The organism is Phenylobacterium sp., from assembly GCF_019636135.1.
Classification (GTDB): Bacteria; Pseudomonadota; Alphaproteobacteria; order Caulobacterales; family Caulobacteraceae; genus Phenylobacterium.
The window spans coordinates 1-91657 of sequence record NZ_JAHBYD010000021.1 but is presented as its reverse complement, the minus strand read 5'-3'; the positions used below and the strand labels follow the sequence as shown (position 1 = coordinate 91657).

73 protein-coding genes and 3 pseudogenes are annotated in these 91657 nt (G+C 71.4%); 38 read left to right on the top strand and 38 right to left on the bottom strand.

The features are described 5' to 3' along the window. Nucleotides 1–54: 54 nt before the first annotated feature. From KF737_RS15435 to KF737_RS15420, 4 genes are all read right to left on the bottom strand, one after another. Complete coding sequence (locus KF737_RS15435) at nt 55–753, bottom strand: IS6 family transposase (protein WP_296456607.1); 699 nt, start codon at nt 751–753, stop codon at nt 55–57. A 372-nt stretch (nt 754–1125) separates the two neighbouring features. Then, entirely contained in the window at nt 1126–2424 is a 1299-nt protein-coding gene (locus tag KF737_RS15430; protein WP_296456605.1) for a hypothetical protein, read from the bottom strand. 36 nt (nt 2425–2460) lie between these two features. Beyond that, a complete protein-coding gene (locus KF737_RS15425; protein WP_296456603.1) occupies nt 2461–3957 on the bottom strand; it encodes a hypothetical protein in 1497 nt (498 codons plus the stop codon). A gap of 130 nt (nt 3958–4087) precedes the next feature. Beyond that, nucleotides 4088–6427, bottom strand: a complete 2340-nt coding sequence (locus KF737_RS15420) for a TonB-dependent receptor (RefSeq protein WP_296456600.1) — start codon at nt 6425–6427, stop codon at nt 4088–4090. A gap of 289 nt (nt 6428–6716) precedes the next feature. Here KF737_RS15420 and KF737_RS15415 point away from each other — a divergent pair, with 289 nt between their 5' ends. Then, complete coding sequence (locus tag KF737_RS15415) at nt 6717–7448, top strand: TetR/AcrR family transcriptional regulator (protein ID WP_296456598.1); 732 nt, start codon at nt 6717–6719, stop codon at nt 7446–7448. 46 nt (nt 7449–7494) lie between these two features. Here the strand turns inward: KF737_RS15415 and KF737_RS15410 are convergent. Next, nucleotides 7495–8001 (bottom strand): annotated as a pseudogene (locus tag KF737_RS15410) (IS6 family transposase); the annotation flags it as partial. A 194-nt stretch (nt 8002–8195) separates the two neighbouring features. On the opposite strand from KF737_RS15410, the gene KF737_RS15405 reads away from it, so the two are divergent. Genes KF737_RS15405 through KF737_RS15375 form a run of 7 tightly spaced genes read left to right on the top strand, consistent with a single transcriptional unit; the run spans nt 8196 to nt 14682 of the window. Then, the gene (locus KF737_RS15405) at nt 8196–8783 is read left to right on the top strand and encodes a hypothetical protein (protein ID WP_296456596.1); all 588 of its coding nucleotides are present in this window, start codon (nt 8196–8198) and stop codon (nt 8781–8783) included. A gap of 4 nt (nt 8784–8787) precedes the next feature. Next, entirely contained in the window at nt 8788–9591 is an 804-nt protein-coding gene (locus KF737_RS15400; protein ID WP_296456593.1) for a hypothetical protein, read from the top strand. Continuing rightward, nucleotides 9588–10280, top strand: a complete 693-nt coding sequence (locus tag KF737_RS15395; RefSeq protein ID WP_296456590.1) for a hypothetical protein — start codon at nt 9588–9590, stop codon at nt 10278–10280. The genes KF737_RS15400 and KF737_RS15395 overlap by 4 nt, the downstream gene beginning before the upstream one ends. Continuing rightward, nucleotides 10268–10900 carry a hypothetical protein gene (locus tag KF737_RS15390; protein ID WP_296456587.1) on the top strand — a complete coding sequence of 211 codons (633 nt, stop codon included), beginning with the start codon at nt 10268–10270 and terminating at the stop codon, nt 10898–10900. Before KF737_RS15395 ends, KF737_RS15390 begins: the two co-directional genes overlap by 13 nt. Nucleotides 10901–10914: 14 nt before the next feature. Then, entirely contained in the window at nt 10915–13032 is a 2118-nt protein-coding gene (locus KF737_RS15385; protein WP_296456584.1) for a DUF362 domain-containing protein, read from the top strand. A 13-nt stretch (nt 13033–13045) separates the two neighbouring features. After that, a complete protein-coding gene (locus KF737_RS15380) occupies nt 13046–14131 on the top strand; it encodes an NAD-dependent epimerase/dehydratase family protein (RefSeq protein ID WP_296456580.1) in 1086 nt (361 codons plus the stop codon). Continuing rightward, nucleotides 14128–14682: a hypothetical protein gene (locus KF737_RS15375; RefSeq protein ID WP_296456578.1), complete on the top strand. Its 555-nt coding sequence runs from the start codon at nt 14128–14130 to the stop codon at nt 14680–14682. Before KF737_RS15380 ends, KF737_RS15375 begins: the two co-directional genes overlap by 4 nt. Here the strand turns inward: KF737_RS15375 and KF737_RS15370 are convergent. Together KF737_RS15370 and KF737_RS15365 are read right to left on the bottom strand one after the other, a co-directional pair. After that, complete coding sequence (locus KF737_RS15370; RefSeq protein ID WP_296456575.1) at nt 14661–15881, bottom strand: hypothetical protein; 1221 nt, start codon at nt 15879–15881, stop codon at nt 14661–14663. The two genes, KF737_RS15375 and KF737_RS15370, sit on opposite strands and share 22 nt — an antisense overlap. 572 nt (nt 15882–16453) lie before the next feature. Continuing rightward, nucleotides 16454–17614, bottom strand: a complete 1161-nt coding sequence (locus KF737_RS15365; protein ID WP_296456572.1) for a pyridoxal phosphate-dependent aminotransferase — start codon at nt 17612–17614, stop codon at nt 16454–16456. Between the two features lie 276 nt (nt 17615–17890). Here KF737_RS15365 and KF737_RS15360 point away from each other — a divergent pair, with 276 nt between their 5' ends. Continuing rightward, nucleotides 17891–19417 (top strand): hypothetical protein, encoded by a 1527-nt coding sequence (locus tag KF737_RS15360; RefSeq protein ID WP_296456569.1) that lies wholly within the window; start codon nt 17891–17893, stop codon nt 19415–19417. A gap of 153 nt (nt 19418–19570) precedes the next feature. Here the strand turns inward: KF737_RS15360 and KF737_RS15355 are convergent, their stop codons facing one another. From KF737_RS15355 to KF737_RS15345, 3 genes are all read right to left on the bottom strand, one after another. Further along, nucleotides 19571–21172: a peptidase S10 gene (locus tag KF737_RS15355; protein ID WP_296456566.1), complete on the bottom strand. Its 1602-nt coding sequence runs from the start codon at nt 21170–21172 to the stop codon at nt 19571–19573. Next, nucleotides 21169–22407 (bottom strand): aminotransferase class V-fold PLP-dependent enzyme, encoded by a 1239-nt coding sequence (locus tag KF737_RS15350; protein WP_296456563.1) that lies wholly within the window; start codon nt 22405–22407, stop codon nt 21169–21171. The genes KF737_RS15355 and KF737_RS15350 overlap by 4 nt, the downstream gene beginning before the upstream one ends. Nucleotides 22408–22725: 318 nt before the next feature. Beyond that, entirely contained in the window at nt 22726–23223 is a 498-nt protein-coding gene (locus tag KF737_RS15345; protein WP_296456560.1) for an Lrp/AsnC family transcriptional regulator, read from the bottom strand. A 266-nt stretch (nt 23224–23489) separates the two neighbouring features. Between KF737_RS15345 and KF737_RS15340 the strand changes: the two genes are divergently transcribed. The 3 genes from KF737_RS15340 to KF737_RS15330 all read left to right on the top strand — a co-directional run bounded on the left by KF737_RS15340 (nt 23490) and on the right by KF737_RS15330 (nt 29221). Then, on the top strand, nt 23490–26462 hold the full coding sequence (locus tag KF737_RS15340; RefSeq protein WP_296456557.1) for a TonB-dependent receptor: 2973 nt from the start codon (nt 23490–23492) through the stop codon (nt 26460–26462). A gap of 94 nt (nt 26463–26556) precedes the next feature. Beyond that, complete coding sequence (locus KF737_RS15335; protein ID WP_296456555.1) at nt 26557–27510, top strand: ornithine cyclodeaminase family protein; 954 nt, start codon at nt 26557–26559, stop codon at nt 27508–27510. Nucleotide 27511: 1 nt separating this feature from the next. After that, complete coding sequence (locus KF737_RS15330) at nt 27512–29221, top strand: hypothetical protein (protein WP_296456552.1); 1710 nt, start codon at nt 27512–27514, stop codon at nt 29219–29221. Here KF737_RS15330 and KF737_RS15325 read toward each other — a convergent pair. Genes KF737_RS15325 through KF737_RS15315 form a run of 3 tightly spaced genes read right to left on the bottom strand, consistent with a single transcriptional unit; the run spans nt 29215 to nt 33868 of the window. Continuing rightward, nucleotides 29215–30933 (bottom strand): hypothetical protein, encoded by a 1719-nt coding sequence (locus KF737_RS15325; protein WP_296456549.1) that lies wholly within the window; start codon nt 30931–30933, stop codon nt 29215–29217. The genes KF737_RS15330 and KF737_RS15325 overlap by 7 nt on opposite strands. A gap of 2 nt (nt 30934–30935) precedes the next feature. Continuing rightward, complete coding sequence (locus tag KF737_RS15320) at nt 30936–32381, bottom strand: peptidase S10 (protein WP_296456546.1); 1446 nt, start codon at nt 32379–32381, stop codon at nt 30936–30938. After that, nucleotides 32381–33868 (bottom strand): hypothetical protein, encoded by a 1488-nt coding sequence (locus tag KF737_RS15315; protein ID WP_296456544.1) that lies wholly within the window; start codon nt 33866–33868, stop codon nt 32381–32383. The genes KF737_RS15320 and KF737_RS15315 overlap by 1 nt, the downstream gene beginning before the upstream one ends. A 209-nt stretch (nt 33869–34077) precedes the next feature. Here KF737_RS15315 and KF737_RS15310 point away from each other — a divergent pair, with 209 nt between their 5' ends. From KF737_RS15310 to KF737_RS15300, 3 genes are read left to right on the top strand one after another with little or no spacing between them, the layout of a single operon-like run. Next, nucleotides 34078–36120, top strand: coding sequence for an amidohydrolase family protein (locus tag KF737_RS15310; protein WP_296456540.1), 2043 nt, complete (start codon nt 34078–34080; stop codon nt 36118–36120). Then, nucleotides 36117–37802 (top strand): hypothetical protein, encoded by a 1686-nt coding sequence (locus tag KF737_RS15305; RefSeq protein WP_296456537.1) that lies wholly within the window; start codon nt 36117–36119, stop codon nt 37800–37802. The genes KF737_RS15310 and KF737_RS15305 overlap by 4 nt, the downstream gene beginning before the upstream one ends. A 48-nt stretch (nt 37803–37850) precedes the next feature. Beyond that, a complete protein-coding gene (locus KF737_RS15300) occupies nt 37851–39170 on the top strand; it encodes an APC family permease (RefSeq protein ID WP_296456533.1) in 1320 nt (439 codons plus the stop codon). Nucleotides 39171–39176: 6 nt separating this feature from the next. On the opposite strand, the gene KF737_RS15295 is transcribed toward KF737_RS15300, so the two are convergent. Next, nucleotides 39177–40310 (bottom strand): hypothetical protein, encoded by a 1134-nt coding sequence (locus KF737_RS15295; protein ID WP_296456530.1) that lies wholly within the window; start codon nt 40308–40310, stop codon nt 39177–39179. 122 nt (nt 40311–40432) lie between these two features. Between KF737_RS15295 and KF737_RS15290 the strand changes: the two genes are divergently transcribed. After that, nucleotides 40433–42067, top strand: a complete 1635-nt coding sequence (locus KF737_RS15290) for a long-chain-fatty-acid--CoA ligase (RefSeq protein ID WP_296456527.1) — start codon at nt 40433–40435, stop codon at nt 42065–42067. On the opposite strand, the gene KF737_RS15285 is transcribed toward KF737_RS15290, so the two are convergent. After that, a complete protein-coding gene (locus KF737_RS15285) occupies nt 42057–42644 on the bottom strand; it encodes an NADPH-dependent FMN reductase (protein WP_296456524.1) in 588 nt (195 codons plus the stop codon). The genes KF737_RS15290 and KF737_RS15285 overlap by 11 nt on opposite strands. A gap of 29 nt (nt 42645–42673) precedes the next feature. Then, complete coding sequence (locus tag KF737_RS15280; protein WP_296456521.1) at nt 42674–43153, bottom strand: MarR family winged helix-turn-helix transcriptional regulator; 480 nt, start codon at nt 43151–43153, stop codon at nt 42674–42676. A gap of 107 nt (nt 43154–43260) precedes the next feature. Here KF737_RS15280 and KF737_RS15275 point away from each other — a divergent pair, with 107 nt between their 5' ends. Further along, nucleotides 43261–44313: a hypothetical protein gene (locus tag KF737_RS15275; RefSeq protein ID WP_296456518.1), complete on the top strand. Its 1053-nt coding sequence runs from the start codon at nt 43261–43263 to the stop codon at nt 44311–44313. 185 nt (nt 44314–44498) lie between these two features. Here KF737_RS15275 and KF737_RS15270 read toward each other — a convergent pair whose 3' ends face one another. Genes KF737_RS15270 through KF737_RS15255 form a run of 4 tightly spaced genes read right to left on the bottom strand, consistent with a single transcriptional unit; the run spans nt 44499 to nt 48449 of the window. Continuing rightward, nucleotides 44499–45203: an alpha/beta fold hydrolase gene (locus KF737_RS15270; protein ID WP_296456515.1), complete on the bottom strand. Its 705-nt coding sequence runs from the start codon at nt 45201–45203 to the stop codon at nt 44499–44501. Next, the gene (locus KF737_RS15265) at nt 45203–46150 is read right to left on the bottom strand and encodes a D-isomer specific 2-hydroxyacid dehydrogenase family protein (protein WP_296456512.1); all 948 of its coding nucleotides are present in this window, start codon (nt 46148–46150) and stop codon (nt 45203–45205) included. The genes KF737_RS15270 and KF737_RS15265 overlap by 1 nt, the downstream gene beginning before the upstream one ends. Further along, nucleotides 46147–47448 (bottom strand): phosphopyruvate hydratase, encoded by a 1302-nt coding sequence (eno, locus tag KF737_RS15260; protein WP_296456509.1) that lies wholly within the window; start codon nt 47446–47448, stop codon nt 46147–46149. The genes KF737_RS15265 and eno overlap by 4 nt, the downstream gene beginning before the upstream one ends. Then, entirely contained in the window at nt 47445–48449 is a 1005-nt protein-coding gene (locus KF737_RS15255) for a phosphotransferase family protein (RefSeq protein ID WP_296456506.1), read from the bottom strand. Before KF737_RS15255 ends, eno begins: the two co-directional genes overlap by 4 nt. A gap of 145 nt (nt 48450–48594) precedes the next feature. On the opposite strand from KF737_RS15255, the gene KF737_RS15250 reads away from it, so the two are divergent. The 4 genes from KF737_RS15250 (at nt 48595) to KF737_RS15235 (ending at nt 53765) form a co-directional block, all read left to right on the top strand. After that, nucleotides 48595–49203, top strand: a complete 609-nt coding sequence (locus KF737_RS15250) for a VOC family protein (protein ID WP_296456504.1) — start codon at nt 48595–48597, stop codon at nt 49201–49203. A gap of 217 nt (nt 49204–49420) precedes the next feature. Continuing rightward, nucleotides 49421–51631, top strand: a complete 2211-nt coding sequence (locus KF737_RS15245) for a TonB-dependent receptor (protein WP_296456501.1) — start codon at nt 49421–49423, stop codon at nt 51629–51631. Between the two features lie 78 nt (nt 51632–51709). Then, complete coding sequence (locus tag KF737_RS15240; RefSeq protein WP_296456498.1) at nt 51710–52450, top strand: glutathione S-transferase N-terminal domain-containing protein; 741 nt, start codon at nt 51710–51712, stop codon at nt 52448–52450. Between the two features lies 1 nt (nt 52451). Next, on the top strand, nt 52452–53765 hold the full coding sequence (locus tag KF737_RS15235) for an MFS transporter (RefSeq protein WP_296456494.1): 1314 nt from the start codon (nt 52452–52454) through the stop codon (nt 53763–53765). Nucleotides 53766–54035: 270 nt separating this feature from the next. Here KF737_RS15235 and KF737_RS15230 read toward each other — a convergent pair whose 3' ends face one another. The 3 genes from KF737_RS15230 to KF737_RS15220 are packed head-to-tail and all read right to left on the bottom strand — an operon-like array spanning nt 54036 to nt 56338. After that, entirely contained in the window at nt 54036–54410 is a 375-nt protein-coding gene (locus KF737_RS15230; protein ID WP_296456489.1) for a nuclear transport factor 2 family protein, read from the bottom strand. Between the two features lie 8 nt (nt 54411–54418). Then, nucleotides 54419–55180: an SDR family NAD(P)-dependent oxidoreductase gene (locus KF737_RS15225; RefSeq protein ID WP_296456486.1), complete on the bottom strand. Its 762-nt coding sequence runs from the start codon at nt 55178–55180 to the stop codon at nt 54419–54421. Between the two features lie 33 nt (nt 55181–55213). Further along, nucleotides 55214–56338, bottom strand: coding sequence for a nuclear transport factor 2 family protein (locus tag KF737_RS15220; protein WP_296456485.1), 1125 nt, complete (start codon nt 56336–56338; stop codon nt 55214–55216). Nucleotides 56339–56521: 183 nt separating this feature from the next. Here KF737_RS15220 and KF737_RS15215 point away from each other — a divergent pair, with 183 nt between their 5' ends. Next, nucleotides 56522–57415 carry an SDR family oxidoreductase gene (locus KF737_RS15215; RefSeq protein ID WP_296456482.1) on the top strand — a complete coding sequence of 298 codons (894 nt, stop codon included), beginning with the start codon at nt 56522–56524 and terminating at the stop codon, nt 57413–57415. Nucleotides 57416–57443: 28 nt separating this feature from the next. Beyond that, nucleotides 57444–57833: a nuclear transport factor 2 family protein gene (locus KF737_RS15210; RefSeq protein ID WP_296456479.1), complete on the top strand. Its 390-nt coding sequence runs from the start codon at nt 57444–57446 to the stop codon at nt 57831–57833. A 3-nt stretch (nt 57834–57836) separates the two neighbouring features. Here the strand turns inward: KF737_RS15210 and pcaC are convergent, their stop codons facing one another. From pcaC to pcaH, 6 genes and pseudogenes are all read right to left on the bottom strand, one after another. Beyond that, nucleotides 57837–58217 carry a 4-carboxymuconolactone decarboxylase gene (gene pcaC, locus KF737_RS15205; protein ID WP_296456475.1) on the bottom strand — a complete coding sequence of 127 codons (381 nt, stop codon included), beginning with the start codon at nt 58215–58217 and terminating at the stop codon, nt 57837–57839. Continuing rightward, nucleotides 58217–58996 (bottom strand): 3-oxoadipate enol-lactonase, encoded by a 780-nt coding sequence (pcaD, locus tag KF737_RS15200; RefSeq protein ID WP_296456609.1) that lies wholly within the window; start codon nt 58994–58996, stop codon nt 58217–58219. Before pcaD ends, pcaC begins: the two co-directional genes overlap by 1 nt. Next, on the bottom strand, nt 58996–59529 hold the full coding sequence (locus KF737_RS15195) for a lyase family protein (RefSeq protein ID WP_296456472.1): 534 nt from the start codon (nt 59527–59529) through the stop codon (nt 58996–58998). The genes pcaD and KF737_RS15195 overlap by 1 nt, the downstream gene beginning before the upstream one ends. A 187-nt stretch (nt 59530–59716) precedes the next feature. Continuing rightward, a pseudogene (locus KF737_RS15190) lies at nt 59717–60109 on the bottom strand (lyase family protein); the annotation flags it as partial. A 41-nt stretch (nt 60110–60150) separates the two neighbouring features. Continuing rightward, nucleotides 60151–60750, bottom strand: coding sequence for a protocatechuate 3,4-dioxygenase subunit alpha (gene pcaG, locus KF737_RS15185; protein ID WP_296456469.1), 600 nt, complete (start codon nt 60748–60750; stop codon nt 60151–60153). A 2-nt stretch (nt 60751–60752) separates the two neighbouring features. Further along, a complete protein-coding gene (gene pcaH, locus KF737_RS15180; protein WP_296456466.1) occupies nt 60753–61457 on the bottom strand; it encodes a protocatechuate 3,4-dioxygenase subunit beta in 705 nt (234 codons plus the stop codon). A gap of 93 nt (nt 61458–61550) precedes the next feature. Between pcaH and KF737_RS15175 the strand changes: the two genes are divergently transcribed. Next, nucleotides 61551–62549: an NADP-dependent oxidoreductase gene (locus KF737_RS15175; RefSeq protein WP_296456463.1), complete on the top strand. Its 999-nt coding sequence runs from the start codon at nt 61551–61553 to the stop codon at nt 62547–62549. Nucleotides 62550–62563: 14 nt separating this feature from the next. Then, nucleotides 62564–63061 (top strand): DUF3237 domain-containing protein, encoded by a 498-nt coding sequence (locus KF737_RS15170; protein WP_296456459.1) that lies wholly within the window; start codon nt 62564–62566, stop codon nt 63059–63061. Here KF737_RS15170 and KF737_RS15165 read toward each other — a convergent pair. Genes KF737_RS15165 through KF737_RS15155 form a run of 3 tightly spaced genes read right to left on the bottom strand, consistent with a single transcriptional unit; the run spans nt 63054 to nt 65694 of the window. After that, on the bottom strand, nt 63054–63539 hold the full coding sequence (locus KF737_RS15165; protein ID WP_296456457.1) for a MarR family winged helix-turn-helix transcriptional regulator: 486 nt from the start codon (nt 63537–63539) through the stop codon (nt 63054–63056). The two genes, KF737_RS15170 and KF737_RS15165, sit on opposite strands and share 8 nt — an antisense overlap. Further along, nucleotides 63539–64531 carry an ABC transporter substrate-binding protein gene (locus tag KF737_RS15160; protein ID WP_296456454.1) on the bottom strand — a complete coding sequence of 331 codons (993 nt, stop codon included), beginning with the start codon at nt 64529–64531 and terminating at the stop codon, nt 63539–63541. The genes KF737_RS15165 and KF737_RS15160 overlap by 1 nt, the downstream gene beginning before the upstream one ends. Beyond that, nucleotides 64528–65694, bottom strand: a complete 1167-nt coding sequence (locus tag KF737_RS15155) for a Gfo/Idh/MocA family oxidoreductase (RefSeq protein WP_296456447.1) — start codon at nt 65692–65694, stop codon at nt 64528–64530. The genes KF737_RS15160 and KF737_RS15155 overlap by 4 nt, the downstream gene beginning before the upstream one ends. Before the next feature lie 88 nt (nt 65695–65782). Here KF737_RS15155 and KF737_RS15150 point away from each other — a divergent pair, with 88 nt between their 5' ends. The 3 genes from KF737_RS15150 to KF737_RS15140 all read left to right on the top strand — a co-directional run bounded on the left by KF737_RS15150 (nt 65783) and on the right by KF737_RS15140 (nt 68298). After that, the gene (locus KF737_RS15150) at nt 65783–67063 is read left to right on the top strand and encodes a Rieske 2Fe-2S domain-containing protein (RefSeq protein ID WP_296456444.1); all 1281 of its coding nucleotides are present in this window, start codon (nt 65783–65785) and stop codon (nt 67061–67063) included. Between the two features lie 78 nt (nt 67064–67141). Next, entirely contained in the window at nt 67142–67609 is a 468-nt protein-coding gene (locus KF737_RS15145; protein ID WP_296456442.1) for a MarR family winged helix-turn-helix transcriptional regulator, read from the top strand. 212 nt (nt 67610–67821) lie between these two features. Further along, nucleotides 67822–68298: a hypothetical protein gene (locus KF737_RS15140; RefSeq protein WP_296456439.1), complete on the top strand. Its 477-nt coding sequence runs from the start codon at nt 67822–67824 to the stop codon at nt 68296–68298. Between the two features lie 84 nt (nt 68299–68382). On the opposite strand, the pseudogene KF737_RS15135 reads toward KF737_RS15140, so the two are convergent. Further along, nucleotides 68383–69377: pseudogene (locus KF737_RS15135) on the bottom strand (IS630 family transposase). A 214-nt stretch (nt 69378–69591) separates the two neighbouring features. Here KF737_RS15135 and KF737_RS15130 point away from each other — a divergent pair. Further along, the gene (locus KF737_RS15130) at nt 69592–70104 is read left to right on the top strand and encodes a hypothetical protein (RefSeq protein WP_296456436.1); all 513 of its coding nucleotides are present in this window, start codon (nt 69592–69594) and stop codon (nt 70102–70104) included. Between the two features lie 178 nt (nt 70105–70282). Here KF737_RS15130 and KF737_RS15125 read toward each other — a convergent pair whose 3' ends face one another. Then, entirely contained in the window at nt 70283–71143 is an 861-nt protein-coding gene (locus tag KF737_RS15125) for a phytanoyl-CoA dioxygenase family protein (RefSeq protein WP_296456434.1), read from the bottom strand. A gap of 89 nt (nt 71144–71232) precedes the next feature. Here KF737_RS15125 and KF737_RS15120 point away from each other — a divergent pair, with 89 nt between their 5' ends. After that, nucleotides 71233–72018, top strand: a complete 786-nt coding sequence (locus tag KF737_RS15120; protein ID WP_296456431.1) for an enoyl-CoA hydratase/isomerase family protein — start codon at nt 71233–71235, stop codon at nt 72016–72018. 170 nt (nt 72019–72188) lie between these two features. Here KF737_RS15120 and KF737_RS15115 read toward each other — a convergent pair whose 3' ends face one another. The 3 genes from KF737_RS15115 to KF737_RS15105 all read right to left on the bottom strand — a co-directional run bounded on the left by KF737_RS15115 (nt 72189) and on the right by KF737_RS15105 (nt 77522). After that, nucleotides 72189–74306: a CoA transferase gene (locus KF737_RS15115; protein WP_296456428.1), complete on the bottom strand. Its 2118-nt coding sequence runs from the start codon at nt 74304–74306 to the stop codon at nt 72189–72191. After that, a complete protein-coding gene (locus tag KF737_RS15110; RefSeq protein ID WP_296456426.1) occupies nt 74303–75292 on the bottom strand; it encodes a TauD/TfdA family dioxygenase in 990 nt (329 codons plus the stop codon). Before KF737_RS15110 ends, KF737_RS15115 begins: the two co-directional genes overlap by 4 nt. Before the next feature lie 88 nt (nt 75293–75380). Next, entirely contained in the window at nt 75381–77522 is a 2142-nt protein-coding gene (locus KF737_RS15105; RefSeq protein ID WP_296456423.1) for a TonB-dependent receptor, read from the bottom strand. Nucleotides 77523–77757: 235 nt separating this feature from the next. Here KF737_RS15105 and KF737_RS15100 point away from each other — a divergent pair, with 235 nt between their 5' ends. Next, a complete protein-coding gene (locus KF737_RS15100) occupies nt 77758–79296 on the top strand; it encodes a class I adenylate-forming enzyme family protein (RefSeq protein WP_296456421.1) in 1539 nt (512 codons plus the stop codon). Nucleotides 79297–79337: 41 nt separating this feature from the next. Here KF737_RS15100 and KF737_RS15095 read toward each other — a convergent pair whose 3' ends face one another. Then, nucleotides 79338–79916, bottom strand: coding sequence for a TetR/AcrR family transcriptional regulator (locus tag KF737_RS15095; RefSeq protein WP_296456419.1), 579 nt, complete (start codon nt 79914–79916; stop codon nt 79338–79340). Between the two features lie 226 nt (nt 79917–80142). On the opposite strand from KF737_RS15095, the gene KF737_RS15090 reads away from it, so the two are divergent. From KF737_RS15090 to KF737_RS15060, 7 genes are all read left to right on the top strand, one after another. After that, a complete protein-coding gene (locus KF737_RS15090) occupies nt 80143–81351 on the top strand; it encodes an acetyl-CoA C-acyltransferase (protein WP_296456416.1) in 1209 nt (402 codons plus the stop codon). Beyond that, entirely contained in the window at nt 81348–82160 is an 813-nt protein-coding gene (locus tag KF737_RS15085; RefSeq protein ID WP_296456413.1) for an enoyl-CoA hydratase/isomerase family protein, read from the top strand. Before KF737_RS15090 ends, KF737_RS15085 begins: the two co-directional genes overlap by 4 nt. Beyond that, a complete protein-coding gene (locus KF737_RS15080) occupies nt 82153–83496 on the top strand; it encodes a carboxylesterase family protein (RefSeq protein ID WP_296456410.1) in 1344 nt (447 codons plus the stop codon). The genes KF737_RS15085 and KF737_RS15080 overlap by 8 nt, the downstream gene beginning before the upstream one ends. Nucleotides 83497–83520: 24 nt before the next feature. Beyond that, entirely contained in the window at nt 83521–84438 is a 918-nt protein-coding gene (locus KF737_RS15075; protein WP_296456408.1) for an SDR family NAD(P)-dependent oxidoreductase, read from the top strand. Between the two features lie 149 nt (nt 84439–84587). Further along, a complete protein-coding gene (locus tag KF737_RS15070) occupies nt 84588–85373 on the top strand; it encodes a 3-hydroxybutyrate dehydrogenase (protein WP_296456405.1) in 786 nt (261 codons plus the stop codon). A gap of 147 nt (nt 85374–85520) precedes the next feature. Next, nucleotides 85521–87869: a CHAT domain-containing protein gene (locus KF737_RS15065; RefSeq protein WP_296456401.1), complete on the top strand. Its 2349-nt coding sequence runs from the start codon at nt 85521–85523 to the stop codon at nt 87867–87869. Next, nucleotides 87866–91555 carry a filamentous hemagglutinin N-terminal domain-containing protein gene (locus tag KF737_RS15060; RefSeq protein WP_296456398.1) on the top strand — a complete coding sequence of 1230 codons (3690 nt, stop codon included), beginning with the start codon at nt 87866–87868 and terminating at the stop codon, nt 91553–91555. The genes KF737_RS15065 and KF737_RS15060 overlap by 4 nt, the downstream gene beginning before the upstream one ends. Nucleotides 91556–91657: the final 102 nt, after the last annotated feature.

The following is a 91657-nucleotide window of genomic DNA, read 5'->3' as shown; positions in this document are numbered from 1 at the left end:
GGAACTGACACGTTAAGTCGGCCAGGCCACAGAACGCCCACCCTGCAGGGTGGATCAGGCGCCAACCGTCGCGGCCGCCCACGTCCGGTGAGCCTCCGCTCGGAAGTGACGGAGCGTGGATCGGCGGACCAAGTGGGGTTGGAGATTGAACGTGTTGTAGACGGTGCCGTGGGTGGCGAGGAACTTCTGGGCTGAACCCTGGCTCTTGAACTTCTGCTGCTTTCGTTCGCGCCGTCGGATGACCAGATGCGAATTCTCAGCCCGGTTGTTTTCGCGCATGCTACCCGGTCGGTGGCGGCTGGTGAGGCTAAGGACACGAGTCGCCGCGCGATACGACGCCAGCTTGTCCGTCGTGATCGTCTCAGGATGGATGCCCTGGTTCTTGAGTAGCCGCCTCAGCAATTTCAGCGCGGCGGCCTTGTTGCGGCGCTTCTCGACTAGGACGTCTAAGATTTGACCTTCGTCGTCGACGGCTCGCCAGAGGTACATGCGGCGGCCGCGGATCCGGACTAGCATTTCATCCAGATGCCAGCGACCGGTCGATGAGCATCGCCGGCGCCGGAGGTTAGCTGCGATCAGCGGGCCAAACTTGATGACCCAGCAGCGGACCGCCTCGCGGCTGGCCTCGATGCCGCGCTGGGCCAGCAGTTCCTCGACGTCTCGGATGCTGAGGGTGAAACGAAAATATAGCCACACCGCGTAGCGGATCACGTCAGGCGGGAACCGGTGGCGCTTGAAAGAGATCGGCTTCACGGCGTCCCTCCAGCTGAGGCCATACAGCCCAAACTGGAGACGTTTTAGCGTTTGCCTGCCAGCACCCTCGAGGAAGCCGATCGAGGCGGCATGCCTGTTGGTCGCTCAGCGCGCGTCGGATGGCGGCGCCCCTCAGGGCATAGTTGTTCGTATGGCCAATGGCCATTGGCCGGGCGCACGCGGAAGCCGCCGTCCTAGCGGCCGCCGATCACGCGACCGGCGCCGAGACGGCGCGCCGCCACCTGAGCCTCTGTTCGCGACGGGACCCACATCCGCTCAACAGTGGGTGAATGCCGGGCCCCGATGTCATGGCGCCATTTCACCGCCCCGACACCGGACGCCGGTGAGTTCCTTCGACCGACCGCCCGATTTTCAGATCGACGCGGCAATGGCGGCCTTGAAGGCTTCGGCGGCGGGGTGGACCAGGTCGCCGGAGACGCACCGCATGTCGTCGTTGCGGGTGTGGAAGTAGCGGTGCAGGCCGGATTCGCCCATCGCCGAGGGGTAGCCGGCCTCGATGACGGCCTTGAGCTCCCCGCCCGCCGTGTTTCCGGTGGCTAGGCGGACGGCCTCCAGGCCGGAGAGACCGTTGAACGCGCGCCGCACGGGTTCGATGATGTCGGCCGTGGCGGTGACCGACCGCTGCGGATCCACCGTGGCCAGGGGCCGCAGCTCTCCGCCAGCCTCCTGCCAGTCGCGGGCCGCGAAGCTGGCGCCGATATAGGCCCAGAGCTTCGTCTTCCCCGGCGGCGGCGCCCTTTCCGCCACGTAGCGCTCGCCGCCCAGGTAGTCGTATTCGTGGCCGCTGGTCGCGACGACCTCCAGGTTCAGCCGGTGCGGCTGCGCGGCCAGCCAATGCGCAGCGCCGAACCAGGCCGCCAGGCCCGATCCCCGCTCGGCGGCGCAGGTGAACCAGCCCGAGCGCGGCGTGGAGAGGATCAGCGTCTTCTCCGCCCGCCGGTCGAGCTTCGCGATCATATTGTGGGCGCGCCGTCGTCCGCCCCGGCCGTCCACGGTCAGGGTCGCGGTCCCGCCGCCCGCCGCGGCCGCCAGGAACGGCGGCGCATCCTTCGGCGCCAGCAGCACCACGGGGCGGTCGAAGCCGGGCTTCTCCGGGGCCACGTTCAGCGCGATCGCTTCGCCGCTCGGCCCGTTGGTGATCGCGACGGCCGCCACCGCCCCGCGCCCGAAGGCGTCGGCGAGCAGCGGGACCGCGTCCCGCTCGCCCAGGGCGATCCAGCGCTTGGACGGCAGCGAGACGAGCGCGATGGCGCCGGTCAGGTCGCCCGGCCGCTCGGCGAGGCGCAACGGCGCGGTGACGCCCTTGGGGCCCGTCGGCCGCACGACGGCCTGCGGGATGACGTCCGCCCGCGCGTCGCCGCTCGTCAGGGTCGCCGCCGTCGGCTCGAAGAACGGAACCTCGAAATGATGCTGCTCGCAGGCGTAGCCCACACGCGTCAGCTCGCCCGCCAGCCAGGCGCCGCAGGCCTCGTCGCCCGCGCCGCCCGAGGCCTTGATCCCGAAGCCCGCATAGCGCTCCAGCACCTGCTGCAGCCAGGCGGGATCGCCGACGACGGGGGACGTGGCGGCCCCAGCGGCTCCGGCAGAAGCCGCGCCCGCGACGGCGACGGCGCCCGTGGCGGCAAGCACCTGGCGGCGCGTGGACGTCATGTCGGCCTCCTTCTGACCGAGCCGGGGAAGCGGCTCCTAGCTCGCACGGAGCTGTTCGGCGGACATGCCGTCCAGCTTCTGGATCGTCCGGGTCAGGCCCACGACCTGGGCGTGCATGAGGGCCTTGTCGAATTTCTCGATGTGGCCGTTGTCCCCGAAGGCGAGCAGGTAGTTGGGCGCCGGGAAGAACGCGATGCCTGGCAGGCCGGTGCGGTACATCGGGCTGCCCTCGCCGGGAACCCGCGGCCCCCGCGTGACGGCCAGGCGGCTGCTTCCGCCCCTGGCGCCCGCCAGCGTGGCGTCCGCCACGCCTTTGAAGTCGGTGATGGCGAAGGTCATCTCGTCCTTGCCGCTGGGCGCATACTCGCCGGCGGCGTTGTCGAACCATTCGCGGCAGCCGAGATGCTCCACCGACATCCAGGCGGCGGTCTTCCGGTAGATGTCGGCATGGCGCTCCATCCAGGCTTCCAGATGGATCGGAGGCGCGTTGCAGAAGCGGTTGGCGATGACGATGACGATGTCCCGCTTCCGCATCTGCCTGGGCAGGCGGGAGAAGTACTTCGCCATGGCGAGGACCCCGAGGGACCCGTTCTCCTGGAAGAAGTTCATGCCGTCGCTCTGGGTCGTGACGAACAGGGTCGAGTCCGACGACATGCCCGGCAGCACGGTGTAGAGCGTGTCGACCGGCACGTTCGTGGCGACGTCCGCCTGCAGGATCACGGTCGCCTTCGCGCCGGTCCCGGCCGCCGCGCGCAGCCTGGCCGTCGACGCCCGACCGACCCAGATGCAGGGCAGGTCCTGCAGCGGCCGGCCGTAGGGCGTGTACTGGCCGTGGGCCTGGGCGTCGGAGATGTTGGTCCACCCCAGGATGGCGCCGACGACGCCGGCCTTCTTCAGGTCACCCAGCAGGCCCGGCGTGATGCCGCCCCAGACGGCGCTGAGGTGGGTGGGGAACTGCGCGCCCTCGGGGTTGAAGCCCCAGGCCGGCTTGGACGTGTCGGTGAGCGGCGACGGCAGGGCGGGGACCTCGATGAAGGCGACCTTGCCCCTGAGGTCGCCGGGGGCCGCGATCTGCCGCCGTCCGCCGGCGGACTCGGGCGAGAAGGCGAGCGGGATCTGCACCAGCTCTCCGGTGACGCCCTCGGGACCGGTGACTCCGGAATAGGGGTAGTAGGAGGTGGCGGGGAGGTCGACCGCCGCGCCCCCCGCAGGCGTGAGCCTGCCCGCCCACGTCCTTGCAAGCCACCGCGTGACCGGGGCGGTGTCGCGCCTGACGTCCAAGCCCAGGTCCCCGAGGCCCTTGGCGAGGTATTCGATATGCTTGCGGTGGGCCTCGCTGCCGGTGAACCGCTCGCCGAGGCTGTTCATCTCGACCGTCTGGCGCCCGAGCTCATCCGCCGAGGGCAGCAGGCCGGGGCGCAGCGGCGGCGCATCCTCCAGCGAGAAGGCCGCCGCCCGGCCGCCCGCGGAAGCAAGGACGAGGCCCGCGGCGCCGGCCGCCTGCACGAATTGGCGACGAGACCCTGAAGACATCGGCGAGCTCCCTGCTTTCCATGGCGCCCCGGCTCTTCCCGGCGCGCCCAAGATCGAGGCCGGCGCCGCGCGGCGGAGGGCGAGAGGCGTTCCGCCCTCCGCCGGGGGCCCCGCCGCGGGCGCCGGCGGCCTACCAGCGATAGACGACGTTGACGCCGTACTTGCGGGGCTGGTTGTAGCGGGCGGAGGTCACCACCCCGTTGGTCGTGAACTTCAGCAGTTGCACGGTCTGATCGGTCAGGTTCGTGACGAAGACCGCGGCCTCCACGCGGCGGTAGGCCAGGCCCGCCCGCGCGCCGAAGTTGCTCAGCTTGGCGATCGGCAACAGCGGCTCCGCCAGGGTCACCGTGTCCTGCACGCCGCCACGCTGGCCCTGGTACGACACGTTGAAGAAACCATCGAGTTCGTCCGCGAGCGGCCGGCGGTAGTTCACGCTCGCGGAGTAGGTCCACCTCGGGGTCTGGGCGACGGCGGAGCCGACCATGGGGAGGCCCGGGTTGGCGCTGAGCACGGAGACGTACTTCGCCCGCTGGTTCGCGGCGTTGAGGCCCACGTTCAGGCGGCCGCCGGCGACCTCGAAGCGGCCGTCGACGGCGGCTTCCACGCCGCGCGCATGCACGGTGCCGCCGTTGGTGTTGAAGATGGTGGCGGGCTGGCCGCAGGCGTTCAGCGTGCTGCAGCCGTCCGAGATGGAGGTGATCGCGTTGGTCGTCCGCGAGGCGTAGGCGCTGAGCCGCAGGAAGACGTTGCCGAGCAGGTTGCCCTTGAAGCCCGCCTCGTAGCTGGTGGTGTTCTCGTTGTCGTAGGTGGGCGTGAACGGCGTCGGCGCGAAGGGCGAGGAGATGCGGGCGTTGACGCCGCCCGCCCGATAGCCCGAGCCGATCTTCGCGTAGAGCAGGTTGCCGTATTCGCCCGGCAGCTTGTAGCTGGCGGTCACGGTGTAGTTGATCGGGTTTCCCTTGAACTTGTAGCGGGCTGACGGCGCCGCCAGCACGGTGGTGTAGAGGTTGTACTGCTCCTGCGCCGCATCCTTGTCGTCGTGCGAGTAACGCAGCTCGCCGGCGAGATCGACCGCCCCGAGGTGATACTTCAGCGAGCCGTACACGGCGTAGGCGGTGTTCTCCTGCGTCGCGTAGGTCGCGACGCCGAACCGGTTCGGGAATGGCGTCGGGCAGGGCCGTGCGGTGGGGATCAGGGTGTAGCAAACCGGGGCCTGCGGCGTGCCGGCGCAGATGCTCGCGTTCAGCGTCAGGGGACAGGGCGTGGTGGCCTGCTCCCGTCCGTTGGCGTCGCGCTGGTGCAGGAAGTCGGTGCCGACCAGGTACTCCAGCCGGTCGTCCATGGCCTGCCCGGCCAGGTGCAGGTCCTGGTAGAGGGTGTCGTTCTTCGCCGTGGTGTGGGTCTGGCCGAAGGGATAGGCGCCGATCTGGCCCGACCGCTGGAACTGCGCCTGCAGCTTCAGGTCGGTGCCGGCGGCGAAGAACTGCTCGGACTCCCAGTGGACGATCATCGTCGTGGAGGTCAGCTTGCCCCATCCGAGATCGTAGTCCGCCAGCAGCATCCCGCGCCGGAGATTCTGGTGCACGCCGTCCCTGCCCTCGTGCCCCTCTTCGAAGCGGTTCCCGAAATAGCCCTGCGGGATCTGGGCGTTCAGGCCCGGCGCGAGGAAAGTGGTGTTCAGGAAGGTCGGCAGGTCCAGGCTCTGCCCGTCGACCAGCAGGACCACGTCGAGGGGCCCGCGGCGGAACCGCACCTGCCCGCGCGCCAGCCAGCCGTCGGTGTTGTCGTAGTACTTGTCGGCGTTCGGATTGTACTGGAAGCCGCCCGTCTGGCCGATGGCCTGGGCGCTCAGCCGCACGGCGACCTCGTCGCTGAGGGCCATGTTCACGACGCCGCTGATCTTCGTCTGCTCCAGCTTGCCGGTGTAGGTGGCGTCGACGTAGCCGGTGTCGCTGAACACCGGCCTGGCCAGCACCATGTTGACCACGCCGTATTCTGAGTTCCGGCCGTAGAGCGCCCCTTGCGGCCCCTCCAGCACCTCGACCCGCGCCAGGTCGAAGAAGTCGATGGTCTTGAAGTTGCGGCCGCCCAGGGTGTTCGAGCCCACGTAGGCGCCGTTGACGAACAGGCCCACGCCTGAATCCGCGCCGGTCGCGCGCTGCGTGCCCGAGCCCCGGACCGAGATCTCGCTCAGGTTCGGCGCCTGCAGGTCGTTGAACCGGATGCCCGGGACGCTGCGCAGGACGTCGCCCGTGCTGTTCAGCGGGCCGGCCGCGGCGAGCTGTTCCGCCGTGACCGCGGAGATCGTGGCCGGGATGTCCTTGAGGTTCTCTTCCCGCCGCGTGGCGGTGACCACCAGCTCCTCGACCGCGGTGCTCGCGGGGGCGGTCGACGGACGCCGGGCCTCCTGGGCCGCCGCGCCGGTGGCCAGCAGCGACACCGCAGTGGCCGAGCAAAGCAGATTTCGCACGAATCCCTCCCGCCTAAGTCTTCTTGTTGGCCGGAGACTGGGCGACGCGAATGCCGCTGTCAATTACTTCCTTCCAGAAGGAAGAACATAGTAAGAGGGGGCGCGACACGCCCGCGGCGCCGCGCTTGACGCCCGCGAGCTTGACTGTCACGAGCCTGGAAATTTTTCTTTCGAAAAAAGAAGCTATTCGGAGAAGGAGCCGCGAGTGAGGCCGCCGCACGACGAACCGGCTGCAGGTCCCCGGCCGCGCCGGCCCAGGAAGACGCAGTCCGAGCGCCGCCGGGAATCCATGACCCTGATCCTCGACAAGGCCGAGGCCATGTTCGCCGAGAAGGGCTACAATGTTCCCCTGGTCGAGGTGGGCGAGTTCGCCGGTGTCGATCCGGCGCTCATGCGGTACTATTTCGGGGACAAGGAGGAGCTGTTCCGCGCGGTCTTCGCCCGGCGCGGCGCGGCGATCAACGAGCTGCGGCTGAAGGCCATCCGGGAATACCGGAAGCTCGGAGACCGGATGACCCTGGAAGGGGTGATCGACGCGTTCGTAAGATCCCCCTTCGAGAAGATGCACGAGGACGAGGGCTGGCGGAACTACATGGCCATCGTCTCGTTCGCGAACAGTTCCCGGGGCATGCCGCACGCGCTCATGTCCGAGACCTTCGACCATGTCTCGCACGAGCTGCTCGCCGATATGAGGCGGCTGCTTCCCGACGCGAGCGACGAGGACATCTACTGGGGCTACCACTTCCTGACGGGGTCGTTCACGTTCTCGCTGGGGGAGACCGGGCGGATCGACAAGCTGTCCGGCGGCCGGGTCTCGTCGCGCGACGTGCTCGAGATGGCCGATCGGCTGCCCACGGTCATCGCCGCCGGCATCCGCGCGATGTGCGCGGACTCCGCCCGGCGACGCGCGGCCGCGCCGGCCGGGCGGCGAAAGCCGGACGCCGCAAAGGCCGCCAAGGCGCCGAAGACCGCGAGCCGCCCCGCCAAGGCGCGCCGGCGCCGGGCGGACAACTGGAGCTGACAACTTAAGTCGGTCAGGCCGCAGAGCGGCTCTCCCCGCCCCGATTTCAGGCCGCCCGCGTCGCGGCCGACCAAGCCGCTTCTGCTTGGCCTCGCAGGACGCGAAGACCAGATCGGGAAATCAGGTGCGGCTGAAGATTGAAGGCGTTGTAGATGGGGCCGTGGGTGGAGAGGAATCTCTGGGCTGAACCCTGCGATTTGAACCTCTGCTGCTTCCGCTCTCGTCGTCGGATCATCAGGTGAGAATTCTCTACCCGGTTGTTTTCCCGCATGCCGCCGGGTCGATGACATCCTTGAAGATGAAGGATTTTCATCGCCGCTCGGTACGACGCCAGCTTATCGGTGACGATCGTTTCGGGGTGGACTCCGGTATTCCGCAGCAACCGCCGTAGCAGCTTCAGCGCCGCATGTTTGTTCCGGCGCTTCTGGACCAGGACGTCGAGAACCTCGCCCTCGTCATCGACCGCACGCCACAGATACATCCGCCGGCCGCCGATCTTTGTGACGGCCTCATCCAGATGCCAGCGGCCTGTCGGTCGATCCCGGCGCCCACGACAACGGAATGCTTCGCCAGTCAGGATGGCTCCATTGCCGTCCGACTGCCCCACTGCCATTCAGTCAAGATGGTGCTGACCGACAACAAGCTTGGCTACACCTGATAGGTGTATATTCAATCAAGAAGCTCTACCCATGATTGCCTCGCCTTCGCATCTGCGATAGCGTCTCCTCGAGCGCGAGGGAGGCGGACTTGGCCGACGTCGAGGTCGTCTACGAGCCGATCACCGTGAACAGCGGTCCCGTCACGGTCGGCGTGAACGGACTGGACGACATCAAGCTCGCCGTCACCCAGCCGGTGGAGACCTCGTCGGCGGTCACGCTGTCGATCCCCGAGACGGTGAAGACCGACAGCGCGTTCACGATCTCGGTCCCTGAGACCGTGAGGACCGACAGCGCCGTGAAGACCGACAGCCGGTTCGAGCTGTCGATCCCCGAGCCGGTCCGGACCGAGACGAAGGCGGCGATCGACCTCGAGCCGGTGGTGGTCGACCAATGCCTGCGTCTGTCGCTCGGGCCGTTGCCGCCCACCCAGGTGTGCCTGCCGAACCGCCAGCGGCTGGGGCTGACGCTGTTCGGCGTCGAGGTGTTCGGCCTGACGCTGGAAGGCGAGGCGCGCATCCTGCTGTCGGACCTGCCGCGGCCGCCGCACATCGTGCAGGTGTCCGCGCCCGCGCCCCATCGCCCGCGCGAAGACTGCGACGGCGGGGAATCCCACGCCGCCGAGGCCGCGACGGCGCCCCAGGGCGGCCAGCCGTTCGTCGTGCGTCTGGGGCGGTAGGGCGATGGACGGCCTCGACCTCGTCGACTGGCCGGCCGACCGGACGCTCGTCGTCTCCAGCGCGCCGGGGGCGTTGCGCATCCCGCTCACCCTTCGCAACGCCTCGGCCGCCCTCGCCCAGGTGGGGGAGGCGTCGCTCGCCGAGGTGCGCCTGGGCGGCGACGGCCGGCCGCTCCAGGCGGCGCCCGCGCCGGTCCAGCTCAGCGTGCCCGCCCACGGCCTCACGCGCGGGCAGGTGCGCCTGCGCCTCGATCCCGCCACGCCCCCCGGCAGGTACGAAGGCCGGTTGCGGATCGGCGGCCTCAGCCGCTCCGTGGCGATCGAGATCCTGCCAGAGGCGAAGCTGGACATCCGCCCGGACCCCGCGGTGGTGGACGCCTCCAGCGGGCGTGCGCAGCGCCTGACGGCGGCGTTCGAGAACCGCGGGAACACGCCGCTGACCATCGACCTGGACGGCGCCTATCCCCTGGCCGAGGAGGTCCCGACGGCCTCCGGGCGGCTGGCCGCGGCCCCGGAGACGGCGCTGGCGGGCGTGGTCGACCGGCTTCTGGACCGGGCGCCATCGCCGGCCCTGACGCCGTTCGGCGTCGTGGAACTGGCCATGCCCGCCGGACCGCAGCGCCTGGAGCCCGGCGCCGCCCGCACCGTCGAGGTTTCGATGACGCTGCCCGAGGGGCTGTCCCCCACCGCCCGCTACCACGCGTTCGCACCCGTGTACGCGAGCGACCTGCACATCGTGATCGTCACCGCCGCCAAGCCCCGCGCTCCGGGGAAGGCGGCGCGCCGGACCAAGGGAGCCGCCTCATGATCCAAGCCAGCCTTCCGCGCCGCAGCACGCCGGCGCTCGACCTGGGCGCGATCGACCTCAACGGGCTGGCGCGACAGGCGCTCAAGCCCTGGTCGGAGGCCTACGACCAGTGGCTCACCGGCGTGGACGCCCTGGTGAAGCCCTTGGCGAAGCCGTCCCAGGGCGATTGCGGCTGCCCGACCTGCCGGCCGGACCCTTGCGCCTGCCGTTGTTGCGTGACCGATGCGGACCTGGTGGTCGAGGCGCGGGTCGGCGAGCAGAGGGTCGTCCCGATCATCCTCGAGAACCCCTGGCGGCGCGAGCGCGACATCGAGCTGGAGCTGTCGAGCTGGACGGCCATCGGCGGCGACATCGCGGTGCGGGGCGAGATCGCCACGCCGACCGCTTTCGGGCTCGCCCCCTGCGGCCGGGAGGAGATCGTGCTGCTTCTCCGGGTGACGGGCGGGGCGGCGGTCAAGGAGCAGACGCAAGCCGCCGGCAAAGCGGCCGAGAAAGGCCCGAACGAGCGGATCGAGGCCGAGACCGTCCGGGGCGAGCGGCGGCTGCCCGACGTCACGCGCTGCGAGGTCGCCTATGCAGACCTGCGGATCAAGGGGTGCGACATGCGTTCGATCCGCATCGCCGTCGCCGTGCTGCCGCGCGATTGCGAGGCCTATACGGTCGATTGCGGCTGCGCGTGCTGCTGCTGATGGCCGGCGCCCGGGACCCCCGCGCGGCGAACCCGGCAGGGGGCGACCTCGCCCGCCGCTGGGCCAGCCAGAGGCTCGCGGCGGTGGAGGCGTATGCGCGGATCCTGGACGACTATGGCGCCGGCCGGACCACCGGCGCCGCGGCCGCCAGCGCCTATGCCCGGCTCGTGGCGGAGGAGACGGTCCGCTATTCCGCCGACGCGATCGGGCTCGCCACGGACCTGGCGAGCGCGCTCGTGCGCAAGGTGGGCGGGCAGGCCGAGGCCGCGGCGCGAAGGGTCCAGCCCCTCCAGGACCTGGAGCTCTCCGGCCCGATCGGCGGCAGGGCCGCGGCCGCCTTCGTGCTGCACAATCCGCACGACCGGCCGGCGGCGCTCGGCTTCGTGACCGGCCATTTCGCGGGTCCCCTGGGCAAGGAACCTCTGGGCGATACGGCGGCCACCGTGACGATCGAGCCCGCGCAGATGGAGCTCGCGGCCGGCGCGGCGCAGACGGTGACGGTCAGCGCGGTCCTCGACCCGGAGGTCTTCGAGCCGGGCGCCCGCTACACGGCCAATGTCGCCATCATGGGGTTCGACGACCTGGTGCTGCGGGTGCGGCTCTCGGTCCTGCCCGGCTAGCCCCGGCGGCAGGCATGGACCCGGTCGTCGCCATCGCCCACGCCCCCGGGGCCGACGCCGGGTCCCTGCTGGATCGCGCGCTGGAGCTCGCCGGCTTCCACGCGGCGATGGCGGAGCGGGTGGCGCAGGCCCTGTCCGCCAGGGGTGCCTGCTCGGCCGTCGTGGTCCCGGCCATGGACGCGTTCGCCGCCGACTCGCCCGCGGCGGCCGACCCCGCGCTGGTGGAACGCCTGCTGGACGTCCTCTTCGACCTGGGCGTGACGGACGCCGTCGTCGGCTCCACGCGCGCGACCGCGGCGCTCTGGCTGGAGAACCGCGACGTGTTCGTGGCCGCCGACCTCCTGGGCTATCGCTACGAGACGCCGGCGGGGCGGCCTTACGAGGTGGTCGACCTGGCCGAAGAGGTCCGGGGCGACGTCTTCCCCGCCTGGGGCGCGCTGGCCGGGACGCCGCTCTCCGGCGCCTGGCTCGACGCCGACCTGCGGCTGGTCGTGGCGGCGAACCGGACGGACGAGGACGACGGCTACGCCCTCTGCCTCTCGACGCTGCTCAGCGTCCTGCCGCTGACGGACAAGGACTACCACTACCGCTACCGCCGCGACGCCGGCGAGGTGACGGCCGAGCTCCTGGCCGCCGCGCCCCCGCACTTCGCCGTCGTCGACGCAGTAGTCAGCGCCCACGGCGCGGCCGGCGGCCGGGCGCCGCACGCCTTGCGGACCGACACCGTGATCGCCGCCTCCGACGCGGCGCTCGCGGACTACATCGGCGCGCTGAAGATGGGCCTGGACCCTTTCGTCTCGCCCCTGGCGGCGCCGTCGCTGCGGGCGGCGCGCCCGGCCGCAGGCACGCGCATCCTGGGGCCGCTGGAGGCCTGGCCGGGCTGGATCAACGTGGAGCCGGGCATGCTCGCGGCCGCGGCGGCGCGGCGCGGCTTCGTGACCGCGGACCGGGCGCTCCGGCCCGCGCTCCAGCAGGTGGACCGCGAGCTGTTCCCCTTCCGCCATCCCGCCAACGACTGGATGAACCGCACCTTCGCCCCGCTGGCGGGCGCAGGCGACGGCGGCGCCGACGGCGCGCGGCTGGTGGCGGCCGTGAACCTCCTGCTGGGCGAGGCCGAGCGGGCGGGGACGACCTGGGGCGTGCTGTTCGACAAGGACGCGCTGCGCCGGCGTGAGACGCGCCTGAACATCGACCCGGCGGCCGTGACCGACGCCGAGTACGACGCCCTGGCCGCGGACCTCTCGATCCAGGCCGAGCTGCTGCGCGGCGTGGCCGCCGACGCGCGGGGGCTGCGCTGGCGGTTCGACGACGGGGCGGTGCTGTTCGACGGCGCGCGGCGGTTCCCCGTCCCGTTCGACGCCTTCGCGGGCGCGGTCCCGATCCACCGCGCCATCCAGTTCATGAACGACTACGCCGGCGGCCGCGCGCTGGCGACCGGGCTCGATGCCGAGGGCCGCGTGGTCCGACAACTGGAGCGCAACCTCTACCTTCCGCAGCCCAACTACACGGCCGTCGGCGGCGGGATGGTCATCGACGTGACCAAGATCGAGACCGTCGAGTACGCGCCGCGCCGCCAGCGCATGTTCTGGAAGACCGTGAAGAGCGAGAACGGCTCGGCCGTCGTAGACGACGGGATCGTCACCTTCGAGGCCCTGGGCGAGGACACCCTGGTCACGATCTGGGGGCGCCAGCAGTTCCGCCTCCCGCCGCTGTGGGCCGCCCTGGACCGCGAGCTGGCGCCGGACGTGAAGCGGGCGCTGGTCGCCGACGCCTACCACCGATTCCTCGACCGCACCTTCGCCAACCTGGAGGCGGCGGCGGAGGGCCGGGACGTTCGGCTCGGCCGGTCCTGGAGCGACGCGTCCGAGGGCGAGCCCCTGCCGGTGGAGCAGGCGGCCGAGCTCCTGAAGCGGCTGCCGTCCGACGGGCGCTTCGACCTGGCGGGCGCGGTGAAGGCCCTGCTCAGGCCCCAGCCGGGATCGGCGCCGCAGCCGGTGCGGATCGACGCCGACGGCTTCCGCCATTTCGAAGCCGCGCCGGCGGCCGTCCCCTCGCCCCTCGGGACGGCGATGTCGGGCGCCCTGGAGGACCTGCGCCACGCCGCCTGGGTGGATGCGGGCGCCCAGTCATGAAGGCCCTCGTCCCATGAAAGCCCTCGTCACAGGCGCGAACGGGCTGATCGGGGCGAACCTCGTGCGCGAGCTGGTCCGCGGCGGGCACGAGGTCACCGGACTGGTGCGGCCGGGCGCGGCGCTCTCGGTGCTGGAGGGGCTCCCGCTGCGGCTTGCGGTCGGCGACGTGCTGGCGCCGGACTCGCTCGCCGGCGCCGTCGCGGGGCAGGAGGTGGTGTTCCACACCGCCGTGGCCTTCAGCTACTGGGGGCACGCGCCGGACGACCTGGCGACGACCGCCACCGACGGCAGCCTCAACGTGCTGGCCGCGGCCGCCGCGGCCGGCGTGCGCCGGGTGGTGATGACCTCCTCCTCCGTCACCCTGGGCGCGTCCTACCGCCCCGAGGTGCGCGACGAGGACGCCCGTGCGGAGGACGATCCCGGAGAGTCGGCATATGTGCTCGCCAAGATCGCCCAGGAGCGCGCCGCCCGGGAGGCCGCGGAGCGGCTGGGGATCGAGGTCGTCTTCGCCTGCCCCACCATGAGCGTCGGCGCCTTCGCCAATCGGCTGGGGCCGTCGAACGGCGTGGTGACGAGCTATCTGGCCGATCCGTTCCGGCTCACCTGGGCCGGCGGCTGCAACATCGCCTCGGTTCGCGACGTCGCGGCGGGCCATGTCCTGCTGGCCCGGCGGGGCGAGCCCGGGGCCTGCTACGTGCTGGGCGGCGAGAACCTGACGTGGCGCGACATCCATTCGACCGTCGCCCGGCTCGCCGGCGCGCCGCCGCCGGCAGCGCAGGCGAGCGCCGTCGGCTGCTACGCCCTCGCCGTGGCCGAGGAGGCGCGCGCGCGGCTGACCGGCCGCCCGCCGCTGGCCACCCGCGCCCAGGCGCGGATGGTGGGCCGCTACTACTGGTACAGCCACGCCCGCGCCGCCGCGCTCGGCTATGCGCCCCGCCCGGCCCGCGCGGCCCTGGCCGACGCCGTGGCGTGGTTGTCCGCGTCGTCCCACGTCAGCCGGGAGACGCGCGCGGGGATGCGCCTGTCCCGCGAGGTCCACGCCGCCCGCCTGGCGCGGCAGACGGAGGAGCGCGCGCTCCTCCAGGGAGCCCCGGCGTGAAGGACTTCCGCTGCCTCGTCGGCGTGCGGCAGCCGGCCCGGCCGCTGGCCGCCGCCGTCCGCGACCGGATCGGCCAGGTCGCCGGCCAGTTGGAGCAGGTGGAGCACATCGTCACCGTCTCCCGCCTCGACCGGCCCGACGGGGGCGTGGCGCTCGTCAACGAATGGCGGGTGAACCCCGACGTGCCCCCCGCGCTGCAGCACCTGGTCACGCCCGACATGCTGGGATGGCTCGACCATTCCGAATGGGAACCCGGCCTGGGCGCGTGCCGCTGGCGCATCGAGCCCTTCTTCATGCGCGAGGCGATCCGGTGCGACGGCGTCACCCGGTTCGAGCCGGCCATGGGCGGCCGCGGCGCCCGCGCCGCGTTCGAGGGCCGGCTCGACATCGACCCCTCCGCCCTCTCCACCGTGCCGATGAGCTGGCGCGCGCCGGCCTCCCTGGCCGTGGAGTTCCTGATCGGCACGCTGATCCCGCGCAACTTCCGCAAGACGGTGGAGGCCGTGGCCGGCCTGCTGGAAACCGGGGGTCAGCCCACGAGCGCCCCGTGATGGAAGCCCAGCCGCGGGTCCGCGAGCGGCGGCATCCCGGGCACGAACTCCTGGATGTCGGGCATGGGCGCCCGCAGCCGGATGCGGTTCGAGGGATAGTCGTAGACGGTGATGTGGTTCAGGCCCCGGTTGGCCGTGAACAGCAGACGCTGATCCCTGGAGAGCTGGCACGCGTAGACCGAATCCAGCAGCGAGAAGCGGCTGATCCGCAGCGCGCCCAGGATGTGCTGGAAATTGCCGAACACGTTCCCGCGGGCCAGCACGTCATAGGTCTGGGTCGCGATCTCGCGGGGGCGTCGGGCCAGGGCCTCGGCGTCGGGCTTCTCGTCGATCAGCCGGTGGCGGGCGAAGGTCTCCAGCTCGAGGAACAGGATCGACTGGCTGGCCCCGTTGCAGAAGATCAGTTCGCGGTCCGAGATGGCGATGTCCGAGTTGATGTGCGCCGGCGTCTCGCGGCCGGTGGCCCAGTGGCGACGCACCTGCTTGGTCTCGGCGTCGATCTCGAACACATACTCCTTCAGGAACGCCATGCCCCACTCGTGGTAGTCGACCCGGTCGAGCGGCGCGGTGCGGAACGAGACGGCGTAGAAGACCTCATCGCGGGGATGGGTGAGGACGTGCCAGCAGGTGGCCGGCAGCCTGATCACGCTGACCTCGCCGGTGCGCATGTCGCGCACGCCGACGTGGCGGGCCTCGCCGCGCCGGCCGCGGCTGGGGTCGTCCATCGCCCCGTAGCAGAGGTGGCGGCCCGAGGCGGTGAGCTTCATGGCGTGGGGCAGGAACACCCCGTGCGGCTCCAGCCGCTCGGGATTTTCGAGGTCGTCCAGCGAGAAGCGCCAGAAGTGGCGCCCGATCGCCGTGACGAACGTCCGGTCGTCCAGCCAGGCGAGGTGGGTCGAGCCCTGCAGCGAAGTGTGGGGCGTCTCGAAGCGCAGGGTCGAGATCCGCGCCCGCTCCTCCAGGGTCTCCGCGTCGAAGAAGAGCAGGTGCTGGCCCGCGTTGCCGAGGAAGCCGACGCGGCCCGAGGGGTCGACGGAACAGGCGTGGCCGGCGGCGACGCCGTCGTAATACTTCACCTTCCAGGCGAAGCGTTCGCTCTGCGGGTCGTAGAGGAAGAGGCACATCCCGGCCATGCCCTCCAGCCCGTTCGCGCCGTTGCCGTCGAGCGCCACGAAGAAGGCGTAAGGATAGCCCCGCATGCGACCCCAGAATGCTCGCGCCGGTAGGGATCTTAGCGCAAGCTTCTCAACCTGGCGACGTATCAGCGCGGGATCGTCCTTAACGGGAGGATCGCGCCTCGTCCGGCGCTTCCGGTGGTTTTGACGGTGTTCTCAGGTCAACTGGGGTCAGGCTGGAAAAGCCGCATCTTTACACGACGATCAGGCCGCAGCGGTGGCGACCGCCCGCCCCCGATGCGCCTTCGTCCTGAGGTGGCGAAAGGTCGGGCGACGGGCGCGGTGGGGCTGCGGGTTGAAGGTGTTGTAGATCGGGCCGCGAGTGACCAGGAACCTCTAGGCTGAGCCCTGGGACTTGAACTTCTGCGGCTTCCGTTCCCATCTTCGAATCGCCGGGTGGGAGTTCTCCGCCCGGTGGATAGCCACTCCCCGCCCCAGGTTCTCTCCGTGGTCCGAATTCGGAGACGGGTTAGCGTTTACCTGCCCCCACCGCCACCTGGTCTGGCAATCCGCCTCTTCTTCGTCTGCTATTCCCTGAAGCGCGCCGCCTGCTTGATCGAGCCGCCGGGCCAGGCCTGAGCGCGATTAGCCGGCGGTCAGCGGGAGAGGCCGGCGCGCAGGCGGGTCAGGCCCGAGGCCAGGGCGTCGGGGTCGATGCCGAAGCCGAGGCGGATGCGGCCCGGGGCGCCGAAGAATTCGCCGGGCGCCACCAGGACGTCGAAGTCGGCGAGCAGGCGGCGGGCCAGGGCGCGGGTGTCGGGCCACCCGGGGACCCGCGGGAAGTACATGCAGCCGAAAGACGGCGCATCGCCCTCCAGAAGGCCCGCGCCGACGAGGGCGGCCGCCTCGCGCTCCATCACCGGCCGGCTCCGGCCCAATACGTCCTGCCAGTGCGCCTCGAAGGCCTCGGGAGCTTCGAGGACGTGGGCGGCGACCGCGTGCGAGAGCTTGGAGACGCCCATGTCGCCGTCGGGGGCCGAGCGGCGGATGCGGTCGATCAGGGCCGCGTCGCCGGCCATCCAGCCGAACTTCAGCGCGAACAGGCCGAAGACCTTGGTCAGGCTGGAGACCGTCAGGATGTTGGCGGCCAGGGTGGCGGCGGGCGCCGGCGTCGGCGTGACGAAGTCGGCGTAGACCTCGTCGACGATCAGGACCGCCCCGACGCGGCCGATGGCGGCGGCCAGGGCGGCGAGGTCCTCGGGCGGCAGGCGCGCGCCGCTCGGGTTGTGCAGATTGGTGATGAGGACGGCGCGGGTGCGCGGCGTGAGCCTGGCGCGGAACGCATCCAGGTCGACGCGGTAGTCGGGTGCGATGCGGGTGAAGGCGGCGACGCGCGCCCCGGCGTCGACGGCGAGCTTGCCGAGGATATCGAAGCCGGGCCGCTCGACCAGCACCTCGTCGCCAGGGGTCACGAACGCTTTCAGGGCGAGGGTGATCGCGCCCGTCGCGCCGGTGGTGGCGACGATCTGCTCGGGAGCCAGGCCGTAACGGCGGGCCACCGCCTCGATGGCGTAGCGGTTGCCGTCCGCGAAGACGCTGACGTAGCGCGACGTCAGCTCGTCGGAGAAGGCCGTGCGCACCACCTCGATCAACTGGCCGGTGGGCTCGGGCGTGGTGCTCTCGAACAGGATGGCGACTTCGGGCCGGGCGGCCTTGATGCGCATCGCGGCGCGGACGAAGTCGGCATAGGACGGCGCATCGAACAGGTCGGGAGACGCAGCGCCGGGCTGCGCGGACGCCGCGCCTTTCGATTGCACCGGATTCAAGGCAGTTCCCTAAGCGTCCCCCGCCCGCGCTTCGGCAGGCTCCATCTAGCTTAGGCAAGGACGGCGGACTTTCTTTGCGAATTCACCTGCGGGTTGCGGAGATCGCGGGGCGGCTATTCGCCGGGCGGTGGCGCGGCGCATAACTCATGCGCCGGGTGTCGGGCGCCGGCTGCGACGCGGTCGCCCGCGGCGCCTGTCGCGCTGACATTGCAAAGAAAATCCGCAGGCGCGCGGCTAGGCTTTGCGCCAACGTCGGGAGGGGACCTGATGACCGAACGCTGGATCGCACCCGCCATCGCCGCCTGCCTGGCGCTGGCGTCGCCGGGGTGGGCCGCCGCGCAGGCGCCCGCGGAAGCCGCCGCCGTGCGCGCGCCGCGGGTGGCGGTGACGAAGCATGAGGGCGTGTTCAACGGCGAGAAGGTGAAGTTCACCGCGACCGTCGCCGAGGTGTTCCTGAACGACGCGGCGGGCCGGCCGGCGGCGGCCGCGACGACCATCGCCTACGTGCGCAACGGGGTGAAGGATCCGGGCGCCCGGCCGGTGATCTTCCTCTTCAACGGCGGACCGGGCGCGTCGTCGTCGCCGCTGCACATGAGCGCGCTGGGCCCCTACCGGCGCGGGCCGGCGCCCCCCGGCGACCGCTCGGGCGGCGGGTGGATCCCCAACACTGTGAGCCCTCTCGACGCGGCGGATCTGGTGTTCATCGACCCGGTCGGCACCGGCTTCTCGCGGCCGTTCCCGGGGACGAACCCCCAGCGGTTCTACTCGGTCTCGGGCGACGCGCAGGCGGTGAAGACGGTGATCGCGACGTGGCTGAAGGCCAACAGGCGCGAGACCTCGCCGCGGTTCCTGATGGGCGAGAGCTACGGCACCACGCGGGCGGCCAACATCGCGCGGATCAGCCAGGACCTGCCCTTCGACGGGGTGATGCTGGTGGCGCTGTCGGGCGAGGTGAGCGGGCGCGAGATGCCCTACGTCGTGGCGCTGCCGACCATGGCGGCGGGGGCCTGGTATCACCAGAAGATCGACCGGGCGGGACGCAGCGTGGACCAGGTGTTCGCCGAGGCGCTGGACTTCGCGCGCACCGATTACCTGGAGGCGCTGGTCGAGGGCGGCAGCCTGCCGGCGGAGAAGAAGCGCAGGATCGCCGAGCGGATGTCGGGGCTGATCGGGCTGCCGGCCGACCTGATCGTCGAGAAGGACCTGCGGCTCTCCAAGAACGACTGGATGTTCAACATCCTGAAGGACAGGACCCTGCGCACGGGCCTGCTGGACGTGACGGTGACCGCGCCGCTGGAGCCGGGGCAGGACGGGGCGATCGACGACCCGGCGCTGGGCGTCGTGCCGAAGCGGGCGCCGGGCGCGCCGGCCGCGCCCCCGCCCAGCCCCGCGGCGCTGGGGGCGATCCCGAGTCCGGCGGTCGGTCGCTACATGATCGAGGCGCTGAAGTACCCGGCGGGCGACGAGCCGTATTACGGCGTGAACTTCGCGGTGAACGCGGCCTGGGACTACGAGCGGCCGCGCACGCCCGGCGGGGCGACGGGACCGAGTGCGTTCGAGGCGCTGGGGCAGGCGATGCGGGCGAACCCGAAGCTGCGGCTCTTCTGGGCGGCGGGCTACTACGACCTGACGACCCCGGCCTATTCGGGCCGCTACACCCTCGACCAGGCGGGCGTGCCGGCGGGCCAGCTCACGGCGGCCTATTTCGCCGGCCCCCACGGCGTCTACGACCACGACGAGAACAGGGCGCGGTTCGCGGAGTCGGTGAAGGCGTTCGTGACGAAGAAGCCTTAGCTCTCAAGGTGCGTTGGCGCGTCAGCGCCGCTTTGATTCAACCACAGAAAACACAGAAAACACGGAAGGCGGCGGACCGCGCGGTTCCTCTTCTGTGTCCTTCTGTGTTTTCTGTGGTTGTCTTGAGGGCGCCTGCGGCGCGCAGAGCCGGCTCTACTTCGTCGCGTCCCGGATCAACTCGCGGACGTCGTTGGAGAAGGCGGCGGCGGTGTCGCCGAGGTAGAGCATGTGGCCGCTTTCGTAGCGGCGGAGCGTGAGGCGGTCCTTCGGCAGCTTCGCGTCCTCGACGCTCTGTTCGGCGGTCGCGGAATGGGTGACGAGGTCGTAGTAGCCGCTGGCGACCAGCACACGCATCTTCTCGGTGCGGCGCATGGCGACCGCGAGGTCGGTGGCGAACGACTGGCCCTCGGGCACGCCGGCACGGTTCCAGTTCCACGAGGGCAGCAGGTCGCGCCAGACGATGGCGCCGTAGGGCCGGGCCATGTCGACCTTCAGGCTCTCGGCCTCCATCTGGTGGAAGGCGGCGAGGAAGCCCGGGACGTAGCGGCCCATGGCCGGGTCGTCGGCGACGGGATCGTTCCCGCTGCCGGCGGTGGGCAGGGTGTAGCGGCTGTCGTAGGCGCCCACCTGCAGGCCCTTGTCGGCCAGCAACATGCGGGAGAAGGCGCCTTCGTTGACGGTCAGCGCGCGATCGTAGGCGGAGGCCGGGAGACCGGTGTAGCCCGTGAGGCGGGCGACCAGGGCGGCGCGGTCGGCCGGGGTCAGCGTGCCGGCCGTGGCCTTCTTCAGGGCCTCGACGTAGTCGCCGCGGGCGAACGCCAGCACCTCCTGGTGGAAGGCTTCCAGGCTGCGGCCCTTGCGGTCGATCTTCTGGAAGTACCAGGCGGTGTCGGCCATGGCCGGGAGCGCCAACGCCTGGCGCAGTTCCGCCGCGCCGGCCTCGCCGCCGGCGTTGCGGGCGCCGAGCGTGGTGCCGAGCAGGATCACGCCGTTGAGGGTGATCCCGCGCATGTAGCCGACGTACATCGGCCCGCCCATCAGCGCGCGGGGCAGGATGGCGGCGCGGACAGAGCCGTAGCTCTCGCCCATGACGAACTTGGGGGCGTTCCAGCGCTTGTGCTCGGTGAGCCAGAGCTCGATGAACTGGGCGGTGGCGTCGGCGTCCTCGTCGACGCCCCAGAAGTCGGCGGTGGAGCCCTTGCCGATGGGCCTGGAGTAGCCCGTGCCGACCGGATCGATGAAGACGAGGTCGGCGACGTCGAGCACGCTGTGCGGGTTGTCGGCGACGCCGAAGGGCGGGGTGTTGGACGGGTTCACCTCACGGTCCAGCACCACGCGGCGCGGCCCGACGGCGCCCATGTGCAGCCAGAGCGACGAGGAGCCCGGCCCGCCGTTGAACACGAACAGCACCGGGCGGTTCGGATCGCCCGGGCCGTCCTTCAGGTAGGTGTAGGAGAAGATCGAGCCGATGGGGTCGGCGGCGCGGCTGTAGAGCCAGGTCTCGCCGGCGATGGCGGTGTAGGCGATGCGCTGCTTGCCGACCGTCAGCACATGCTTCGTGACGAACCGTTTCGGCGCGGGCAGCGGCTCGACCGGTCCCGCAGGATAGGCCCGCGACATCGGAATGCCCGGTGGTCCGGAATTGGGCGGGCCGCCCGCCGCCGGGGCCGGGGGGCTGACCGGGGCGGGCGGAGCCTGGGCGAACGCCGGCGCGGCGCTCGCCAGCAGGGCGGCGATCAGAGAGAGGGATTTCACGCGGGCGGGGCCTTGGGCAGGACTTCGAGCAGGCGGTCGATGTCGTTCATGTCGTTGAAGGCGGCGACCGAGACACGGAAGCGGTTGGCGCTGACGGTGATGCGCACGTCGCCCTTGTCGAGGAGGTCGCCCAGCTTGGCGCGGGCGTCCTTCAGCGCGAAGGCGACCAGGGGGCTGCGGCTGTCGTGCGGCGTCATCGGCTGGTAGCCGCGGCGGCGCAGTTCCGTCTGGACGGCGGCCAGCATGGGTTTTCGGTGCTCGACCAGGGCCGGGACGCCGACCTGGCGGATCCAGCCGATGGAGTGCTCGAGCTGGACGACGCCGGTCCATGAGGTGGTGCCCATGGCGAACTTGCCGTCGGTCCCGGCGGCGTAGCCGTAGTCGGCGGGCGTGAGCCCCTGCGGGTCGTACGGAAAGACGTGGGTGACGAACCGGCCGCCCACCTGGTGGTAACCCCACCACGGGCGAGCGACCTTCTCCTGGCTCTCCTTGCGCACGTAGAGGAAGGCCAGGCCGAAGTCGCCCATCAGCCATTTGTAGGAAGACGAGGCGGCGAAATCGACGCCGGCGGCGCGCAGGTCGAGCGGCGTGGAGCCGGCGCCGTGGACGATGTCGGCGTAGACCGGCGCGCCGTGCGCGTGGGCGATGTCGCAGACGGTCTTGAGGTCGTGCTCGAAGCCGTTGGTGGTGGAGATGTGGCTGACGGCGACCAGCACCGTCTTGTCGTTCACGGCGGCCTCGAGGGCCTTCATGTCGATGCGGCCCTCGGCGGTCATCGGCAGCATGACGACGTCCATGCCGGCCTTGGCGAGTTCGCCGTAGGTGTAGAACGAGCCGAAGAAGTGGAGCGCGTCGGTGACGATGCGGCCTCCGGCCTTCGGGAAGCCCAGCGCCTTCAGCACCAGGTTCTCGCCCATGGTGGTGGACTGGATGAAGGTGAGTTCGTCGGGCGCGGCGCCGACGAGCGCGCCGAAGCCTTCGAGGACGGCCTTCTCCTTGGCGTCCATGGAGTAGCCAGTCCAGCGGCCGTCGCGGGTCTTGTAGCGGAGGTACTCCTCCAGCGCCGCACGGGCGCCGAGCGGCATCGGATGGGTCGAGCCCGAGTCCAGGTAGACGTAGGGCATCCTGGCGAAGGACGCCTTGGCCGGGAGCGCGGGCGCGGCGATCGTCTGCGCCGCGGCCGCCGCCGGCGCAGCCGCCGCGGCGGTCACGAGCGCTCTGCGGGTGAACTTCATCCTCGCCTCCCCTGAACGTGATGCTAGCGGCGCACGGCCGGTTTGTTCATTCGAAGTTGGCGAGGTGCTTCCGCAGCGTTGGAAAATTTATCCAAGACGCGTCTCACCTCCCCCGCGAAGCGGCGGGAGGGGGACCGCTCGCCGAGCGTAGCGAAGAGCGAGTGGTGGAGGGGGCAAGCCTCAGGCTCGGCGGATTGATCGGCTGTGTTCGGCGCGGAGGATGGGGCTCGCCCCCTCCACCATCCGCTCTGCGCCCGACTACGCCGGGCTCGGCGGACGGTCCCCCTCCCGCCGCTGCGCGGGGGAGGTGAGGCCTTCTCAGCGGAACTGCCGCGCTGTAAGCGGGACGGCGAGGGTGCTCTTCTGGGCGGAGAGGGTGACGATGGAGCGGACGTCGGTGACGCCCGGCAGCTTCAGCAGCACCGAGAAGATGAAGTCCTGATACCAGGTCACGTCGGGGGCCAGGATCTTCATCATGGCGTCCATCTCGCCGAAGACCGTCCAGCACTCGAGGATCTCGGGGATGGCGTTGATCTGGCGGTAGAAGCTGGCGCGGTCTTCCTCGCTGAGCGTGGTCATCTTCACCTGGGCGAAGATCTGCATCTTGAAGCCGACGCGCTCGGGGTCGACGACGGCGACGACGGCCTTGATGTAGCCTTCCTCGCGCAGCCGCTGGATGCGCCGCCAGCAGGGCGATTGCGACAGGCCGACACGCTCGGCCAGCTCTCCCGTCGAGAGCGAGGCGTCCTTCTGCATCAGTTCGAGGATCCTGATGTCGATGGCGTCCAGCGCCGCCGGCATAGACGTGTCTTTCATTCGGGCCATGCGCGCATAGCGGATGCGCAGGCGGCCGCTGTCAAGGAACGGCCGCGTCGCCGAACCGGGCTTTGACGAACTCCGGCGAGATGCATTGCCCATGCGCGGCCTGCCGGGCCGCCGCATAGTCAATGTGTGTCGAACCGGCAAAGGTTCGAAGAACGAAAAGAAAAACCGGACCCTCCCGCCTACCGTTCCGGCAAGGCGGAGCCTGGGCGTGTCGGGGCGTAAGACACCGGCGTCGGGGCGGACTTGCGGGGGATAGAATGAGCTCGATTTCGGTTCGTGGGCGGATGCTCGCCTCGACGGTTCTGGGTGGCCTGGCGCTGATCGTGGCAGGGGCGGCGCAGGCGCAGGCCTCGACGGAGGCGCAAGGCTCGGAGGTGGGGGAGGTCATCGTCACCGGCTCCCGCATCAAGCGGGCCGAGACGACGACGGCGGCGCCCGTCGCGGTGGTCGATGCGCAGACGCTGACCGACCGCGGCTTCGTGCAGCCCGGCCAGGCGCTGAACCAGATCACCGCGAACATCCCGTCGATCCCGATCGCCGCGGGCAGCGGCTCGGCGGCCGGCAACGGCCAGCAGTATCCGAACCTGTTCGGCCTGGGGCCGGGTCGCACGCTGACGCTGGTGAACGGCCGGCGGATGGTCACTTCGTCGTCGGGACAGTTCAACATCAACGCACCGGGTCAGGGCGACCGCGTGGTCGACACCAACATCATCCCGGGCGGCCTGATCAAAAGGATCGACGTCGTGCAGGCGGGCGGCGCCGCCGTCTACGGCTCGGACGCCATCGCCGGGGTGGTGAACTACGTCCTCAAGGACGATTTCGAGGGCGTGGAGCTGGACGCCCAGTACGGCGAAAGCACGCGCGGCGACTATCCGGTGAGCAGCCTGCGCGGCACCTTCGGCAAGAACTTCCTGGAGGGCCGCGGCAACGCGGCGCTGGACCTGGAGTGGTCGAGGACCCGGCCGCTGCTGGACTACGACCGCCCGCGCTCGAACCTGGGCCGCGTGACGGTGGCGAACGCCGCCAACACCTCGAACAGCGACGGCATCCCGGCCACGCGCGAGAACTTCAACACGCGCTTCACCAGCTTCAACTACAATGGCCTGCTGTTCACGCCGGCTGCGGCGCCGTTGACCAACTTCATCTACGCGATCGGCGGCGTTCCGCAGCAGTTCAACGCGACGGGCAATGCGCTGATCCCGTACAGCATCGGCGTGCCCGGCGGCATCCCGTTCTCGTCGGGCGGCGACGGCCTGCCCTATCAGGAACTGGCGACGCTCTACGTCGGCATACAGCGCTTCAACGCCAACTTCGTCGGCCACTACGACATCACCGACCGCATCAAGCTGTCGGCAGAGGTGTCGTGGGCGCACGTGAAGAGCCGCGACCCCTACGCCAACCTCCAGTCCAATACGGTGCTGAACAACGCCGAGAGCGGCGCCGGCGCGATCCCGATCGCGCGGACCAACCCGTATCTGGACGCCGTGCGCGCACAGGTTCCGGTCGGCGGGACGCCGCTGTTCCTGTCGAAGGCGTGGAGCGACATCCTCTACACCCGCGAGGGCGTCTTCGAGACCGACACCGCCCGCGCCGTGCTGGCCCTGGACGGCGACTTCGACGTCGGCGAGCGCAACTTCTACTGGAGCCTGTCGGCCAGCCACGGCGAAACCGATGGCGCCCAGCGTGGCTACGCCGTCTGGCAGACGCGCTTCAATAACGCCCTGCAGGCGGTGCGCAACGCGGCCGGCCAGATCGTCTGCGGCATCAACGCCGACGCCTCGACCGCCAACGACGACCCGGCCTGCGTGCCGATCAACCCGTTCGGCCAGGGCAATGTGACCCAGGAAGCCCGCAACTACGTCAACGTCCTCCAGGGCCAGGACTACCTCAACACCCAGGACGACTATCTGGCGAGCCTGGGTGGCGACGTCCTCACCCTGCCGGCCGGCAAGGTGAAGTTCAGCGCGACCTATGAGCATCGCCGCGAAAAGGCGAAGTTCGTGCCGCTGACGGCCAACCAGCGCGGCCTGATCGGCTCGCAGGTGCCGCAGCAGGCGACGGGCGGCCGGTTCCACACCGACGAATTGTCGGGCGAACTGCTGGTCCCGATGGTCGGCGGCGACTTCACCCTGCCGTTCGCCAAGGCGATCGAGCTGGACGGCTCGTACCGCTATGTCGACAACTCGCTGGCCGGCAAGGAGGACGTCTGGGGCGTCGGCGGCCGCTGGGAGATCGTGACCGGCGTGACGGCCCGCATCTCGCGCAGCCGCAACTTCCGCGCCCCGACGCTGGATCAGCAGTTCGCGCCGGTGCGCACAGCGCTGGGCAACGTGGGCCAGGACCCCTGCGACTTCCGCTACATCGCCAACGGCCCTGCGCCGGCGACGCGGCGGGCCAACTGCGTGGCGCTGTTCGCGGCCAACCCCGGCTACGGCAATCTGGCGACCTTCCAGAACAGCTCGTCGAACTTCTCGACGGCGCTGGTGACGTCGGGCGGCAACCCCAACCTGAAGAACGAGATCTCCAACACCCTCACGTTCGGCGTGGTGCTGCAGCCGCAGTTCATCCCGGGGCTGACGATCGTGGCCGACCGGATCGAGGTGGATCTGCGCGACGGCCTGTCGGCCTTCACGCCGGTGAACTTCCTGGAGACCTGCTACGACGCCGCGCCGCAGCCGAGCGACGTGTGCGCGACCTTCACGCGCGACGCGACCGGCAATGTGATCACGGCGCGCCAGACCACCTTCAACGCCGGCAAGATCACCTACCGGGGCGAGACCTACAACATCAACTACGTCTTCCCGGTCGGCCGGTTCTTCGACGACGCCGACTATGGCGAGGTGGAGCTGAACCTGTCGGCGACCCACACGGCCAAGCTGGTCACATCGGTCACGGGCTTCGACCGCTCGCGGACCGACAACACCGTGGCCCAGCCCGACTGGGTGGCCAACTTCGACGCCCGCTACCGCTACGGGCCGTTCCGGCTGAGCTACCAGATGATCTATCTCGACAAGGTCTTCTTCGCGCAGAACGCCTCGATCGAGTCGACGCCGGTGCCGGTGATCAAGGAGAACATCCGGCACAACCTGTCGGCCCAGTACACCTGGGAGAACTACACGCTGCGCGGCGGCGTGGTGAACCTGACCGACGAGGAGCCGTCGTACCCGACCCGCAGCTACGGCGACATCCTGGGCCGGCAGTGGTTCGTGGGCCTCAAGGCGAAGTTCTAGCCTCACAACGCGGTCCGACCCTACTCTCTCCAGGATCGCGCCGCTTTGGGCGGCGGCCACCCCACGGCCGCCGCCCGATTTCTTTGGAGTGTCCATGCCGGAACGCGCAGGAGGTCTGACCGTCTTCAGCGCCGAGGACGTGCGCGCGCGGCTGACGTACGAGGCCGCGATCCCGGTGGTCCGCGAGGCGATGATCGCGCTCTCGGACGGGCGCGTGCGCCAGTTGCTGCGCAGCTTCATCGGCGTGGGCGAGGGACGGACATTTGCGATCATGCCGGCGTCGCTGGGGGAGCGGGCGGCGTTCGGCGCCAAGCTGGTCAGCGTGTTCACCGAGGACGGCAAGAAGGCGCACGAGGGTGTCGTGGTGCTGTTCGACGGGCAGGCAGGGCGGCCGGTCTGCATCGCCGACGCGGGCGAGGTGACGGCGATCCGAACCGCCGCGTCGAGCGCGGTGGCGACGGATGCGATGGCGCGCAAGGACGCCTCGGTGCTCGCGGTCTGCGGGACCGGGCGGCAGGCGTGGGGCCACGTGCTGGCGATCGCCCAGGTGCGCCGGCTGAAAGCCGTCCATGTCTGGAGCCGCGACCCGGGCATGAGCGTCGACTTCGCGCGGCGGGTGACTGACGCGACGGGGATCGCGGCGCGGGGGTTCCCTGAAGCCGAGACCGCTGTGGCGGAGGCCGACATCGTCTGCACGGTGACGGCGGCGGCCGATCCGATCCTGCTGGGCGCCTGGATCGGGCCCGGGACGCACGTCAACGTCGTGGGCTCCAGCGGGCCGGGGCAGGCCGAGGTGGACGCCGAGCTGATGGCGAAGTCGCGGTTCATCGTCGACCACCGCGAGCACGTGCTGGCCCACGGCGGCGAGTTCCTGCGGGCGAAGGCGGCGGGGATCGTGGGCGACGACTGCATCGTCTGCGAGATCGGCGAGGTGCTGGCGGGCGCGGCGGCGGGCCGGACGTCGGACGCCGAGATCACCGTCTACAAGTCGCTGGGCCACGCCGTGCAGGATCTGGCGGCGACCGCCTGGCTCCATGGGACCCTCTGAGATGCGCCTCGCCCTCGCGGCCCTCGCCGCCCTGTTCGCGACGTCCCCGGCCGCGCAGGCGCCGACGCCCGCGCCTCCACCGCCGTCGTTCGAGGTGACGCTGAAGCCGTCAGCGATGGACCAGGCCGCGGGCACGGGCTTCGTGGACGTGACGCTGAAGCTCCCGAGCTTCGACGCGGGCGCCGGCGCGCCGCTGCTGACCCTGCCCATCGTCATCGCCAACACCGACACGGTCACAAACACCATGACGGGCCTCGTCGCGACCGACGCCGAGGGGGCGGTGCCGCTGGTGGTGCGGGACGATCCGGCAGCCATCGCCTATTCGCGGCACTGGTCGGCCGGCCGGGCGGTGAAGGGCGACCTGGTGGTCCGCTACCGCGCGCCCGTGGACAACACGCCGCCGGCCCGCGGCTCGGGCCCGCCCTACAGCCTGCGCACCGAAGGTGGCGGCGTCTCGGGCGTCGGCAACACCTTCATCCTGACGCCGGAGGGCGCGCGGCCGTACCGCACGGTGCTGCGCTGGGACCTCTCGGCGCTGCCGAAGGGTTCGACGGCGATGTCGAGCTTCGGCGAGGGCGACGTGGAGCTGGCGCCCGGCGCGCCGCTGCGGCTGCTCTCGGCGCTCTACATGGCCGGGCCGATGCACCGCTCGCCCGCGGTGGTGAAGCCGACCGGCTTCTCGGCCGCCTGGCTGGGCGACCTGCCGTTCGATCCGAACCCGCTCATGACCTGGGCGGGCGAGCTGCACCACTGGATGAGCGGCTTCTTCAAGGACCCGTCTGAGCCGCCCTATCGCGTGATCCTGCGCTTCAATCCGATCAACGCCGGCGGCGGCGCGGCGCTCACCAACTCGTTCCTGCTGACCTGGGGCGCGACGGCGAAGGACCCGGAGAAGCTCAAGGGCACGCTGGCGCATGAGATGATCCATACCTGGACCGCCACGGGCCTGGGCGGCCAGTGGTACGGCGAGGGGATCGCGGTGCACTACCAGGCGCTCCTGCCGCTGCGGGCCGGGATGATCGGGCCGGACGACTTCCTCGAGGATCTGAACGACACCGCGCGGCGCTATTACACCAACGCGCTGAACGACACGCCGGACAAGGAGGTGGGCCCGCGGTTCTGGGAGGACACCCGGATCCGGACGCTGCCGTACGATCGGGGCGCGATGTACTTCGCGGTGCTGGACGGCAAGATCCGCCGCGCCTCGGGCGGCAAGCGCAGCGTGGACGACCTGATCGTCGAGATGGTGCGCAGGAAGCGCGTGGGCGAGCCGATCGACGAGGCGGCCTGGCTGGCGCTGATGACGAAGGAACTCGGTCCGGCCGGGCCGGCGCTGCACGCGGACATGCTGGCCGGCAAGCTGATGCTGCCGGAGAGCGGCGACTTCGGGCCGTGCTTCGCGCGCACGACGGGCAGGTTCCGCCGCTTCGACCTGGGCTTCGAGCCCAAGTCGCTGGTGGGCGACGTGAAGAGGATCCGGGGCCTGATCGCAGGGTCCGAGGCCGACAAGGCGGGCCTCCGCAACGGCGACGTCGTCACCTACTCCGTGGCGATGGACAGCGTGCAGGGCGACCCCGCACGCCGGCTCACCCTGAACGTGACCCGCGACGGCAAGACGTTCCCGATCACCTACCTGCCCCGCGGCGAGACGGTCGACGCCTGGCAGTGGAAGCGGGTCGCAGGCGTCCCCGACGGCCGCTGCGCCTACTGACGGGACGGCGGGATGGCGCAGGCCTTGGCGCCCCGCTTCAGGCGCCACTTGTACTGCGTGACCGGCGCCCCGCGCGTCGTGAAGCTGATGGGCGTGACGCGACCTTCGCGCTCCACTTCGACGGTCACGGTGGGCGCCAGGACGAAAGACGGCGTGCTGTGCAGGTTCGAGCGTTCGGCGCCGCGCCAGCGCAGGATGCGGTCGCCTTCGCGCAGACCGGCCTGTGCGGCGGGACTGCCGGCGGCCAGGCCCATTACGGTGTAGGGCTCGATGATCAGCGACCGGTCGGCGAAGCCGAGGCCGGCCTGCGCGCGGCTCAGCGTCCGGCGTTGGAGGCACGGCCCGAACGCGTCCGACGCCGGCACGATCAGCTCGCCGGCCAGCATGCGTTGGAAGTCGGCGACGCCGGCCTCGCCGAGTTCGGCGCGGATGAGGTCACGCCAGCGCGCCTCGTCGTAGCCGCGGCCGTCGCGGCGGCTCTGCACCATGGCGAGGACCAGATCGTCCAGCGAGCGCCGGCCGCCGGATGCCGCGCGCACCTTCGCGTCGACGTCGGCGAAGTAGATCATGCCGCGGTTGTAGGGCAGGAGCTGCACGAGGGAGTCGCGCCAGTACTCGGCCGGGATGGCCGCATTCGGGAGCCGGTTGCGCGGGTTGCCGTAGTAGGCGTCCGTCATGGTGCGGACTTCCTCGGCGTAGTCGGCCGGGCTCACCAGGCCGGCGCGCAGCGGCAGCCGGATCTTGTAGATCTCGGCCAGCCCCTCGCCGAACCATGAGCTGACGCCCGGCGGGCCCTGCAGGCTGCCCACGAAGTGGTGGAACATCTCGTGGGTGAACATGAAGCGCATGGCCGCCTCGGTCCGCCCTGCCGTGCCGTACTCGATGACGAAGGCGTGGTCGGTGGCGACGCCGGCGTCGCGGGCGTTCGGGAACGGGCGGCCGAAGATGAAATAGGGTCGCGCGTCGGCGTCGCCGAAGAAGGTCCTGAGCTCGGCGTAAGACCGGCTGCTCCACGCCATCGTCGCCGGGGCGTCGAAATTCGGGCGGCCGATCCAGAAGGCGGCGAACGGGGCCGCGCCGTCGGCGCGGTAGAAGCCAAGATTGCCGGCGATGAACTGGGCCGACATCAGGCGGCTCACCGGGCCTTCGGTCGAGACGTCGCCGAGGCCCAGGTTGGAGACGCCGATGGCGCCGGGCGGCAGGTCCCAGCGCACTTCCAGGCGGTAGGTGCGGGCGTCGGTCGGCAACAGCAGGAACGTCGCGCCCCCGCCCGCGAAGCCGCCGTCGAGCCCGCGCAGGTCGAACGACGGGCCGACCGGGCGGGGCGTCATCGCCTGCACGATCCCGGCCGTGTAGCGCAGGCGGATGTCGCCCTTGGAGGCGCGCGCGGCGACGACGAGCCGCTGGCCGCCGAACCCGGAGCCGTCGTTCGCGCCGAGCGTCACCGTCACGGGCAGCGGCCCGAGATCGTCCTCGGCGGCGATGTCGGCGGAGGCGTAGGGCTGGCCCGGGATGCTGGCGATCTGGGCTGCGACCTGGAGGAACGGGCGGTCGGCCGCCGCGGTCAGCCCGGAGATGACGCTGGTGACCTCCAGCCGGTCGGGGGTCGTTCCGATCGGCTTGAGGGTGACGCGGATCGCCGGGCGATCCTGCGCCGCCGCCGGCGCGGCGAGGGCGAGCGCGACGCTGGCGGCCAGACCGGCGAGCTTCACGCCTACTGACCCGAGATCAGCGTGCGGATGTGGCCGGCCAGCGAGGTGCGGGCGGCGGCGTCGCGGTACATCATGTGGCCGCCGGCGTAGCAGCGGAAGCTGACGGCGGCCTTGAGCGGCGGCGGCAGGTTCCTGGCGGTCTCCATCGCGCCCGCGCAGTTGCCCAGCGAGTCGTAGATGCCCTGGGCGACCAGCACCTTCAGCTTCGGGTTCAGGGCCACGGCCTCGACCGTCCCCGGCAGCGGCGGGCCGAGCTGCGGCGGCCCGGCGCCGGTGCGCACGGCCTCGGCGTAGGCGGCGTCGTACTCGGCCTTGGTGACGGGGCCGGTCGCATAGTTCCAGCGGGCGCCGACGGGTTGCGGGGCCTTGCCGGTGGGGAGGTAGCCGTCCTCCAGGCGCTCCAGGCCGACGTAGGGCAGGTCGGTGCGGTAGCCGAGGTCCTGGGCGAAGTAGCGCAGCAGGAGCGGCGCGCGGGGTTCGCCTTCACCCCCCTCACCTTGAGGGCGCCCTGAGATGCGCATGTCGAAGGTGTCGAGCGTCTTGCCGGGGACCAGCGTGGTGCGGAACTGGCGCGGTGTGACGGCCAGCGTCTTGCGGTCGATGGCGTCGGCGGGGAGGCCGATGTGGGTCGCCAGGCCCTGCGCGATCTGCTCGCGCTCGGCGTCGGTGAGCGCGTCCCTGCGGCGGAGCGCCGGGATGTAGGTCTCGCGGACCCAGGCGTCGGCGGCCTTCAGGGCGTCGGCCTCGGCCTTGGTGGCGAGCTTGCCGTGGAAGACCGCGGTGGCGGGCAGGTTGACGAGGCGCAGGGCGCCGACGTCGCCGGCGGTGGTCCAGTCGTCCTTCATGCCCGCGCCGCCGGAGATCAGGACCAGGCCGTCGACCTGGACGCCCCGCTTCAGGAGCGCCGCGCCGACGTTGGCCGCCCTCCCCGCGCCCCAGCTCTCGCCGATGAGGTAGAGCGGCGCGTCCTCGGCGCCGTGCAGCAGCCGCCAGGAGCGGACGAACTCGGTGACCGAGGCGACGTCGCCCACGGTGCCGTAGAAGGCGTCGGCATACTCGGCCTTCGCCGGGCGGCTCCAGCCCGTGCCGATGGGGTCGACGAAGACGAGGTCGGCATCGGTGAGCCAGGTGTCGGCGTTGTCGACCAGCTTGCCGCCGTCGACCCGCCGCGGGCCGGCGGCCTCGAAGTGGAGCAGGGTCGAGGCGGCGCCCGGGCCGCCGTTCCAGACGAAGGCGATGGGGCGCGGCTTGGCGGAGGGCACGCGGTAGGCCGTGTAGCCCATGAAGCCCCGCGGCTCGCCGGTCTCGGCGTCGCGGATGGCGATGCGGCCGACCTCGGCCTTGTAGGCCAGCGGCTTGCCCGCGACCGTGATGCGATGGTCGGTGGTGACCGGGCCGTCGGGCGTGGCGAGGGCCAGGGCGGCGGCGAAGAGGACGGCGGCCGGCATCAGGCCGGCTTCCCGCCCTTCACCCACGCGCGGATATCGTCGGTGAAGGCCTTGAGGCTGGGCTGGTGCGTGTAGGCCATGTGGCCGCCGACGTACTGGCGCTGGATCACGCGGTCGCGCGGGTAGTCGCTCTGGGTGACCAGGTAGCGGGCCGGGCCGATGGTGGTGGTCAGGTCGTAGTAGCCCGTGCCGATCATCAGGCAGAACTTCGGGTTGGCCTTGAAGGCCTTCGAGATCTGCGCCTGGTAGTCGTAGTCGAAGAAGGGGCCGCCGGGGCCCAGCGTGCCGTTCCACTCCCAGGCGTTCGCGCCGGGGGCGATGCCGCGGTAGTCGGCGGCGGGCAGGGTGACGCCGAGCGTCTTGGCGTAGTGCTCCACCATCATCGGCTGGATGGGCGCCTGCAGCTTGCCGGCGGGATCCTGCGCGCGCTCGCCGGCCGCGGGCGCGGGGCCGACGTAGCGGGCGTCGTACATGCCCAGCATCAGGCCCTCGGGCTTCATCAGCTCGCGCAGGTAGGCGATCTTGGTGATCGTGAGGTCGTGCTCGAGGTAGTAGGCCTGGGAGATGCCGGTCAGCGCCTCCAGCCGCTCGGCGACGAGGCGGCGTTCGGCGGCGGGCAGGTCGTTGCCGCGCAGCAGCGCCTGCAGGTAGTCGCGCATACCCCACGCGTAGGCGATCTCGACCACCTCGCGCGGATCGTCAGGCAGCCCCTTCGCTTTGCCGTGGTAGGCGGCGATGGCGGCGAGCGCGGTGATGTTGGTGGCGTAGGCCAGCGCGTTCTTCGCGCGCTGGCTGGTCTCGATCATGTTCACGGCCTGGCCGAACAGGAAGACCCCGTCGAGCGGCATGGTCGCCGAGAGCTGCCCAGCCATCACCGCGGCGCGCATGGTGCCGTAGCTCTCGCCCAGCACGTACTTGGGCGAGGCCTCGCGGCCGTTGGCCTTGATCCAGGCGGCGACGAAATCGCTGACCGACTGGGCGTCGCCGTTGACCGAGTAGAAGTAGGGTTGCTTCCCGGCGCCCGTGATCCGCGAGAAGCCGGTCTCGGCCGGGTCGATCAGGACGATGTCGGCGACGTCGAGGACGGTCAGCGTGTTGTCGACGAGCTGCGGCGGGTTCGGCGCGGGCGCCTTGGGGTCCTGGGCCACGACGATGCGCCTGGGGCCCAGCGCCAGCATGTGCAGCGTCGCCGACGAGGACGACGGGCCGCCGTTGAACGCGAAGAGCACGGGGCGCGTGGCCGGATCGGCGCCGGGCTTCACGTAGGCGGTGGTCACGAAACGGCAGGTGGGTTCGCCGGCGGCGTTCCGGATCGTCGTCGGGCCGACGGTGGCCACGTAGTCGACCTTCTGGCCGTTGAAGACGCCGGAGTGCTTCGTGACGAACCCCGTGTCGTCGGCGACGGGCGCGACGGCCTGGGCGGCGGCAGGCGCGGCGGCCAGCAGCCCTGAAGCGCCCAGAAGCGCCCGCTTGGTGATCTCCGGCATGAGGCCTCCCCGATGTCGGAGGAAGGCTAGCGTGGGGCGGGCGGAATTTCCTTGCGTTGTGCCGCGGCGGGCGAAATGCGGCGGCATAGGCTATGTGGCGCCGCTGGCGGCTGCGCATTGAACTTGTCGCACGGTGGGGGCGCGGGCCGCAGATCGAATAGAAAATCCCGGCCTCGAAGGTACGATTAAGCCGTCGTGGGGAGGCCTGCATGCCGCTGAAGTTCGCCGCCGTATTGGGCGCTGTCCTGGCCGTGAGCGTGAGCAGTGGCGCGCTGGCCGCGACGCAGAAGTTCGTGGCCATGGCGGGCGGCGAGAAGGTGGGCCACCTGACCGCCGAGGTGACGGGCCGCCACGTCGCGGTCGACTACGCGGTGGTGAACAACGGCCGCGGCCCCAAGGCGCGCGAGCAGATCGACCTCGACGCCGCCGGCATGCCGGTGAAGTGGACCATCGAGGGCGAAAGCCTGTTCGGAAGTCCCGTGAACGAGCACTTCACCTGGGGCGCCGGCAAGGCCGAGTGGGCCAGCCAGGCCGACAAGGGCGAGGTCTCCGCCGCGAAGCCCGTGCTCTACATCGGCAACGACGTCAGCCCGTGGATGCTGGGCGTCTATGTGAAGGCGCTGCTGAAGGCGCCCGGCCAGACGCTGCCGGTGCTGCCGTCGGGCCAGCTCAAGCTGAAGGAGGTGCGCAAGCTCACCGTCGGCGAGGGCAAGGCCGCGATCCCGGTCACGGTCTACGAGCTCTCGGGCATCGACCTCAATCCGGACTACGTGCTGCTGGACGCCAGGGGCGACCTCTTCCAGGCCGGCGGCGTGATCCGCGAGGGCTACGAGAGCCAACTGCCGATGCTGCAGCGGGTGAGCCGCGAGATCGCGCAGAGCCGGGCGGAGGACGCGCGCCGCCAGCTCGCGCACAGCTTCAAGGGGCCGGTCCGCATCCGTAACGTGCGGGTGTTCGACCCCGTGACGATGAAGCTGTCGGGGCCGTCGCAGGTGATCGTGTTCGGCGACCGGATCGCGGGCGTGCAGCCCGAGGACGGCCAGCCGACGCCGAAGGACGAGACCACGATCGATGGGCAGGGCGGCACGCTGCTGCCCGGGCTGCACGACATGCACTCGCACACGTCGCTGGGCTCGAACCTGTTCAACCTGGCGGCCGGGGTCACGGCCACGCGCGACCAGGGCAACGACAACACCCAACTGCTCGGCATCATCGAGGGGCTGAACGCCGGCCGGCTGGCGGGGCCGCGGATCGTGCGCAACGGCTTCCTGGAAGGCCGCAGCCCGTACTCGGCCCGGAACGGCTTCATCGCCGACAGCCTGGAGGACGCGCTGAGGGACGTGCGCTGGTACGCCGACCACGGCTACTGGCAGGTCAAGATCTACAACAGCTTCAACCCCGACTGGGTGGCCCCGGTGGCCGCCGAAGCCAGGCGGCTGGGCATGGGCGTGACGGGCCACGTGCCGGCCTTCTCGTCGCCCGACCGGGTGATCCGGGACGGCTACAACGACATCGCCCACATCAACCAGCTTATGCTGGGCTGGATCCTCGACCCCAAGGAAGACACCCGCACGCCGCTGCGGCTCACCGGCATGGCGCGGGGCAAGGACCTGGATCTGACGTCCGAGCGCGTGCAGGCGACGGTGCGGCTGATGAAGGAACGGGGGACGGCGCTGGACACCACGGCCATGATCCTGGAGCGCCTGATGCTGTCGCGCTCGGGCCAGGTGCAGGCGGGCGATGCGCCGTATCTGGATCACGCGCCGATCGCCTACCAGCGCTACCGCAAGCGCAGCTTCGTCACGATCAAGACGCCGCAGGACGACGCCGACTATCAGAAGGGCTTCGCGAAGGTGCTCGAGGTGCTGAAGATGCTGGACGACAACGGCGTTCAGCTCCTGCCCGGCACCGACGACGGCACGGGCTTCTCGAACCTGCGCGAGATGGAGGTGTACGTGGCGGCCGGCATCCCGCCGGGCCGGGCGCTGTATCTCTCGACGCTGGGGGCCGAGCGCTACTTCAAGCGCGATCATGAGCTGGGCACGATCGAGCGCGGCAAGCTGGCCGACTTCATCCTGGTGGACGGCGATCCGACGGCGAACATCAGCGCGCTGCGCAACACGCGCATGACCATGGTGGGCGGCGTCGCCTACTACCCCGCGGAGATCTACTCGTTCCTGGCCGTCAAGCCGTTCTCGCCGCCGCCGCCGGTGACCGCCGCGGTCCCGGCCAGCCCGGCGGCCGATAGATGAGGCGCCTGCTGATCGCGGCGCTGGCGGCCCTCGCGTTCGCCGGCCCGGCCGCGGCCCAGGCGCCGGCCAGGCTGGGCGTCGTGCTGGCGCCGAAGCCCGGCGAGGGCATGGGCGTGACGATGACGATGGCCAGTCCTGCGCTGAAGGCCGGCGAAGGGTTGGTGCGCATGCCGCTACGCCTCGTGGGCATCCCGCGGCCGACGTGGGCCGACGACCGGCTGACCGCGAAGGACGACCGGGGCGCGATCCCGCTGACCCAGTCCGACGAGCCGCCGACGCCGCAGGGCGTCTATCGCCGCTGGAGCGTGGGCCGGGCGACCGTCGGCGACGTGGTCGTGGCCTACGTCGCGCCGGCGCGGAAGGTCACGGCGGCCACCAACAACGGCCCGCTGTTCGACCTGCGCGAAGAAGCCGGCGGGTTCGCCGGGGCGGGCAACGGTTTCCTGGCCGCGCCCGTGAGGTCGGGCCCCTGGAGCATCCACCTGACCTGGGACCTTTCGGCCTCGGCGCCGGGCTCGCGGGGCGTCTGGTCGCTGGGCGAGGGCGCCGTGGACACCGTGGGTCCGTCCGAGCTGCTGCAGTTCAGCTACTACTACGCCGGCCCGGTGAAGTCGTACCCGAAGGCGAGCGATCCGCACTTCAGTTTCTACTGGCTGTCGGACCCGCCGTTCGACCCGAACGAGCTGGGCGACAAGATGCGCGCGCTCTACGGCAGCATGGCCAGGTTCTTCGACGACGAGGGCGGGAGCTACCGGGTCTTCGTGCGGCAGAACCCGTTCCTGGGGACGGGCGGCACCGGCTTGGCCCGCTCGTTCATGTTCGGCTACAATTTCGACGCCAAGCCCACGGTGGACAGCCTGCAGGGCCTGCTGGCCCACGAGATGGCGCACACCTGGCCCGCGATGCAGGGCGAGCACGGCGACACGGCCTGGTACTCCGAGGGCATGGCCGAGTACTATTCGACGGTGCTGAGCCACCGGGCCGGCGCGATCTCGGTCGACCGCGTCGTGAAGACCTTCAACGAGCGCGCCGCCGCCTACTACTCGAACCCCTACATCGCCTACACGAACCCGGAGGCGGCCAAGGTCTTCTGGACCGATCCGGTCGCACAGACGGTGCCCTATGGCCGGGGCTGGATGTACCTCCAGCAGACCGACGCGGCGATCCGGGCGGCGACGGGGGGCAAGCGCAGCCTGGACGACATCGTCACGGCGATCCGCAAGCGGCAGGTGGCGAACCAGCCGTACGGCATTCCGGTCTGGGTGGAGCTGGTGGGCGCCGACATAGGGAAGGCGAAGGCCCAGGCGATGTACGACGACATGGCCGCCGGCAAGGTGCTGCTGCCGCCGAAGGACCTCTACGCGCCGTGCCTGAGCGTCGTGCGACGGGATGTGCGGCCCTTCCAGCTCGGCTTCGCGCGCAGTTCGCTGAACGACGACCGGGTGGTGAAGGATCTCGTGGCGGGCTCGGCCGCCGACCAGGCGGGCGTGCGGAACGGCGACGTGATCGTGCAGACGAGCGACGTCAACGAGGTGCGCAAGGACGACACGAAGTCGATCACGCTCACCCTGAAGCGCGGCGAGGCGCAGACGACGGTGACCTACCTGCCCCGCGGCGCGCCCGTGGAGGGCTGGGGCTGGGAGCGCACGGCAGGCGTCCCCGACTCGGCGTGCAAGTTCTGACGCCTGGGATGCGGCAGCGCCAGACTGTCGGCCGCACGAGGAAACCCGATGACCGAGCAGCTCCGCCGCGGCGTCCGCCTCATCGACCTGGTGATGCTGGGGGCCGGGACGGCCATCGGCGCGTCGATCTTCTCGGTGCTTGGGCCGGCCGCGCAGATCGGCCATGAGGCGATCCTGGTGGCCGTCGTGCTGGCGGCGCTGCCGATGATCCTGTTCGGGATGGTCTACGCCTACATGGCCTCGGCCATGCCGAAGACGGCGGCCAGCTTCGAGTGGCAGCGGATGTTCACCCACCCGCTGATCGCCTTCGCCATCGTCTGGCTGCGCATCCTGTCGAACGCGGTGGTGATGATCGTGCTGGGGCAGGTGCTGGTGATGTACCTGGGCAAGGTGATCGCCATCCCCGGCAAGCCGGTGATGTTCGGGATGTTCTGCGCGGTGTTCGCGCTGAACTTCCTGGGCGTCGCCATCGCGGCGCGGGCGCAGACGATCCTGATGCTGATGCTGCTGGCCGTGTTCGCCGTGTTCGTCGCGGCGGGCGCACCCTCCTGGAATCCACAGTTGATCCCGCAGTCGCTGTCGCTGGGCTGGACGCCGGCGCTGGCGGCGCTGCCGCTGATGATCCAGCTCTTCCTCGGCATCGAGACGACGACCGAGGTGGGCGAGGAGGTGGCCGATCCCAAGCGCGTCGTGCCGCTGGGCCTGGCGCTGGCGGTGCTGCTGACCGTGGTGGTCTATGTCTCCATCGCGTTCACGGCGATGAGCCTCGTGGGCGCCGACGGGCTGGCGGCCAGCGACGCGCCGCTGCTGACGGCGGCCGAGGCCGCGCTGGGCGGCTGGGCCACGCCGCTGATCGTGACGGCCGCGGTGCTGGCGCTGTCGAAGTCGATGAACGCGGTCTTCCTGGTCTTCGCGCGGTTCCTCTACGCGATGGGCAAGGCGGGCGTGCTGCCGGCGCCGCTGGCGGCGATCCATCCGCGGTTCGGGACGCCGCACGTCGCGACGGTCGCCGCGTTCGGCGCCTGCTGCCTGGGCCTCTTCCTGCCGTCCAGCCTGCTCTTCCTGCTGCTCGCGGTGAACATCCCGACGATGATGAAGTACCTGGGCTCTTGTCTGGCGGCCTACAACGTCGCCACCAAACATCCTGAGGTGCACGCCGAGGCCCGCCTGCGCTTCAGCCGCCCGACGGTGCGCGTGCTGTCCGTCCTCGGCATGATCGCGGCCGTCGCGATCGCCAGTCTCGGCTTCGGCGCCGACTGGCGGCCCTACGCCCTGCTGGCCGGCTGGCTCGTGCTCGGCCTCGTCTACTACGCCACGCGACAGCGCGCCCGCGCCCGAACCGTCGAGGCTGCGCGGCGCTCGGAATGACGGGCCTCAGCGTTTCTTCGCCACCCAGTCGCAGAGGAGGCTTGCGGCGGCTTCGCGTTCCTCGCGGCTGTCCTCGAAGTAGTGGGCGCCCTTGATGAGGTGGAGTTCCTTGTCGGCCGAGCCGACGTTGTCGAAGATCTTCTGCGCGTCGCTGGGGAAGACGCCGGTGTCGGCCAGGCCCTGGACCACCAGGCACGGCATGTCGAACTTGGCCAGTTGCTCGGCGCCCTGGCACTTCGACGTCTCCAGGCTCCACATCGACAGCCAGGTCTTCAGGTTGTTGGCGCGGCCGATCGACGGGGAGCGGTTCGCCACGGCCGGATGGCCGCGGTAGCACATCGGCGTCCGGCGCTCGGAGGGGTCGATCGCGCCGTCCATCATCCGCAGGTCGCCCCAGCAGCGGAACAGCGGGAACAGCCGGTCGGGGATGCCGGCGGCGTTGAGGCGGGCGAGCTCGGCCTTGGCCCAGTCGGTGATGCGCTGGTTCCGCGCCCGCTGGGCGGCGCGGTAGCGGGCGATGAACTCCGGCGAATACGGCGGGCCGTTGTCGGGATTGAACGGGTTCAGGCTCTCGTCGGTGGCGACGGGATCGAACTCGTCGACCACCGAGGCGTCCATCCAGTCGGTCAGCACCTCGGGCCGCCCCTGGTGGGCGTTGAACGAGACGTAGAGGTCGGCCCTGGGAAGCGTGTTCAGCGCCTCGAGCCCCGGCCCGCTCAGGAGGTCGCCCAGGGTGGGCGCGATGGCCTCGGCCTGGTAGGCGCCCATCAGCGAGCCGCCGCCGGAGTTGCCCAGGATCACCACCGTCTCGACGCCGGCCTGCTCCTTCAGCCAGCGGACGCCGACGCCGATGTCGATCACCGCGTGCTCCAGCAGGAACTGGTCCTCGGCGCCGCGATAGCGGGTGTTCCAGCCCAGGAAGCCGTAGCCGCGGGCGGCCATGTAGGGCGCGATGTAGTGCTCGGAGAAGTCGACGTTGTAGTGGGTGGCGATGAAGGCGGTCTTCGGCCGCTGGCCCCTGGGCGTGGTGTAGATCCCCTGGCAGGGATGGCCGCCGGCCTGGATGCGGGGAGACGTGGGCGAAATGAATCCCAGGAACTGCCGGTCCAGGCCCTGCAGCAGGTCGCTGTCGTCGATCACCACCTGGTGTCCCTCCCTCGAATGGCCGCCGGGGCGCCGTCGCCGCGCCCTCGACAGATACTTCGTAATCTAATCATTATGGGCGATCCACCCCGAACTTGAAGCCGAGGAACACGACGGCAATGCAGGCCCTGATGCAGGACTGGTCGCTGACACTGGACAAGCTGCTGGACCACGCGGCGCGCTGGCATGGCGGGCGCGAGATCGTCACCCGCTCGGTGGAGGGGCCGGTCGTGCGCAGCACCTACGCCGACATCCATCGCCGCGCGAAGCAGGTGTCGCACGCCCTGCTCGAAGCCGGCGTGAAGCCCGGCGACCGGGTGGCGACCATGGGCTGGAACAGCGACCGCCACCTGGAGGCCTGGTACGGCGCGATCGGCATCGGGGCGGTGCTGCACACCCTGAACCCGCGCCTGTTCCCCGAGCAGATCGTCTACATCGCCAACCATGCCGGCGACGAGGTGCTGCTGGCCGACCCGGCGTGCGCGCCGCTGCTGGCCGAGATCCTGCCCCAGTGCCCGACGATCCGGCAGGTGGTGTTCCTGAGCGAGGCCGCGCCGCCCACGCCCTTCCCCGCCCTGGCCTACGAGGCGTGGATCGCGGGGCGGCCGGCCGACACGCCGTGGGGCGGGTTCGACGAGAACGCCGCGGCCGGCCTCTGCTACACGTCCGGCACGACGGGCAATCCGAAGGGCGTGCTGTACGGCCACCGCTCGAACTACCTGCACGCGATGATGACGCTGCAGCCCGACGCCCTGAACCTGTCGGCGCGCGACACGGTGCTGCTGATCGTGCCGATGTACCACGCCAACGCCTGGGGCGTGATGTACTCGGCCCCGATGGTGGGGGCGAAGCTGGTGCTGCCGGGCCAGAAGCTGGACGGCGCCTCGCTGCACGAGCTGATCGAGGCGGAGGGGGTCACCTATTCGGCGGGCGTGCCCACCATCTGGCAGATGCTGCTCGCCCACCTGAAGGCGACGAAGGGCAAGCTGACCACGCTCCAGCGCGTCACCGTCGGCGGCTCGGCCTGCCCGGAATCGATCTTCCGCACCCTGCGCGACGACTATGGCGTCGACGTCATCCACGGCTGGGGCATGACCGAGACCTCGCCGCTGGCCACCGTCTCGGTCCCCTCGCCGGCCATCGCCGGCCGCAGCTTCGAGGACCAGCTCCCCTACAAGCTCAAGCAGGGCCGCCTGCTCTGCAACCTGGACCTCAAGCTGGTGGACGACGCGGGCCGGCGGCTGCCGCACGACGGCAGGACCTTCGGCCGGCTGATGATCAAGGGCCCCACCATCGCCAGCGGCTACTTCCGCGCCGAGGGCGGCGAGGTGCTGGACGACGAGGGCTTCTTCGACACCGGCGACGTCTCGACCATCGACGCCGAGGGCTACATGCAGATCACCGACCGGGCGAAGGACGTCATCAAGTCGGGCGGCGAGTGGATCAGCTCGATCGACGTGGAGAACATCGCCGTCGCCCACCCGAAGGCGGCGCTCTGCGCGGTGATCGGCGTGGTGCATCCGAAGTGGGACGAGCGGCCGGTCCTGCTGGTGCAGCTCAAGCCGGGCGAGCAGGCGGGCAAGCAGGAGTTCCTGGACTTCCTGGACGGCAAGATCGCGCGCTGGTGGATGCCCGACGACGTGCTGTTCGTGGACGAGATCCCGCTGGGCGCGACGGGCAAGATCGACAAGAAGCGGCTGCGCGAGGGCCTGACCGGCTACGAGCTGCCCTTCGATCCCAACCTCAGGCGATAGGCGGCTCCAGCCGCTCGGCCAGGTCGATCACCCGCGCCACCAGGCCGCCCAGAAGCTGGGCCGGCAGCGCCTCCTTCAGCGCGCCCCGGTCGTCGAAGGCGTTCTGCGCGAACGGCACCAGCACCTGCTCGGTGGCCACCACGACCTGGATCGTCGACAGGACCTGGCGCAGTTGGGTGATGCCGCGCAGGCCGCCGAAGGGGCTGATCGAAGCGCCCATCAGCCCGGCCACCTTGCCGCGGTAGGCGCTGAGCGCGACGATGTTCTCGCCGTCGGTCGGCCGCGAGACCCAGTCGATGGCGTTCTTCAGCACGCCGCTGACGCCGCCGTTGTACTCGGGCGAGGCGATCAGGAAGCCGTGGTGGGCGCGGAACAGGGCCTTCAGCTCGCGCGCCGCCTCGGGGAAGGCGCCGGCCTCGACATCCCCGTCGTAGAGCGGCAGGGCGAACGCCTTCAGGTTCACCGCCGTCACCTCGGCGCCGCGCGCCCGCGCCTCGGCGGCGGCCAGGTCGACCAGGGCCTGGTTCAGGGAGCCGGTGCGTGTGCTGCCCGAGAGGGCCAGGAGTTTGACGGGCATCGCGATCCTTCCGGGCGGCGGCGTTGGGGTCAGACGGCGGAGTCGATCGGGACGTCCTCGCGGACGTCGGCGGCCAGGTTGCGGCCCACCTGCACCAGCGCCTTGCGCAGCACGTCCACCTCGGCGGGGGTGAGGCCCTCCAGCGCGACGCGGTTCACCTCGGCCACGGCCGGCAGCAGCTCGGCCTCCAGCGCCTTGGCCTGAGGGGTGAGGTAGACATGGACCTTGCGCCGGTCCTCGACGCTCTTGCTGCGGGTGACGAAGCCGCTGCGCTCCAGGCTCTTGAGCGCGATCACCGTGGTGGGCTCGCGCATGCCGACCCGGCGGCTGAGCTCGCGCTGGGTCAGGCCGTCCTCGCGCCACAGCACCCGCAGGAACCGCCACTGGCCGCTGGAGACGCCGTGCGGCGCCGTCCGCATCTCCAGGGCCCGGGAGAACGCCCGGAACGCGATCCGGGTCAGGTAGCCGATGCTGCGCGCGGGGTCGGCATAGATCTGGATGTCACTCATCGGCAGACCATTCCACCCCTGGACAAGCGCCGCAATCGGAGGCTGTTGACACGCAGGGTCCCGCACCCGCCAAATACATAGAATGCTAATTATTCAGGTTGCGCACAATGCCGATTCCGGGCCTGCCCCTGCTTCCGACCACGATCGTCGGCAGCTATCCCCAGCCTGACTGGCTGATCGACCGGGAGGGCCTGAAGTCGCGCCTGCCGCCGCGCGTGCGCGCGCAGGAACTGTGGCGCATCAAGGACCCGAAGGACCTGGCCGACGCCCAGGAGGCGGCCACGCTGGTGGCGATCAGCGACCAGAAACTGGCCGGCATCGACATCGTGGGCGACGGCGAGATGCGGCGCGAGAGCTATTCGAACCGGCTGGCCACCGCATTGGCCGGGATCGAGACCGACCCGCCGGGCATGGCCATGGACCGCACCGGCGCGATGAACCCCGTGCCGCGCGTCGCCGGCAGGATCCGCCGCACCGGCCCCATCGAGGCGCAGGACGCGGGCTTCCTCAAGCAGCGCGCAGGCGGGCCGGTGAAGATCACCATCCCGGGCCCGTTCACGATGACCCAGCAGGCCCAGAACGACCACTATCCCGACGCGCGGGCGCTGGCCCTGGACTACGCCGACGCCGTCAACGCCGAGATGCGCGACCTGTTCGCCGCGGGCTGCGACATCGTCCAGCTCGACGAGCCCTACCTGCAGGCCAAGGCCGAGGAGGCGCGCAGCTTCGCCATTGAGGCCATCAACCGCGCCTGCAAGGGCGTGGACGGGATCACGGCGCTGCACATCTGCTTCGGCTACGCCCATGTGCATCAGGGCGCCTCCAAGCCCGGCGGCTACGCGTTCCTGGAGGAGCTGGAAGCCTCGGACGTCGACATCATCTCGATCGAGGCGGCGCAGCCCAGGCTGGACCCTTCGATCCTGCGCGAGCTGCCCAGCAAGCACATCATGTACGGGGTGATCGACCTCAACGACCCCAACGTCGAGACCGCCGAGACCGTGGCCGCGCGCATCCGCGAGGCCCTGCCCCACATCGACGCCGAGCGCCTGATCGTCGCGCCCGACTGCGGGATGAAGTACCAGAGCCGCGAGGTCGCGTTCGGCAAGCTGAAGGCCATGGCCGACGGCGCCGCCATCGTGCGGCGCGAGCTTCAGGGCTAGTTCGCGGCCCCGCAGCAAGGGTGCCCCCACCCTTGATGAACGTCATGGCCCGGCTTGTCCGGGCCACCCATTGGGCTGTGAGTTGCAGCAAGGCAGGTGCGGCGGCGCTGCGAACTCCTACCAGCCTCACAGCTCAGTGGGTCCCCCGGACAAGCCGGGGGATGACGATTTGTTTTGGGGTGGGGCTAGCCTGGAACTTCGGCCAGCCAGTCCCGCAGCAGGCGGTTGGTCTCGTCCGGCGCTTCCAGGGTCGGCAGGTGGCCGACGCCGGGCATCTCGACGAAGCGGGCGTGCGGGATGCCGGCCAGGATCTCGTCCTGGTGGGCCTGGGTCGTGATCCCGTCCTCGGCGCCGCGGATCACCAGGGTCGGGACCTCGACGCCGCCCAGCGACGGGCGGCTGTCGATTCGGCTCATGATCGCCCGCTGCTGGCCCAGGAACCGCTCGGCGCCGGTGTCCTCGGCCATGCCCCGCACCAGCCCCAGCAACCGCGCGTCCTCGCGCCGGCGCGGCGGCAGCAGGATCGGCACGCGCTCCTCCACCACCTGGTCGAACTGCCCGGCCTCGACCAGCCGGATGTAGCCCTGCCGCCGCTCGGTCTGCGCTGGGCCGTCGTTGGGCGCCAGCGTGGCGATGAGCACGAGGCTGATCACCCGCTCCGGCGCCTGGCGCATCACCTCGAAGGCCGTGAAGCCGCCCATGGCGTGGCCGATCAGGTGGAAGCGCGGCGGCGCGGCGTCGAGCAACCGCTGCGCCATGCCCGCGATAGTGTCGTCGCGGCCGTGGTCGGCGACGATGACGTCGTAGTCCGGATCGAGGGCGGCCACCTGCGGCGCCCAGCAGTCCTCGGTCAGGAGCTGGCCGGTGGCGAAGACGACGCTCGGGCGCATCACACCACCTGGTTCAGCAGCGGCTCGCCGGCCTGCAGGCGGCGGATGTTCTCGAAGGCCGCGGCCAGGCTGCGGTCCAGCGTCTCGGGCGTCAGCCAGGCCTGGTGCGGCGCCACGACGACGTTGGGCAGGCCCAGCAGCGGATTGTCGGGATCGACCGGCTCCCGATCGAAGACGTCGAGGCCCGCGCCGCGCAACCGGCCCGAGCGGAGGGCCGAGACCAGGGCGGGCTCGTCCACCAGGCCGCCGCGGGCGGTGTTGATGAGGATGGCGCCCGGCTTCATGGCCGCCAGGGCGCGGGCGTCGATCATCCGCTGGGTCTGCGGCGTCAGCGGCAGATGGAGCGAGACGATGTCGGCCTCGGCCAGCACCCGGGCCAGCGGCGCGAAGCGGCCGATCAGCTCCGGCTTCTCGCTGCGCGCGGTGTAGATGACCGTCGCGCCCAGAGCCTCCAGCGCCGCGCCCAGCCGCGAGGCCGAGCCGCCGTAGCCCACGAACCCCACGGTGCGGCCCGCGAGTTCGCCGACGCCGTCGATCAGGTCGGGATCGGGCGCCCAGCCCCGGCCCCGGCGGGTGAGCGGGTCGAGGTAGGAGAGCCGGCGCAGCACCGACAGCATCAGGGCCAGCGCCATCTCGGCCACCGCCTGGCTGTTCGTACCCGGCATGTTGGAGACCGCCACGCCGGCGGCCCTGGCGGCGTCGAGGTCGATGGTGTTGACGCCCACGCCCAGCTTCTGGATCAGCCGCAGGCCGGGGGCGCCGCCGATCATCGCGGCGGTCACCGGCTTCAGCACGTGCAGCAGGACCTCGGCGCCGGCGATCTCGCGGGCGAACGCCGCGTCGTCGAACTCGTCGACCACGACGGCCTCGACCCCGGCCGCCCGGGCGTGGCGGGCCAGCATGGCGCGGAAGCCGTCGCTGGCGCGGTAGTGCAGGACCGCCTTCACGCCAACCCCGCCGCCACCGACGCGGCGAAGGCCGACGGGCCGGCGAAGGCCGCGTCGGCGCCCATGGCCTCCTCGATCCGGAGCAGCTCGTTCCACTTCGCCATCCGCTCCGAGCGCGAGAAGCTGCCGACCTTGATCTGGCCCGCGTCCCAGCCGGTGGCCAGGTGGGCGATGGACACGTCCTCGGTCTCGCCGGAACGGGCGGAGACGATGGCCGCCCAGCCGAGTTCCCTGGAGGCGTCCAGCGCCGCCTTGGCGCGGCTGACCGTGCCGGCCTGGTTGACCTTGACCAGCACCGCGTTGCCGGCGCCGGCGTCCGCGGCGCGGCGCACGCGCTCGGCGTTGGTGACCAGGATGTCGTCGCCGATGAGCTGCACCCGCTCGCCGTACTGCCGCGTGGCGGCGGCGAAGCCCGCGAGGTCGTCCTGGCTGACCGGGTCCTCGATGGAGAGGATCGGATAGCGGCGCACCCATCCGGCCACGCGCTCGACCATCGCCTCGCTGCCGTATTCGGCGCCGTCCAGGCCCAGGCGGTATCGTCCGTCGCCGCCGTCCAGTTCGTTGGCCGCCACGTCCAGCGAGATGAACACGTCCTCGCCCGGCCGGTGGCCCGACATCTCGATGGACCTGAGCAGCGCGGCCAGGGCGTCCTCGTTGGAATCGAACACGGGCCACCAGCCGCCCTCGTCGGCGGCGCCGGCGAGACGGCCGGTCTCCTCCATCAGCCGGCCGGCGGCGCGGAACACGTCGGCGGTGACCTCGAACGCCTCGCGGATGGTGGCCGCCCGGGGGCACATGACCATGAAGTCCTGCACGTCGGTGCGCCGCCCGGCATGCGCGCCGCCGCCGAAGATCTGGATCTCGGGCAGCGGGATGCGGACCTTCCGGCCCTGGGCCAGGTGCGCCCACAGCGGCAGGCCGTCGGCGGCGGCCGCGGCATGCAGCGCCGCCAGCGAGACGGCCACGGTCGCGTTGCCGCCCAGCCGGGCCAGGTTCGGCGTGCCGTCGGCCTCGGCCATCGCCGCGTCCAGCCCCGCCTGGTCGGCGGCGTCGCGGCCGGCCAGCAGGCGGGCGATCTCGCCGTTCACCGCCGCCGTCGCGCGGCCCACGCCCATGCCGCCGAAGCGCTCGCCGCCGTCGCGCAGGTCGATCGCCTCGTGCGCGCCGCGCGAGGCGCCGGCCGGCGCGATCGCGCGGCCCACGGCGCCGCCGGCCAGCGTCACCTCGGCCTCCACCGTCGGGCGGCCGCGGCTGTCCCAGACCTGGCGTCCGCGCACGGCGGCGATCGTCGTCTTCATCTTGCCTCCAGGGCTTCCTTCCAGGCGCCCGCCAGCGCCGCCATCGACGGCGTTTCCTGCGCCACCAGGCGGCGGGCGACGCCCCGGACGAATCCCTTGTCCTCCGGGGTCTGCAGGTAGTCGGCGGGCGACTTGCCGTCCACGCGCGCCAGCAGGATCGCGGCGGTCAGCGGCGCGGCGCGGGCGTCGAGCGCGCCCGGGCTCTCCCAGTCGACGCCCGCGAGATAGCCGCGCTGCAACGCGTCGTAGGCGCCGAGGTAGGCCGCCCGGTGCGCAGGCTTCCAGACGGCCTTCAGCAGCAGGTGCGCCGAGCAGAAGGCGAGGTCGAAGGCCGGGTCGCCGTACCAGGCGCACTCGGCGTCCAGCAGCACCGGGCCGTGCGGGCCATGCAGGATGTTCTTCGGGCTGACGTCGCCATGCACCAGGGTGATGCGCGCCGCGGCGGTGCGGTCGGCCAGGGCGACCAGGCGGCCGGAGAGATCGGGATGGACCTCGGCGCAGCGGCGCAGGAACGGGGCCAGGCGCAGATCCTCGAACATCCCGGTCGTCCGGAACCGCGCCGCGACGGCGGGGTCGCCGGCCGCGCCCGCGTGGATCGCCGCCACCATCCACCCCACCGCGCCCGCGAGGCCCGCGTCGACCCGGCCCGCCGCCAGGTCCGACTTCCAGACGCTGTGCGTGGCGGGGTCGTAGAAGCTCATCACGAAAAGGTTCGCCGCCTCGTCCTCGTAGAGCACCTGCGGCACCGCCTCGCCCGCGAACGCCCGGGCCGCCTTCAGCCACTCGACCTCGTAGTGCGACCGCTCCACGGGCGCGCGCCAGTCGGCGGCCACCCGCAGCTTGGCCAGGGCCCGCTTCACGCACACCGGGCCGTCCGGCAGGTCGAGGCGGAACACGTCGCTGGACACGCCTCCGGCCAGCGGGCGCAGCCGGGGCTCGGCTCCGGGCGGCAGGAATCCGCCCGCCCGCAGCGCCTCGACGATCTCTTGGGTGGCCTCCACACGCAATACTTAGTATCCTAAGCGAAGACGGTCCAGCGACCCGCGCACCGGCCGCGCCGACCGTCAATCAAATTGACGAAGGCCGGCGCACGGCTTCTAATTCGCACGACAATGATCGAGCGCCGGCTCGAAGGAGGAGAACGACATGGCTCAGCCGATCAACCACGAATTCGATATCCGAGGCGTGAACCACCTGGCGCTGGTCTGCAAGGACATGGCCAAGACGGTCGAGTTCTATCGCGACGTGCTGGGCATGCCGCTGGTGAAGACCCTCGACCTGCCCAACGGCATGGGCCAGCACTTCTTCTTCGACATCGGCAACGGCGACTCGCTGGCCTTCTTCTGGTTCCCGAACTCGCCCGCGGCCGCCCCGGGCGTCGCGGCGCCGGCGCAACTGCCCGGCGGCGGCGACATCCGCTCGGCCCACGGCTCGATGAACCACATCGCCTTCAACGTCCCGGCCGAGCGGTTCGACGAGTACGTCGAGAAGCTGAAGGCCAAGGGCATCAAGACCGGCCCGGTGCTGAACCACGACAACTCGCCCAACCAGGTCAGCCCCGAGATGACCGACGACGTGTTCGTCCGCTCGATCTACTTCTGGGATCCCGACGGCGTGATGCTGGAATTCGCCTCGTGGACCCACTCGGGCTTCACCGCCCAGGACGTGGCGCACGAGGCGGTCGACGCCGAGGGCCGCAAGTCGCGCCCGGTGGTCTTCAAGGCCGAGAGCCGGCCGCTCGAAACGGCAAAATAGCCACACCTCTCCAGAACCCGGCCGCCTCGCAAGGCGCCGGCGAGGGTCCCGTTGACAGAAACACTTAGGAATCTAATTATACATCTAAGGACTTTCGAAACGCGGCAGCCCCGGGCCTCGCCTCGGCGTCAAGGACACTGACGCCCGGCGTGGACGGCGGCGGTCGTGAACAAGCTCGACCGAAGAACGTCGACGTTGATCAAAGGGGGAGGCGGCGATGAACGCCCGGATTCTATTTGCCACGACTATTCTGGCGAGCGGCCTGCTGGCCACGAGCGCCTACGCCGCCGATGAGGCGGCCGCCACCAACGTGGGCGAGGTGGTCGTCACCGCCCAGAAGCGCGCCCAGAACCTGCAGGACGTGCCGATCTCGATGGAGGTGGTGTCGGCCAGCGCGCTCGAGGCGTTCCACGCCGAGGGCTTCCGGCAGGTCAACGTGCCGAACATGAACGTCCAGAACATCGGCGGCAACGACGTCATCTACATCCGCGGCTTCGGCTCGCCCTCGCAGAACTACTCGTTCGACCAGGCGGTCAGCCTCTACGTCGACGGCATCTACGCCGGCCGCGGCCGGCAATTCATGGCCCCGTTCTTCGACCTGCAACGCGTGGAAGTGCTGCGCGGCCCGCAGGGCGCCCTGTTCGGCAAGAACACCGCCGCCGGCGCCATCAGCGTGGTCTCGGCCCTGCCGACCGACACCTTCCAGGCTTCGGGCACCGGCATCTACCACTTCAACCAGGACGGCCCCGAACTGTTCGGCTACGTCTCGGGGCCGCTGAGCGAGCAGCTCAGCGCGCGCGTCGCCCTGAAGCTCCGCGACCAGGACGGCTTCATGAAGAACGCCGGCCAGGGCGGCCGCGAGGAACTGACCAACAAGCAGGTGCTGGCGCGCCTGACCATGCGCTACGTGGCCAACGAGGCCTTCGACTACGTCGGCAAGGTCGAGTACAGCCAGTCGCGGCAGCGCGGCAACGTCACCTCGGCCGGCCTGCTGACCACCGAGCAGACGCCGAAGAAGACGCGCTTCACCACCGACGGCCCGCTGGGCGAGGCCGGCTTCGACACCATCGCGTGGAACGTGGCCGGCACCGGCACGCTGGACCTGGGCCCGGTGAGCCTGGTCTCGGTCTCGGGCTTCTCGTCGTTCAAGGCCAAGCACACCAACGACTTCGACCAGTCGATCCCGGGCGGCGGCGTGACGCCGAACACGGTGTCGAACAACTATCCGGAATACTTCCAGCAGTGGTCGCAGGAAGTGCGGCTGCAGTCGCCGACCGGCCAGAAGTTCGAGTACATCATCGGCGCGTACTACGACAACGGCCAGTACGTGGTGGACCAGTACAACTACTACGGCATCGCGGGCCTCGGCCAGTTCATCATGTACAGCCACTTCAAGCAGCAGTCGGAATCCTGGTCGGTCTTCGGCCAGGGCACCTTCCACGCCAGCGACTCGCTGCGCGTGCTGGGCAGCCTGCGCTACTCGCACACCAAGAAGCGCGGCGCGTTCGACGTGGCCTCGCTGCTGGGGCCGTTCCCCTTCCGCCCGATCACCTCGGCGCGGGCCGACATCTCGGAAGGCGACGTCGACCCCTCGATCACGGTCCAGTACGACGTGACGCCCAGCGTCATGGTCTATGCGACCTACGGCCAGGGTTCGAAGTCGGGCGGCTTCGTCTCCAACACCTACGCCACGACGAACGCGACCTTCGTGTTCGCGCCCGAGAAGTCCGAGAACTTCGAGGCGGGCGTCAAGAGCACCCTGCTCGACGGCCGGCTGGTGCTGAACGGGGCGATCTACGAGACCAAGTTCGACGACCTGCAAGTCTCGACCTACAACTCGAACATCCAGAGCTACATCGTCGGCAACGCGGCCAAGGCCAGCGGCAAGGGCGTCGAGCTGTCGGCGACGTGGTTCCTGACCGACAGGTTCGACGTCAACGCCACCGGCGCCTACCAGGACGTGAAGTACGACGACTATCCGGGCGCCCAGTGCCTGGCGAGCCAGCCGATCACCGCGTGCAATCCGGCGGTCCCGGCCAGCGTGCTGGCGAACAACCTGAAGGGCTCGCCGCTGCCGAACATCTCGAAGTGGAGCGGCCAGGTCCGCGGCCGTTACGTCGCCGACATCGGCGAGGACCTGCAGCTCACCACCACGGTCGCCGTGGCCGGCCGCTCCAAGTACTTCAACTCGGACGACCAGAGCCCGCTCTACGGCCGCCAGAAGGGCTACGCCAAGGTCGACGCGCGGATCGAGGTCTCGCCGCCCGAGAAGGCCTGGCACGTCGCCCTGGTGGGCACCAACCTGACGAACGAGCTGACCACCAGCGGCTCGTTCCGGCTGCCGGCGCCGATCACGACCGTCGCGCGGGCCCTGTACTGGGTCGAGCCGCCGCGGAACATCGCGATCGAAGCGGGCGTGAAGTTCTGATCGCGCCGGTGCGGCCGGCCGCCCCGGGGCGGCCGGCCGTGCGCCGCCTTCCCACCCGATATCCAGAAGGGCCGCCGCATGATCGACGTCCACTTCGTCCCTACGCCCAACGGGAACAAGGTGACGATCATGCTGGAGGAGGTCGGGTTGCCCTACCGGCTCATCCCCTACAACATGCTCGAGGGCGAGCACCTCACGCCCGAGTTCCGCCGCATCAACCCGAACGGCCGCCTGCCGGCGATCGTCGACCATGAGCCGCCGGACGGCGGGGCGCCGTTCGCGGTGTTCGAGTCGGGCGCGATCCTGCTCTACCTCTCCGAGAAGGCCGGCGGCGCGCTGATGCCCGCCGACCCCCGCGGCCGCTCGCTCGCCCAGCAGTGGCTGATGTGGCAGATGGCGGGCCTGGGGCCGATGCACGGCCAGGCGCACCACTTCATCCGCTACGCCCCCGAGGGCCAGGACTACGGCGTCGCCCGCTACGGCGCCGAGGCGCGCCGGCTGCTGGCCGTGCTCGAAACCCGGCTGGCCGACGTCGACTACCTCGCCGGCGAGTACTCGGTGGCGGACATCGCCGCCTGGCCGTGGGTGCGCGCCACCTACGCGATCGGCATGGGCCTGGAGCCCTATCCGGCCATCCGGCGCTGGCTGGACGCCGTCGCCGCGCGGCCAGCCGTGCAACGCGGCACCGAGACCAGGAACGCCGCCAACCTGCAGAGCCGCCGGCCGACGCTGACGCCCGCGCAATGGTCCAACCTGTTCGGCGAGAACATGCTGCGGAGCTTCGGCGCCGGGGCCGGTCCGCTCGCCGCGAGGGAATGAGATGGATTCGGCGGCCGTAGCGCCTGCGGCGACGGCGGCGACGCCCGCACGGCCCGGGCGGATCGTGGCCCTGCTGCTGCTGACGGCGGTCGGCACGATGAACTTCGTGGACCGCCAGATCCTGTCGGTGCTCGCCGAGCCGATCCGCCAGGAGCTCGGGCTCAGCGACACCCAGCTCGGCCTGCTCACGGGCCTCAGCTTCGCGCTCTTCTACGGGGTCATGGGCGTGCCGGCGGCGATGCTCGCCGACCGCTATCACCGCGTGCGCCTGGTCGGCGCGGCCTGCCTGCTGTGGAGCGCCTTCACCGGCGCGTGCGCCTTCGCCGGCTCGTTCGTGCATCTCGCCCTGGCCCGCTTCGGCGTCGGCGTCGGCGAGGCCGGCGGCACCGCGCCGTCGCTGTCGATCATCGCCGACTACTATCCGCCGCGATACCGCCCCGCCGTGATCGGCCTCTTCACCGCCAACGGGCCGCTCGGCGTGTTCGTGGGCGCGAGCTTCGGCGGATGGGTGGCGGGCCAGTACGGCTGGCGCGCCGCCTTCCTGGCGGTGGCGGCGATCGGCGCCCTCGCCGCCCTGCTCCTCATGCTCTTCGTGCGCGAGCCGCCGCGGGGCGGGCTGGATCCCGCGAACGCCGCCGGCCCGTCGAAGCCGATGCCGCTCGGCCCCACGCTGCGCGTGTTCATGTCGCGGCCGGCGCTGCGCTGGCTGCTGTTCGCCAGCGGCGTCGCCGCCTTCGTCAGCACCGGCATGCTGGCCTGGATCCCGGCCTTCCTGATGCGCGTGCAGGCCATGCCGCTGGCCGAGGTCGCGCGCTGGTTCGGGCCGGCGGCCGGCCTCTGCTTCGGGATCGGCATCGCGGGCGGCGGCGCATTGGTGAACTGGGCCTCGCGCCACAGCCTGCAGGCCTACGGATGGGTGCCGGCGCTGGCCATGCTGCTGACCGGCCCGACCCTGGCGCTGGCCCTGCTGGCGCCCGACTGGCGGACGTCGCTGGCGCTGATGACCGTCCCGATGATCTGCTCGACCATCTACGTGGCGCCGGCCCTGGCGCTGGTCCAGAACCTGTCGCCGGTCGCGGCGCGCGCCACCGTCACCGCCCTGGTGCTGCTGGCCTTCAACATCGTGGGCCAGGGCTTCGGCCCGCTCGCCATCGGCGTGCTGAGCGACGGCCTGGCCGCCCGGCAGGCCCCCGACCCGCTGCGCATCGCCATGATCGCGCTGGCGCCCGTGGCAGTGCTGTCGGCCCTGGCCTACCTGGCGCTCTCGCGGGTGGTGCTGAAGGACGCGGAAGCCGTGGCCCGCGACGGAGGCTAGAGGACCACGGTCGCGTCGCTCACAATGCCCTCCTTCTCGTCATCCCGCGGCTTGTCCGCGGGACCTATGAACACGGGAAACGGTGGTGACCCGCAGCGTCGCCGCCTCGCCCTATCCCCGGGCACAGTGTTCATGGGTCCCGCGGACAAGCCGCGGGATGACGATGTTTGGGGGAGTGAGAGGTGCTGTTCCTCAGGGAGAGGAAGGAGGGCCTGTCAGCGACCTCGGCCGCAGGCCCAGGAACCCCAAAGGCTGTCAGGAACTGGCCTCCTACGACCAGAAGTCGTCCCAGTGGGCCTGGTCGCCGACGCTCTCCCAGTGGTCGGTGAGCTTGCCGTCCTCGAAGCGCCAGAGACCGAAGCCCCAGGTGTCGAGCGTCTTGCCGTTCCGCCGGGCGGTCATCCGGTGGACGACGAGGCCCCAGGTGTCGTTGGCGAAGAAGGTGTTCTGCAGCTCTTCGTGGAAGGTGTTGTTCGTCTCGGCGTGGATGCGCGCGATGTGCGCCTTGAAGGCGTCGGGGCCCACATAGGTCCCGGCCAGGATGTTCTGCCCCGGCGAGTGGACGGTGAAGTCCTCGCGCATGGCGCCCCACAGGGCCTCGCGGTCCTTGGCGTAGATGCGCTTCAGCAGGTCCAGGGTGTCCATCGCTCGCCTCAGTTGGCCATGGTCCCGCCGTCGACGGCGATGTCGGTTCCGGTGATGAAGCTGCTCTCGTCCGAGGCCAGGAACAGGGCCGTGGCGGCCACCTCCTCCGGCTCGCCGATGCGCTGCAGCAACTGGCGCGACACCGCCCGCTCGGTCCAGCCCTGCTGCTTCATCAGGGGCTCGGTCTGCGCCGAGCGGATCATGCCCGGCGAGATGGTGTTGGCGCGGATGCCGTACTGGCCGCCTTCGCAGGCGTACTGCCGCGTCATGGCGGTGACGGCGCCCTTGGCGGCCGAGTGGGCCAGCATCCCCTGCCCGCGCGAGCCCTTCTTGGCGGCCGTCGAGGCGGTGTTGATGATCGAGCCGCCGCCCGCCGCGACGAGGTGCGGCCAGGCCGCCCGGCAGAGGTGGAAGATGATGTCCACCTCCTCGATCTGGGTCCTGTTGAAGGTCGCGTAGTCCATCTCGGCGACGAACGCGAAATAGGCCATGGCGGCGTTGTTGTAGACCACGTCGATGCGGCCGTAGTGCTCCAGCGCGAAGGCCACCAGCCGCTCGGCGCCCTCGGCGCCCGAGAGGTCCACCGGCTGCAGCGAGACCATCTCGCCGCCCGTCGCGCGGACGTCGTCGGCCGTCCCGCCCGCAGCCGGGTTGATGTCGCAGCCGACCACCTTCGCGCCCTCGCGCGCGAACATCAGCGCGGCCGAGCGGCCCATGCCGCTGCCCGTGCCGGTGATGATCGCCACCTTGCCTGCCAGACGCCCTGCCACTGTGCTCTCCTGTCGATGGGTGCGGCGCGCCGCCTAGCTGCGATCGAGAAGCGCGGCGACCACGGGGCGCGAGACGTCGGCGTCGCCGCGCTGGCCGCGGAACTGCGGCGGCGTCTGGCCGAGCGTCCCGTCGCGCACCGGCCGGTCGTGGCGCCACTCCACCAGCGTCTGCCGTTCGGCGATCTTCCAGCGGCCGTCGCGCCGCTCGAGCCGGTCGATGTAGCGGCCGCCCGCCACCCCCTCGTAGGGCTCGTCGCGGCCGCCCCAGAACGTGCCGGGCGGCGCGGTGGTCGGCACGGCGTGGAAGGCGATCACATAGGTCTCGGCCCAGGCCTGGTCGCCGTCGAGCGCGATCAGCATGTTGCCGGTCTGGTGGTGCGTGCCGGTGAGCGGCCCCAGCATGTTGTGGGCGCTCTCCAGCACCTGCGGGATCGTCCGCACGGCGTCGAGGAACCGGCTGGTCCCGTCGCGATGGAAGACGTCGTCGACCAGCTCCCAGCGGTGGCGGTCGACCATGTGGCAGAAGCGGTTCACGACGTCGGCGATCTCGGCGCGGGCGGCGAGTTCCTCAAGCGCGCCCGGGCGGGGCGGCGGCGCGGCGCCGCGCCAGGCCGCGACGACGGGCGCAGAGACGTCGGCGTCGCCCCACTGCCCGCGATGCCGCATCGGCACGTCGGCCAGCCCGCCCTCGTTCACCGGTTGGTAGTGGCGGTATTCGGCGGCCGAGCGCCGCTCGGCGATCCGCCAGACGCCGCCCCGGCGCTCGAAGCGGTCGATGTAGCGCGCGCCGAAGATGGCGTCGTAGGCCTCGCCCGTCCCGCCGAAGGGGCCGCCGGGCGGCGCGTCGGCCGGCACGCGGTGAAAGGCGGTGACGTAGGTCTCGGCGTGGGCGACGTCGCCCTCCAGCGCGATCTGGATGTTGCCCACCTGGTGGTGGGTGACGCCCACGGGCTCCAGCAGCGCCGCGCCCAGCTTCACGAACTCGCGCCACGAGCCGCCGACCACCGACAGGTGGCAGGTGGCGTCCTCGTGGAAGACGCTGTCCATCAGCCACCACCGCCGCCGGTCGGTGGCGTGGCAATAGCGGTGGATCACGTCGGCGATCTCGGCGCGCGCGGCCAGCGCCGCAAGGCCGTAGTCGGCGGAATGGGTCGCCATGAGTCCTCCCGGAACCGGATCGTCCGCGCGGGCCGCGGATCATCACTTAGTCATCTAACTAAAGGTCAGGTCCGGCGCGATTGCAACCTCGCGCGACGCGCGGAACCGTAAACTTTGTTGACATAGACCGACCCCGTCCTAGGCTCCCGGCAAGGCGTGGAACAGCGCCGCAGGGAGGCGTCGGTGCAGGATTTCAAGGACAAGGCGGCCTTCGTCACCGGCGGCGCATCGGGCATCGGCCTGGCCACCGCCCGGGCGCTGGCGCGCCGCGGCGCGCGCCTGATCCTGGCCGACATCGACGCGACGGCCGCCGCCGAGGCGGCCGCGGGGCTGCGCGGCGAGGGCGCCGACGCGATGGGCCTGCCGCTCAACGTCGCCGACGAGGCCGACTGGGCGCGCGCGGGCGAGGCGGCGGCGGCCTTCGGCGAGGTGCGCCTGGTGTTCTCCAACGCCGGGGTCGGCGGCGGCTCGGGCGCCTTCGAGACCTACGACCCCGAGGTCTGGCGCTGGACCTACGCCGTCAACGCGCATGCCCACCTCTACGCCTGCCGCACCTTCCTGGGCGCGATGAAGGCCAGCGGCGAGCCGTGCCACCTGGCCCTCACCTCGTCGCTGGTGGCCATCGTGCCGCCGCCGATCTCGGTGGCCTACATCTCCTCGAAGTTCGCCACCCTGGGCATCGCCATGGCGCTGCGCAACGAGCTGGCCGACACCAACGTCGGGATCTCGGTGCTCTGCCCGGGCATGTCGGCCACCAACATCGTGGCCACCACCGCACGCCTGCGGCCGGTGGACGCCGAACAGGGCCAGGCCGCGCAGACGGCGCGCAACATGACCGGCGTGCTGGCCGCAGGCATGTCGCCGGACAAGATCGGCGAGTTCGTGGCGCGGGCCATCCAGGCCGGCGACTTCTTCATCTTCACCCACCCCGAGTGGAAGGAGATGGCGCAGGCGCAGTTCGCCGAGATCGTGGGCGCGTTCGGCGCCTCGGCCGATCCCGACTACGCCGGCGACGACATCGCGGGCCTGGTCGCCGCCAACGGCGCGCGGCGCATGAACGTGGCCGTGGGCCGCTAGCTAGAGCGAAGCAGAGGGAGAGAGACCGATGTCCGACGACGCCGCCATGCGGGCGCTGGCCAAGCACTTCTTCGACTGCGTGGAGAAGGGCGACGTGGACGGGCTGGTCGCCTGCTACGCGCCGGACGCCAGGATCTGGCACAACACCGACGGGCTGGAGCAGTCGCCCGAGGACAACCGCAAGACCCTGAAGGGCATGACCCAGCGCCTCGTCGACCGCGTCTACGACGAGCGCCGGCTGTACGTCTACGCCGAGGGCTTCACGCACCAGCACGTGCTGCGCGGCACCCGCGTACACGACGGCGTGCGGCTGGCGCTGCCGGCCTGCATCGTCTGCCAGGTGAAGGACGGCAAGATCACCCGCCTGGACGAGTACTTCGACTCCGCCGCGGTGGCCGAGTTCCGCAAGTTCGCCTGACGCTCAGGCCTCGCGATCGGCGAGGAGGGCCGAGGCCAGATGGAAGGCGGCGTTGGCCGCCGGCACGCCGCAGTAGATGGCGCTCTGGAGGATCACCTCCTTCAGCGCCTCCGCCGGGACCCCGTGTTCCAGCGCCGCCTTCAGGTGCAGCCGCAGTTCGCCCTCGCGGTTCAGCGCGATCAGCATGGCGACGGTCAGCAGCCGCCGCGTGTCGTGCGGCAGGCCCGGCCGGCTCCAGACCTCGCCCCAGGCGTAGCGGGTGATCAGGTCCTGGAACTCGGCCGTCAGCGGCGTGGCGGCGGCGGCCGCGGCGTCGACATAGGCCTCGCCCAGCACGGCCCGGCGGTTGGCCATGCCCAGCGCGTGGCGTTCGCGCTCGTCCATCAGCAGGACTCCAGATGCTGCACGAGCGCCGCGGCGAAGGCCTGCGGCTGCTCGATGTTGGAGAGGTGGGCCGCGTCCAGCTCGAGGTGGACGGCGCCGGGGATCGCGCCGGCCAGGGCGCGGGTCTGCGCGGGCGGGGTGGAGACGTCGAGCGCCCCGCCGATCACCAGGGTCGGGGCGGCGATCCGGCCGACGTCGCCGGTGAGGTCGGCGTCGCGCAGGGCGGCGCAGCAGCCGGCGTATCCCACCGCCGACGTGGCCAGGAGCGCATCGCGGAAGCCGTCGACCACGTCGGGGCGCGCTGCGCGGAACGCGTCGGAGAAGAACCGCCCCATGGCCATGCCGGCGATGGCCGCCAGGCCTTCGGCGCGCACGGCGGCGGCCCGCTGTTCCCAGGCCTCGGCCGAGCCGATCCGCGCGGCGGTGTTGGCCAGCACCAGCCCCGCCACCCGCGCCGGCGCCCGCAGCGCCAGCGCCTGGGCCACGGCCCCGCCCAGCGAGAGGCCGCAGACCACGGCCCGCTCGACGCCCAGCGCCGCCAGGACGTCCTCCACGTCGGCGGCCAGGCGGTCCAGGGGATAGTCGCTGTCGGGCGCGTCCGAGTGGCCATGCCCCCGGATGTCCGGCCGGATCACCCGCCACGAGGCGAGGGACGGAAGCTGCGGCGCCCACATGCCGTGGCCACAGCCGATCGAATGCAGCAGGACGACCGCGGGCGCGTCCCGGGGCCCTTCGTCGGCCACGAAAAGCTGGGCGCCGTCGCCGGCCGCGATCCGCATCAGTCCTCCCCGTCCGCCAGCAGCCGCCGCGCCAGGGCCTCGGCCTCGCCCGTGTCCGCCCCGACGCCGGCGGCGGCCAGGTTGCGGGCCATGGCCGCGGCGTCGATCTCCAGCCCCTCGGCGACGTCGGCCATCGCCGCCGCCGCGCCGCCGGCCAGGGCGAAGAGGTCGGCCAGGACCGCCGCCTCGGCCTGCCAGCCGCCCAGCCCCCGCTCGTGCTCGCCGGGCAGGGCCGAGATCAGCGTGGCCGCCAGGTGCGGCGCGCGCACGGCGGCCGAGAGCGCCACCTGGCAGCCGGTGGGATTGCGCTTGTGCGCCATGGCCGACGAGCCGCCGCGGCCCTCCGCGCGCGGCTCGAACGCCTCGGCGACCTCGCCCTGGGCCAGCAGCGCCACGTCGCGCGCCATCTTGGCCACCGTCCCGGTCAGCACCGCCAGCGCGGCGCCCAGGCCGGCCACCGCATCGCGGCGCGCGTGCCAGGGCGCGTCGGCGACCGCCAGCCCCGAGCTCATCCCGGCGACCCGCCGCGCCACCACCGCCGCGCCCCAGCGCTTCGAGGCCCGCCATCGTGCCGGCGAGGCGCCCGCCGAGCTGCAGCCGCAGCGCCTCCTCGCCCGCTCCAGCCGCGCCGCCGCGTCGCGGACGCGCGCGCCGCTGCGCGGCCTTCAGGCCGAAGGTGGTCGGCGCGGCGGGCTGCAGCAGGGTGCGGGCCAACATCGGCGTCGCCGCGTGCGCCGCCGCCAGGCCCGCCAGGGCCGCGTCCAGGCGATCGACGTCCGCCCGCAGCAGGCCCAGGCCGGCCCTGGCCTGGAGCATCATGGCCGTGTCGGCCACGTCCTGGCTCGTGGCGCCCAGATGCACGCTCGCGGCGGCCGGGGCGTCGTGCGCGGATACGCGGGCGCGGAGGGCCGCGACCAGCGGGATGGCCAGCGTGCCGGCGTGGGCCGCCTGCCCGGCCAGTTCGCGCACGTCGAAGGCGCCGGCGCAGGCCTCGGCGATCCGCGTCGCGTGCGCCGGCGCGATCAGCCCCTCCGCCGCCTCGGCGCGGGCCAGCGCGGCCTCGAACGCCAGGGCCGCAGCCACCAGCGCCTCGTCGCCGAACGCCGCCAGCATCCCGGCGGTCGAGGCCGCCCGATCGCGGATCGCCGAGCCCATCAGCAGTCGAAGAACACCGTCTCGCCCGCCCCCTGCAGGACGATGTCGAAACGGTAGCGGCCGGGCGCCGTGCGCCGCGCCACGAGCGTGTCGCGCCGCTCATCGGGCACGAGCGCCAGCACCGGGTCCTCGTCGAGGCCGGGCTCGCCCTCGAAGTAGATGCGCGTCACCAGCCGGCGCAGCAGGCCGCGGCCCAGCACGCCGACGTCGATGTGGGCGGCCTGGAGCGCATTGCCGGGCCCGGCGACGCGGCCGGGCAGCACGGTGCGGAACGCGTAGCCGCCGTCGTCCGCCGTCGCGCAGCGGCCGAACAGGTCGCCGAACGCACCCTCCCCGTCCGCCTGCCAGATCTCGACCAGGGCGTCGGGCAGCGGCGCGCCGGCCCCGTCGACGATGCGGCCCTCGACCTCGATCACGTCGCCCACGGGCGTCTCGCGGGACAGGGGCGTCAGCAGGAAGTGCCCGGCGGGGGTCAGGTCGGCCCGCGCGCCGATGTCGGCCTGGCCCACCAGGTCGGCGCCGCCCGGGGCCGGCAGGGCGTAGTGGAAGAACGGCCCTACCGTCTGCCACGGGGTCTGCCCCAGGCGCCCGCCGGCCATGCTCACGGCTCCATCGGCGTGGCGGCGCGGCCGCGCAGCACGATGTCGAACGCATAGCCGAGCGCATGGCTGGGCTCGGTCAGCGACAGGTCAAAGCGGGCGACGAGCCGGTCGCGCGCACCCGCCGGCACGGCCTGGGCGATCGGGTCCAGCGCGATCAGCGGATCGCCGTCGAAGTACATCTGCGTCACCAGCCGCGTCGCGAACGCCGGGCCCAGCAGCGACAGGTGGATGTGCGCGGGCCGCCAGGCGTTGTGATGGTTGCCCCAGGGATAGGCCCCGGGGCGCACCGAGGTGAAGCCGTAGCGGCCGGCCTCGTCGGTGACCACGCGCCCCATGCCGGTGAAGTTCGGGTCGATCGGCGCGTTCCACTGGTCGCGGGCGTGGATGTAGCGGCCGGCGGCGTTGGCCTGCCAGATTTCGATCAGGGTGTCGGGGACCGGGCGGCCGTCTTCGTCCAGAACGCGGCCGGCCACCACGATCCGCTGGCCCACCGGCTCGCCGCGGTGCTGGCGCGTCAGGTCCGCCATCGCCGGCCCCAGCAGCCGGCCGCCGCCCTGCGCGGGGCCGCTCGCCTCGGTCAGGGTGTGGGGCAGGCGCACCAGCGGCTGCCTCGGCGACCGGAGCGCGGTCGACGCATAGGCCTCGGAGAAGTGCGGCGGGTGGGCCGCCTCGTCCTCCCGGCGATATTCCTCGGTGAAAGTCATTCGATATCTAAGTATCTTGTCGCCCAGGACGACTCAAGCGCCGAGGACCCGAGCGAGACGCATGACCGAACCCGCGCCCAGGCCCACGGCGGCATGACCTTCGTCAGGACCACCGTCCGCCTCAAGGCGCGCCCGTCGGGCCTCCCGGGACCGGAGCACTGGGACATCCGCCAGGAGCCGGTCGCCCCGCTGGCCTCCGGCGAGGCGCTGGTGGCCGTGCGCTACATCTCGGTCTCGCCGTCCCTGCGCGCGCAGATGGACGCCGGCGGAGCCTATCTGCCGCCGGTGGCGATCGGCGACGTCGTGCGCGCCCGGGGCGTGGGCGTGGTCGTCGAAAGCCGCGCGCCGGGGTTCGCGCCGGGCGACACGGTCGAAGGGCCCCTGGGCTCCCAGAGCCACTACGCGGGGCCGACCGAGGGCCTGACCCGGGTGGACCCGGCGGTCCCGCTGACCCGCTATCTCGGCGTGCTCGGCATGACCGGCTTCACGGCCTACTTCGGCATGCTGGACGTGGCGCGGCCGAAGCCGGGCGAGACGGTGCTGGTGTCGGCCGCGGCGGGCGCGGTGGGCGGCGTCGCCGGCCAGATCGCCAGGCTGCAGGGATGCCGCGTCATCGGCGTGGCCGGCGGACCGGACAAGTGCGCCCATGCGGTGCGCGACCTCGGTTTCGACGCCTGCATCGACCACCGGCGCGACGACATCGCGGGCCGCCTCGCCGAACTGGCGCCGGACGGGATCGACGTCTACTTCGACAACGTGGGCGGCCCGACCCTGGAGGCGGCGCTGCTCGGCCTGCGCCACCGCGGCCGCATCGCCATCTGCGGCTTCGTCGCCGACTACAACGACATCCAGGGCCTGAGCGGCGCCCGCAACTACCTGAAGCTGCTGGAGACGCGGTCGCGGATGGAGGGGTTCTCCGTCTACGACTTCGCCGCCCGGTTTCCGGAGGCGCGGACCGCGCTCGCGGCCTGGCTGGCGAGCGGCGCGATCACGGCGAGCGAGCACGTGGAGGAGGGCCTGGAGCGCTTTCCCGAGGTGCTGCGCCTGCTGTTCGGCGGCGCCCAGGTCGGCAAGCTGGTGCTCAAGGTCTAACGAGGGAAGAACGGATGTCGGATTTCGATTTCGGCGATCGCCGGCTGAAGAGCGAGCCGCTGTGCTGCGCGGCGTTCGAGGTGGGCGAGATCGTCTCGCTGGGCGCCTCGCCGTGGAGCAACCGCCGTGTCGGCTACATCACCGGCGGCCGGTTCGAGGGCCCGCGGCTGAAGGGCGACATCCTGCCGGGCGGCGGCAACTGGCCCGAGGCCGGCGTCGGCCCCGGCGGCGAGGCGGTCGGCACGTTCGACGCCCGCAGCGTCTGGCGCACCGACGACGGGGCGCTGATCTACCTCACCTACACCGGGCGCAGCCTGGTCCCCGCCGACGTGGGCGCCGCGTTCCGCGACCCGGCCCAGCCGCACGTCGACCCCTCGCGCTACAAGCTGCACATCGCGCCCGTCTTCGAGACCGCCGACCCCCGCTACGCGTGGCTGAACGCCGTACTGGCCGTGGGCTGCGGCGAGCGGGTCGCCGGCGGCGTGCGCCACTACATCTACGCGATCACCTGAGCGGCGCGTCCGCCAGGCGGGCGGCCTCGGCGGCCAGGTTGTCGGACATCTTCTTCAGCACGCGCAGGCACGTCTCGAGGTCGCGGGCCGAGACGCCTTCGCCGGCGACCGCGTTGATGCGGCGCGCATGCGGCGTCAGCGCGCCGCGCAGGGCCTCGCCGCGCGGCGTGAGGAAGACGTTGACCTTGCGCCGGTCCTCGGCGTTGCGGACGCGCTCGATCAGGCCCAGGCCGTCCATCGCCCGCAGCATCGCCACGGCGGTGGGCTCTGTGACGTTGTTGAGCTGGGCCAGGCGCTTCTGCGTGGCCCCGTTCTCCTGCCAGAGCGCGCGCAGGAAGTACCAGAACCCGCTGGCCAGGCCCTCGCGCGCCAGTTGCGCGTTGAGCACGCGGTCGAAGGCGCGGTGGCAGCGGCGGACCTGGAAGCCCAGGCTGCGGTCGGGCGGCAGTTCGTCGGCGATGTCCGGAAGGTCCGTCATCAGATCTTGAACGCTTCGAAGGTCTCGGGCGCGAACAGGGCCTCCGGCTCCAGGCGGCGCGGCGACAGGCCCTGCTCGTGGTGGTAGCGCAGGAAGGTGTCGAGCACCTTGCGGTTCCGGGCGAAGCCGTAGGGCCACCAGTCGTCGCCGAGTTCCGCGCGGGCCTCTTCGACGGCCGCCACCTGCCAGGGCAGCATCGACGTCATGGCCGAGGTGACCGCCAGGTTGTCGTAGGTGACCGCCTGCGCCTCGCAGAACGCCTTGAACAGCGACTGGGCGATCCATCGGTTGGCCTCGTAGACGCTCCGGCGGATGGCCACGACGTGCATGATCGGGAAGATGCCGGTGCGCCGGAAGTAGTCCTTCTCCACCGGCACGAAGTCGGGGAACAGCCGCTTCACGTCGTCGGGGCGGGAGTAGAACGTCGAGGGCGTGCGGGCGGTGTGCAGGGCGTCGATCTCGCCGTCCGCCAGCATCTGCGCCAGCGTCTGGGTCGGCCCGATCGGCGTGACGCTGAACTGCGGCGGCAGGTTGAGCTTCAGCTTCTCGTCGCGCCCGGGCTCCTCCTCGCCGCCCGTGAAATACTTCACCGAGGTCGGCGCGACGCCGTACTCGTCGGAGAGGATGCCGCGGATCCAGACCGGCGCGGTCATCTGGTATTCCGGCACGCCGAAGCGCTTGCCGACCAGGTCCTTCGGCTCGCGGATGCCGCTCCGGGCCGACACGAAGATGCACGAGTGGCGGAAGAACCGGGACGGGAAGACCGGGATAGCGATGAACGCCGGGTCGTCCCGGGTCAGCGACACGCAGTACGACGAGAGCGACATCTCGGCGACGTCGAACTCGCGGTTGCGCAGCATGCGGAAGAAGGTCTCCTCGACGTGCAGCGGCAGGAAGTTGAGGTCGATCCCCTCAGGCTGCACGCGGCCGTCGGCCAGGGCGCGGGTGCGGTCGTAGTCCCAGCATGCCAGCGTCAGGCGCAGCTTGCTCATGGGCGAATCTCCAGGTCAGCGATGGCGATTTCACGGCCCTCGGCGGCCGAGCGCAGGATGGCGAGGCAGACGGCCAGGTTCTCCGCGCCCCAGGCCCCATCGTGCAGGGGAGCCTTGCCGTCGACGACCGCGTCCCACACCTCGTCGACGACGGCGTGGCGGGTGGCGTCCGGGGCCGGCAGGTCGACGGTCCAGCGCGCCGCCGGCCCGAAAGCCTCGACGGCGGTGGGGGTGAGGCGCAGGTCGCCACGCTCGCAAGCCACCAGGACGAAGCCGAAGTGTTCGTGGCCGACCGGCGCCGGAGTCGCGGCGCCCGCGACGCCGTAGGCGCGCGCGGCCTTCAGCGCCGGCTCGTCGGCGCCGTCCAGACGGCGGCGCGCCGTGGCGTAGGCGGCGGGATCGCGCGCGCCGCCCGTCTCGCCCACCCAGCCCATCAGCGCGTCGGTGTCGTAGCGGCCGTATCCCGAATAGGTCAGCGCCGCCGAGGCGCCGCCCTCGAAGGTCAGGAAGGCCTGGTAGGCGCCCTCGGTCGGCCGGCCCGCGTCCCAGGCGCCGGTCGCCGCGCGGACACTGCGCACCGGGCGGCCGACGAGGCGGCGGACCACGTCGATCTGGTGGACGGCCTGGCTGAACACCACGCCGCCGCCCCGCGCGCTGTCCAGCTCCTCGGGACGCCGCGGGCGGTACAGGAAATCGGTGAAGGTGACCGCGGTCACCATCCGCGCCGGGCCGAACGCCTCGCTTCCCACGAGGGCCGCGGCCGCCGCGACGGGCGGATCGAAGCCGTGGCTGGGGCCCACCACCAGCCGGACGCCGGCCGCCTCGGTCGCCGCGATCATCGCGCGGCAGGCGGCGAGGTCCAGCGCCATCGGCTTCTCCACCAGCACGTGCTTGCCGTGGCGGGCGGCGAGCGCCGTGAGGTCGGCGTGGGTCTGGTGGGGCGTGGCGATGTAGACCACCTCGACCTGCGGATCGGCGCACAGCGCCGCGGCGTCGTCGTACGCGGGCGCAGCGAACTCGGCGGCGAAGGCGGCGCGCGCTTCGGGCCGCAGGTCGGCGGCGGCCACGAGCGAAACGCGCGGGTCGGCGACCAGCGTCGGCCGCGTCAGGTCGAACCCGCGGCTGAGCCCGACGACGCCGAAGCGGAGCACCCGGTCGGCCATGTCGCGCGCCTCCCTGCGCCACTTCTGGACAGCCGCCGTGCTGGCCCATAAAATACTTAGCTATCTAAGTCTGATCGGACAACCGCCCATGAGACCTGCCGACAATGAACTGCTCTGCCGCGTGGAAGGCGACGCCGCGATGGGGCAGATCATGCGCCAGCACTGGCTGCCGGTGTGCATGAGCGAGGAGGTTTCCGACCCCGACGGCGCGCCGCAGCGCGCGCGCCTGCTGGGCGTGGACCTGGTCGTGTTCCGCGACTCGAAGGGCCGCGTGGGCGTGATGGACGAGCATTGTCCGCACCGCGGCGCCTCGCTGGCGTTCGGCCGCAACGAGGACTGCGGCCTGCGCTGCCTGTACCACGGCTGGAAGTTCGGGGTGGACGGCGAGATTCTCGACATGGCGTCCGAGCCGCCGGACAGCCGCATGAAGAACCTGCGCCACAAGGCCTACCCGACGCACGAGGCGGGCGGCTTCGTCTGGGCCTGGCTGGGCGAGCCCGACGCGATGCGGCCGTTCGAGCCGCCGGCCTGGGCGCCGCTGCCCACCACCCGGGTGTCGATCGTGAAGATGCACGCCGCGTGCAACTGGGCGCAGGTGCTGGAGGGCGCGATCGACAGCGCCCACTCGTCCAGCCTGCATTCGACCAACATGCCGACCGCCGAGGTCGAGGGCTCGACCGCCACCGACACGGCCTGGCTGCGGCCCTCCAACGACAAGGCCCCGCGCCTGGAGGTCCAGGCCACCGACTACGGCTTCCACTACGCCGCCATCCGCCGGCCGATCCGCGATCCCGAGACCCACGCCTACATCCGCACGACGGTGTTCGTGGCGCCCTTCACGGTGCTCATCCCGCCGAACGACCAGTACAACCTGGCCCAGATGCTGGTGCCGATCGACGACGTGAACTGCATGTTCTACTGGATGGCCTGGCACCCGACGAAGGGCATCTCGCAGGACGCCTGGCGCCGCTTCTGCGCCGCCGAGCCGGGCGTGGACCTCGACGCCGACTGGCGCAAGGCGCGCAACCTCTCGAACAACTTTCTGCAGGACCGCGAGGCGATGAAGGCCGGCGACTTCACCGGCATCGTCGGCATCCCCGCGCAGGACATGGCCATGTGGGAGAGCATGGGCCCCATTGCCGACCGCAGCGCCGACCACCTGGGATCGAGCGACGGGGCGATCATCCAGTTCCGCCGCCAGATGGTGGCCGCCGCCAAGGCGGTGCTGGCGGGCGAGCCGGCGATCGGCGCCGCCGCGGGCGGGACGCCGCACGCCCACCTGGCCTCGTTCGAGGGCCTGGTTCCCAGGGACGCCGACTGGCGCGCCTTCACGACCCGCAACGCGCCGCCCGCCGCCGCTGCGGAGTAGCCCGCGAACCGTCAAACGCTTTGACATCGCCCGGCGCGCGCCCCACTCAGGCCCCAGGCCAGGGAGGCGACGGACCCGGTGACGGCGGAGGCGGATATCAGGCACCTGCTGCTCTCGCTGCTGCAGGGCTTCTACTGGTTCGACGAAGGCCTCCAGAACTTCTTCCAGGCGCGCGGCTGGCCGGCGATCACGCGGCCGCAGTCGATGGTCATGGCCAACATCGCGCTCGGCGTGCGCCGCCCGTCCGACATCGCACGGCGCCTCGGCGTCAGCCGCCAGGCCATCCACGCCACGCTGAACCAGATGGTCGAGCTGGGCATCGTCGCGCTGGCCGACGACCCCTCCAACGGCCGGGTCAAGGAGGTGGTCGTGACGCCCCTGGGCGAACGGATGCGGCGGGACGCCCAGGAGGCGATGCTGCTCATGGGCGAGGAACTCGCGCGGCGCCTCGGCAAGGCGCCGCTGCTCCGGACGGCCCACCTCCTCCACGAGGACTGGGGCGAGGCCATGACCTTCACCGCCGCAGAGGTCGGCCGCCACGACTAGGATGATGACGGCGAGAGCGCCGATGACGGGGCGCTTGGGCTGGCGGGCCTTCCGATGAATCTCAGCGGGCTCGCCTCGGGTCGCATACGGATCGATACGCCGGAACACTTCTGGTACGACATGGGGGGCTTTCCAGCCCCGGATGACCCGACGCCCGATCTATATCTGTAAGCAGCAAAGACACGTCGGCTTGGCCCCGATACGGTAGCGAGATGCCGTTACAAGCAGCTCCTGATGTATCGGGGTTCCAACTCGCACCCGACCTGACCGGCGACGATGCGGAAGACAGCGCGCTTCTCGCAGAGATGGCCCGGGATGCAGAAGCGTACATCGCGTCTCATCACTGGGCTCCGCCAATCGCCCAGCTTTTTCTGGGCTATGGCCTCGGTGGAGTGCTGGCGCTCTTCCTCGCCCACTTTTCCCGCCCGCTACCTGGCGGCCGAGACGAGTGGCTTTGGGTAGCCGTAGGTGATCTTCCGCCCGCCTACTTCGTGACAGACGCGGCTCCGACTCCTGGCGAGGCGCTGGGCGTCTACTGCGAACTTATGGAGGATTGGGCCGATCGCGTGATGGCCGAGGAAGATCTCAGCGAGGCATTTCCGGTCGAGGTAGCGCCAACGCGGGAACACGCCGAGCTTCTGCTGGGTCGCGTCGATTTCATCCGGAAGAAGTTGATTCCGCTGGCCTGAATCCAACGGCGCCCCGGGAGCAGCGTAGGCTCCTGACTGCCCCCACCGCCATTCAGTCTCGGCTACCTCTGGAGCGGGACTCGATCACACGGAAGCGTATCCGGCGTTGAGGAGATAGTTGGCGCATTGGCTGGGGCTAAAGCGGTCGAGGAGTTGTCCGGCCTTTCGCCAGGTGGCCTCGACGTCGCGCGGTTGGGCCTGTCGCATGAAGGGCTTCAGCTTGGCGAAGACCTGTTCGATGGGTTCAGGTCGGGTGAGTAGGGCGGCAGGAAGATGAGGTGCGCGCCCTGGGCGCGGATGGCGGCGCGGGCAGCCTTTCCCTTGTGGCTGCCCATGTTGTCCATGATCACCACGTCGCCGGGCTTCAGCGTGGGGGCGAGCATCCTCTCGACGTAGAGCAGGAAGGCCTCGCCGTTGATGGGTCCGTCGAAGACGAAGGGCGCGTCGATCCGGTCGCACCGGAGGGCGGCGATGAAGGTCAGCGTCTTCCAGTGGCCGTGGGGCGCATAGGCCCGAAGGCGCCGGCCGCGCGGTCCCCAGCCGCGCGGTCCCCAGCCGCGCGGTCCCCAGCCGCGCAGGGGCGCCATGTTGGTCTTGATCCAGAGCCTGCCCCCGCGAAGGCGGGGGTCTCGTCGATGAAGACCAGCCGCTGGGCGGCGACCTTCATCTGGTGGGCCTTCCAGCGCACCCTGCGGCGAGCCACGTCAGGCCGCGTCTGCTCCTCGGCCAGCAGGGCCTTTTTTGAAGCTCAGCCCCTCGTCGTGGACGAAGACCCAGACCGCCCGCGGCTGCGTCTTGACCCCCTGCTCAGCCAACTCCGCTGTCAGCCCCCGCAGCGTGAACGGGCCGGCCTTGATCCGCTGACGTAGCCACTCGGCGATCTCGCCCGACAGCGTCCGGGGCTTGTAGCCGCCGACCTGCGCCGGCCCTGCCGACCCGGTCTCACGCGCCCGCCGGCTCCACTTCGACAGGCACGACGGCGCGATCCGCAGCGCCTCGGCGATCTGCCGGTGCGTCTCGCCCGCCGCCTTCCGCGCCAACGCGCGCTCGCGAAGATCCATCGAATAGGGAGCCGTCATCCGGGCTGGCCTCCTTCCAGTCCCAACGGTGAATCAGATCATCGCTGATTTGAGAATCTCGATTCCGCCAAATCGCGTCACGCTCTAGACCCAGCTTGCGGCACGTTGGGTCCCGGTCTTTGGCTTCGCCAAAACCGGGATGACAGCCGTGGGATGAGCGGCCCCGGCGCACGGAAGCTTGACGCGCACCAATTTCCATGTTCTCCCTTTGTTCATGTCCACGCGCGACGCCGCATCGACCCAATTGCACGAGCTCGCCGAGCTCGGCATGGACCTCGTGCGCCGGATCGCCGCCGCCGTCGAAGCCGACCCGGACACCGCGACCCTGATCGCCCTCGCCGACGCCCACTGCGACGTGGCGCGCAGCGTGCGCCAGTCGATCGCGCTGCGCCTGCGCATCGCCAGCGGCAGCTTCGAGGTTCAACGCCCGCCCAAGGCCGAAGCCGACCCGGACGCCGAGCCCGAAGAATGCGAAGAGCGCGGCGACCCCGTCGAACGCTGCGACTGGAACGAATACGAGCGCCCCGACTGGGAAACCCCGCTCCGCCTCACCGGCGACCCGGCCCACGACGACGCCATCATCCAGACCGCGGTCGAAACCGCCGTCCGCAAGATCCGCAAGAGCTACGCCAAGGGCCTCGCGGTCCTCGACCCCGAGCGCAAGCCCACCGCCCGCGCCGCCCTCCTCGCCGGCTCAGCGCCCCTGCGTATCGCCGACACCTCCTGACGGCCGGCCTCTCACGCGCACCTCCCTCCAAAGAACGTCATGGCCGGCCTTGTGCCGGCCACCCATGAACACCGATCCGACCAAGCTCGCAGCGGCGCCCGCCGCGGGCCGCTTCCGCACGTCTGCGTGTCTGGATGGCCGGGACAGGCCCGGCCATGACGTCCTTCGGAGCAGCGCGTTATCCCAACTTCTCCTGCTGCACCGAGAAGATGGAGCTGTACTCGCCCGCGCCCCAGTCGGGCGGCATCGGGCACGGTTCGGCATCGAACCGCGCGCAGGCCGGCGGCCCGCCGCGGACGATCACGTTGGCCAGCTTCACCGGGTCCATGATCCGCGTCAGCGGCAGCGCGTCGCACGGCGCGTAGGTGTGCAGCAGCAGCGGCCGCATGCGTGGCGAGGTGTTCGCCCGCGAGCCATGCACGATCCGGCAGTTGTGGATCGTCACCGTGCCCCGAGGGCCGGACAGCCAGCGCAGGTCGGCGGGGTCGAGCCGCTCGGCCTCGATGTCGCTGAGCGCCCCCGTCCACGCGCCGGCCTCGTCGCGCAGGGTGTGGATCGGGCCGCGATGGCTGCCCGCGTAGACGCCCATCGGCGCCATCGCCTCGTCCACGTCGCAGAGGTAGACGCCGATCGTCAGCGGCCCGTAGTTCGAGTGCGGCCAGAACGGGATGTCCTGGTGCCAGCGGATCTCCTCGCCGCCGCCGCCCGACTTGAAGTTCAGCTTCGAGTGATGGAAGCGGACGTCGGCGCCCAGCAGGTCCTCGGCCAGGTCGACGACCGGGCCACGCAGGCCGAAGTCCTCGAACACCGGATCGAACGCGACCGTCTGCGGGATGCGCCGCAGCATCGGCTGCTGGGCGCTGTGGCCGGGCCCCAGCAAGATGTCCAGCGTGTTCGCGGCGAGGCCGCGGCTGCGCTCGACGAAGCGGTCCATGACCGCGGTCAGACGGTCGAGCCACCCATCGTCCAGCCAGGCCGGAAGACAGAGGTAGCCTTCACGTTCGTACCGCGCCCGATCGTCCGCCGTGAGCCTTCGCATCGCCGAAATACCTCCGCAAGGTCGACTAAACAATTGCTCAGTCCGCGCCCGGCGTCTACTCTTCGCAGACAACGAGACGGAGGGGACGAGTGTCTTTCATCGAGCTGACGCGCGACGGCCACGTGGCCACCGTGACCATCAGGCGGGCCGAGCGCCGCAACGCCGTGACCCTGGAGATGATGCAGGACCTGGAGCGGATCAGCCGCGAGTTCCTGCACGACGAACAGACGCGCGTCGTGATCTTCCGCGCCGAGGGCAAGGACTTCTCGGTCGGGGCCGATCTCCAGGCCTCACCGTCGCAACGCGCCGGCGCGTCGATGATCATGCGCCGCCGCGGCGCCGAGTTCGGCGCCCAGCTCATGCGCTCGATGCAGGAGATCCCGCAGCCCACGATCTGCGCCGTCCAGGGCATCGCCACGGGCGCCGGCGGCTGCATCACCTCGGCCTGCGACTTCCGCGTCGGCGCCGACAACGCCCGTGTCGGCTACGGCGAGGTGAAGCTGGGCATCAACCTCATGTGGCACGCCGTGCCGATCTGCGTGCATCTCGTGGGCCCGGCCCGCGCCAAGCAGATGATCATGACCGGCAGGCTGTTCGATGCGGCCACGCTGGAGCGCTGGGGCTTCCTCGACCAGGTCGTGCCGCTGGCCGACCTCGACGCGGCCGCGCGCGAGATGGCGGAGGTCTACGCCGCCCTGCCCCCGAACTCGGTGCAGATGATCAAGAAGAGCATCAACCACGTGGCCGGCGCGCTGGACCGCGCGGTGATGCACATGGACGCCGACCAGTGGCTGCTCTCCAGCCTGACCGACGACTACAAGGAAGCCGTCTCGGCCTTCTTCGAGAAGCGCCCGCCCAGCTTCACCGGCAACTGACGCCCGGAGAGCCCCCTCCCCTTAAATCGTCATCCCGCGACTTGTTCGCGGGACCCATGAACTCCGCGGTCCGTAGAGGATCACGGGCGTCGCCGCCGCAGATCGTCACCCTCTCCCGTGTCCATGGGTCCCGCGAACAAGTCGCGGGATGACGTTCAGGGGAGAGCCCGTCAGTCCAGCGACCCGGCCACGCCGTCGGCGATCAGCCGCTCGATCTCGTCCGGCGTGAGCCATTGGGCCAGCACGGCGCGCGTGTGCTCGCCCAGGCGCGGCGGCGGCGTGGCGGTCGGCGCGGCGGCGTCGGCGAAGCGCCACAGGCGGCCGGCATGGCGTCCCGGTCCAAGGCCGGCCGACGTCAGCGGAACGAACCAGCTCGCGAGGCGCGGATCGGACAGCGCCTCCCAGGTGCTGGCGACGGGCTCGCCGCCGACCGCCCACGTCCCGGCGCCCGTCGACCGGACGGTGGGCGGCGGATCGTTCTCGATCGTGGCGCCGGCCTGCGCGAGGGCCTCGGCCAGCAGGGCGTCGCCGATGTAGCCGCCGGCGGCCTCCAGCATCGAGCCCTCGACGTGCGCGCCCCTGCCCGTGCGGAGGCGGCGGTAGAGCGCGACCAGGGTGCAGGCGATCATCTGCAGGCCGCAGATCGGGTCGGCCGGATAGCCGCCCATCAGCACCGGCCGCCCCGCCTCGTCGCGGTGCAGCGCGTCCCATCCGGCCAGCGCCTCGATCGACGCGCCGTTCGCCTTGAAGCCGGCGTGCGGCCCGAAGGCGCCGAAGCCGCTGAACGACGTCATGATCAGGCCGGGCCGCACCGCGCCGAGCTGGGCGTAGTCGAGCCCGAACCGCGCCATCACCTTGGGCGTGAAGTTCTCCAGCACGATGTCGGCGTCAGCCACCATGCGCCGGAACACGTCCGCCCCGGCCGGCTGGCTGAGGTCGAGCCCCAGCCCCAGCTTGCTCCGGTTCGCGCCGTTGAAATACCAGCTCCGGTTCTCAGCCGCCGTGGACTCGCCGGGCGCCTGGCCCAGGAAGCGCCAGATGTCCGGGCGCGTCACGCCCTCCACCTTGATCACCTCCGCGCCCAGATCGGCCAGCGCGACCGCCGCCATCGGGCCGATCCACGCCTGCGTCAGGTCCAGGACCCGCATCCCGGCCAACGGCGGCCGCCCGTCCGGCGCGCTGGCCCTCGCGACGGGGGTCCAGCCGAGGCTCGCGGCGTCTGTCGAGGCCGGCGCCGGCGTCGGTGGGATCGGCGCGGAGTCGGTCATCAGCGAGGGCCGGCCGGCGAGCGGCAGCGGCCCGGCCGCGGGATGCGCCAACGGCCGGAAGAAGGCGCGGTCTTCGAGCTGGCGGTCGTCCAGCACCTCGGCCAGCGACTGCACCTTGCCGCAGGCGACGCCGCGCACCTGCAGGCTCAGGAACACCTCCTCGACGCCGAGCCGCGCGGCGTACGGCGCGAGCGCCGCGGCGACGCGGTCGGCCGCCTCGAGCCGGCCGCCCTCGGCCAGGCGCTCGAGGTCGACGGAGTCCGGGACCTCCAGCACCTCGCGGTAGACCGGCAGGTGCGGCGCCACGGCCGGCGCGACCGAGACGTGGCCGTCGGCGCAGCGGATCAGCCGCGCGCCTTCCGGCGTGCCGCCGTCGCGCGCGGTCGGCGCATCCTGGTGCTGCTCACGCAACCACATGACGAAGCTCGCGATCGTCTCCAGGCCGGAGACGGCGACGTGGTCTCCGGCGCCCGTCCGCTCCCGCCCGATCAGCGCCGCCACGGCGCCGGCGAAGGCGCTGGCCCCGATGGCGTGGGCCATGATGTTCGCGGGCGAGGCGAGGGGGACGCCCGCCGCAGGTCCGTTCAGGCTGAGGTAGCCGCTGATGGCCTCGAGTTCGGCGATGCCGGCCGTCGGGCCGTCGGGATCGCCGAACGCGCTGAGCGTCACGACGACGAGGCTGGGATTGGCGCGGCGCAGGTCCGCCGCGTCGCGGCCCAGGCGGCCCGCGAGCGCCCCGGCCGGCGCGTCGCACACCAGGACGTCGGCCGCCGCCAGAAGGGCCGCGGCATCGGACAGCGGGACGCTGCGCTTGCCGCAGGCCAGCATGTCGAACGCCGCCGATCCGCGAGCGCCGCCCTTCGTCCAACGCGGCGCGGCCTGGCGCAGCGGACCGCCGCCGGGCGGCTCCAGCATCACGACGTCGGCGCCCCACGCGGCGAACTGGCGGCCGCAGAAGCCGCCCGATGGACCGTCGGCGAGTTCCAGCACCCGCAGTCCGTCGAGGGGCTGGGCGGTCACGTCGCGGTACGGTCCATCGAGACGAGGAACCGGAGCAGCAGGCGCTCGCGGCCGGGCGCGTCGCGGAAGGCGCTGCGGGCGTGCAGAGTGGTGTGGTTGTTGAGGACCTGCAGGTCGCCGGGCTGGAGGTAGAACGACAGCCCGACCTCCGGCGCCGCGGCGATGGCGTCGTAGGCGTCGAGCAGGTCGAGGTCGGGCTCGACGCCGTGGCGGGCCACGGTGCGGAAGTAGTCGGAGATGTAGAACGTCCGCAGCACGCCGCCGCCGAAGGCGCACGGGGCGAAGGCGCCGTAGGGCGCGCCGCCCGCGGCCTGCTCGTTGCGCAGGTCGTAGGGCTGCGGCTCGAACAGGCGCGTGGCCAGGTCGGGGCGGGTGGCGAGGAGCGTGTTGTAGACGCTGACCGAACTGGCCAGCCGGCTCTCGCCGCCCTCGGCCGCCGGGCGGATGCAGAGCAGGCCCACGAGATCCGACGCGTCGCAGTGGAAGCGGAACTCGCCGGCGGTGGCGTAGAGGCGGGCGAAGGGGTCGACCTTCTCCACGCCGGTCGCGCGCACCTCGCCGATGACGTCGCCCCTGGGGTTCTGCAGGCCCAGCCGCCCGAACTGGCGGCCCAGGACCCCCGTGACCGCGTGCTGCGTGGCCAGGTCCCAGCGCTCCACCGGGAGGCCGCGCAGGACCAGGAAGCCGCGGCCATGGGTCAGGGCGCGGCGCCAGCGCTGAAGGGTCTCGCCCTGCCCCGGCAGCTCGACGTCGGTTTCGGAGACGGCGGACCAGGGTCTTCCAGACGCCAGCAGGCGGGCGACCGCGCCCTCCAGCGCCTCGACGAAGTCCGGCGACACGCGTTCGATCCAGTCGTCACGGCGGCGCAGGTCGGCGCCCAGCCAGGCGGCCTCGCCGTCCACCGCCCTCCCGGGCGCGCGCTCGTGCGGGCGGTCCAGGAAGTGCGCCGACTGCTCGGCGATGCTCATCAGGGCCGAGGCGGCCATGTCGTCACTCCGACGCGCGGGAAGACGACGGCCGCGACGACGGGGGTCGCCGCGACCGCCAGGACGCTAGGACGGGGAGGAAATCGCCCTAGAAGCTCACGCCCAGTTGCACGCCGTAGCGGCGCGGGTAGAGGATCTGCACGGCGGTCGAGCCGAGCGCGACCGGGTCCTTGTCGTCCAGGCCGTTCAGCATGAAGCCCTCGAGGCGCCAGTTGTCCTTCTGGACGCCCAGGCGGACGGTGAGGTCGTTGAGCTCGCCCGCCTTCAGGTTCTTCACCGTCGCGTCGATGACGTCGTCACGGAACGAGTAGCCCAGGTAGGCCGTCCCGGTGAGGCCGCCGAACGCCGACAGCTCGCGCTTGTAGTCGGCCGAGACCGTGAAGCTCATCTCCGGCACGTTCGGGACGCGGCCGCCCTTGCGGATGGCGGTGCCCACCGAGAGGTTGCCGACCACGCTCTTGAAGCGCGCGTTCTGGATGTTGCCGGTCGCCGCGAGGGTGAGGCCGCTGACGCCCGCGGGCCGATAGGCCAGGCCGAAGTCGGCGCCCTCGATCTTGGCGTCGCCGCCGTTGGCGAGCGAGATGACCGCCGCGGTCGCGAACTGGACCAGCACGTTGTCCCAGTCGGTGCGGTAGACCGAGCCCTCGACCAGCAACTGGCCGTCGGCGAGCTCCCAGCGCGTGCCCAGCTCGTAGGTCCAGAGCTTGTCGGGCTGCACGCTGGTCTGGATCGTGCCGGCCGGCAGGCCCAGGGTCACGTTGGCGGCGGCGGCCTGGGCCGGCGTCTGCAGCGCGCCCGAGCGGAAGCCCTTGGCGACGTTGAGGTAGACGGTGCCGTTCCCGGCCGGCTTGATCTTCAGGTTGAAGCGCGGGTTGACGCTGTCGAACTTGAGCTGGCCCACGCGCGGCGCGCCGGTCGCGCGGTCGACGCCGTCCACGCTGCGATCGTCCTTGAAATAGGACAGGCCGAACAGCGGCTCCACCAGCCCGCCGAAGAACTTCGCCGAGACCTCCCCGAAGACCGAGTAGGAGTCGGTGTCGATGGTGCCCAGCGTGTTGATGATGCCGGCCTTCGCCGCCGTCGGCGTGGCCTGCGAGTAGTAGAAGATGTCGGAGCGGATCTTGGCGTTGCGGGTGTAGCCGCCCACGATCCAGCGCACCGGGCTGTCGGCCTTCGAGGAGAGCCGCACCTCGTTCGTGTACGACTTCGTATGGAAGTTCGACTCGTTGACGAGGATCGTCAGCAGCGGGGTGATGAAGTCGAGCTCGTGGTCGACGTACGACGTGTTGACCGTCAGGTCGCCGATGCCCGTCGACCAGTTCAGGGTCGCCGAATAGATGTCGGCGTCGACGTCGGTGTAGCCCAGCCGCCCGCCGGTGCCGACGATGCCGGGCAGGTTGAACGGCGTGGGCGCCAGCGCCGACGTGGTCGCGTTCTTCGGCGTCAGGCTGTTCGAGAAGTCCTGATCGTTGCGGATGATCCAGACGAAGCCGGTGAGCTGGACGTCGTCGGTCGGCTCCCAGCCCAGGGTCAGGCGCGCGTTCTTGCCGGTGAAGTCGTTGACGTTGCGCCGCTGCAGCTCGGGCGCTTCGGCATAGCCGCTGAGGCGCTCGTAGCCGGCCGACAGGCGCGCGGCGAGCTGGCCCTTGACCAGCGGCATGTTGACCACGGCGTCGGCGTTGTAGTTCGTCCCGCCGCCCTCGGTCGTCGAGATCTCGGCCTGCGCCTTGCCGGAGAAGTTGTCCGGATCGGGCTTGGCGGTGATCAGCTTGATCGTGCCGCCCATCGACCCCTGGCCGTAGAGCGTCCCGGACGGCCCGCGGATCACCTCCACCCGCTCCAGGTCCAGCAGCCGCGCCGGCGGCGTGAGCTGGAGGTTGGGCACGCCGAACGGGGTGTCGTCGATGTAGTAGCCGACCAGGCCGTCGCCGGTGGTGCCGCTGCTGACGCCGCGGATCTGGATGGTCTCGAAGCCGGGGGTGGTGCTGGAGACCACGCTGGCGCCGGGGATCAGCTTGGTGAGGTCCGAGACCTTCGCCGCGCCGCTGCGCTCGACCGCCTCGCCGCTCAGCGACTGCACCGACAGCGGCACCTCGATGAGCTTCTCCGCGCGCTTCTGCGCGGTTACGACCAGCTCGGCCACCGTGCCGTCGTCATCGGCGGCGGACGCGACACCCGGCGCGACCAGGCTGACCGCACACGTCGCAAGAAGCATTGCACGTATGTTCATGTTTTTTGACTCCCCCTCGGGCCTGCATCCCGGCCGATTGCGCTTCCTTCCACGAGGAAAGATCACCGAATCCGGCGTCGCCTCGCCTTGTTGTCTCAAACTAAACACTTGTACAGTCTCATGGCAAGCTTCATCGTTGAGACGACATCGCCTTGCTAAGGGGCGGTCGAATTTGCACACTGGGCGCTCGGGGATGAACAAGCGTATGGTTGAACACGGACACGGGCCGGGCCTGGTGGCGCAGCTGTTTCGCGCCGCGGTCACGGCTGACCCACAGGCGCCCGCGACGTCCGAGGCGGGCCGGCGGCTCACGTACGGCGAACTGGACCGCGAGGTCGACCGCTACGCGAGGGCTCTCCTGGCGCAAGGGCTGCGGCGCGGCGACCGCCTCGCCATGCTGACGGCGCCCTCGGTGGACTTCTGGATCGCCTTCCACGCGGCCACGTCGATCGGGGTCACTTGGCTGGGGATCAACCCGCGCTACCAGGCCCGCGACTTCGAGCACGTCCTGGCCGACGCCGAGCCGACCCTGGTCGCGGTGATGTCGCCGTTCGACGGCCGCGACTACTGCGCCGAACTCGCGGCGATCTCGCCCGGCCTCAGGATGGTGTGCCACGGCGCGCCCTCGGCCGGCGCCATGCCGCTGGAGGCCTTCCTGGCGTCCGGCGAGGCCGTCGACGACGCGGCGCTGTCCCGCGCCCGCGCCGCGGTCGCGCCCGAGGACATCGGCCTGATCGTCTACACCTCGGGCACCACCGGCAAGCCGAAGGGCGCGATGCTGTCCCAGGCGACCATCACCGCCTCGGCGCGGGCCAACCTGGCCTGGATGGGCGCCGCCGGGCTGGCCAGCTCGATCTGCGCCGCGCCGGTGAACCACGTGGGCGCGATCAACAACCTCTGCATGCCCGTGCTGGCGGCCAACGGGCACATCATCTTCCATCCGCGCGTGGACGTGGCGGCGATCGGCGAGATCAGCCGGCGGGAGCAACCGACCTACCTCGTCTCCTCACCCACCGGCTTCGCGATGATGCTGCAGCAACCGCAGGGCATGGCCGAGCGCCTGGGCGCCACGCGGCTCATCGTGTTCGGCGGCGCGGTGACGCCCGAGGCGGTGCTCGAGCAGTTCGCCCGGCCGGGCCTGCGGCTCGCCAACGTCTACGGCCAGACCGAGACCTGCGGGATCATCACCCGCACCGCCGCCGACGCGACCCTCAGGGTGATGTCCGAGACGATCGGCGAGGTCCTGCCCGGCGCTGAACTGCGCGTCGCCGATCCCGCCACCGACGCACCTGCGCCCGTCGGCGCGCTTGGCGAGATCCAGGTCCGCGGCCCCTATCTGATGAGCGGCTATTTCCGGAACCCCGAGGCGACGGCCGCGGCGTTCACGGCGGACGGCTTCCTGCGGACCGGCGACCTGGGCGTGCTGCGCGAGGACGGCAACGTCGTCTTCGGCGGCCGCCTGAAGGAGATGTTCAAGTCGGGCGGCTACAACGTCTATCCGGTCGAGGTGGAGCAGGCGATCTGCGAGCACCCCGCCGCGGCGATCGCGGCCGTCGTCGCCGCCCCGCACCCGACCTTCCAGGAAGTGGGCCACGCCTTCGTCGAGCTGGCCCCCGGCGCCGAGGTCACGGCCGACGACCTGCGCGCGTTCCTGCGGACCCGCATCGCCAACTACAAGATCCCGAAGACCTTCACCCTGGCCGCGGAGTTGCCCCGCCTGCCGAACGGCAAGGTCGACAAGATGGCGCTGAAGGCGGAGGCGGTCGGCGCCTAGATGCGTTCCGAAAAGTGGGAACCGCGCGACAAAACAAAAAGCTAGCCGCCCGCACGCCGGCTCGAGGCGCCGCGCCGGATCAGGGTCATGTAGGCCCGATGCCGCCGCTGCCACAGCTCGCGGTCGTAGCCCGAACGGCCCAGCACGCGCTTGATGTAGGGGTCGAACACCATGGTGCCGAGTTCGAGGTACATCATCAGGAAGGGCAGCCAGAGCCTGTCGACGTCGGGCGCCAACTGGCCGGCGGCGTCCATCCGCATCACCGTCGACTGCACGAAGCCGTAGAACCGCTGGAAGAGCGAGAAGCCCCAGTCGCTCTCCTCCAGCAGCGCGCGGCGGAAGTAGGCGACGATGGTCGGCCAGTCCTCGGCGTGGCGCTCGATCCAGGCGTCGATCAGCTCCGCCGGATCCTGGGTCGCACTCAGTCCCTGCGGCGCCGCGTCCGTGATGGCGTCTTCGAACTGCGCGATGAAGAACTCGTCCACCGCCTCGCGGAGGCCGTCCTTCGACCCGAAGTGGTGGTTGATCAGCCCGACGCTGACGCTGGACGCCGCAGCGATGTCGCGGACGGTGACACTGTCGAAGCCCTTCTCGGCGAACAGCGCGAAGGCGGTGCGCACCAGGCGCTCGCGCCCATCGGGGTTATCCCGCCGTCCTTGAACCAAAGCCCGCCCCTCCACGATCCCGCGCGAGTCTGGCGAAGCGTTCAGCGGAAATCCAGATTATTCGCGCCCCGCGCACCGCGACGTTCAGCGATCGCCCACGCAGATGGCGCAGCGGAATGCTTGCATCCCGGCTTGAGCTGAAATACTGCACAATTGTTCAGTCCCGATCCGGAGAGCTCCCTTGCGTGAAGCCGTCATCGTCTCCGTCGCCCGCACGGGCCTCGCGAAATCGCTGCGCGGCAGCCTGAACGCGACGCACCCGATCACCTATGCCGGGCACGCGCTGAGCCACGCGATCGCGCGCGCCGGCGTCGACCCGGCCGAAATCGAGGACGTCGTGCTGGGCTCGGGCCATCCGGAAGGCGCCACCGGCTACGACATCGCCCGCACCGCCGCGCTGAAGGCCGGCTGCCCGGTCACGACGTCGGGCGTGACCCTGAACCGCTTCTGCTCCTCGGGCCTGCAGGCGGTGGCCGCCGCGGCGGGCCGCATCCGCACCGAGGACGTGCCGGTGGTCGCCGCGGGCGGGGTCGAAAGCATCTCGCTGGTCCAGTTGGGCGGCCACATGAACACCTTCCACCTGCAGGAGCCGGACCTCGCCGCGGCGAAGCCCGAACTGTGGATGTCGATGATCGAGACGGCCGAGGTCGTCGCCGACCGCTACGGCGTCACCCGCGAGGCGCAGGACGCCTACGCGCTGGAGTCCCAGCGCCGCACCGCCGCCGCGCAGGCCGCGGGCCTCTTCGCCGGCGAGATCGTGCCGCTGCCCGTCCGCCGCGCGGTGGCGGACAAGGCGACCGGCGCCGTGAGCCTCGTCGACGGCGTGCTGGACCGCGACGAGTGCAACCGCCCCGACACGACCGCCGAAGGGCTGGCGGCGCTGAAGCCGGTGCTCAGGAACGGCCAGCGCTTCGCCGAGGGCCGCACGGTCACCGCCGGCAACGCCTCCCAGCAGGCCGACGGCGCCGCGGCGCTGGTGATGATGGAGGCCAAGGAAGCCGCGCGGCGCGGGCTCTCGCCGCTGGGCGCCTTCCGCGGGTTCGCCGTCGCCGGCTGCGAGCCGGACGAGATGGGCATCGGCCCGGTCTTCGCGATCCCGCGCCTGCTGGAGCGCCACGGCCTGAAGGTCGGCGACATCGACCTGTGGGAACTGAACGAGGCCTTCGCCAGCCAGTGCCTCTACAGCCGCGACAAGCTGGGCATCGACCCCGAGAAGTACAACGTCAACGGCGGCGCCATCGCCGTCGGCCACCCCTACGGCATGACCGGCGCCCGCTGCGTCGGCCACGTGCTGCTGGAAGGTCGTCGGCGCAAGGCCCGCTACGGCGTCGTCACCATGTGCGTCGGGTCGGGCATGGGCGCGGCGGGTCTGATCGAGATCTTCCCGTGACGGCCGACCCGCTGGATCGGACGTTCGAGCACATCCGCGTGCGCCGCGACGGCGCCGTGGCCGAAGTCTCCCTCGCCCGGCCAGAGGCCCGCAACGCCCTGCAGGCCGTGACGCTGCACGAGCTGACCGAAGTGGCGCATCTCCTGCGCCGCCGCAGCGACATCGCCGCCGTGATCCTCTCCGGGGCGCCGGCCTTCTTCTCCGCCGGCGCCGACGTCGCCGACTTCGAGAACCGCATCCGGGCCCCGACGCTGCTGGAGACGCGCGACGTCATCATGGCCGGCCCCGACATGTGTGAGGCCTGGGAGCAGATCGAAGCGGTCACCATCGCCGCGATCGAGGGCTACTGCGTCGGCGGCGCCTGCGCGCTGGCGCTGGCGTGCGATTTCCGGATCCTGGGCGCGTCAGGCTTCCTGCGACTGCCCGAGGTCGCGCTCGGCGTGAACATGAGCTGGCGCACGGTGCCGCGGGTCACCGCGCTGGCCGGTCCCTCGCGCGCCAAGCGCTTCGTGATCTTCGGCGAACGCACGGATGCGGCGACCTGCCTGGACTGGGGCCTGGCCGATGAGGTCGTCGCCGACGGCGGCGCAGTGGGGGCGGCGCGGGCCTGGGCGGCGCGCGTGGCCGCCCTGCCGCCGCTGCCGGTCCGCATGACCAAGGAGCAGGTCAACGCCACCGCCCACGCCCTCTCGCACGCCGCCAGCTACATGGACCGCGACCAGTACCTGGTGACCAGCCGCTCGCGCGACTTCGCCGAGGGCCGCGAGGCCTTCCTGCAGCGGCGCACGCCGGAGTTCGGCGGTGACTGACGTCGAGGTCGAGATCGCCGACGGCGTGCTCGTCGGGCGGCGGGAGGCCGGGATCGACCGCTTCCTCGGCATCCCCTACGCCGCGCCGCCCGTAGGGCCGCTCCGCTGGCGGCCGGCCGCGCCGCCCGTGGCCTGGGCCGGGCGCCGCGATGCGGCCGTGTTCGGGCCGGACTCCCTGCAACCGCCCTTCGAGGGCTGGGGCCGCTCGCGGGCGACGCGCGCGGACGAGGACTGCCTCTACCTGAATGTCTGGTCGCCCCCGGGGGCGACGGCCGCGCCGGTCCTGATCGTGATCCACGGCGGCGGCTTCCAGCTCGTCTCCGGCGCGCACCCGGCGTTCGACGGCGCCGTGCTGGCGGCGAGCGGGGTGGTCGTCGTCACGTTCAACTACCGCCTCGGCCTGCTGGGCTTCGCCGGGGGCTCGCACTGGCTGACCGACCAGATCGCCGCGTTGCGCTGGGTCCGCAGCCACATCGCCCGCTTCGGGGGCGATCCCGGGAACGTGACGATCGCGGGCGCGTCGGCCGGCGGCGTCAGCGTCAACGCCCTCAACATCGCGCCCTCGGCGCGGGGGCTCTTCCGCCAGGCGATCAGCATCTCGGGCGGCGGCGACAATCTCTTCGCCCGGCCCCCGCACCCGCCGATCCCCGACCGATCCGCTTACGGCGAGCCGCCGGTCTACGACACGGCCTTCGCCTCGGGCGCCGGGGAGTACGCCGCGGTCGACGGCGCGCTCATCCCGGCCTTCCCCTCCGAGGCGCTGCGCGCGGGCCGGTCGAACGCCGGGCGCCTGATCTTCGCCTTCTCGGACTTCGAGGCGTCGATGCTCGACCAGATGGGGACGCCCCCCGAAGCGATGGCGGCGGCGATGCGGGACCTCGCGCCGGAGGCCGAGCGCCGGCCCGTCGAGCCCGACGGCTACGCCCTCTACAGCCACTGCGGCTTCCGCCGGCCCGCGCTCGACCTCGCCGACGCCGCGAGCGCAGCGGGGCTGGACGTGCGGGTGCTGGACTACGGCTTCGTGCCGACGGCCGGCCGGGCGAGACTGCGGGGCGCGGCGCACGGCGCGGCGCTCTACGACATCCTGGGCACGACCGACCCGCTGCACGACGAACTGGGCCTCGTGCGCGCTGCTGGGGACGAGGCCTTCCTGGGCGGCCTCAGGCGCCGCATCCTCGGTCTGCTGACAAGCGCCGACCCGGCTTCCGCCGCACAGTGGCCGCGCTACCGGGTTGGCGAAGCGACGGCGCTGCGCATCGACGCCGCCGGCGATGCCCGGATCGGACACGTCCGCGGCCTGCAGGACCTCGCCGCCCTCGCCCACCCCGATACCTGAAACTCCCAGCCAAGGACCTCTCAGATGAGCATCCGCTTCGACGGCCGCGTGGCCATCGTCACCGGCGCCGGCGCCGGCCTCGGCCGCAGCCACGCGCTCGGCCTCGCCGCCCGCGGCGCGCGCGTGGTCGTCAACGACTTCGGGGGCGACGTCCATGGCGCCGGCGCTTCCTCCGAACCCGCCGAGCGCGTCGCCGCCGAGATCCGCGCGGCCGGCGGCGAGGCCATCGCCCACGGCGCCGACGTCACCAGCCCCGACCAGGTCGCCGACATGGTCGCCTCGGCGATATCGACCTGGGGCCAGGTCGACGTCCTGATCAACAACGCGGGCATCCTGCGCGACGCCAGCTTCGCCAAGATGAGCCTCGCCGACTTCCGCAAGGTGGTGGAGGTGCATCTGATGGGCTCGGTCACCTGCACCCACGCGGTGTGGCCGCACATGCGCGCGGCGAACTACGGCCGCATCCTGATGACCACGTCGTCCAGCGGGCTCTACGGCAATTTCGGGCAGTCGAACTACGGCGCCGCCAAGACCGCCCTGGTCGGCCTGATGAACGTGCTGCAGATCGAGGGCGAGAAGAACGGCATCCGCGTGAACACGCTGGGGCCCGGCGCGGCGACGCGCATGACCGAGGCCCTGATCACGCCCGACATCCTCAAGCTGATGACGCCGGAGTCGGTGACGCCCACCGCCCTCTTCCTGGTCTCGGAGGACGCGCCGCGCCGCACGATCCTCAACGCCACCGCGGGCGGCGTCTCGCGCACCTACCTGCACGAGACCGAGGGCGTCTACCTGCCGCCCGCCGAGAACACGCCGGAGACCATCGCCGCCCTGTTCGACCGGATCTCGGACACGAGCGGCCAGCACCTCTACGAGACCGGCGGCGGCCAGGTCATGAAGTTCGTCGGCAAGGCGGCGGCCGAACAGCGCTCGACTCCGTAGCCAAGCCCCCTCCGGGACACCACCGCACGGCATTGACTTTTGCGGTGGAGCAAAAGGAGTACGGCGGGCTAAACGACGGGCAAGGTCGTTTGGGTGCGCCTGCGAACAGGCCACGCCGCACCGCAATCGTCGCAAACGGGGAAGTTCCAATGTCGCTCAAAGGACTAAGCGCCGTCGTCACCGGCTCGACCAGCGGCATCGGGCAGGGGATCGCCGACGTCCTGGCCTCGAAGGGCGCAAACCTGGTCATCAACGGCTTCGGCGACGCCGCCGCGATCGAGGCCCAACGGGCGGACCTGGAAGCCAGGTACGGCGTCAAGGCCGTCTACAGCGGCGCCGACATCTCCAGGCCCGACGAGGTGAAGGGCATGATCGACCTCTGCGTCAGCAGCTTCGGCGCGGTCGACATCCTCGTGAACAACGCGGGCATCCAGTACACCGAGAGCGTCGAGGACTTCCCGCTGGAGCGGTGGAACGCGATCATCGCGATCAACCTCTCGGGCGTCTTCTTCGGCGCCCAGGCCGCCCTGCCGCACATGAAGAAGAAGGGCTTCGGCCGGATCATCAACATCGGCTCGGTCCACGGCCTGGTCGGCAGCACCCGCAAGGTGGCCTATATCGCCGCCAAGCACGGCGTCGTCGGCATGAGCAAGGTCATCGCGCTGGAGACGGCCGGCTCCGGCGTCACCTGCAACACCATCTGCCCGGGCTGGGTGCATACCCCGCTGGTGCAGAAGCAGATCGAAACCATCGCGGCGAACGAGAAGATCAGCATCGAGGCCGCGACCGAGAAGCTGCTGATCGAGAAGCAGCCGTCGAAGCAGTTCGCCACGCCCGAGCAGGTGGGCGAACTCGCCGCGTTCCTCTCCAGCGAGGCGGCCGGCCAGATCACTGGCATAGCGATCCCGGTCGACGGCGGCTGGACGGCGCAGTAGCGGCGGCTGGCCGGCGTCCCCGCCGTTCGCCCACCTGGGGTTCGCGATTGACAAGCGACCCCGGTGCGCCGCCAGAGTCACCGCGCACGAACATATGGGGGCGACATGCGGCGCGGGGGCGTCCGAGGATGGGCTGTGGCGTCGGCCATGGCGGCGTTCGCCGGCCTGAGCGGCTGGGCGGCGCCGGCCGCCGCCGCGCTGTCCGACCAGCTCTGCGTCCCGACCGGCGCCGGGGACCTCACCGCCTATCCCGCCGCCGCCGACCTGCAGCGCGCCGCCGCCGCCGCCGAGCAGCGGCTGTCGCGCCGCGGCGCCGCCGACCCGTTCTCCGACGTCGCCCCCGGCCTGGAGCTGGCCACGGCCGGCGCCGATCGGCCCTCGGCGCTCGCGGTGGCCGAATACTGCGCCGCCGCCGGCGAGCTGATGCGGGTGAGCGCGCAGGGCAGCCAGTTGCAGGCGCAGACCTACCTCCTGGGCGCCTTCCAGACCGCGAGCCGCGCCGGCCTGCAGGCCCAGGCCTCGGTCGCCGCCTATCGCCTGGGGCTGGTGTCGCTGTCGGGCACGCCGGCCAGCGGCACGCGCGGCGCGCGCGGCCGCTCCCGCGGGCCCACCGCCGCCGTGCGCGAGGTCGAGCAGATGCGCGGCGGGCCGTGCGACATCCTGGTGCGCACCGCCTTCGTGGTGAACGCCGGCCTGCCGCTCTCCGTGGCGTCGCTGGGTTGCGCCGCCGAGCAGGCGCGGCTGGCGGGCGACCACAAGACCGCCGCCCTGGCCGAACTGCGCCTCGCGCGCCTGCGCCTGTCGGTCGCCGAGCAGAACGCCGAGGCCGGCGCCGACTTCCGCCGCGAAGCCGCGGAGGCCGCCCGGAACGGCCTCGCCGACGCCCGGCGCATCGACGATATGGCCCTGCGCGCCGAGGCGATGGGCCGCCTGGCCTCCGCGATCCTCGACGCCCGCGCGGGCCGCACCGACGACCTCGCCGCCGTCACCGCCGCCATGCGCGAGGTGAGGATCCCCGCCGCCCAGGCCTATGCCGCCGCCCTCGACGCCCGCCTCGCCGCGGCCGCCGGCGACCTGGCGGCCGCGCGCCGGCTGATGGACGACGCACTGCTGCTGGAGAGCCAGCGCACCCTGCCCGCGCGCCTGCCGGAGTACCGCCTGCTGCTGGCCGACCTGGACCCGGCCAACCGCGAGGCCCATGTGCTCGCCGCCTACGATGCGCTGGAGGCGATCCGTCCGCTGCTGCCGCGCTTCGACCCGCTGACCGAGGAGACGGCGTTTTCGCTCTACATGCGCCGCGTCTTCCAGAGTGCGGTGGACGTGCAACTGGCCGGCGCCGACGGCGGGGCCGCCGTCGTCCGGGTGAAGGGCGCCCAGCAGATCCTGGAGGCCTACCGCCAGGCCGAGCTGCAGAGCGTGTTCGGCAGCGAGTGCATCCCGGCCCGCGATCCGCTGAAGCCCGAGACGCTCAGGGCCGGCGAGGTGCTGCTCTACCCGATCCTGCTGCCCGACCGGCTGGAGCTGCTCTACGTCGCCGGCGGGGCTGGCGGCGCCGAATTCCGCCGTCTCCCGCCCAACTACAGCATGGGCCGCCAGACGCTGTCGCGCCTGGTCGAGACCGCCGTGGTCTCGCTCTCCGGCGGCGAGGACGATGCCTGGCGCGCCGCCTCGCGCCAGCTCTACGACATCCTGATCAAGCCGGTCGAAAGCCAGCTCACCGAGGGCTCGCTGCTGGCCGTGGTGCCCGACGGGGCGCTGCGCAGCCTGCCGTTCGCCGTGCTGCTGGACAGCCGGAACCGCTACCTCGTGCAGAAGACCCGCGTCGCGGTCGCCCCGGCGCTGGCCTACTCGCAGGCCGGCGCCGACGACGCCCAACGCCTGCAACTGCTCGCCGCCTCGCTCGAGAAGGAAGTCCGCCTGCCCGCCGGCCGCTTCGAGAAGCTGGAGGGCACCGGGGCCGAGGCCAAGCTGGCCGCCGTCACCGACGGCCGGCGCATCGAGCGCTCATGGGTGATCGAGAACTTCAACAAGGCCGACCTCGTGAACGCGCTCACCCGCGAGCAGGTCGATGTGCTGCACCTCGCCACCCACGCCTCGTTCAACGGCCGCTCGGACCGCGCCTTCATCGTCGCCAACGGCGAGGTGATCCTGCTCTCCGAGCTGCGCCAGATCCTCAGCCAGAACCGCACCCGCGGCGGCGAGCTGGACCTGCTGGTCCTCTCGGCCTGCGAGACCGCCGTGGGCGACGACGAGGCCAGCATGGGCCTGGCCGGCGCGGCCGTGCAGGCGGGCGCCAAGAGCGCCATCGCCTCGCTCTGGCCGGTCAGCGACACCGGCACCGCCGAGCTGATGAAGACCTTCTACAAGCTCTATCGCGAAGGCCGCACCAAGTCGGAGGCGCTGCGCGAGGCCCAGCTCTCGCTGATCGACCAGGGCGGCGACCTCGCCAACCCCAACATCTGGGCCGCCTTCACCCTGCTGGGAGCGTGGCGTTGAGGGGGGCGTCGAGGGGAGCCGTCGCGGCGCTGGGGCTGGCGCTCGCGGGCTGGCCGATGGCCGCCCTCGGCCAGACGGTCATCACCCCCGACATCGCGGCCGGCCGCGGGCTCGGCACCACGGTGGGGCAGGCCGGGACCGTCTACACCGTCGACGGCGGGACGCGGGCCGGGAACAACCTCTTCCACAGCTTCTCGCAGTTCGACCTCGGCGCCGGCGACACCGCCCGCTGGGCGCGCGCCGCGGGCGATGGGGCGAGCATCGCCAATGTCGTGAACCGCGTCACGGGCGGCGCGCCCTCGACCATCTCGGGCGCCCTGGACTCCACCGCGCTGCCCAACGCCGCCTTCTGGTTCGTCAATCCGGCAGGCATCGTGTTCGGCGCCGGCGCGGCCGTGAACGTGCCGGGCGCGGCGCACTTCTCCACCGCCGCCGAGCTCCGCTTCGCCGACGGCGCCCGCTTCAGCGCCGCCACGCCTAGTGGCTCCACCCTCTCCATCGCCGCGCCCGAGGCCTTCGGCTTCCTGGGCGCCCAGGGCGACATCGACATCACCGGCGCCGGCCTGGGCTTCGCGCCGGGGAACGCCACCCTGTCGTTCAGCGCCGCGAATGTGTCGGTGACGGGCAGCCAGTTCGCGCCCCGCGGCCTCGACCTCGTCGCGGTGGGCGACAAGGCGACGGCGGTGCGGCCCTCCGACCCTCTGTCGGCGGCGCGCGGCGGCGTGGTGAGCCTGGAGCGCAGCCAACTGGCCGTGATCACCACGGACGCGCCGGGCGCGCCCGCGCGCGTGGCGGCAGGCGAGATTCGGATGAGGTCCGCGAGCCTCGTCTCCGACACTGGCGGCGCGGGCCGCGGCGGCGACGTCGTGCTGCAGGGCGACCGCATGACGCTCGCCCCCGACGCCTTCGTGATCAGCTCGACGCGTGGCGCGGGCGACGGCGGCCAGCTCGTGGTCAGGGCGACGACCCTGGAGGTCGACGCCCGCGGCGCCACGACCACCACCGGCTTCGGCGCCGTCGGATCGGCGGGCGGGGCGGCGGGCGGCGTCTCGCTGACGGCCACGGACACGATCAGCCTCCTGGGCGAGACGGACAATCCGACCGGCAGCGGCTACGCCTTCGTCGGCTCCACCATCATCGGCGCGGGCGACGGCGGCGACGTGGAGCTGACGGCCGGCCGTCTCGTCATCGACACCGGCCTGATCAGCTCTTCGGGGGTCGGGACGGGCCGGAGCGGCGACATCCGCATCAGCGCGCCGGTGCAGGACCTGGGCAATGCGACCGTGCTCACCGGCGCCCTGGGCGACGGCCGCCCGGGCGACGTGCGCATCGACGGCGCGACCATCGCCATCTCGGGCGGCGCGTTCGGCGCCACGCCGGGCACGCGCCAGCAGTCCGGCTCGCTCGTCATCGCCGCCACCGAGCGCCTCACGGCCGAGGGCGGCGGCTTCACCTCATCCAGCTCCAGCCCGGCCTCGTTCGGCAGCGTCACCCTGACGGCGCCGCAGATGCTCCTCTCGCAGAGCCGCATCGGCACCGAGGCGTTCGGCGAGGGCCTGGCCGGCCAGATCCTGCTCCAGGCCGACACCCTGCTGCTCGATCGCATCTTCCTCACCTCCGACGCGGCCAACGGGGCCTCCGCCACAGGCCTGGTGCGGTTGAAGGCGAGCGGCGACCTCGTGATGAACCAGGGCCAGTATTCCGCCAGCGTCCTCGGCACGGCGAACGGGGGCCGCATCGAGGTCTCGGGCCGCGACGTGCTGATCGACGGCGCCATCATCCAGACCGACACCGCCGGCTTCGGGACGGGCGACGCCGGTCAGATCGCCATCACGGCCGACAACCGGCTCGACATCACGACGGCGGCCTTCATCAGCTCCAGCAGCGGCAGCGAGGGCGACGCCGGCGACATCGCGCTGAAGGCGCGTGCGATCACCATGGACTTCAGTTCCGGGGTCCATTCCGACACGCTATTCGCCGGCAACGCGGGCCGCGTCACGGTCGACGCCCAGACGCTCGACATCACCGACGGCGCGTCGATCACGTCCGAAGCGCGCACCGGGACCGGCGAGGCGGGCACCGTCACCGTCAATGTCGGCAAGCTCAGCATGGCGAACGGCTTCATCTCGTCCTCGACGAGTACGCCCGGCCGCGGCGGCTCGGTCGCGATCAAGGCGGACCAGATCGACCTGGACGGCTCAGCCGGCGAGTTCACCACCTACATTTCGTCGGAAACCTTCGGCGCGGGTGACGGCGGAAACGTGACGGTCCAGGCGAAGTCGATCGCGCTCAGGAACGGCGGCCAGATCGCATCCAACGGCTACGACGAAGGTGCGGCCGGCAGCATCTCCATATCGGCCGACGATCTCACGTTGACGGGTGGCGGCGCCATATCGTCCGCCGGGCAGGTTGCGGAAGGCGGCGACGTCTCCATCACCGCGGGCAAGGTGACCCTGCGTTCGGAACCCGGCCTGTTCTCGTACATCGTGTCCTCCGTCTTCGGGGCCGGCGATGCGGGGAACCTCACCCTGGACGTCCGGGGCGCGCTGGAGTTGGACGGCGGCAGCTCCATTTCGTCCGACAACCTCTCGGGCAGCGGCAATGCCGGCGCCGTGCGTATCAAAGCCGACTCGATCGCCGTGCACGACTTCAGCGGGATCAGCTCCAGCACCAACGATTTCGGGAATGCGGGGACGGTCGGGATCCAGGCGCGGACGCTGACCCTGGACAGCGGCGGCATCATCCTTTCCGTCGCCACGTCGAGGTCCAACGGCAACGCCGGAGCTGTGACGATCGACGCCGACACCGTCACGGTCGGCAAGGACTCCAGCATCACCACCGCCACCTTCGCCTCCGGCAACGCCGGCGCGGTGGACATCACGGCGACCAAGGCCCTGAGCGTCGACGGCGGCGAGATCTCGTCCTCGTCCGGGATCGGCGCCGCAGGCGCGGCGCGCAGCGTGACCATCGCGACCGGGGACCTGACCGTCACGAACGCCGGCCTCATCACCACCCTGTCCGACAACGCCATCCGGGCCGGCGAGGTGAACATCGTGGCGCGGCAGGTCACGGTCGACGGCTTCACGTCCCTCATCTCCAGCGCCAACACTTCGGAGGTGGGCGGTGATGCCGGTACGATCTCCATCACCGCCGACGGGCTGCGGATCGCCAACGGCGCCGCGATCACCACGAATTCCGAGACGGGCGCCGCAGGCAGCATCGATATCCTGGTGAAGCGCCCCGGCCTCGTGATCCTCGAAGGCGGCGAGTTCCCGGGCCTGATCCTCACCTCGTCCGGCCCCGGCACGGGCGGGAAGATCACCCTGGCCGATCCGCTGGCGGTCATCTCCAACGGCGGCCGCATCCTGGCGCTGGGCCAGCAGCGTGGCGCCAACGTGGTCATCCAGAGCCGCTACTTCATCCAGTCGACCGACCGCTCGAACGTCATCGACGTCGACGGCGACTTCCAGCTCCAGACCGGCCTCTACGATGTCTCGTCCGGCACCGTCGCCCGCGAGCTCTCGGTGCTGGACGCCTCCAAGGTGCTGCGCGGCCAGTGTCCGGCCGCGCGGTCGACCGGCGCGGTCAGCCAGCTCATCACGCGGCCCGTCGGTCCCTACGCCCGCGAGGGGGTCGACGTGCTGGAGCGCCCGCTGGGCGGCATCGGCCCGGGGAGCTGTCCTTGAGCCGCATCGCGGCCGCCCTGGCCGTCCTCCTCGCCGGCGCCGCCCCGGCCGCGCTGCACGCGCAGCCCGCGCCGCCGCCCGCGCCACAGGGCGACCTCTCGC

Coding starts and splice junctions, on each gene's coding strand:
- KF737_RS15430 (WP_296456605.1), bottom strand. CDS start 2,424: ATGACGTCCACGCGCCGCCAGGTGCTTGCCGCCACGGGCGCCGTCGCC.
- KF737_RS15425 (WP_296456603.1), bottom strand. CDS start 3,957: ATGTCTTCAGGGTCTCGTCGCCAATTCGTGCAGGCGGCCGGCGCCGCG.
- KF737_RS15415 (WP_296456598.1), top strand. CDS start 6,717: ATGACCCTGATCCTCGACAAGGCCGAGGCCATGTTCGCCGAGAAGGGC.
- KF737_RS15400 (WP_296456593.1), top strand. CDS start 8,788: ATGGACGGCCTCGACCTCGTCGACTGGCCGGCCGACCGGACGCTCGTC.
- KF737_RS15395 (WP_296456590.1), top strand. CDS start 9,588: ATGATCCAAGCCAGCCTTCCGCGCCGCAGCACGCCGGCGCTCGACCTG.
- KF737_RS15385 (WP_296456584.1), top strand. CDS start 10,915: ATGGACCCGGTCGTCGCCATCGCCCACGCCCCCGGGGCCGACGCCGGG.
- KF737_RS15380 (WP_296456580.1), top strand. CDS start 13,046: ATGAAAGCCCTCGTCACAGGCGCGAACGGGCTGATCGGGGCGAACCTC.
- KF737_RS15370 (WP_296456575.1), bottom strand. CDS start 15,881: ATGCGGGGCTATCCTTACGCCTTCTTCGTGGCGCTCGACGGCAACGGC.
- KF737_RS15360 (WP_296456569.1), top strand. CDS start 17,891: ATGACCGAACGCTGGATCGCACCCGCCATCGCCGCCTGCCTGGCGCTG.
- KF737_RS15350 (WP_296456563.1), bottom strand. CDS start 22,407: ATGAAGTTCACCCGCAGAGCGCTCGTGACCGCCGCGGCGGCTGCGCCG.
- KF737_RS15345 (WP_296456560.1), bottom strand. CDS start 23,223: ATGAAAGACACGTCTATGCCGGCGGCGCTGGACGCCATCGACATCAGG.
- KF737_RS15340 (WP_296456557.1), top strand. CDS start 23,490: ATGAGCTCGATTTCGGTTCGTGGGCGGATGCTCGCCTCGACGGTTCTG.
- KF737_RS15335 (WP_296456555.1), top strand. CDS start 26,557: ATGCCGGAACGCGCAGGAGGTCTGACCGTCTTCAGCGCCGAGGACGTG.
- KF737_RS15330 (WP_296456552.1), top strand. CDS start 27,512: ATGCGCCTCGCCCTCGCGGCCCTCGCCGCCCTGTTCGCGACGTCCCCG.
- KF737_RS15320 (WP_296456546.1), bottom strand. CDS start 32,381: ATGCCGGCCGCCGTCCTCTTCGCCGCCGCCCTGGCCCTCGCCACGCCC.
- KF737_RS15315 (WP_296456544.1), bottom strand. CDS start 33,868: ATGCCGGAGATCACCAAGCGGGCGCTTCTGGGCGCTTCAGGGCTGCTG.
- KF737_RS15310 (WP_296456540.1), top strand. CDS start 34,078: ATGCCGCTGAAGTTCGCCGCCGTATTGGGCGCTGTCCTGGCCGTGAGC.
- KF737_RS15305 (WP_296456537.1), top strand. CDS start 36,117: ATGAGGCGCCTGCTGATCGCGGCGCTGGCGGCCCTCGCGTTCGCCGGC.
- KF737_RS15300 (WP_296456533.1), top strand. CDS start 37,851: ATGACCGAGCAGCTCCGCCGCGGCGTCCGCCTCATCGACCTGGTGATG.
- KF737_RS15290 (WP_296456527.1), top strand. CDS start 40,433: ATGCAGGCCCTGATGCAGGACTGGTCGCTGACACTGGACAAGCTGCTG.
- KF737_RS15285 (WP_296456524.1), bottom strand. CDS start 42,644: ATGCCCGTCAAACTCCTGGCCCTCTCGGGCAGCACACGCACCGGCTCC.
- KF737_RS15280 (WP_296456521.1), bottom strand. CDS start 43,153: ATGAGTGACATCCAGATCTATGCCGACCCCGCGCGCAGCATCGGCTAC.
- KF737_RS15275 (WP_296456518.1), top strand. CDS start 43,261: ATGCCGATTCCGGGCCTGCCCCTGCTTCCGACCACGATCGTCGGCAGC.
- KF737_RS15270 (WP_296456515.1), bottom strand. CDS start 45,203: ATGCGCCCGAGCGTCGTCTTCGCCACCGGCCAGCTCCTGACCGAGGAC.
- eno (WP_296456509.1), bottom strand. CDS start 47,448: ATGAAGACGACGATCGCCGCCGTGCGCGGACGCCAGGTCTGGGACAGC.
- KF737_RS15250 (WP_296456504.1), top strand. CDS start 48,595: ATGGCTCAGCCGATCAACCACGAATTCGATATCCGAGGCGTGAACCAC.
- KF737_RS15245 (WP_296456501.1), top strand. CDS start 49,421: ATGAACGCCCGGATTCTATTTGCCACGACTATTCTGGCGAGCGGCCTG.
- KF737_RS15240 (WP_296456498.1), top strand. CDS start 51,710: ATGATCGACGTCCACTTCGTCCCTACGCCCAACGGGAACAAGGTGACG.
- KF737_RS15235 (WP_296456494.1), top strand. CDS start 52,452: ATGGATTCGGCGGCCGTAGCGCCTGCGGCGACGGCGGCGACGCCCGCA.
- KF737_RS15230 (WP_296456489.1), bottom strand. CDS start 54,410: ATGGACACCCTGGACCTGCTGAAGCGCATCTACGCCAAGGACCGCGAG.
- KF737_RS15220 (WP_296456485.1), bottom strand. CDS start 56,338: ATGGCGACCCATTCCGCCGACTACGGCCTTGCGGCGCTGGCCGCGCGC.
- KF737_RS15210 (WP_296456479.1), top strand. CDS start 57,444: ATGTCCGACGACGCCGCCATGCGGGCGCTGGCCAAGCACTTCTTCGAC.
- pcaC (WP_296456475.1), bottom strand. CDS start 58,217: ATGGACGAGCGCGAACGCCACGCGCTGGGCATGGCCAACCGCCGGGCC.
- pcaD (WP_296456609.1), bottom strand. CDS start 58,996: ATGCGGATCGCGGCCGGCGACGGCGCCCAGCTTTTCGTGGCCGACGAA.
- pcaG (WP_296456469.1), bottom strand. CDS start 60,750: ATGGCCGGCGGGCGCCTGGGGCAGACCCCGTGGCAGACGGTAGGGCCG.
- pcaH (WP_296456466.1), bottom strand. CDS start 61,457: ATGACTTTCACCGAGGAATATCGCCGGGAGGACGAGGCGGCCCACCCG.
- KF737_RS15175 (WP_296456463.1), top strand. CDS start 61,551: ATGACCTTCGTCAGGACCACCGTCCGCCTCAAGGCGCGCCCGTCGGGC.
- KF737_RS15170 (WP_296456459.1), top strand. CDS start 62,564: ATGTCGGATTTCGATTTCGGCGATCGCCGGCTGAAGAGCGAGCCGCTG.
- KF737_RS15165 (WP_296456457.1), bottom strand. CDS start 63,539: ATGACGGACCTTCCGGACATCGCCGACGAACTGCCGCCCGACCGCAGC.
- KF737_RS15160 (WP_296456454.1), bottom strand. CDS start 64,531: ATGAGCAAGCTGCGCCTGACGCTGGCATGCTGGGACTACGACCGCACC.
- KF737_RS15155 (WP_296456447.1), bottom strand. CDS start 65,694: ATGGCCGACCGGGTGCTCCGCTTCGGCGTCGTCGGGCTCAGCCGCGGG.
- KF737_RS15150 (WP_296456444.1), top strand. CDS start 65,783: ATGAGACCTGCCGACAATGAACTGCTCTGCCGCGTGGAAGGCGACGCC.
- KF737_RS15140 (WP_296456439.1), top strand. CDS start 67,822: ATGCCGTTACAAGCAGCTCCTGATGTATCGGGGTTCCAACTCGCACCC.
- KF737_RS15130 (WP_296456436.1), top strand. CDS start 69,592: ATGTCCACGCGCGACGCCGCATCGACCCAATTGCACGAGCTCGCCGAG.
- KF737_RS15125 (WP_296456434.1), bottom strand. CDS start 71,143: ATGCGAAGGCTCACGGCGGACGATCGGGCGCGGTACGAACGTGAAGGC.
- KF737_RS15110 (WP_296456426.1), bottom strand. CDS start 75,292: ATGGCCGCCTCGGCCCTGATGAGCATCGCCGAGCAGTCGGCGCACTTC.
- KF737_RS15105 (WP_296456423.1), bottom strand. CDS start 77,522: ATGAACATACGTGCAATGCTTCTTGCGACGTGTGCGGTCAGCCTGGTC.
- KF737_RS15075 (WP_296456408.1), top strand. CDS start 83,521: ATGAGCATCCGCTTCGACGGCCGCGTGGCCATCGTCACCGGCGCCGGC.
- KF737_RS15070 (WP_296456405.1), top strand. CDS start 84,588: ATGTCGCTCAAAGGACTAAGCGCCGTCGTCACCGGCTCGACCAGCGGC.
- KF737_RS15065 (WP_296456401.1), top strand. CDS start 85,521: ATGGCGGCGTTCGCCGGCCTGAGCGGCTGGGCGGCGCCGGCCGCCGCC.